Origin of the sequence: Pseudonocardia sp. CA-107938, from assembly GCF_050936315.1 — a bacterium.
In the GTDB taxonomy this organism is placed as follows: Bacteria; Actinomycetota; Actinomycetes; order Mycobacteriales; family Pseudonocardiaceae; genus Pseudonocardia.
In genome coordinates, this window is the sequence record NZ_JBNJNA010000001.1 from 4642303 (window position 1) to 4757645 (window position 115343).

Sequence of the window (115343 nt, forward strand, 5' to 3'; positions counted from 1 at the left end):
ACCGTGCCCGTGCTCGTGGTGGCCGGCACGAGCGACGTGATCGCGCCCCTGAAGTCGGTCGAGAAGATCGTGGAGTTGCTCACAGGCAGTCCGGAGGTCCGCTTCGAGGCGGCGCCGGGCGGGCACCTCGGCGTCCTCACCGGACGTCGCGCACGCACCACCACCTGGCCGATCATCGACTCCTTCCTCGCTGATCACCCCCTGTTCGGGTGACGTGACACCCTGTTCGACCCGGACGTAACGGACGACTACCGGGAACCCACTGGTTAGGCGGGAATCTCCGGACTAGCGTCGATCGTCATGACCGTGACCGCCCTGCCGGCCGCGCGGCCGGTGTCGCGCGCTGCCCATGACGCGGCCGTCGCGCAGTTGCAGCGCCAGTACCGCGCGGTGCCACCGGGCACCCGCGTGCGCCTGGGCAAGCCGACGTCCAACCTGTTCCGCTTCGGCTCGGGCGCCGGGGCGCAGCTGCTCGACGCCTCCGGGCTGACCGGGGTGCTCGACGTCGACCCGGTGGCGGGCACGGCCGAGGTCCAGGGCATGGCCACGTACGAGACGATCGTCGCGGCGACCCTGGCCCGCGGGGTGATGCCGCTGGTGGTGCCGCAGCTGAAGACGATCACGCTCGGGGGCGCGGTCACCGGGCTGGGCATCGAGTCCACCTCGTTCCGGCACGGCCTGCCGCACGAGTCGGTGCGCGAGATGGACGTGCTCACGCCCGAGGGCGAGCTCGTCACGGTCACCCCCGACGGCGAGCACGCCGACCTGTTCCGCGGCTTCCCGAACTCCTACGGCACCCTCGGCTACGCCCTGCGCATCGTGATCGACGTGCAGCCGGTGCGCCCGTACGTCGCCATCGAGCACCGCCGCGTGGGCACGTCGGAGCTGTCCGCGGTCACCGAGGCGGTGTGCGCGGACCCGGAGATCGAGTTCGTCGACGGCACCGTGTTCGGCCGCGACGAGAACTACCTCACGCTGGGCCGGTTCACGGACGATCCGGGTGCCGGGCCGAGCGACTACACCGGCCAGCAGGTGTTCTACAAGTCGATCCGGGAGCGCACGTCCGACGTGCTCACCGTGCACGACTACATCTGGCGGTGGGACACCGACTGGTTCTGGTGCTCGCGCGCGTTCGGCGTGCAGCACCCGCTGGTGCGCCGGTTCTGGCCGCACCGCTACCGCCGTTCCGACGTCTACCGCCGCCTGGTCGCCCTCGACCGCCGGTACGGCGTCACCTCCCGCGCGTACCGGCTGCTCGGCCGGCCGCAGGAGGAGCTGGTGATCCAGGACGTCGAGATCCCGGTGGCGCGGCTGCCGGAGTTCCTCGACGCGTTCCACCGCGACATCGGCATCACCCCGGTGTGGCTGTGCCCGCTGGCGCTGCGCGACAAGGAGCAGTGGCCGCTCTACCCGCTCGCCCCTGGCGAGCTCTACGTGAACGTCGGGTTCTGGTCGGCGGTCCCCGAGGTGCCCGGTGATCCCGAGGCGCACAACCGCCGCGTCGAGGAGCTGGTGGCCGAGCTCGGTGGTCACAAGTCGCTCTACTCGACCGTGCACTACGACGAGCAGGAGTTCTGGAAGCACTACAACGGGCCCGCCTACCGGGCGCTCAAGGAGCGCTACGACCCGAACGGCCGGTCGCCCGATCTGTACACGAAGGTCAGGAGGTCGTAGATGCAGGTCGCGGACATCATCTCCGAGGTCATCGGCGGTAACGTGCCGGTGCGGGTGATCGCGTACGACGGCAGCAAGGCAGGGCCGGACAGCTCCGAGGTGGCGGTGCGGATCCTGTCGCCGCGCGCGCTCGCGCGGCTCGCCACCGCGCCGGGCACGCTCGGGCTCGCCCGCGCGTACGTGACGGGCGAGATCGAGGTCGACGGCGAGCTGTACCAGCTGCTCGACGCGATGGCCGACGTCACGATGCACGGGCTCACCCGCGCGGAGCAGCTGGCGCTGGCGCGGCGGATGCTGCCCATCTGGTTGAAGCACCGCCAGCCGATCCCGGAGCTCGAGTACCGCCCGCCGCGCGGGCGGCTGCACTCGAAGCTGCGCGACAAGCGGGCCATCTCGCACCACTACGACGTCTCCAACACGTTCTACGAGTGGGTTCTGGGCCCGTCGATGGCCTACACGTGCGCGGTCTTCCCGACCGCGGACGCCACGCTCGAGGAGGCGCAGGCGGCCAAGCACGAGCTGGTGGCGCAGAAGCTGGCGCTGAAGCCGGGGATGCGGCTGCTCGACGTCGGGTGCGGCTGGGGTGGCATGGTGATGCACGCCGCGAAGGAGCACGGCGTCAAGGCGCTGGGCGTCACGCTGTCGAAGAACCAGGCGGAGTGGGCGCAGCGGGCGATCGAGGAGCGCGGGCTCGGCGACCTCGCCGAGGTGCGTCACCTCGACTACCGCGACGCGCCGGAGTCCCAGTTCGACGCGATCAGCTCGATCGGGCTCACCGAGCACATCGGTCTGGGCCAGCTGCCGGCGTACTTCTCGTCGCTGCACGCGCGGCTGCGCCCGGGCGGGCGGTTGCTCAACCACTGCATCACGCAGCCGCGCACGCCCACCAAGAAGAAGATCGACCCGTTCATCGGCCGGTACGTGTTCCCGGACGGCCAGCTGGAGCCGATCGGGCTCCTGGTCAGCGAGATGAACGACGCCGGCTTCGAGGTGCGGCACGAGGAGAACCTCCGCGAGCACTACGCGCTCACCCTCAAGGGCTGGTGCGACAACCTGGAGGAGCACTGGGAGGAGGCCGTCGCCGAGGTCGGGCTGGGCCGCGCGAAGGTGTGGCGGCTCTACATGGCGGCGTCGCGGCTCGGGTTCGAGCGCGACAACATCCAGCTGCACCAGGTGCTGGGGGTGAAGCTCGAGGAGCACGGCCGGTCGGGGTTCCCCCTGCGCGGTTGGTGACAGGAGAATCACGGAGTGCCCGACCGGCTCTCCACGCTCGACGCCTCGTTCCTCTTCGCTGAAGACCGCACCACCGCGATGCACGTCGGCGGGGTGATGACGTTCGAACAACCGGCTGACGGCCCGTTCGACGTCGCTGCGTTCACGGCGCTGATCGAGGAGCGGTTGCACCTCGTGCCGCGCTACCGGCAGAAGGTGCGCACGGTGCCGGGCGGGCTGGGGCTGCCGGTGTGGGTGGACGACCCCGAGTTCGACATCGACTACCACGTGCGGCACACAGCACTCGCCGCGCCGGGCACGCCGGCTGTGCTGCGCGAGCTGGTGGGGCGGCTGCTGGTGCGCCAGCTCGACCGCAGCCGCCCGCTGTGGGAGGTCAACGTCGTGGAGGGGTTGGCGGACGGCGGGTTCGCCGTTGTCACGAAGACCCACCACGCGATGGTCGACGGGCTCGCCTCGATGGACATCGGGGCGGCCCTGCTGGACCTCACCCCGGTCCCGCGGGCCACACCGGCGCAGGAGTGGCGGCCGGCGCCGGAGCCGTCCGGGTTGGCGCTGGCTGCGACGGCGACCGTGGACCTGCTGCGGCGGCCGTGGACGGCGATCGAGCTGGCCGGTGAGACCGCCGGCCGGGCCGTCACCGACGTGCGGGCCACCGCCGACGCCGTCACCCGCACGGTCGGCGGAGTGCTGTCGGCCGGGCGCCGGGCAGCGGCGTCGCGGCCCGTCGGGGCGCTCAACGCGGCGACCGGCCAGCAACGCCGTTACGGCACGCTGCGCACGACACTCGCCGACCACCGCACGGTGCGCAAGGCCCACGGCGGCACCGTCAACGACGTGATCCTGGCGGTCGTCACCGGTGGGCTGCGCCGGTTCATGATCAGTCGGGGCGAGCCGCTGACCTCGTCGACGCAGGTGCGCGCGATGGTGCCGGTGAGCGTGCGCACGCGGGCCCGCGAGACCGGCACGATCGGGCCCGCCGGCAACAACATCTCGGCCTACCTGGTGGACCTGCCCGTCGCGCAGACCGATCCGGTCGAGCGGCTGCGGATGCTGCGCGAGGCCATGGAAGGCCACAAGCGCGGCGGCCAGGCGATCGGCGCGGCCACCCTGATGGGCCTGGTCGGGCTGGCGCCGCCGGTGCTGCACAGCCTCGGCGCGCGCATGGCGAGCCGGTTCTCCAGCAACTTCTACAACGTGCTGGTCACCAACGTGCCCGGCCCGCCCCGGCCGCTCTACGCGATGGGCGCCCGGATGGTCGAGATGTACCCCGTGGTGCCGCTGGGCGGGCGGCAGGCCGTCGCCATCGGCATCACGTCCTACGACGGGCACGTGCACTACGGCCTCACCGCCGACCGCGATGCCATGCCCGACGTGGACGAGCTGGCCGAGTCGCTGGAGGAGGCGCTGGCCGAGCTCGTCGAGCGGTCGACCGCTACTTGACGATCGGCGGAGGCCCTTCCTTGAACACGGTGTAGGTGACGCGCAAGCTGACGTTGGACACCTGCGAGATGCACACCGTGTTGTCGTTCCCGTCGAGCTGGTCGATGTGGATGGCGCCGGCCATCAGGAACCCGAAGCCGCTGGGGGCGGCTGGCGTCCCGGGTGGCGTGAGCGGCCGGTTGCTCGGGTTGAGCTGCCAGCGGAACGGTTCGGTCACGTCCCAGGTGTGCGGGTCCACGCGGTTCCTCGCCGGGTTCGGGTCGCCCGAGTACGGGATCAGGCCGGGCGGCGGGCTCTTGATCCAGTCCACCGTCGGGAGTTTGATCTCGACGCAGCCGTTCGGCTTCTGCTCGGGCGAGCCACCGCCGCTGCTCCAGCACGGCGTGTCCTGGCCCAGCACCAGAGGGCAGAACGGTGCGGGCGACTCGTCGTAGGTCAGCTTCGCGTTGTCGATCCTGACCTGCGGGATCTGCCGCAGTGGGCTGTCATCGAAGTCCAGAGCCACCTGGAAGTTGGTGGCGCCGCAGCGGGTGCCTGCGGGGAGTTCGGTGTTCCCGAATCCGACGGTGCCGCGCAGCGGCCCGGGGAATGCTCCGCGATTGTCGCGGCAGCCTCCCCAGAAGTCCTCGAACGTGTTCTGCTGGCCGGCGAAGCGTGACGTCCGCACGCCCAGCGTGAGGGTGTGCTGGCCTGGCGAGGCGAAGTCCGGGACGGTCGGCGTCACCACTGGCGTCTTGGGCAATGTGAGCGGGAGCAACGATCGGGCGATGTTCGGCGCCGGCCGTGGCCGATCGGCCGGAGCGCCGGGCTTCGACTCCAGTGGTGCCATGCCCGCCGCCTTGCCCATCTCGCCGCCGGCCGGGCAGGGCTCGCGCTCAACCGTGTTGTCGGCGAGCTTCGTCTCGGGGGTTCCGTCGTACGCCTTGGCCGGCGCAAGCGTCGCTCGGACCTTGACCCCGGGCCGGCAAGCGGAGGCCAGGGTGTAGACGACGTCGTCGACCTCGTCGTAGTACCGATCGTTCTTGTTGTAGTCCGGCGTCCCGGGCACGTTGAGGTCGCTGACCGGCAGCGTCACCCGAGAGCCGGCTTCCGGGGGAATCGCCTCGACCTCGACCGACGTGTTCTGGGACCACGAGGGCCCGACATTGGTCGCCCGGACGATGACCTTGCTCTGGTCGGCCGGATCCACTCCCACGATCTCGATCTTGACGTCGGGCACGGGGGTGTCCGCCAGTGCCGGCGTCGCGGCCAGCAGAGACGCCGACACCAGCAGCGCCCCCGCAGCGAATCGGACTCGACGCATCATCTCGCCGCCTTTCGGGCATCTCACGCCAATCGGCCTGACGGTGACACGCCTCGGGACGACGGACGCAGGTAGTCGGCTACCTGCTTTTCGGGACCGCGGTGGAGGCTCAGCCGTACGCGAAGAGGGTGAGGAGGCGGGGGCCGTCCAGGAACGTCGTGATCGCCGTGATCCTCCCGCCCGCCGTCTCCAGGACGACCAGCGCCTCCGGCTCGTACACCCCGCCGCGGCGGGCCGCTGTGGTCAGCCAGAAGGCGGGGGAGCCGTTCGCCACCGTCGGGACGAGGCGGGTGACGCGGCCGGGCCGGCGCGCCGCCACCAGCACCTCGCGGGCTGCGGCGACACCGCGCACCGACCACTCGTGCGGCGGCATCGCCACGACCACGTCGTCGTGCAGGAGGGCGACCAGCGCCGTGACGTCGTCCTGCTCGACGGCGCGGCGGTAGCGGACGAGCAGGTCCTGCTGGACGGGGTCGTCGGGCCGCAGCGGCTCGGTCGCGGCCGGTGCGGCGGCGGCCAGCGCGGCGCGGGCCCTGGCCAGGGTGCTCGCCGCGCCGGACGTGGTCGTGTCCAGCACGTCCGCGACCTCGGCGACGGACAGACCGGCCACGTCGCGCAGCAGCAGGGCGGCGCGCTGCCGCGGCGGCACCTGCTGCAGGGCCGCGACGTAGGGGAGCCGCAGGGTGGTCGGGTCGCCGCCGGCGTCCTGGACGTGGTCGTCGGGCACCGGCAGCACGAGCTGGCCGGGCACGAGGCCCCCGGCCGTCGGCAGAACCCGCGGCGCGGCGCCGCGCAACACGTCGAGGCACACGGAGGTGGCGATGCGGTACAGCCACGTGCGCCGCTGCGCGCGGAACCGGTCGTGGTGCAGCGACGCCAACAGCAGCGTCTCCTGCACCGCGTCCTCGGCGACGAACGCCGACGCCACCATGCGGTAGCAGAACCCGGTCAGCTCGAGGCGGTGCGCTTCGATCGAGGTCGCATGCAGCTCGTCCAGCAGTACCGACATGTCCGCTCCCTCGTCGTGTCGGGGATAGGACCGGCGGCGGGCGCTGAACTCATCGGTGGTCCGCCACCGAGTTGCGGTGGGGGGTTGCGGTGATCAAGGGCAAAGTGTTGCTTGTTGATCTTCCCGGACGACGTTCTGCCCTTGATCACCGTCACTTCCACCGCCGCGGGGCTGGGCACCGCTGGGCCGGGGGATGTCGGGGTCGCGGTGCCCTGGAGGTGGGGGGTCGAACGGGGGGCGGCCGTGCGATTGTGCGGTGATCAAGGGCAAAGTGTTGCTTGTCGATCTTCCTGAACGACGTTTTGCCCTTGATCACCGTCACCTGCACCGCCGCAGGGCTGGGCACCGCTGGGCAGAGGGGTCGCCGCGCTCTGGTGGTGGGGTTGAACTGTGTCGGCCGTGCTCTTGCGCGGTGATCAAGGGCAGAGTGTTGCTTGTCGATCGTTCCGAACGACATTTTGCCCTTGATCACCGCAACCGCGACCGCCACCGCGACCGCCGCGGGGCTGGGCCGCTCCGCGCCAGGGTCGTTCGTTGATCATGGGCAAAACGTCGCTTGTCGATCTCTCCGGACGACGTTTTGCCCATGATCAACGCCAACTCCCGGCGGGCGGTCGCGGCCGCAGCGCGCCGCGTCGGCTCACGCGTTCGGTCCGGGAGCGGGCAACCGGTGCCTGGTCGTCAGCTCGGGGTGATCAGGTGATCGAACTCGCCCTTCTTCGCGCCGTCGAGCCAGGCCGCGAACTCCGCCTCGGTGAAGCGGAGGGTGGGGCCGGCGCCGGCGTCCTTGGTGTCGCGCACCTCGATCATCCCGGCGTGGCGGCGCTGCTCGACGCACTCGCCGCCGTTGCTGCCGCTGCGGCTCGCCTTGATCCAAGGCGTGTCATTCATGCTGCTTCCTCCAGTCCTCGATGGGGAGCGACTTCGCGGCGACCAGGTCGAACACGAACTCGTACTCGGCGCGCTCGCGAGGCGTGTCCACGTATCGGGCGCCGTAGTACGGCATCTCGACGTAGGCCACGGAGGGATCATCAGGGTCGTCGAAGTCCATGAGCCGGAAGGTGCCGCTGCTGGGGTAGGCCCCCGCCGCGAACGGCAGCACCCGGATCGAGACGTTCGGCCGCGCGGCCTGCGAGACCAGGTGATCGACCTGGGCACGCATCACGTCAGCCGATCCCACCACCATCGTCAGCGCGCTCTCGTGCAGGACGATGTCGATCTGCCCACCGCGCTCCAGCACCCGTCGCTGGCGTTCCATGCGGAACTCGACCCGCTTCGCGATCACCGACTCGTCCAGCCGTGGATCGGCCTGGAAAGTGGCCCTGGCGTAGTCGGGTGTCTGGACCAAGCCATGCACCAGCCCGGGCTCGAACGACCTGATCCTCGACGCGATCGCTTCGAGGCTCGCCGCCAGCCCGAACCAGTCCGGAACGACCGACTCCCCGAAGACCTCCCACCAGTCGTCCTGCTGTGTGCCGGGCGCCATGGCGGCGAGGGCGTCCGTCGACGCCGCGTCGACGCCGTAGAGCCAGCACAGCGCGCGAACGTCCGCCACCCGGACCGGGCCCTTGCCGGTCTCGATCCGGCTGATCTTCGCCTTGCTGCCGAGTCCGGCCTCCGTGACGTCGATGACGTCCTTCCCCGCCGCGAGCCGCAGCTGGCGCAGCTTGGCGCCCAGCTGGCGGCGCACGACGACGGAGCCTCCTCCGGTCATGGTCACCTCCACAGTGTTTCACCTTGGAACAGGTGCGTCGATCGGCAACCCCTTGCGGAATCGCGCTACGCAACCGTGGGCGTGAGTGTTCCAGAATGCGCCGTTGCGCCGAGGCGTTTCTCGCTCGAAAGTGACTGCATGTTCCGCCGCCAGAAGCCCACGGCCCCGCGCGTGCGGCCGGCCTTCGTCGAGCTGACCGACGCCCGCAGCGGCGTCTCCCACGTGATCAGCGAGCCGCTCTACGCCGAGGGTCTGGCCACGCGGGCCGGCACCTTCACCGTGGTCTGCCAGGCCCGCGTCCTACCGGCGCCGATGACCGCGGGGCCGGGCGCGCCGTGTCCCACCTGCCACACGCACATGCGGGTGCTCCGCTTCTGATGCGACATACGCGATCAGCCCGGGCACCGCGGCTCGCACCATGCCCAGCATGACGGCGAAGGCGTCGGGCCCGTACCCGTACGGGTCGGGGATCTCCGCGCCCGGCGGAGCCGCGGGATCGAACGAGCTGAGCAGCCGGATGCGCTCCGGCGGAGCACCGAGGTGGCGCAGCGCGCGGACGTGGCTGTGGTCGAGCGCGACGACCAGGTCGGCGGCCAGCTCGGCCGGGCCGACCTGCCGGGCGACGTGCTCGGTGGGGTACCCGGCGGCCTGCAGCACAGCCACCGAGCGCGGATCGGCCGGCTCGCCCACGCGCCACGGCCCGATGGCCGCGCTCGACACGTCCACCGCCAGCCCGGCGCGCGCCGCCTCGGCCGCGAAGACCTTCTCGGCCACGGGGGAGCGGCAGATGTTGGCGGTGCACACGAACACCACGCGATAGGTCACGGTCCCGATCAGCTCAGGAGCGCCCGCGCCGCGTCGCCGGCCTGTCGCCCGTACGCGCCGCCGAAAAGCACCGCGTGCACGAGCAGCGGGAACAGCTGGTGCAGCGGCACCCGGGCCTCCCACCCGGCGGCGAGCGGGGCCACCTCGCCGTAGCCGGCGAGCACCGTGTCCAGGTACGGGAAGCCGAAGAGGGCCAGCATCGCGAGGTCGGTCTCGCGGTGCCCGCCGTGCGCGGCGGGGTCGATGAGGGTGGCGCCGTCGGCCGTCCACACGACGTTGCCGGACCACAGGTCGCCGTGCAGCCGCGCGGGCGGTTCGAGCGGGCCGGCGAGGTCGTCGATGCGCTCGCACACCTGCTCGACGGCCTCCTGGTCGGCGACGTCGATCGCCCACTCGTCGCGGGCCGAGCGCAGGTAGGGCAGCACGCGGTCGCCCACGTACCAGGCCGGCCACTCCCGCGCCGGCTCGTTGACCATCGGGGCGGCACCGATCGCCGCGACCGTCGGGCCGCCCGGCGGCGCCGAGCCGAACGCCGGAGCGCCGGCCGCGTGCATGTAGGCCAGCGCCCTGCCGAACCTGTGCGCCGCCTCCGGGTCGGGGCCGACGTCGTCGAGGTAGGGCAGGACGAGCCGGTCGGCGCTCGCCTCCAGCACCGGGACGATCGGCGGGCCGCCGGGGACGGACAGCCACGCCAGCCCGGCCGCTTCGGCGCGGACGTCGCCGTGCTTGACGAACACGCGACGACCGTCGCCCGCCCGCTCCAGCTCCGACGACATCGTGATCAGACCCGGGCGCGCACGTGGTCGAGCAACCCGGGCACGGCGGCCCGGATCATCGCGAGCACGTCGGCGAACCCGTCGGGGCCGCCGTAGTAGGGATCGGGCACGTCGCCGTCGTTCTGCGCCCCCTCGAACGCCGCCTCGAACGTGCGCAGCAGCCGCACCCGTTCCGGCTCGGGGACCCGCTGCTGCAGCGCCCGGCGGTGCCCGTTGTCGAGCGCGACGATCAGGTCGGCGCCCAGGTCCTCGGCGTCGACCTGGCGCGCGACGTGATCGACGGGGTAGCCGGCCGCCGCGAGCGTGGCGGCGGCCCGCTCGTCCATGGCCTCCCCGGCGTGCCACGCGCCGGTGCCGGCACTCCTGACCCGCACCTGCTCGGCCAGCCCGGCGTCGGCGAGGGCCGCCGCGAACACCTTCTCGGCCATGGGGGAGCGGCAGATGTTGCCGGTGCAGACGAACACCACGTCCAACAGGCTGTCCTTCCGATGCGGGTGTGCGGTGTCAAGTCTGAACCATCCGACCTCGCACACCGCCCGACGGGCTGACCGTAGGGTGATCACATGGACAGCGGCGCCGATCCCCTGCGGCACCACGGCGACGTCGACGCGGCCCCCGGCCTGCTCGACTTCGCCGTCAACGTGCAGGGTTCAGGGCCGCCGCGCTGGCTGCGCGACCGCCTCGCCGCCACCCTCGACGACCTCGGCCGCTACCCGTCCGCCGAGCACGACGCGCGGGCCCGGGCCGCTGTGGCCGCCCGGCACGGCCGCCGGCCCGACGAGGTGCTGGTGCTGGCCGGCGCCGCCGAGGGCTTCGCGCTGCTCCCCGCGCTGCGGCCGCGGCTGGCCGCCGTCGTGCACCCCGGGTTCACCGAGCCGGAGCTGGCCCTGCGCACGGCCGGCGTGCCGGTCGTGCACGTCTTCACGGACGCCGCGGACGGGCACCGGCTCGACCCGGCCGCCGTCCCCGCCGGCGCGGATCTGGTCGTGGTCGGCAACCCCACCAACCCGACGGGCGTGCTGCACCCGGCGGAGACGCTGCGCGCGCTGCTCGCACCCGGCCGCACGGTCGTCGTCGACGAGGCGTTCGCCGACGCGGTACCGGGGGAGCCGGAGTCCGTCGCGGGGGAGTCCGCGCCCGGGCTGCTGGTCCTGCGCAGCCTCACGAAGACGTGGGGTCTGGCCGGCCTGCGCGCCGGCTACGCGCTGGGCGCGCCGGAGGTGCTGGCCCGGCTCGGCCACGCCCGGCCGCACTGGCCGGTGTCGACGCCGGCGCTGGAAGCGGTCGTCGCGTGCAGCGAGCCCGCTGCCGTCGCCGAGGCCGAGCTGGCCGCGCACCGGCTCGTCGCGGCCCGGGCCGAGCAGGCGGCCGCGCTGGCCGCCGTCCCCGGAGTCCGGGTGCTGCCCGGCACCGCGCCCTACCTGCTGCTCCGCCTGCCGGACGGGCACGGCGAGCGGGTGCGGCTCGCCCTGCGCACGGCCGGCATCGCGGTCCGCCGCTGCGACACCTTCCCCGGCCTGGACGCCGATCACCTGCGGGTGGCCGTGCGGCCGGCCCCGCAGGTGGCGCGGCTCGTGCTGGCCCTGTCCGAAGCGCTGGCCGGGGTGCGCGCATGACGACCGTCGGCGACGTGATCGCCGCCCTCGAGGCCGCCTACCCGCCGGCGCTGGCCGCCGACTGGGACGCCGTCGGCCTGGTGTGCGGTGACCCGGCCGACGAGGTGCGCTCGGTGCTGGTCGCAGTCGATCCGGTCGCGGCGACGGTGGCCGAGGCCGTCGAGGCGCAGGCGCAGCTGCTGGTCACCCACCACCCGCTGCTCCTGCGCGGCGTGCACGGCGTCGGCGCCGACACGCCGAAGGGGGCGCTGGTGCACCGCCTGGTGCGGGCCGGCGCGGCCCTGTTCACCGCGCACACCAACGCCGACTCCGCCGATCCCGGGGTGTCCGACGCGCTGGCCGCGGCCATCGGGCTCACCGTCGAGGGGCCGTTGCAGGCGGTGCCGGAGCAGGAGCTGGACAAGATCGTCACGTTCGTGCCGGTCGGTCCGTCGATCACCGCCGTGCACGAGGCGCTGGCCGACGCCGGGGCAGGGCGGATCGGCGACTACAGCCACGCGTCGTTCGCCAGCGCCGGCACCGGCCAGTTCAAGCCCCTGACCGGCGCGAACCCGGCGATCGGCGAGGTCGGCCGGCTGGAACGGGTCGCCGAGACCCGCCTGGAGATGGTGCTGCCGCGGCACCGGCGCAGCGCCGTCGTCGCCGCGCTGCGGGCCGCGCACCCGTACGAGGAACCGGCGTTCGACGTGCTGGAGCTGGCGCCGATCCCGTCCGCGCGCGGACTCGGGCGCATCGGCGTGCTCGCCGAGCCGGAGCCGCTGGCGGCCTTCACCGAGCGGGTGGCCGCCGCGCTGCCGGCGACCGCGTGGGGCGTGCGGGCCGCCGGCGACCCGGGCCGGCCGGTGCAGCGGGTCGCGGTCTGCGGCGGTGCCGGCGACTCCGCGTTGGGGGCCGCCGCCGCTGCCGGCGTCGACGCCTACGTGACCGCCGATCTGCGCCACCACCCCGCCGCCGAGCACCTGCTCGCCCACCCGTCCGGCCCGGCGCTCGTGGACGTCGCCCACTGGGCGTCCGAGTGGCCGTGGTGCGAGCAGGCGGCCGCCGTCGTCCGCGCGGCGACGGACGGTAGCGTCGACGTTCGCGTCTCCACCCTGCGCACCGATCCGTGGACCCTCGGGAGGACCTGAACGTCATGAAGGCCGATCCCGCTGTCCAGCGCACCCTGCTGACGCTCGCCGACCTCGACAAGGAGCTCACCCAGCTCGCCCACCGGCGGCGCAACCTGCCCGAGATCGGGCAGCTCGTCGAGGCCGAGGCAGCGGTGCGCACGGCGAAGGACAAGCTCGTCGAGGTCGAGACCGCCGCGGGCGACCTGGACCGCGACATCCGCCGCATCGAGCGCGACGTCGAGGGCGTGCGGGCGCGCACTGAGCGCGACCGCAACCTGCTCGCCGGCGCCGGGATCGGCGCCAAGCAGGCCGTCGACCTGCAGCACGAGCTGGAGACCCTGCAGCGCCGGCAGAGCGTGCTGGAGGACGAGCAGCTGGAGATCATGGAGCAGCGCGAGGCGGTCGGTGCCGACGTCGAGCACTCGCAGGTGGCGCTGGCCGCCGCCGAGCAGGCCGTCACCGACATCACGCAGCGCCGCGACACGGCGTTCGCCGACATCGACGCCGCCGAGTCGGGCCGCCGCCGCGACCGGGAGAGCGTGGTCGCGGGCATCCCCGCCGACCTCGTCGACCACTACGAGAAGCGGCGCGCGAAGGGCGGCATCGGCGCGGCCCTGCTGCTGGCGCGGCGCTGCCAGGCGTGCCGGCTCGAGCTGGACCGCACGGCCATCGCAGCGCTCAAGGCCGCCGCAGCCGACGAGATCGTGCACTGCGAGGAGTGCGGCACCATCCTCGTGCGGACGCCGGAATCGGGCCTGTGAAAGTAGTTGTCGAGGCCGACGGCGGCTCGCGCGGCAACCCCGGGCCAGCCGGCTACGGCGCCGTCGTCATCGATGCCGCCACCGACGAGGTGCTCGCCGAGCGCGCGGCCGGCCTCGGCACCACCACCAACAACGTCGCCGAGTACCAGGGCCTGATCGCCGGCCTGCAGGCGGCGGTCGAGCTGGGCGCCACCGCCGTCGAGGTGCGGATGGACTCCAAGCTGGTCGTCGAGCAGATGGCCGGGCGGTGGAAGGTCAAGCACCCGTCGATGCAACCCCTCGCCACGCAGGCGAAGGAGCTGGTCGCGCAGCTGGACGCCGTCACGTTCACCTGGGTGCCCCGAGCCCGCAACGCCCGCGCCGATGCACTGGCCAACCGGGCCATGGACGAGCAGGCCGGAATCGCCGCGCCCGAGCCCGCCGTCGTGGCCTGGACCGGCCAGGTCGGCGTGCCGACGCGGATGCTCCTGCTGCGGCACGGGCAGACCGCGCTGTCGGTGGAGCGCCGCTACTCCGGCCACGGCGACCCCGAGCTCACCGAACTCGGCCAGGCCCAGGCCGCCGGCGCCGCGGCCCGGCTCGCGGCGGAGACCGAGATCGCGGCCGTCCTCACCTCGCCGCTGCGGCGGGCCGTTGCGACGGCGGAGGCGGTGGCGGCGGCCACCGGCGCACCGCTCGTCGTCCGGCAGGGACTCATCGAGACCGACTTCGGCGCGTGGGAAGGCCTGACCTTCGCCGAGGCGCGCGAGCGCGACCCCGAGGTGCACGGCCGCTGGCTCGGCGACGAGCACGCCGCCCCGCCCGGCGGGGAGAGCTTCGCCGCCGTCGGACGCCGCGTGGAGGCCGAGCGGCAGGCGATCCTCGCCGAGTACCCGGGGCAGACCGTGGTGGTGGTCAGCCACGTGACCCCGATCAAGATGCTGCTGCGCACCGGCCTGGACGCCGGCCCGTCCCTGCTCTACCGGCTGCACCTGGACCTGGCGGCCCTCTCCGAGGTGCGGTTCTACCCCGACGGCGGGGCGAGCGTGCGGCTGGTGAACGACACCCACCACGTGCCGGCCTGAGCGTCACAGCCGCCGCACCCCCTCGGGCGTGCTCAGGAACGTCCCGCGCACCGCGACACCGGCGCCGCCGCAGGCGGTCCGCAGCGCCGCGGCCCAGGCGAGGTCGGCCGCCAGCACCTCGTCCGGCCCGTGCCGCTCCAGCGTGAGCAGGACCGAGCCGCCGGCGAGATGGTCCCGGAGTCCGGTGAGGACGTGCTGCAGGCCGCCGATCAGTGCAGGCGTGGGTGCGGGCGGCAGGTCGTCGACCGGCATGACGACCGGTGACTGGAGCCCGTCCCCGTCGACGAACATGAGCCAGAGCCTGCGCTGAGCAGCAGCGTTGCCGACCAGCTCACGGACGCGGTCGAGCCCGTCGTCGTCGACGCGGAGGGCGGGGAGATCGGAGTGTCGGATCATGCGGGGAAGGATCCGGCGGTCCCCGCGGGCCGTGGGGCCGTTCGCGGAACCTCGTCATCGAACGGTTCGACGTCAGATCGGGGCGCTGCGGTTGCGAACGGTGCCGCGCGGGTGTCCACTCCGACACGATCGAGTGAGGGAGGTCACCCATGGCTACCACCAGCGCCGCCGACGTCGCCGGCCAGCGTCGCCGGGCCGTCATCGCGAGCACGGTCGGCACCACCATCGAGTGGTACGACTTCTTCCTCTACAACACCGCGGCCGCGCTGGTGTTCGGGCAGTTGTTCTTCGGCTCGTCCGCCGTCGGCGGGACGCTGCTGGCGTTCAGCACCCAGTTCGTCGGGTTCGCCGCCCGGCCGGTGGGCGCCGCCCTCTTCGGCCACTACGGCGACCGGCTCGGCCGCAAGCGGATGCTCGTCGCGACGCTGCTCCTCATGGGCGTCGCCACGGTGCTCATCGGCTGCCTGCCGACCTACGCGACGATCGGCGTGGCGGCCCCGATCCTGCTGACCATCCTGCGGATCGCGCAGGGCATCGGCGTCGGCGGCGAGTGGGGTGGCTCGGTGCTGATGTCCATGGAGTGGGGCACGCGCAAGCAGCGCGGGCTCATGGCGTCGTGGCCGCAGATGGGGGTGCCGCTGGGCCTGCTGCTCGGCACCGGCGTGGTGTCGTTGATGGCCGGGCCCGGGTTCCTCGAATGGGGGTGGCGGGTGCCGTTCCTGCTCAGCGCAGTGCTCATCGGCGTCGGGCTGTGGGTGCGGCTGTCGGTGCTGGAGAGCCCGGCGTTCACGCGGGTGATCGAGCAGAAGGCGATCGCGACGATGCCGGTGGTGGACGTCTTCCGCAAGCAGTGGGCCGACGTGCTCAAGGCGATGTTCGTGCGCACCGGCGAGCAGGCCCCGTTCTACCTGTTCACGTCGTTCGTGCTGGTGTACACGACCAGCACGCTGAAGCTGCAGCGCGTCGACGTGCTGCTCTACCTGATGCTGGCGGCCGGGCTCGGGCTGGTGTCCGTGCCGCTCTTCGGGTACCTGTCCGACCGCTTCGGCCGGCGGCTCGTCTACGGCGCGGGCGCGGTGCTCACCGGGCTGTTCGCCTTCCCGTACTACGCGCTGCTCGACACCAAGGTCGGCGGGCTCATCGCGCTCGCGATGGTGCTCAGCCTGCTGTTCCACGACATGATGTACGGCCCGCAGGCGGCACTGATCTCCGAGAGCTTCGGCACCGAGGTCCGCTACAGCGGCGCCGGGCTGGGCTACCAGCTCGCGTCGGTGATCGCCGGTGGTCCTGCACCGCTGATCGCCACCGCCATCCTCGGCGGCACCAAGAGCACCACCGGAATCTCCTGGTACATCATCGGCTGCGTCGTGGTCACGCTGATCGCGCTGGCGCTGATGCGGCCACGGCCGGCGGAACTGGACGCGCACTTCGACCAGGCGTCGGAAGGGGTGCCTACGTGAGCAGCAGGTAGCCGCCGACCGCGACCCCGAGCACCACGACGGACCAGCGCAGCACGTTCTCCGAGAGCCGGCGGGCGAGCCGGGCGCCGACGTAACCGCCGAGCAGCGTCATCGGTGCGAGCACGGCCACCGCCGTCCACACCACCGGCGCGCCCACGGCGAAGATCACCACGGTGACCGTGGCCACGATCAGCGAGAGCACGCCCTTCGTCGCGTTGAGGCGCACCAGGCGGTCGTGCGTGCACAGGGCCAACGTCGCGACGAGGATCACGCCGAGCGCGCCGCCGAAGTAGCCGCCGTAGACACCGGCCAGGAACATGGCCGGCAGCAGGACGGCGTTGCGGTCCGGGCCGCCCTCCGCCGGTGCGCCCACCCAGCGGCGGATCGACGGCTGCAGCGCCAGCAGCGCGCTGGCCAGCAGCACCAGCACCGGCACGACGGCGTCGAACACCGCACCGGGCAGCACGAGCAGCAGCAGGCACCCGACCGCCGACCCGACGGCAGAGACGACGCCGGTCAGCACCAACCGCCGGCCCTGACCGGGCAGCTCCTGCTGGGTGCCGGCCACGACACCGACGTAACCGGGCCACTGCGCCACCGAGTTGGTGACGTTCGCCGTCAACGGCGGGAACCCGACGGCGAGCAGGGCCGGGAACACGATCAGCGAGCCCCCGCCCGCCACCGCGTTGACCCCACCCGACACGAACCCCGCGATCACGAGGAAGGCCAGGGAGGCTGGGGACATGTCGAGCACGGAGGAACGCTAGTCGGTGGTCAGGGACTACCGTCGGGATGGTGACCGCATCCACGCCCGAAGGGGGCGACGAAGTCTGCTGGCTCAACCGTCTCTGCCCGGAGTGCGGCGCGATGCCCACCGAGGACGTGCGCGTGTGCTGGCGCTGCGGCGCACCCTTGCCCGAGTGCGACCCCGAGGACGAGTGACGGGCCCGTGAGCCGCTAGGCTGGTGACGCGGACGAGCTGGCCGGGCGGCCGCGACGGCGAGCGATCGCCGCCGAGGAAAGTCCGGACTCCGCAGGGCAGGGTGGTTGCTAACGGCAACCCGGGGTGATCCGCGGGACAGTGCCACAGAGAACAGACCGCCCCGCGCGCGAGTGCGGGGTAAGGGTGAAACGGTGGTGTAAGAGACCACCAGCACCCCGGGTGACCGGGGTGGCTCGGTAAACCCCACCCGGAGCAAGACCAAGAGGCGCCGCCCCGGCGGCGCTGCGCAGGCGTTCGAGGGCGGCCCGTCCGAGTCTGCGGGTAGGTCGCTCGAGCCCGTCGGTGACGGCGGGCCTAGATGGATGGTCGCCGAACGGAGCCCCGCGAGGGGCCCGGGAACAGGATCCGGCTTACAGGCCAGCTCGTCCGCCCCGACCCGCTGACCTGCAGCGACAACGCAGGTGATCCTTCTTCTGACACGAGATTGACACAGGAGGGTGTGGATCAGGGTCTGACTGATCCACTGCGGGAACGGCTCGCGGAACCTCTGTGACCGTTGCGGCTCCGCAGCGGGGGCGCCGCAGGTCGAGGACGGATCGTTCGAGATCAGCCGGCGGTGCCTCAGAGCGTCGGCGCCTGCGATCGCGATGTAGATGAGACCGGCCGCACCGCCGCGGCTCGACGCGGGGTAGGAGGTGGCCGGTCGCTTGGTTGCAGTACCGCGTCGACAGCATCTCGGGTCCGGTCGTCGGAGTCCGGCCAGAGGTGGGCGTAGGTGTCCAGCGTCTCGGCGGCGGTGGCGTGGCCGAGGCGGTGTTGCACGGTCTTGACCGACTCGCCGTGTCGGATCAGTAGTGAAGCGTAGTAGTGGCGCAGGTCATGGAATCCGGTGCGGGGCGGGGCGCCGGCTGCTTTGACCGCGGGCCGCCAGACTTCTCGCGAGAACGCCGTGCGGCGGATCGCGTCGCCGTGCTCGTCGGTGAACAGCAGTCGGGCCGGGTGGGTGATGGGAAATCGGTCGAGGTGCCGGCGCAACTCGCGCACCACTGTGTCCGGAAGCGGAACGGTGCGATGTGACGCTGAGGTCTTGGGCGGTCCGAAGAACGGTGCTCTGCGCGGTAGCAGTATCAGCTGCTTCTCGACGCGCAGAGACCGCTCGTCGAAATCGATGTGATCGAGATCGAGACCGAAGCACTCGCCCTGCCGCAGGCCGGTTCCCGCGGCGAGGATGATCAGTGCTCGGTACCTGTCGGGCACTGCTGCGGCGAGGGCCAGCACGATCGGAGTCGCGAGCGGTTTGATCTGGACCGGGAGCTTCTTCGGGAGCCGAGTTCCTTCGCACGGAGATGTACTCACGAGGCGATCGCGGAGTGCGGCTTTGAAGATGGCAGCGACGATTCCGTGGATGACCTGCACGGTGGCGGGTGCCAACGTCTGGCTCAGGGTGGTGACCCAGTGCTGGATCTCGCTCGGTCGGATCGAGGCGAGGCGGCGGTCGCCGAACCTGGGGTAGACATGTCGGCGCAGGTGCGTCTCGACGTGGGCGCGTGTGGTCGGGCGATGCATCTGGATCTCGCGCCAGGACTCGGCGAACTGCCGGAAGGTGGTGGGATCGTTCGGATCCACGTAGTCGCCTCGTACGACGTCGGCGACGATCGTGGCGAGGAATCGTTCAGCGTCGACGCGTCGTGCAAAAGCGCGTCGTCGGCTGCGCCCGTCCGGGTCGCGCCATCGGGCATCCCAGGAGTGCCCACCGGCGCGCTTGCGCTTTGTGATGCTCCCCATCGGACCGCTCAGTCGTCATCGAGGGGCGGCCACGGAATGGTGGTGCTCGCGTTGCGCCGCGAACCATGCGCGTACCTCGTGCGGGTCGTACCGGACGTAGCGGCCCACTCGTCGTCCGGTGGGTCCGTAGCTGCGATGGCGCCACTGGTAGAGCGTCGCCTTCGGCACACGAAGGTACGAGGCCGTCTCCTCGGTGCCCCACAGTTCCTCAGACTCGTCGTCCATTGGCCCTCCTCGCGCCTTCTGACGAAGACGGAGGTTGGCGACCAAGATGTGCTGTTGCATGGCTGACACGTGGTTGCGGAGTGGCCGCCGCTGATCAAAGCATCTTGGGCCGGTTCGCGGGGCCCTCATAGGGTCTACGCGATGGCGACCGGTTCGTCGAATTGTCGCGCCTGGTGGCCGCGAAGAAGGTCGGTCTCCGGTGATCGGACCGTGGCCGCCTATCGCGGACGCCGCGCGCGAAAAGCATTGATTGTGTCGTTGCTGTGGCCGGCCAATTGCGCGCACCGTTCGGCGCAGAACGGGTGGGTGCGCCCCGAGAAGCGGTCGCATCCGTCGCCGACGCCGCCGGGGGCTCCGACGGGCAGGTCGACAAGGTCGCTGCTCATGCTGGGCATGCGGGGTTCACGCGGCGGGAGCGTAGCCAGGTCTCGAGGTTGGTGGCGCTGTAGATGATCCGGCGTAGTGACATCGTCACGAATGGTGGCGCCTTGCGGCGGGATGGGTCGAGCGCCATCGCCGCGTGGTGGAGGGATCGACGCCCAACGTCGCGGCGACGTCGTGCGTGCTCAGCCATCGTTCGTCAACGCTCATCTGGAATCCGCGCCGGACGCAACATTCACGTCGCCCGATCGTCCGCACGCGGTGGCCCGGTCTGTGGTTGACACGTGTTCGGCTGGTGGGCACGCGATGTCGTGACCGTGGTTGCTCTGGCTTCGACGCAACTGCGACGGGGGGCCTTGACCCTGGATCTTGGACACGCCGAATCCAGCAGCTGCTGGAGTGAGCGAGATGATCCAGAGCTATGGCCCGCAAGAACTACTCCGACGAGTTCCGTCGGCAGGCCGTCGAGTTGTACGAGTCCTCGCCGGGTGCGACGGTGCGTGGCATCGCCGAGGACCTGGGGATCGAACGCAGCACCCTGCGAGCCTGGCTCGACCTGTTCGGCACTGGCCGCAAGACCGCCGCGGACGGCACCGCGGCCCCCAGCCCACTGCGGGCCCGTGCCGTGAGCCGGCCACCGGCGGGTGCGCGGTCTGCTCTCGGTGAGCCAGAGACGCCGGAGCAGCGGCTGGCCCGGTTGGAGGCCGAGAACGCCGCGTTGCGCGCGGAGAAGACCAAGATCGAGACCGAGCGGGAGATCCTCCGTCAGGCGGCCAAGTATTTCGCCGGGGAGACGAACTGGTGAGCCGCTTCCAGTTCGTCGCCGAGGCGCGGTCGGGTCCAGCGCCGACAACGCGCTGGCCGAGTCGTTCAACGCCACCGTCAAACGAGAAGTCCTCCAAGACACCCGGACCTGGCCCGACGCCACCACCTGCCGACGCGAGTTGTTCCGCTGGCTGACCCGCTACAACACCCGACGCCGACACTCCTGGTGCCGCTACCAGACTCCGAACGCCTACGAGAACGCCTACGCAGCTACCGTCCCGGAAGCGGCGTAATCCACCCCCCGTGTCCACGAACCGGGGTCAAGGCCCGGGCATGCGGTCGACGCTCGCGTCGCAGCGCGGGACGGAGATCATTGTCGGACGCCGCGTCGTCGTCCGGTGGATCGCGGCCGCTCGATTACTAGCGGTGATCCCACCTGATCGGCGCAAGCTGTCGCGGCGTATCGGTCGGCTCTTCGACTTTCCCGAAGTCGGCGTCGACATGTCGGTCGGCGCGACACGCCTGGCGTCTGTCAGCGGGAGTTCGGCCGGCGGCCGCGCAACCGCAGGCCACGAGCCTGCCGCAACAGGTGGGCTCGAACCTTTGAGGCCGCTGGTCCCCACATGGTCTCCAGACGCCGCCGGACGTGATCTTCGAGCGACTCGGAAGACGATCACTCCATGATCGTGAGTTCTTTCGTGGTTGCCCAGGTCAAGGCAGGCAAAAGGTGGCATCTTGTAATACGGGGTATTGCCCCTTTCGCCGTCGGGATGACAGGGCTTGAACCTGCGACCCCTTGACCCCGAGTAGGGAGCGGTAATCGTTCGCACACGTCCGACGCGCATGCGCGCGTTCGTGGGGGAGCGTGACGGGTGTAGCCGGGTGGAACGTGCGGGGAGCTGGTCCCCATCCGGTCCCCGGACACGACCCTTGCACCTATGACCACGATGCGACCACTGTGCGCCCACGGGACGACCGTGCCGCGGATATGCAGGCCGGCTCGCCGCGTGTGCTGGTGGCCGAGGACGGCGTGAACAACGCAGGGCCGGCGACATCATCGTTGGTCTGCGCCCGATAGGCAGCGGCTGCGCTGGACGTTGACCCGGGCGCGGACAGGACCACCGCGCCACAAGATCACGAAGTCCGGCCGGAGCAACTAGAGACGAGTATGTCCTAACGGCGAGCCTGCCCGGGACGTGGCAGGAGGGTGTTGAAGATCCGTTTGTGACGACAGACCTCAACACCCTCCTGACCGCACTGTATGTCAAGATCGATGACTGGTTGGGCAGGCCTGCCCGGATCGGGCGGCCTCCGAAGCTGTCTGATGCCGAGTTGCTTACCTTGGCCGTGGCGCAGGTGCTGCTGGGTGTTCATTCCGAAGCGCGGTGGCTGCGGTTTGTGCCGCGAGCGCTGCCCGCAGCGTTTCCCTATCTGCCTGGCCAGTCCGGCTACAACAAGCGCCTGCGCGCAGCATTGCCGCTGATCAAGCGGCTGATCCGGGAACTGGCTGCCGACACCGATCTGTGGGCCGATCCGGTCTGGGTCGTGGATTCCAACCCGGTCGAGTGCGCCCGTTCCCGCCCGACCGCGAAACGGTCGAACCTGGCCGGGTGGGCCGGCTACAGCTACTGCCCCAGCCACTCCCGCTGGTTCTGGGGCCTGCGCCTGCATCTGGTCTGCACCCCGGCCGGGCTGCCGATCACCTGGGCACTGGCCGCTGTCAACGGCGCGCTGGATCTGGATCTGGATCTGGCCCACCTCGCGTGATCAGGCTGGCCCTGTGCTGGTCAGGAGGCGAGTAAGACTCGGTTGCGAAGGAGGTCGAAGTTGGCACGGCCATACATCTTGATCATTTGATGACGTTTCCCTCGACCGATCCTGAGCTGTGAGGCAGGGTCAGCCCGTTGCGGACCGCGTCGTAGTCGCGGCGCAGCCCGCGCACGAACTGGTGCAGGCGCGGTGGGTCATCGGCGTCGACGGCCGCCATCCAGGCGTCGAGCGGTCGCCGTGGCGGGCCGGTGAGCATCTGAGCGAACGCGGCGACGAGCGTGGAGGTGTCCTGCGGTGCGAGCAGGTGGCGAGCACCTGCTTGAGCTGGAGTTGCTGCCCCGGGTTACCACCCGACCGCCCAGCCGCGGAGGTCACCGGGCTCACCGACCTGGCTCTCTCGTCCGGCGAGGAAGCCGACGGCCAGCTGGCCGGCGAGGACCACCAGCAGCGTCACGAGGGAAACCGTCCAACTCCCCGTCCAATCGTGCAGCAGTCCGAAGAGGAACGGGCCGACCGACGCGATGAGGTAGCCCCCTCCCTGTGCCATGGCGGAGAGGCTCGCCGCCACCTGGGCGTTTCCTGCGCGCAGACTGATCACGGCCAGGTCGACGGAGAAGACAGTGAGGGAGACGCCGATCAGGACGGCCCAAAGCCACGACGGTCCGAGGGGATCGGTCAGCAGCCCGAGGACGCCCGCCAGCCCGCACACGGTAAGTGCCGCGATCCACCACCCCTGGTTGGGCTGCTTCACGGCAAGGGCGGGGACGACCATGCTGAATGGGACGGCAACGGCAGTAGTGATCGCGAGCATCAGCGCTCCGTAGGCCGCCGAGCTCCCGGCCCCGACGAAGACCTGCGGCATCCACTCCATCACTACGTATGCGACCAGTGACTGCGTCCCCATCAGCAAGGTCACGCGCCGCGCGACCCGGCTACGCGCGATCGGTACGGCCGGCCGGACTCCATCGGGTCGGGCCCGCCCGTCGTTCGGGGTGTGACGCGCCGTCGCCAGCCAGAACAGGAGCGCGAGCACCGCGAGCCCGCCCCACATGGCGAGCGCGCCACGCCAGCCGCCCATGAGCGCTGCGAGGGGCACCCCGCCCATGGCCGCGGCCGCCCCGCCGCCCTGCATGGCGGACGTGAAGAGCGCCGTCATCAGGCCGATCCTCAGCGGGAACGAGTCCTTGACCACGGCGGGAAGCAGGACGTTCGCGATCGCGATCCCGGTGCACGCCAGCGCCGTAGCACCCACGAAGAGCCACGCATCGCCGAGGGGTCGCAGCAGCAGGCCCAGGGCGAGCAGGCCGACCGCGAGCGAGACCGTCCGTGAACTGCCCAGACGTCGAACGATGCGGGGTGCCGTGAAGCCGATGAGCGCGAAGCACAACGTCGGCACGGTCGTCAGCGCGCTGGTCCAGATGCTCGGGGCGCTGAGAGCGGTACGGACGTCCTCCAGCACGGCTGACACGCTCGTCACCGCAGGCCGCAGATTCAGCGCGACCAGGACGATCGCGATCCCCAATCCGAGCGTTCCCTCCATGCGGGCCGTGGCCGGCGGCGACTCGACTGCGCCCGCGAGTTCAGTGCGGAGGCCGACGGCAAGGTCGTGCTCGAGCTGCTTCTCGGTTTCGCACACGTTTGCAGATCTCTTCGAGACGCGAGCGTTTTCGAACGAGAACCTTCTCTTAAGCATGCCTAACCTTACAAAGCTGCGTCGCTGGCTCAAGGAGACCGGATGTGGGATTCGGCACTTCGCGCGAGCCGCGTTGGTCGCCCTGCACCCCTCTCCGGCGTTGCCCCGCGTCCCCGTGTGTGCGGCGCACCGTAGTGCGGTCCGCAACTCGGAGGCTGTCCGGCGGAACTTGCTCGGCGAGGATGGCGTCGGGCCGATCAAGAAGGAAGCAAACGCGTCCTTGACCGAGTGCAATCGTTCTCGTACAGTTGCGCAACCGATGTCCGAAGAACCAGAGCGCGAGAAGGCCCGTCGGAGCTCTTCGAGCGTGGCGGACCGGGGAGATCCCCTCCGGTCCGGCTGTCTAATCGGCCTGCGCGTTCGCGGGCCGGCTCACCGAGGAGGTCCGCAGTGAAACCTGCGGCGTTCACTTACCATGCGCCACGCTCCCTCGACGAATGCGTCGAACTGTTGGGTCGACTCGACGCCGATGAGGTCAAGCTGCTGGCCGGGGGACAGAGCCTGGTGCCGCTGCTCAACCTCCGCTTGGCGCGGCCGGGGGTCGTCGTCGATCTCGGCCGGGTACCCGGGTTGCGCGGGATCCGTCTCGACGGCGGTGTCCTCCGTGTCGGAGCGATGACGACGCACGTCGAGCTGGTCGAGTCACCGGTTTTGCGGCGTGCCTTTCCCATGATCGCCAGCGCCGCCCGCCACATCGGCTATCCCGCCATCCGCAACCGGGGCACCGCCGGCGGGAGCATCGCCCACGCCGACCCCTCCGCGGAGCTTCCATGTCTCGCGGTGGCGCTGGACGCCGAACTGCTGACCGTCGGGCCGGACGGTGGTCGAACCATCAGGGCAGCGGACTTCTTCGTGGCGCACTTCGTGAACGTCCTCCGACCGGACGAGGTGCTGACCGAGATCCGCTTCCCGCCGCCCGGCAAGGGCTGGGCCTTCGAAGAGTTCACCCGTAAGTCCGGTGACTTCGCCCTTGCGGAGGTCGCCATGGACCTCGATCTCTTGGGGTCGACGGTCGGGCGGGCCCGCATCGCCGTTGGCGGAGCCGCGGCGACCCCGCTGCGGGCGACGGTGTCCGAGTCGGCCCTGCGCGGCCGGAATCCGGCGGATGTCGACCCGGTCCGCATCGGCGCGGAGGTCCGCCGTGAGCTCTGCGGGGAGGGCTCGAGCGAGACCTGCAACCTCGTCGAGACCCTGGCTAGACGGGCCACCATCAACGCTCTGTCCAGGCTGGAGAACTGACATGGACGACGTCCACGACATCTCGCTGACGGTGAACGGCGAGGAGCATTCCATCGTGGTGCCCGCACGCCGGCTGCTCAGCGACGCCCTGCGCCACGATCTCGGGCTGACCGGCACGCACGTTGGGTGTGAGCACGGTGCCTGTGGCGCCTGCACCGTGAACATCGACGGTCGGCTGGCGCGGTCGTGCCTGATGCTGGCGGTGCAGGCCGAGGGCTGCGAGATCTCCACGATCGAGGGCCTCGCCGACAACGTCGAGGACATGCACCCCGTCCAACGCGCCTTCTGGGAGCGCCACGGCCTGCAGTGCGGCTTCTGCACTCCCGCGATGGTGCTGACCGGCGTCGACCTGCTGGAACGCAACCCGGATCCGGACGAGGGCGAGATCCGTGAGGCGCTGGGCGGGCAGGTCTGCCGCTGCACGGGCTACGTCTTCATTGTCGAAGCCATCGCACAGGCCGCACGGGACATGGCGGCGGCGTCCGCTCCCGACGTCCACGAGGTCCCGCAGGGTGGCGTCCCGGCCGCCGTCGACGGTTCCGGAATGAGGTCCGCGTGATGGTCGGCCGTCGAGGCAAGGTCGACCCCGCCGAGACCGCCCAGCCGAAGCTGCTCGGCGCGCGGGTCAAACGCAAGGAGGACCCGCGCTTCCTGATGGGGCGGGCGCGGTACGTCGACGACATCGAGCTTCCCCGGATGCTGCACGCCGCGTTCGTCCGCAGCCCCGTCGCGCACGCCGAGGTGGTGTCTGTGGACATCGGCGCGGCGGTGACCAGTCCGGGGGTGCGCGGCATCCTCACGGGCGCGGACCTCGAGGGCACCGCGAGAGGCATCATCTGCGACTCCACGATGGACACCTGGCAGTCCACCGAGTTCCCGGCGCTGGCCACCGACCGGGTCCGGTTCGCCGGCCAGACCGTCGCGGTGGTCGCGGCGGATGACCGATACAGGGCTGAGGACGCCTGCGAGCTCGTCGACGTCGAGTACAGCGAGCTGCCTGTTGTGTCGTCGATCCCGGTGGCCATCGGCGAGGACGCTCCACGACTGCACGAGTCCTGGACCGACAACCTCTACATCAAGCGCCACTTCGTCGGGGGAGAGGTGGACAAAGCCTTTGCCGAGGCCGACGGCATGGTGTCGTTGTCGTTGGTGAACAACCGGCATTCGGCCATCCCGCTGGAGACCCGTGGGTGCATCGCCGACTACGACACGGGCCAGGGGGTGCTGACGCTCTACACGTCGACGCAGATCCCGCACCTCGTGCGCACCGGGCTGGCCGACGCGATCGGCCTGCCGGAGAACCGGATCCGGGTCATCGCGCCGGACGTCGGCGGGGGTTTCGGCATCAAGGGGCACCTGTTCCCGGAGGAGATCGCGATCAGTCTGCTGTCCATGCAGGTCGGGCGGCCAGTCAAGTGGATCGAGGACCGGGTCGAGCACATGCTCGCCTGCATCCACGCGCGGGAGCACCACCACGAGATCGAGGCCGCCTACACCGCCGACGGCGAGGTGACGGCCCTCCGCGCCACCGTCCACGTCGACTGCGGCGCCTACTCCGTCTATCCGTGGACCTCCACGATGGACACTGGCATGGCGCTGGGCATCCTGCCCGGTCCCTACCGGATCCGGAACTACGAGTGCCACGCCTACAGCGTCGCCACGAACAAGTGCCCGCACGGGCCGTACCGGGGGGTGGCTCGCCCGGCCGCCGCGTTCTCGATCGAGCGGGTCATGGATGCGGTGGCCGCCGAGCTCGGGATGGACCGGGTCGAGATCCGCAAGCGCAACCTCGTGCAGCCCGACCAGTTCCCGTACGAGTCGGTCACCGGCCTGCTGTACGACTCCGGCAGCTTCACCGAGTCGCTGGACAAACTGTTGGTCGACGGCGGACACGCCGAGATGGTGCAGGTGCAGAAGGAGGCGCGCGAGGAGGGTCGGTACCTCGGCATCGGGATCGCGTGCTACACCGAGCAGAGCGCGCACGCCACGTCGGAGTTCGTCAAGCGCGGTGTCCCGATCATCTTCGGCTACGACACCTCCACCGTGCGGATGGACCCGTCGGGCCAGGTCGTTGTCCAGCTCAGCACCCACTCGCACGGCCAGGGGCACGAGACCACCTTCGCCCAGATCGTCGCCGACCAGCTCGGCTTGTCCCTCGACGACATCCGGGTGCAGTTCGGAGACACGGCCCAGACTCCTTACGGTCACGGCACCTTCGCGAGTCGGAGCGCGGTGCTCGGCGGGGGAGCATCGAAGCTCGCCGCCGTCCAGGTGCGGGATAAGCTCATCGAGTTCGCCGCCCACGTACTCGAGGCCTCACCCGAGGATCTCGAGCTCGGTGGGGGGCAGGCCTTCGTCAAGGGTGTCCCAGGGCAAACCGTGGCCGTCCGTGACCTGGCACGGTGGGCCTACCACCGTCCGGAGAAGCTGCCGCCCGGTATGACACCAGTCCTGGAGGCTGTCAGCTCCTATGACGCCGAGCCGGGCGGTGGGACGTTCGCCAACGCGGCCCACCTGTGCCTGGTCGAGGTCGATCCGGAGACCGGTGCGGTGAAGCTGCTGCGCTACCACGTCGTCGAGGACTGCGGGCGCATGATCAACCCGCTGGTGGTCGATGGGCAGGTGCACGGCGGCGTCGCCCAGGGCATCGGTGGCGCCCTCATGGAGGAGTTCGTCTACGACGAGCAGTGCCAGCTGCAGTCCACCACCTTCCTCGACTACCTGCTGCCGGGTGCCACGGACATCCCGCACATCGGAGTGTCTCACCTGGAGACGCTCTCGCCCTTCACGATCGAGGGCATCAAGGGTATGGGCGAGGGTGGCTCGATCGCGCCGGGGCCGGCACTCGCCTCGGCGGTCGACGACGCGCTGCGGCCGTTGGGGCGGCCGTTCGTCGACGAGCTGCCCCTGACCCCGGCGCGCGTCCGCAGGTTCGTCGAGCGCGCCCGCGGAGAACGCGCATGACTCCGGTGCGCCCGGGTGGTGCCCGGGCGCACCGGCACCAGGTGGCCAATCCTGCCGCCGTGTCGACCGTCGGCCGCACTGTCCGGCCGCAGCCAGGAGGTTCGCCATGCCTGAGATCTCGATGACGCACACGATCTCGATCTCAGCCCCGCCCGACCGGGTCTGGAAGACCCTGACCGACCTCGAGGCCGTGGTCCCCTGCATGCCGGGCGCGACGCTGACGAGCACCGACGGCGAGTCCTTCACCGGTGCCGTCAAGATCAAGGTCGGCGCGATCGGTATGACCTACCGGGGTGAAGGTCGCTTCACCGAGCGCGACGAACGGGAGCGCCGCGCCGCTCTCGAGGTCTCGGGAAAGGACGCACGGGGCAGCGGCACCGCCCGCGCCGACGTCGTCATCACACTCGCCGACTCCGACGGCGGCACCACCGCCACCGTGCAGACCCGGCTGACCGTCACCGGCAAGGCGGCCCAGTTCGGCCGCGGCCTGCTGGACCAGGTCGGGGGTGCAGTGCTGACGCAGTTCGCGGGGAACCTGTCCGCCCGACTCGACGACGGCACACCGTCCGTCCCGACGCTGGTGCTCTCGCCGTCCCTGGCGCGGACGGTGCCGGACGCGACGGCGGCGGCCCCGGGCGCTCCGCGAGAGACCGGTCGGCGAGCCACCACCGAGGGCGGCTCCCAGTTGAGCCTGTCGTCGGTACTGGGGCCGGTGGTCAAGGAACGGGTGCAGAGCGTCCCCGGTCTCGTGGGCGCCCTGCTGATCGGGCTCGTCTTGGGCCGCTTCCTGGCCGCCGCCCGACCCGGTCGCCGCTGACGCGAGCGAGAACACAGAGCACGACGGCACGCCGGGCACGCAGGGCACGCAGGGCTGCAGCGTGCCGCGGCACCACCCATCTCAAGTACCCACCTCCCGGTAAGGGGACCGAGCAATGGACATCTCGTCGACCCGACGTCGCGGACGAGGCGAAAAGCTGGTGATGATCCTCTGCTTCGCCGTCATCATGTGCGACGGTTTCGACCTCATCGTCTACGGCGCGGCCGTTCCGGCGATCCTCGCCGACACGAGTCTGGGCGTCACTGCTCTCGAGGCCGGCACGGTCGGCAGCTACGCGCTGGCCGGCATGTTGATCGGCGCCCTGCTGTCGGGGCAGCTGACCGACACGTTGGGCCGGAGGAAGATCCTCCTGATCAGCGTCACCTGGTTCTCGACGGCCATGCTCGCCTGCGCCCTGGCACCGAACTTCGAGCTGTTCGGCGCATTCCGGTTCCTGGCCGGGCTGGGCATGGGGGCGGCGATGCCGACCGCCATCGCGCTGACCGCGGAGTACAGCCCGGCAGATCGTCGCAGCATCAACAACGCGCTGATGTTCGGGGGGTACTCGGTCGGCGGGATCCTGGCCGCCGTCCTCGCTCTGGCGCTCGTCCCGAGCTTCGGATTCCGGTCGGTGTTCTTCGTCGGTGCCGCTCCGCTCCTGCTCATCGTGCCCTTCCTGGTGCGGTACCTGCCAGAGTCCATCGGGTTCCTGATGGCCAAGGGGCGGACCGAGGAAGCCGAGAAGCTGGCGGCACGCCTGCAGGTTCCCGTTGCCGCGGTCGCCACCGACGTCACGACCGACCGACGCAAGGCCTTCCGCGCTCTGTTCACCCCGCTCCACATCCTGCCTGCGATCCTGTTCGCGGTCGTCAGCTTCTTCGGGCTGCTGCTGGTGTACGGGATCAACACCTGGTTGCCCCAGATCATGAAGGCCGCCGGGTTCTCGTTGTCGAGCTCGCTCCTGTTCCTGGTGGTGCTCAACGTCGGTGCCGCGGTGGGCTCGATCGCGACCGCACCGCTGGGCGACCGGTTCGGCATGAAGCCCATCACCCTGATCGCCTTCGCCTCGGCCGCCGTCTCGATCTTCCTGCTCAGCCTGCCGATGCCGGAGGTGCTGCGCTACGTGGTGGTGGCCATCGCCGGGTTCGGCACGATCGGGACGCAGATCATCGTGAACGCCTACGTCGCGATCCACTTCCCGGTCGCGGTGCGCGCCTCGGCCCTGGGATGGACCCTCGGCATCGGCCGGCTCGGCGCGATCGTCGGCCCTGTGTTCGGGGGTCTGCTCCTGGCGAACAACGTCGGGACCAGCTGGAACTTCTACGCCTTCGCCATCCCCGCCGTGATCGGGCTGGTGCTCGTCACGGCTCTGCCCAAGCACGTCGGCTCGAGTCGCCGCACGACCTCCACCACCGCCGAGCCTGCGGCCCGCCCAGCCTGACGCCACACGGCCGCAGGTCGCCCGACCAGGTCGGCACCCACGCCGACCCCTCGAGGATCGGAACACGCATGACTGACGACGGGGTGCTCGACCGGTACCGGCAGGCCGGTTTCGGCGGCACCGTCACCTGGGGACAGCGTCCCGCGGTGGTGGTCGTGGACCTCACCAACGGCTTCACCGACCCGACGCTGCCCACCGGGGCCGACATGGGCGCGGAGGTCGCCGCGACGGCCGAGGTCGTCGACGCCGCCCACGCCGCGGGTGCGCCGGTCGTCTTCACCACGATCGCCTACGCCCATCCGGCGGAGGGCGGGACCTGGCTACGGAAGGCGAGCGGCATGTCCGCCCTGCGGGCGGGCACGACGCTGGTCGACGTCGACGCGCGGCTGCCCCGTCGTGAGGACGACGTGGTCATCGTGAAGAAGGGGCCCTCGGCCTTCTTCGGCACGGGTCTGGCCACGCTGCTGACGACCGCGCGCGTCGACACGGTCGTCGTGTGCGGCGCCACCACCAGCGGCTGCGTGCGGGCCACCGTCGTCGACGCGGTCTCCGCGGGCTGGATCCCGGTCGTGCCACGCGACTGCGTCGCCGACCGGGCGCGGGGCCCGCACGACGCGAGCCTGTTCGACATGCACCAGAAGTACGCCGACGTGGTGGACCGAACCGACGTCGTCACCTATCTGAAGGGGCTGCCCCACCAGGGCGGCTGAGGGAGAGGAACCGTGAGCTCACCACATCGCGTCGGGCTGATCGTCCCCAGCTCGAACACCACCATGGAGACGGAACTGCCCGCGTTGCTGGGGCGACACGCGTCTGCCGCGTTCACCTTCCACTCCAGCCGCGCCGTGCTCCACACCGTGGATCCCGGGTCGCTGCGCCAGATGGTCGACCAGGTCGACCGGTGCTCCGCCGAGGTGGCGGACGCCGCTGTCGACGTGATCGCCTACGCCTGCCTGATCGCCATCGCGGCACAGGGTCCGAAGGCACACCAGGAGGCGGAGGAGCGTATCGCCGCCGGCGCCCGCCGGGCGGGATGCCCGGCCCCGGTGACCAGCAGCGCGGGCGCGCTCGTCCGGGGCATCGAGGCGCTGGGCCTGTCCCGGGTGGCGATGGTGACGCCGTACGTCAAGCCGCTCACGAGCTGCCTGGTCGACTACGTGACCGACTACGGGGTGACCGTCACCGACGCGCTGAGCCTCGAGGTCGCCGACAACCTGGAGGTGGGCCGCCTCGACCCGGCCCGGTTGCCCGACCACGTCGAGCGGCTCGACCTCAGCGGCGCCGAGGCGATCGTCCTGTCCGCCTGCGTGCAGATGCCGTCGCTCGCCGCGATCGAGGCGGTGGAGGAGCGGTTCGGCCTCCCCGTGCTGACCGCGGCGACGGCGACCGCACGCGAGGTGCTGTGCGCGCTCGGTGTCGACCCGGTCGTTCCCGGAGGCGGGGCGCTGCTGCGGCCCCTACGGGCTGCGTCGTGATCGCACCGCGGGGAGCCGAGTCGTTCGTCGAGGCCAACGGCCTGCGGCACCGGGTCCTGAGCTACGGCGACACCGGCCCTGAGGTACTGATCCTCACCGGCATCACCAGCACCGCCCTCACGGCGGAGTTCATCGCCGTCGCCCTGGCGGACCGCTTCCGCGTGCACGTCCCGGACCTGCGGGGCCGGGGCGGCACGCCGGCCACGCCTCCCGGCAGCTACACCCTCGGCACCTACGCTGCGGACGTCGACGGGCTCGTCGACGGCCTGGGGCTGTCCCGGCCGATCGTCGTCGGGCACTCCCTCGGCGCCCGGATCGGGGCCGCCCACGCGGTGTCGCGGCCCGGCCGCCAGGGCGGCCTCGTCCTGGTCGACCCGCCGCTGTCGGGCCCCGGCAGGGACCCGTACCCCACGTCGGCCGAGGCCTTCGACACCCAGCTCCACCAGGCCTACCGCGGCACCACGGAGGACGAGCTGCGGGCCTGGTACCCCCGCTGGGACGCGCGGGAGCTGCGCATCCGGGCGCAGGAACTCCCGACCTGCGACCGGGCCGCGGTGCTCGAGACGCACGCCAACTTCCACCGCGAGGACTTCCTCCCCAACTGGCGGCAGCTCTCCGACGGCGTCGTGCTGGTGCGCGGCGCCGACAGCCCGGTCGTCACCGACGCCGGCGCCGCGGAGCTGCGCGCGAGCAACCCCGCCATCCCGGTCGTCACCGTCCCGGACGCCGGCCACATGGTCCCGTGGGACAACTGGCCGGCGTTCCGGGACGTGCTGCTCGACGAACTTCTCAGGACAGGAGCAACGAGTGTTCACCCAGACTGATCTCTACGAGCTCTTCCGCCGGCACCTGCAGCTGTGCGCGGTGCACGAGGGCGAGCGGGTCGTGGTCCTCTCCCAGGGCGCCGAGCGCGCTGACTACGCCGACGCCTACCTCGCCGCCGCCCGTAGCCTCGGCGCCAAGACCTTCCACATGCGGCTGCCGCGTCCGCTGCCCAGCTCGGGCAACTGGTCGGTCGGGGCGTCGGAGCTGGCGGCCAACCCCGCCGCCGTCGAGGCGCTGAAGAACGCCGACCTGCTCATCGACTGCGTCTTCCTGCTGTTCTCACCCGAGCAGTTCGCCATCCAGGACAGCGGCACACGCGTCCTGACCGTGGTCGAGCCGGTCGAGCTGCTGGCCCGGCAGTTCCCGACCACGGAGCACCGGGAGCGGGTCGAGATTAGCGCGGAGATCCTCGCCAAGGCCTCGGTCATGCGCATCACCAACCCGCACGGCACCGACGTGAGCTACCAGCTGGGCCGGTACCCGACGGTCACCGAGTACGGCTACACCGATGAGCCGGGCCGCTGGGATCACTGGCCCGCCGCGTTCGTCTTCACCGGTGCGGCCGACGACGGTGTCGACGGACGCATCGTCCTCGGCCCCGGCGACGTCCTCCTGCCGCAGAACTGCTACATCACCAGCCCTGTCGAGTACACCATCGAGAAGGGGTTCATCACCGACATCCGCGGTGGCATGGACGCCGACCTCATCAGGTCCTACATGGCCTCGTTCGACGACCCCCGCGGTTTCGGCATGTCCCACGTCGGCTGGGGGCTCGACGAGCGCGCCCACTGGCACGGGCTCCAGCAGCCCTCCTTCCCGGGCGGCATGGGTATGGAACTGCGCTCGATCCTGGGCAACGTGATGTTCTCCACTGGCCCCAACAACGAGTTGGGTGGGCCCAACGACACCGCCTGCCACCTGGACATCCCGATGCGCGGCTGCAGCCTCTTTCTCGACGACGAACCGATCGTCGTCGACGGTGCCGTGGTCGTCGAGGACATGTTGCCGGCCCGTTCGCGGCGCTGAACGCCGCCCGCCCCGCACCCCGATCCGAGAGAGGACCCCACCGTGAAGATCGTCGACAGCCAATGGCACTGGCACCCCCCTGCGTTGCTCGACCAGCACCTCGGCCGCACCGATCACCCGCGCGCCCGACGCACCGACGCTGGCTACGTCTACGAGGTCTCCTCGGAGGAGGTCTGGACCTACGACGAGCGCTTCACCGACCTCGACTTCCAGGTCGGGGTGATGGACTCGGTCGGGATCGACACGGCAGTGGTCAGTGCGTCGGTCGCCGGTGACCTCAGCGACCGGCCGACCGGTGAGGCCCGCGAACTGTGCATCCTGCTCAACGAGGAGATGTCGCGCGCGCAGAAGAGCTACCCGGACCGCTTCGCGGGCATCGCGCACCTCCCGCTCACCGACACCGACGCTGCCATCGAGGTGCTCGACGACGCCGTCGACCGCCTCGGTCTCAAGGGCGTCCTGCTGCCGGGCAACGTCGCCGGCCGGTCGGTGGCGGAGGAGCGGCTCTGGTCGCTCTACGAGCGGATCCAGGAGCGGCGTCTGCCGGTCTTCCTCCATCCCACACGGTCCTTCCGGACGCCCGAGGCGCTGCCGTACCGGATGGAGGTGTCGCTCGGCTACATGGTCGACACTAGCTTCGCGACGATGGCATTGATCGTGAACGGGGTCCTGGACAGGTTCCCGGAGATGGCCGTGGTGCACCCGCACGCCGGTGGAACGCTGCCGTACGTCCATGGGCGTCTGGAGGTGTACAGGGCGAAGGGGTGGTGGCCGAAGATGCAGCGGTCATTCCTGGAGTACCTGCAGGGGCTGTGGTTCGACACGGTGTGCAACGAGCCGGAGAGCCTCGGGCTGCTGATCAATCTCGTCGGCGTGGACCGCCTGCTGTTCTCCACGGACTACCCCTACTGGTCCACGCGCAAGGCACTGGAGTTCGTGCGGAGCAACGTCCCGGCGGAGAACCACGAGGCCGTCCTAGGGGGCACGGCGCTCTCGCTGCTCGACAGCGGCCGACCGGCCTGACGCCTCTCCCGGGAACGCGGGCCGGTGTTGTCCCGCACTCCCGGGCAGGCGTGTAGGCAATCGACTCCCTGAGTCCGGTCGATGGGCGGTTTCAGCCCGTCGGGGTCGGCTGTCGGAGGGTGGCCAGCTCGAGCCGTCGCGCCATCCTCGGATCGGAGGAGTTGCGCACGACGAGCCTCGGCTGCAACTGGCGAGAGACAATGTTGCGATCCTCGATCCGGTCGATCACGAGCCGTGCAGCGGTTTCTCCGATGAGCCGGACCGGATTGCGCACCGTGCTGAGAGGGATCGGCAGGTCGGCCGAAACCGAGATGTCGTTGAACCCGACAACGGCAACGTCGGTCCCCGGGGTCAGGCCGTGGTCGCGCAACGCGCCCATGACCCCGATCGCGGCCCAGTCGTTGAGCGCGAAGACCGCGGTCGGTCGCGGTTCGAGCCGCAGCAGTCGGTCCGCGGCCTCCCGTCCGTCCGGCCCGGTCACACCGTTGAGGATGATTCGTTCCGGCGGCAGCGAGCAGCCGCGTTCCTCCAGGGCGGCAGTGAAGCCGGTGATGCGGTCGCGCGCGGTGCTGGCGTAGGGCAGCCCCCCGGTCACGGCGATGATCTCGTGACCGAGGTCCACCAAGTGCGTGCCCGCGAGATGGCCGCCGAGTTCGTCGTCGCACGTCACGGAGACCATGTCCCGGTAGCGGCGGCTGACGAGCACGAAGGGCGGATCATGGTCGATGAGCTCGTCGACGTAGCAGCCGTCCAGATGGGCGTCGGCGATGATGAGCGCGTCGACCCGGCGGTTCAGCATCAGCGCCAGCTGCTGCCGCTGGCGCTGTGGATCATCACGAGTTGTCGCCACGACACTCTGGTAACCGAGGGCGGCGACGGCCTCCTCGATGCCCTCGTACATGTTGGCCAGGGCGACGTCGGCAAGCCGGGGCATGAGGACACCGACCAGCTTCGACTGGCCGCCGCGCAGCCCCACAGCGTACGGATCGGGTCTGTACCCCATCCGCTGCGCCACTTCGTGGACCCTTCTCGCGTTCGCCGAGAGCCTGCCGGTCTCATCGGTCCCCTGGCGCAGCACGCGAGACACCGTGGAGACGTGGACGCCGGCCTCCTCCGCGATCATCTTCATCGTCACCGGCGCGGGTTTGGGCGGTTCCCCCATGGCCAAATTGTTTCAGTTGCACGCGATTTGCGCAATGGTTCGCGCAATCGTGCAAACGGGCGCCGGCGGTGAGTCCTAGCGGTGGCCCCTGGCCGACCAACGCCGTTCGTCGTACGTTCGAGCGCGGTGGCCCGAGACTTCCGCTCGTTCGTCACGGGCTCGGTGATGTGTTCGTCGTGCACGCAACTGAAGCTGACGCTGAACCTGTGGCCGGACGTCACGTTCTCGGACCGCACCAAGTTCGGCTCGGCGTCCGTGGTCGCCAGCCTGAATCGCGCCCGCGCCGGGGAGGCTTGCACTCAGAGGAACGCGCTGGCGCCGGTCTCGGACGGCAGCGACGGCGGCCCGTACTTCGCAGCTGTCACGGGTGAAGCATCCCTTCCCGGCGCTGCCCCGCTGCTCGCCTCTCTCCCGCCGGAGGATCTGCGCGCCGGCCTGCGCGTTCGCCTGTGGTGCTGGTGCATGTCGGTGGGACCACGGTCGCGGCGCCGAGTGACGATCGCTCCGCAGGAGTCGGTCGAAGAGGCCAGGGGCGCTTGTTGCCTGTCCTGGTTCGTACCGCCGCCGATGTCGTCGCGGCCTTCAGGGGGCTGCGAGAGGCGCGGCACTCGCACCCGGGGTGGAGACAAGCGGAGTGAGCTGCGCCATGCAGATAATTCTACAAAACCTTGACGCCAGCTGTCCTCAGTGTAGAACCTTGGGTCGTCGACACCGGCCGAATCATGAGGAGGGTGCGCGCATGAGTGTCCAGACCGCTGAGGCGTCGATGTCCCACAGCAATGAGGTCCCGTCCGCCGCATCACCGGCGGCCGCACCGGAGGTCACCTTCGGCACCTCGCCGGAGAGGTACCGTCACTGGCGTCTCGATGTGGACGGGCCGGTGGCGACGTTGACCCTCGACATCGACGAGGCCGGTGGGATCGTGCCGGGGTACGAGCTGAAGATGAACAGCTACGACCTGGGTGTGGACATCGAGCTCTACGACGCCACGCAGCGGCTGCGGTTCGAGCACCCCGGGGTCCGCGCGATCGTGGTGACCAGCGGCAAGGACCGCAACTTCTGTGCAGGCGCGAACATCCGGATGCTGGCGCAGAGCTCGCACCCGTGGAAGGTGAACTTCTGCAAGTTCACCAACGAGACCCGCAACGGCATCGAGGACGCCACGGCGAACTCGGGCCAGACGTGGATCGCGGCGGTGAACGGTACGGCGGCGGGCGGTGGGTACGAGCTGGCGTTGGCGTGCGAGCGGATCCTGTTGGTGGACGACAACTCCTCGGCGGTGTCCCTGCCCGAGGTTCCGTTGCTGGGTGTGCTGCCGGGGACCGGCGGCCTGACACGGGTGATCGACAAGCGGAAGGTCCGCAAGGACCGGGCGGACGTGTTCGCCACTCGGCCCGAGGGGATCCGGGGCAAGCAGGCCGTCGAGTGGAAGCTCGTCGACGAGACCATCCCGAAGCGCGTCTGGGACGAGACGGTCGCCGAGCGTGCGGTGCAGGCCGCCGAGGGTTCGTCGCGCCCGGTCGACGTCCCGGGCATCAGCCTGCGACCCCTCGAACCGGAGGGCTACCACTACCGCCACGTGCGGGCGGACCTGGACCGCGAGCGCGGCCTGGTGGAGATCACGGTGCTGGGGCCCGAGGGTGGTGTTCCGGAGTCCCTGGACCGGGTGCACGAGCTGGGCGACGAGTTCTGGCCTCTGGCGATGACCCGCGAGCTCGACGACCTGATCCTGCGGTTGCGGGCCAACGAGCTCGAGCTCGGCACGTGGATCTTCCGCACGAAGGGCGCGGTCGAGGACACGCTGGCGTTCGAGCGGTTGATCGAGGAGCACAGCAAGGACGACTGGCTGGTCAACGAGATCCGCCACTACTTCAAGCGGGTGCTCAAGCGGCTGGACGTGACCTCTCGCAGCCTGATCGCCCTGATCGAACCGGGGTCGTGCTTCGCGGGTGCGCTCCTGGAGCTGGCCCTGGCGTGCGACCGCCAGTACATGCTCGACGGGACCCTCGACGAGGCCGGCTCCGAGCAGGGCGACGAGGCGCAGATCATGCTGTCGGCCAGCAACTTCGACACCTTCCCGATGGCCAACGGGCTCGCTCGTCTCGAGTCGCGCTTCTACGGCGACGGGGACCACCTGGCGAAGCTCCGCCAGGAGACGGACCGGCGGATCGGGGCCCGGGAGGCCCTCGAGCTGGGTCTGGTGACCGACGGCCCCGACGAGATCGACTGGGCGGACGAGATCCGGATCATGCTGGAGGAGCGGACATCGCTCTCGCCGGACGCGTTGACGGGCATGGAGGCGAACCACCGGTTCGTGGGGCCGGAGACGATGGAGTCGCGGATCTTCTCGCGGCTCACCGCCTGGCAGAACTGGATCTTCGTCCGGCCCAACGCCTCCGGGCCGGACGGCGCGCTGCGCAGGTACGGCACAGGGACGCGCGCCGACTTCGACCGCACCCGGGTCTGACCGCCACTACCCCCGATCGACCTTCGACCCGCCCGCGTCCGCGGCGGAGAGGACGGATCCCGCATGAGCATCGACTACGCCGAGAAGATCCCGAACAACGTCGACCTCGCCGGCGACCGCAAGCTGCAGCGAGCCCTCGAGTCGTGGCAGCCCAACTTCCTCGACTGGTGGAAGACCATGGGCCCGGCCGTGCCGACGCAGGACGTGTACCTGCGCACGGCGGTGGACGTCGGCCGTGAGGGCTGGGCCCACTTCGGGCACGTGGCCATGGAGGAGTACCGCTGGGGAGTGTTCCTCGCGGAGCGCAACCCGGACCGGCGCATCGCCTTCGGCGAGCAGAAGGGCGAGCCGGTCTGGCAGCAGGTGCCCGGTGAGTACCGCGCCGACCTGCAGCGGCTGATCGTGATCCAGGGCGACACCGAGCCCGCGTCGGTCGAGCAGCAGCGCCGCCTGGGCGAGACCGCGCCCTCGCTGTACGACCTGCGCAACCTCTTCCAGGTCAACGTGGAGGAGGGCCGGCACCTGTGGGCCATGGTGTACCTGCTGCACGCCTACTTCGGCCGCAACGGGCGCGAGGAGGCCGAGGCGCTGCTGCAGCGCAACTCCGGCGACCTCGACAGCCCCCGCATCCTCGGCGCGTTCAACGAGGAGACCCCGGACTGGCTGTCGTTCTACATGTTCACCTACTTCACCGACCGCGACGGGAAGTACCAGCTCGGCACCCTCAAGGAGTCCGCTTTCGATCCCTTGAGCAGGACGTGTGAGTTCATGCTCAAGGAGGAGGCCCACCACATGTTCGTCGGCACCACCGGGATCGACCGGGTGGTCACGCGGACCTGCGAGCTGATGCGCGAGCACGACACCGTGGACATCGCCCCGCACGGCGGCATCCCGCTCGACGTCATCCAGAAGTACGTGAACTTCCACTACTCGGTGTCGCTGGACCTGTTCGGCTCCGAGCAGTCCACGAACGCGGCCAACTACTTCACCGCCGGCCTGAAGGGCCGCTGGCAGGAGGAGCGCCGCAAGGACGACCACACCCTCACCGACGACGCAACCTCCATCGCCGTCGTGCGCGACGGCCGGGTCGCCGCGGACGAGGTGTCCGCGCTGCTCGCCCTGAACCTCGATCTGCGCAACGAGTACGTGAAGGACTGCGAGAACGGCCTCAAGCGGTGGAACCGCGTGATCGAGAAGGCCGGGATCGACACCCCGCTGTCACTGCCGCACGTCGGTTTCAACCGCGCGGTCGGGCTGTTCGCCGAGCACCACGTGACGCCCACGGGCGAGTTGGTCGGTGCCGACGCGTGGGAGGCGAAGAGGGACTGCTGGCTGCCCTCCGATGCCGACAAGACCCACGTCCAGAGCCTCATGCGGCCCGTCTACGCGCCCGGCCGGATCGCCGGCTGGGTGGCCCCGCCCGTCAGCGGCATCAACGGCCGGCCCTTCGACTACGAGTACGTCCACCTCAGCTGAACATCCAGGGAGCGACCCATGCCGTACGTGATCGCTGCCGCCTGCGTCGACATCATGGACCGGTCCTGCATGGACGGGTGCCCGGTCGACTGCATCTACGAGGGCAGCCGCAAGCTCTACATCAACCCGTTCGAGTGCATCGACTGCGGGGCCTGCGAACCGGCCTGTCCGGTCGAGGCGATCTCGCAGGACCGTGCCGTACCCGCCGGGCAGGAGCAGTTCGTCGAGGACAACCTGCGCTTCTTCGCGGACGTGCTGCCGGGCCGCGGCGAGGCCTTGGGCCAGCCCGGCGGCGCGTCCGACGTCGGCCCGATCGGGATCGACACGAACTTCGTCAAGAAGTTCCGGCGCGCCGACTAAGCGCACCCAGGCACCGACAGGAACGAGGGAGAACACCCGTGACCACACCGCTGAGGTCCTATGCGGCCGGCCGCTGGTACACCGCACCCGACACCGAGAGCGGCATCGTGGTGTCCGACGCCGTGACGGGCGACCCGGTCGCCGTGGTCTCCAGCTCCGGGCTCGACATGGGCGCGGTCCGCGACCACGCGACAGGGCTGGGCGGTCCCGCGCTGCGCGAGCTGACGTTCCCGCAGCGAGCCGGGCTGCTCAAAGCGCTCGCCGGGTACCTCAAGGAGCGGCGGCCGGCGTACTACGCGCTGTCGCACCGGACCGGGGCGACGCTGTACGACTCGAAGTTCGACGTCGACGGCGGCATCGGGGTGCTCAGCGCGTACGCGGGCATCGGTGCCCGCGGGCTCCCGGACGACACGGTCCTGACCGTGGACGAGCCGCACCCGCTCGGGCGTGGCGGCGGGTTCGCGGGGCGGCACCTGGCGGTGTCCCGTCCCGGTGTGGCCGTGCAGATCAACGCCTACAACTTCCCGGTCTGGGGGATGTTGGAGAAGCTCGCGCCGGCGGTGCTGGCCGGCGTGCCGTCGATCGTCAAGCCAGCCACGCCGACCGCGTTCCTGACCGAGCTCGTGGTGCGGGACGTGATCGGGTCGGGGATCCTCCCGGAGGGCGCGCTGCAGCTGGTCTGCGGCTCCGTGGGCGACTTGCTGGACCAGCTCGGGCCGCAGGACTCGGTGGCGTTCACCGGCTCCGCCGCCACGGGTCGGCGGCTGCGCGGCAACTCCACGGTGCTCGGCGAGACCGTGCGGTTCACGGTTGAGGCGGACTCGCTGAACTGCTCAGTGCTCGGCCCGGACGCGGGACCGGGGACGCCGGAGTTCGATCTCTACGTCGCTCAGCTCGTCACCGAGATGGCGGTAAAGGCGGGACAGAAGTGCACCGCGATCCGCCGGGCGCTCGTCCCGTCCGAGTACGTGCCCGCGGTGGTCGAGGCGGTGGCGGACCGGCTGGACCAGGTCGTCGTCGGCAACCCGACGAGCGCGGGCGTCACCATGGGTGCGCTGGCGGGCCTGGCCCAGCGTGAGGACGTGCGCACGGCGGTGCGCACCCTCGCGAACGGTGCGCGGATCGTCGTCGGCGATCCGGAGAAGGTCGACCCGGTCGACGCCGACCCGACCCGAGGCGCGTTCCTGGCGCCGATCCTGCTGGTCGCCGACGATCCGGCTCGTACGGAACCGCACGATGTCGAGGCGTTCGGGCCGGTCAGCACGGTGATCGGGTACGACTCGGTCGACGGTGCGATCGCGACGGCGGCGCGTGGGCGGGGCAGCCTCGCCGCGTCCGTCATCACCACCGACCCGCAGTTCGCGCGCCGGGTGGTGCGGGGTTTGGGGCCATGGCACGGCCGGGTCCTGGTGCTGGACCGCGACTCGGCGCCCGAGTCCACCGGGCACGGGTCGCCGATGCCGACGCTGCTGCACGGCGGACCTGGCCGTGCAGGCGGCGGCGCGGAGCTCGGCGGGCTCGAGTCCGTGCGGCACCACATGCAGGTGGTCGCCGTGCAGGGGTCCCCGGCCGTCCTGGCCGCTGTGTCGCGATGAGCGGCCCGGACGTGCCCCGCGTCGCCGTGGTCGGTTCGGGTCCGGCAGGGCTCTACACGGTTGCGGCCCTGCAGTCCTCCGGTCCGCCGGTCGAGATCGACGTGCTCGACCGGCTGCCGACCCCCTACGGCCTCGTGCGCTACGGGGTGGCGCCCGACCACGCCAAGATCAAGGCCGTCGCCCGCGTGCTCGCCAAGCCCTTCGCGAAGGGCGTTCGCTTCCTCGGCAACGTCGAGGTCGGCCGGGACGTCACCCACGACGAGCTGCTCGAGCACTACCACGCGGTGGTGTACGCGTCGGGCACGGAGAACGATGCGCGCGTGGGCATCCCGGGCGAGGACCTGGACGGCTGCCTGGGTTCCTCGCACTTCGTCCGCTGGTACAACGGGCACCCCGACGCGGAGGAGCACGCGCTGGTGCTCGACGCCCGCGCGGTCGCCGTGATCGGGGCCGGCAACGTGGCGCTGGACGTGGCCAGGGTGCTGTGCCGGACCGGCGCGGAGATGCGGGACACCGACGTGCCGCACCGGGTCCTCGACGCGCTGGACCGCAGCCGGGTCACGGACGTGCACGTGCTGATCCGCCGGACGCCCGCCGACGCGCGGTTCACCCCGGCGGAGCTGTTCCAGCTCGGCGAGCTCGCCGACGCCGACGTGATCCTGCACGACGGGGGAGCGGGGGTCGACGACCCGGCGACCTCCGAGGACCGCCGGGTGCGGCTCAACCTGGAGGCCTTCCGCACCTTCGCCGCCACCCCGCCGGCGGGGCGTTCGCGGCGGATCCATCTGCGTTTCCTGGTGTCTCCCCGGCAGATCGTGGGGGACGGGCGGGTCGAGGGGATCGTCGTCGAGCACAACGAGCGCTCGGCCGACGGCGGCATCAGCGGCACCGGACGCACCGAGCAGATCCCGGTCGGTGCGGTGATCACCGCGGTCGGATTCCGCGGTGTCCCGCCGGCCGAGCTGCCGCACGACGAGCGCGGCGTCGTCACGAGCGTGCAGGGCCGCGTGGTGCGCGACGGCGCGGCCGTTCCGGGCGTCTACGTCGCTGGCTGGCTGAAGCGTGGCCCCAGCGGGGTGATCGGCACCAACAAACCCGACGGCGCGGAGACCGCCGCCGCCGTGGTGAAGGACCTGGCGACCCTTTCCACCCGCCAGGTTCGCGGCGACCTGATCGAGCTGCTGAACGAGCGCGGAGCACAGATCGTCGACTGGGCGGGCTGGTTGCGTCTCGACGACCACGAGGCCGGGCTCGGCGGCCCGGTCGGCCGGGGCCGGGTGAAGGTCCACGACCTGGCCTCCATGCTGCAGCACAGTGTGGTCACCCGGTCCCGGATCGGTGCGTAGGCAGCACAGGCAGTCCTACCGGATGCGGTGCCGGAGACTCGCCGGCGGCGTCGGCCACGGCGCCCGGGGCGACGGCGCCCCGGACCGGCGTCGACGTGCACTGGCCGCGTCGTACCCAGAGCCCCCTTACCGCTGCGGGGCCCTATGGTGCCCCGCGGTGGCGTCGCGGGGAGCCGCCGTCGGGATACCGAGGGGCGCGATTCAGGGTCCTCTATCGCCCCGAGCGCCGCGATCTCGACGGCGTGAGTGTTGCACGGGCGCGGGTGGACGGCCTGCGGGCCGCTCGTCCCTCGCGTCCGAAGTCGTCGGGCCTGGCGCAGTGCGAACACCGGCGGCGGCAATCCGGCGTGCTCGACGCGGAGCAAGCCCACTCGCGGGGCGGCCTATGACCCGGGTCACCGTGTAGGTGAACCTGGTTACGAGCGTGTCCCCGTCGACAGGGGACGACGCAGCTGGTGATTCGGTCTCATCAATGCGCCACGTCCGCTCTCCTCGGTGACGGTCCGGCCGTCGGCGCCCGCTTCACCAGCCGCAACGCCACCGCCGCCCAGCCCTCGGATACCCGTTGCCGCGTGACCGCGTGGACTGCCGCGGACGCCGGGCTCGATCACCGCGCGTTGCTCGTCAATGGTGGCCCGGGTGTTGCCATCGGCCTGTTGAGGGTCGCCGCGGTGGATGTCCGGGGGGGGGTCGGGGAGCGGCGCCTGGCTAGGACGACGGCTTGGCACCGCCGAGCTGGACCTCGATCCGCCTCCCCGCCGATTGAAGCGGCACGAGGTGCGCGTGGAGCGTGCGCTTGGTGAGTCTGCTCGCCGGACCAGCCACTGCGAGTGATCCAACCACGTTACCGGTGTAGTCCCGGAGTGGGACCGCCAGTGAGCAGAGCCCGACCTCCCGTTCCTGCCAGCAGACGGCGTAGCCCTCCGAGCGGACGCCGGCCAGTTCGTTGCGCAGGGTGCTGGGGTCGGTGACGGTGGTTGCGGTGAACCGCGCGAGCGGCGCCGCGAGGAGTCGCTCGAAGAGGGTCGCGTCGGAGGCGAAGGCGAGGAGGACCTTCCCAGAGGCCGTGGCATGGAGCGGGCCGCGTCGGCCGGCGTTGGCGCGCATCTGCAGCCCCGTCGGGGCTTCGCCGCGGTCCAGGTAGAGGACTGTGTCCTCGTCGAGGATCCCCAGGAGGACGGACTCCCCGGTGTGCGCGGCGAGGCGATCCAGATGGGGTCGCGCGATCCTCGGGAGATCGACGTCGCGCACCACCTTGGCGCCGAGCTCGTAGAGGCCCCAGCTCAGGCGGTAGCGGCTGGTCTCCGAATCTTTCGCCACGAGGTTGCGGGATTCCAGCGTGGCGAGCAGATGATGGACCGCGGCCTTGCTCAGTCCGGTCTGCCGAGCGAGCTCCGTGACCCCGACCGCGCCGTAGGCGCGACCGAGCGCATCCAGGACGTCGAGGGCGTGGTCCACGGCTCGTACGCGCCTGGCCGGCTTCGTCGGGGTGTCCTGGGCGGCGAGCTCGGTGGTCTCGGACGCCACGGCGCCCTCCGTCCTCTGCGACAGCGGCCGCGGGAAGCCCCACGCCGCGGTCGAGTTTTGCACCCTTGTTAGCAGTGTGCAAACGCCGTTCACGAAGACGAAACGCGCGCCTTAATTTCCCCTTCGACCTCGAGTCGGCCGAGCCCGGATCCCCGGGGGTGTGGCCCTTCAGAGACGAAGGCGGAGTGAGATGCGCAGTATCAAGGTGCGTGTTGCGGTCGGCGTGGCCGCGGCGGCCGCAGTGGCGTTGCTCGGCGCGTGCAGCGCCAACGCTCCCGCGCCGGGGAACGGCGCGGCCGGAGCCGACGGCTCGTTCAAGGTCGGCCTGCTCCTCCCCGAGACCGCCGTGGCGCGGTACGAGGGCCGCGACCGGCCCTACTTCGAGGCGGCGCTCAAGCAGCAGTGCCCGGGCTGCCAGTTCCTCTACTCGAACGCGAACTCGAGTGCCGCGACCCAGCAGCAGCAGGCGCAGTCGATGCTGACCCAGGGCGCCAACGTCCTCGTGGTCGACCCGGTCGACGGCAAGGCCGCGGCCAGCATCGTGTCCGCGGCCGCGTCGCGGAAGGTTCCGGTCGTGGCCTACGACCGCTTGATCGACAGCCCCGACCTCGCCTATGTCGTATCGAACGACTACGAGCAGGTCGGCAGGCTGCAGGCGCAGTCGCTGGTGGACAAGCTCAAGGCCGACGGAGTGGCGCTCTCCGCCGGCGGGGTCCTGATGATGAACGGTGCCAGCACCGACTTCAACGCCGGCCTGATCAAGCGGGGCGCGATGAGCGTGCTGGAGCAGAGCGGCTACCCGATCCTCTCCTCCATCGACACATGGGATCCGGACGTTGCCCAGAACTGGGTGGCCGGCCAGATCACCCGCTTCGGGAAGCGCATCGTCGGGTTCTACTCGGCGAACGACGGCAACGCCGGCGCGGCCATCGCCGCGGCACGAGCCGGTGGGCTCACTCCGCTGCCCCCCTCGACCGGGCTGGACGCCTCGGTCGCGGGTCTGCAGTCGATCCTCGTCGGCGACCAGTACATGACCACGTACAACGCCTTCCAGAAGGAGGCGAACACCGCGGTCACGGTCGCGTTGCAGCTCGCGCGCGGCGAGAAGCCGAACGCCACCACGCAGCTCGAGGGCCGGCCCGCCTCGATCAATGCGCCGGTCGCGGTGACGCGCAGCAACATCGCCTCGACCGTCCTGGCCGATGGCTTCTACACCGCCGCCGACATCTGCGTGGCGCAGTACCAGCAGGCCTGCGCGGCAGCGGGCATCCGCTGAGTCCACGACCACCTCACCGACGGAGGTCATCCATGTCCTCGGCTTCTGTGACCGCGCCCAGCTCGCGTGCTGACGACACGGCCGGCGCCCTGCTCTCCCTGCGGGGGATCGACAAGAGCTTCGGTGCCGTCCAGGCGCTCACCGGCATCGACCTCGACATCGCTGCCGGCGAGGTCGTCGCGCTGCTCGGTGACAACGGCGCCGGCAAGTCCACCCTGGTCAAGGTGCTCGCCGGGGTGCACCCAGCGGATGCGGGCACGATCACCTTCCAGGGGCGCCAGGTCGAGATCTCCGGTCCGACGGCGTCGAAGGCGCTGGGGATCGCGACGGTCTACCAGGACCTCGCGCTGTGCGACAACCTCGACGTCGTCGCCAACCTCTTCCTCGGTTGCGAGGACAAGCGGCTCACGCTGCGCGAGGAAGCCATGGAGCGGCAGGCCTGGACGCTGCTGCGCCAGCTGTCGGCGAAGATCCCGTCGGTGCGGATCCCGGTGGCCGCCCTGTCCGGCGGACAGCGCCAGACCGTCGCGATCGCGCGCTCGCTGGTCGGCCATCCCTCGATCGTCATCCTCGACGAGCCCACTGCGGCCCTGGGCGTCGCGCAGACCGCGGAGGTGCTCAACCTGATCGAGCGGTTGCGTGAGCGCGGACACGGGGTCCTTCTGATCACCCACAACATGGCGGACGTGCGCGAGGTGGCCGACCGGGCCGTGGTGCTCCGCTTGGGCCGCAACAACGGCACCTTCGACGTCGCGTCCACCACCCACGAAGAGATCGTGGCGGCGATCACCGGCGCGACCGACAGCGCCGTGACTCGGCGGGCGACCGCGATGGCGGACCGGCCACAGGCCGAGGAGGCGACCCCGTGACCCAGACGACGGACCGTGAGGTCCCGCTGGACCTGCAGGACGAGCGTCTCGCACGCGCGACCACCACCGGTGCCCGGATGCGCGCCGGATGGCAGGCGGTCCGCGACGGCGAGGTCAGCGCGCTGCCGATCGTGCTCGGCCTCGTGCTGATCTTCGTGGTCTTCCAGATCCTCAACCCCTACTTCCTCTCCAGCGCCAACCTCGTCGACCTCGCGACCCAATGCGCGGCGGTCGGCACGATCGCGCTGGGCATCGTGCTGGTGCTACTGGTCGGACAGATCGACCTCTCCGTCGGTTCGATGAGCGGCGTCGCCTCGGCGCTGCTGGGCGTGGGGCTGGCCCTGCACGGCTGGCCCTTGTGGATCGCCCTCGCCACCGCGTTGCTGGCCGGCGTCGCCGTGGGGACGCTCTACGGCGGGCTGTTCGTCGCCTTCCGCGTCCCATCCTTCGTGATCACCCTCGCCGGCCTGCTCGGGCTGCTCGGGCTGCAGCTGCTGATCCTCGGCGCCAACGGATCCATCAACATCCCCTTCGACACGGCGATCGTCGTGTTCATGCAGACCTCCTTCGTGACGCGGCCGCTGTCCTACGTGCTGGTGGCCGCAGTGGCGGGCGCTTACCTGCTCAGCGCACTCCTGCGGGACCGGCGTCGCAGGGCCGAGGGACTCTCCACCGGCTCACTGGCGCTGACCGTGGCCCGGGCCGGCCTGCTGCTGGTCGTGCTCGAGGCCGTGACCTACTACCTCAACCAGGACCGGGGCATCAGCGCGCCGTTCGTGCTGTTCGTGGCGATGACTGCCGGGATGGCGTTCCTGCTCAAGCGGACCGCGTGGGGCCGTTCGGTCTTCGCCGTGGGTGGCTCCGTCGAGGCCGCCCGCCGCGCCGGCATCAACGTCACCGGTGTGTATGTCTCGGTGTTCGTGCTCTGCTCGGCGTTCGCCGCTCTGGGCGGGCTCCTCTCCGCCGGGCGGCTGGCCACCGCCAGCATCAGCAGCGGCGTCGGTGACACCAACCTCAACGCGATCGCGGCCGCGGTCATCGGCGGTACCAGCCTGTTCGGTGGCCGTGGTTCGGCGTGGTCGGCCCTGCTCGGCATCGTCGTCATCCAGTCCATCGCCAGCGGGCTGACGCTGCTCAACCTCGACTCCTCGGTCCGCTACATGATCACCGGTGGGGTCCTGCTGCTGGCCGTGATCGTCGATGCGGTCTCGCGCAGGACCCGCGCCGCACACGGTCGCGCGTGACTCCCCTCCTTCGAGAAAGGCCGAGGTGACACCGATGACCCAGCTCGACACCGCTCCCGTGACCGGAGGAACCCGACCCCGGCACCACGACCACTTCATCGACGGCGACTGGGTGCGGAGCTCCGGAGAGATCATCGAGCGGCGGGCCCCCGCCACCGGCTTGCTCGTCTCGCAGGTCGCCGCCGGGACCGCCGACACCGTGGACCGGGCTGTGGCTGCCGCGAGACGGGCGTTCGAGGACGACCGCTGGTCACAGGTCTCGGGTTTCGAGCGCGCTGCGGTGCTGCACCGGGTGGCGGACCTCATCAGCACCCACGCCGAGACGCTGGCCCGGCTCGACGCCGAGGAGGTGGGCAAGCCCATCCTGGTGGCCCGCGCCGACGTCGCCGGGGCGGCCCAGCTGACCCGCTACGCTGCCGGGCTCGCGATCCAGATGCAGGGGACGACCCACACCAACAACGGGCCGGAGCACACGGGGCTGGTGCTGCGCGAGGCCGCGGGCGTCGTCGGGTTGATCACGCCGTGGAACTTCCCGGCACTGATCCTCTCGCAGAAGCTGCCGCTCGCGCTGGCCGCCGGCTGCACGGTCGTGGTCAAGCCGTCCGAGCTGACCAGCAGCAGCGCGGCGGCGATCGCCCGGCTGTACGCCGAGGCAGGGCTGCCGGACGGGGTGCTCAACGTCGTGACCGGGGACGGCCGCGCAGGGGCGGCGCTCGCCGAGCACCCCGACGTGGACGTGCTGTCGTTCACCGGGTCGACCGCGACGGGGCGGCGCATCATCGCGGCCTCGGCGGGCAACCTCAAGAAGCTCTCGCTCGAGCTCGGCGGCAAGGCCGCGACCGTGGTCTTCCCCGACGCGGACCTCGACGCCGCCGCGGCCGGCGTGGTGTTCGGCGGCTTCTTCAACAACGGCGAGTGCTGCGTCGCGCAGTCCCGCCTGCTGGTGCACACCGACATCGCCGAGGAGTTCCTCGCTGCGGTGCGCGAGCGGACCGCAGCGCTGCGCGTGGGTCAGCCGCTGGACGAGACCACCGATGTCGGCGCGCTCATCCACGAGGCCCACCTCCGTGCGGTCGTGGGCGCGATCGACCGGGCCGAGGAGGCGGGTGCCACCGTGCTGGTCGGGGGCAGCCGCGCCAGCTCCCCACAGCTGGCCGGAGGCTCGTTCCTGGTCCCGACCGTCCTCGACGGCGTGACTCCGCAGATGGCGGCGTTCAGCGACGAGATCTTCGGCCCGGTGCTCACCGCCTCCCGCTTCCGCACCACCGAGGAAGCACTGGCCCTGGCCAACGGCGTCGACTACGGACTGTCCAACAGCGTCTGGAGCCGCGACATCGACACGGCTCTCCCGTTCGCCCGGGGGCTGCGCAGCGGGTCGGTCTACGTCAACACGGTGATCGACGGGCCGCCGACGATGCCGTTCGGCGGCTACAAGACCAGCGGCATCGGCCGGGAGATGGGGCAGGCCGGCTTCGAGGAGTTCACCGAGCTCAAGTCTGTCAGCATCCGGACCGGGACCCGCCCGGGACGATTCACCATCGGGACGCCGCCCGCGTCCTGACCCTGGCTGACAGCGCAGACCGCACGACCGAGTAGAGGAAACCGAGGACGTCTCATGGTCACCATCTGCGACCCGGCCCAGGCGGCAGCCCGGGTGCCCGACGGCGCCACCGTGCTGGTCGACGGTTCGGGCGGCGGCGTCAACGAGCCCGGCGCGGTGCTCGCCGCGTTGGAGGCGCGGTTCCTCGAGCAGGCCGCACCCGCCGGACTCACGCTCGTCCACATCTCCGGCATGGGCGACGGTCACGGCGGCGGGATCGACCGCTTCTCCCACCCCGGGATGGTGCGCCGCGTCATCGGCGGGCACTGGGGTTGGACCCCGGGGATGCAGGCGCTGGCCGTGTCCGGCGAGATCGAGGCCTACTGCCTGCCCCAGGGCACCCTGTCGCACCTGATGCGGGAGATCGCCGGGGGTCGGCCGGGCACGGTCAGCCAGGTCGGCCTCGGCACGTTCGTGGATCCGCGGCACGGCGGCGGCAAGCTGAACTCCGCCGCCACCGACGACCTGGTCGACGTGATCGAGCTGGCCGGGCGGGAGTGGCTGTTCACCAAGGCCTTCCCCATCGACGTCGCGATCATCCGCGGGACCCGCGCCGACACCGACGGCAACATCACCATGGACGGGGAGGGACTGCTGGCCGAGACGCTCTCCGCGGCACAGGCGGCGCGCGCCAGCGGCGGGATCGTCATCGCCCAGGTCCGCGAGCTTGTCGCGGCGGGCACGCTCGACCCGCGACGGGTCCGGGTCCCCGGCGTCGTCGTCGACACCCTCGTCGTCGCCCCCGATCAGCGGCTGTCCTTCGCCACCCGCGACGATCCCTTCCTCACCGGCGAGCTCCGGGCGCCGTCGGTGTCGCACACCCCGCTCGCGCTGTCGGTGCGGAAGGTGATCGCCCGCCGGGCGGCCCTGGAGCTGCACCGGGGCGACGTGATCAACCTCGGCTTCGGCGTGCCCGACGGGGTCGCGGCCGTCCTGGCGGAGGAGGGCCTGCAGGAGCAGGTCACGTTCACCGTCGAACAGGGCCACGTCGGGGGCATCCCGGCCGGGGGCTCGGACTTCGGCATGTGCGTGAACCCGATGGCCTCGCTCGACGCGGGCCACCAGTTCGACTGGTACGACGGCGGCGGCCTGGATATCGCGGTACTCAGCTTCGCCCAGATCGACCCGTCAGGGAACGTGAACGTCTCGCAGTTCGGCGGCCGCATCGCCGGTGTCGGTGGCTTCATCAACATCTCGCAGGGGGCCAAGCGCCTGGTGTTCGTCGGGACCTTCGTCGCCGGGGCGCCCGTCACCGTCGGCGGCGAGCTGCCCCTGCAGGTGCCCGAACACGGCGCGGCGAAGCTGGTGACCCACGTCGAGCAGGTCAGCTTCTCCGCCGCCCGCGCGTTGGAGACCGGCCGGCCCGTCGTCTACGTCACCGAGCGGGCCGTCTTCCGCCTCACCCCGGACGGCATCGAGCTCACCGAGATCGCCCCCGGTCTCGACCTCGACGCCGACGTGCTGGCGCACATGGAGTTCAAACCCCTCATCAGCCCCGATCTCGGCGAGATGGACGACCGCCTCTACCGGGCGGCGGCGATGTCTCTCGAGCTGCCGACCGATGACACGAAGGCGCGCTGACCATGACCGACGCAGCACCCCCGCCGTCGGCCGGCGAACCCGCACCGGCGGTCCTGCTCCGGGAACACCACGGCGCGGTCCTGCTGGCCACCCTCAACCGGCCCACCAAGGGCAACGCGCTGAGCCGCCCGCTCATCGACGCGCTCGACCGGTTCGCCGCCGACGTGGCCGCGGACCACGCGACCGGGGGCGACCGACGCATCCGGGCGGTGGTCCTCACCGGCGCCGGCGGGCGTGCCTTCAGCGCGGGCGCCGACATCACCGAACTCGACGGCATCGGCGGCCTGGACGCCCGGACCCAGATGCGCCACGGGCAAGCGGTCTTCGACCGCATCGAGGCGCTCCCGGTCCCGGTCGTCGCCGCCATCGACGGGGTGGCTCTCGGTGGGGGTCTCGAGCTCGCCATGGCCGCCGACATCCGGTTGGCATCACCCGGCTCCCGGCTCGGGCAGCCGGAGATCACGCTGGCCAACCTGCCCGGATGGGGCGGCACCCAGCGTCTTCCCCGCCTCGTGGGCAGCGGATTGGCCACCGAGATGATCCTGCTCGGCGACCCGGTCGACGCCGAGCGGGCCGCGGCCATCGGGCTCGTCAACCGCGTGGTGGCCGATCCCGTCACCGCCGCCCTCGAGCTCGCCGCGCGTCTCGCCGGCAACAGCGCCACCGCGATCCGCGGCGCCAAGGAGGCCATCCACGCGGGGCTCACCCACGGCATCGAGACCGGCCTCGTGGTCGAGGCCGACGCCGTCGCCGCCTGCTGCGGGACCGCCGAGCAGCGGGCAGCGGTGCAGGCCTTCCTGAACCGACGCCGACCGGCCCCGGCTGCCGCCAGCACCGACGAGGAGGAGACCCCCCGATGACCGACGCCATCGGGCTGCAGGACGCCGCAGCCCACGACCCGGCACGCGCCGCACGCGGTGCCACCTCGGGGCCCGGTCACCGCACCCTCACCGTCGAGGAGTCGCTGGACTTCGCCGCCGGCCAGGTCCGGAGATTGGTCACAGACTCGCCCGGAAAGCTCCCGACCTACACCTCCGGCGGGAAGTGGGTCTTCGACGACGATCCCTGGGCGCCGAACTGGTCCGGTGGTTTCCTCACCGGCATGATGTGGGTGTTCGCCCGCCGCACCGGCGATCCCTGGTGGCGCGAGCAGGCCGAGCGGTACTGCCGCCAGGTGGAGCCCCGCAAGTCCGACCCAGGGACACACGACATCGGGTTCGTCCTTGAACCCAGCTGGGGACGCTGGTTCGACTGGACCGGCGACGCCCACGCCCGCGAGGTCCTCGTCGAGGGCGGCCGCACCATGGCCGCGCGGCTGCAGGAGGTCGGCGGCTACCTCAGCACATGGGTCGATCCGGGCAGCACGTTCATCGACGTGATGATGAACGTCGGGATCATCTTCCGAGCGGCGAAATACGCCGACGACCCGGAACTCGCCGAGATCGCCCTGCGCCACTGCCGCACCACCCGCCGCCACCTGGTGCGCGGCGACGGCAGCACGCTGCACGAGGGATGGTTCGACACCGACAGCGGGGAGTTCCTCCGCGCGGCCACCCACCAGGGGCACCGTGCCGACTCGACCTGGGCGCGCGGGCAGGCCTGGGCGATCTACGGGTTCACCACCGCCTATGCGCACACTGGCCACGCCGACCTGCTCGACACCGCCCGACGCGCTGCGGACTACTACGTGCGGAACACCCCCGACGGCGTCCCGCCCAACGACTGGCTAGATCCGGGGCGCGCGCCCCGCCGCGAGGCCTCGGCCGCGGCCATCACCGCGGCCGGCCTGCTGCACCTGGGCGCCGCCCTCGGCGAGCAGCACGGGTGGGCCTACCGTCGCTACGCCCTCGACGTCCTCGCGCGGCTGCGTTCCACCGAGTACCTGGCGGCGGACAGCGCCGGCTGGGAGGGCGTGCTGCGCCACGCGACGTACCACGAGCGCAACGGCCTCGGCATCGACGAGAGCGTGATGTGGGGCGACTACTACCTCGTCGAGGCGCTCGATCTGGCCGCCGGCCCGACCCCCGGGCCGAGCCCCCGATGAGCCGCCCCGACGTCGCCCGCGCCGCGCACGACGGGACGGCTCATCTCCCCGCGGAGGAGACCACCGCGGCGATCGCGGACTCCGGGCTGATCGCCGTCCTGCGATCCGGGACCGCACAGCACTACCGCGCCGTCACCGAGGCCCTCGTCGAGGCGGGGGTCCGGACCCTCGAGATCACGCTCACCGCCCACGGCGCGCTCTCCGCACTCGAGCACATCGCCAAGGACTACCACGGCAGCGACGTACTGGTCGGCGCCGGGACGGTGGTCGACGCCACCCAGGCGGAGATGTGCCTCGAGGCCGGAGCAACCTTCCTGGTGTCCCCCGCCTACTGCGCCGACGTCCTGGCGGTCGCCCGCATCGCCGAGACCGCCGTCTATCCCGGCGCCATGACTCCCACCGAGATCCTCACCGCCCACCGCGGCGGCGCCTCGGCGGTGAAGCTGTTCCCGGCCGCGGCCCTGTCCCCGCGCTACCTGCTCGACGTGCACGCTCCGCTCCCCGAGATCACGATCATGCCGACCGGCGGGATCGACATCGACGACATCCCGGCGTGGATCAGGGCGGGTGCCGGGGCCGTCGGCCTGGGCAGCCCGCTGCTCGGCCGCGCGGTCGATGACGGCCCTGCCCCCGACCTGCGCGAGCGGGCGCGCCGCGCCGTCGCCGCAGTGGCCGAGGCGCGCGCGTGAGCGCTCCGGTCCCGCACGCCTCGGGCCGCTTCGGCACCCCGGCCACCCGAGCGACAGAGAGGACGTCATGAGCTTCGACTACATCATCGTGGGCGGCGGGACCGCGGGTTCCGTGCTCGCCCACCGCCTCACCGAGACCCCCGGGATCCAGGTCCTGCTCCTCGAAGCGGGCAGCCGCGACCTGAACCCCATGATCCATGTCCCCGGTGGTGTCGGGATGCTGTTCGGGCCGAGCGTGAACTGGCGGTTCAAGACGGTCCCCCAGCCCGAGCTGGACAACCGGGAGATCTGGTACCCGCAGGGGAAGACCCTCGGCGGGTCCAGCTCCATCAACGCCATGATCTACATCCGGGGTCAGCGCGAGGACTACGACCACTGGGCCGAGCTCGGCAACAAGGGCTGGGCCTACGACGACGTCCTGCCCTACTTCACCAGGTCCGAGGACAACAGCCGCCTCGTTGACCGATACCACGGCCAGGGCGGCCCCCAAGCCGTGTCCGATCAGACCAATCCCCACGAGCTGAGCACCTCCTTCGTCAGGGCCGCCCAGTCCTGGGGCCTGCCCTACAACCCCGACTTCAACGGCGAGACCATGGCCGGCGCAGGCCTCTACCAGGTCACCGCACGGGCCGGGTTCCGCCGCTCCCAGGCGACGTCGTTCCTGCGTCCGGCGCGCAGGCGTCCCGGTCTCACCGTGCGCACCGGCGCCCGGGTGCTCCGCATCGTGGTCGACCGCGGGCGCGCGATCGGGGTCGTTGTCGCCGACCGCCGCGGCCGTACCCAGGTCATCCGCGCACAGCGCGAGGTCCTGCTGGCCAGCGGCGCCATCAACACCCCCCGGCTGCTGATGCTCTCCGGCATCGGCGCACCCGACGAGCTCGCGGCCGTCGGCCTCGACCCCGTCCATGCTCTGCCCGCGGTCGGCAAGAACCTGATGGACCACCTCAACACCAACGTCCACGCCCTGACCCGCGAACCCATCAGCTACGACGGGCTCGACGAGTTCCCGCGCCTGCTCGGGCCCGGCCTGCGCTGGCTGCTCTGGCGGACCGGACCCGCCGCCTCGGTCATCGTCGAGGGCGGCGGCTTCTTCACCAGCCCCGGTCAGACCCGCCCGGACATGCAGATCCACATCGCGCCGGCGACCGTCGTGCGCGGAGGCCAGACGCGCCTGCCCGGCAACGGCTTCACCATCAACTCGACCTATCTGCGCCCGGAGAGCCGCGGCACCGTGAGCCTGCGTTCCGCGGATCCCGCGGTGCCGCCGGCGATCGATCCCCGCTACCTGTCCGCCGGTCGGGACCGGGAGATGGCGCTGCACCTGATCCGCACCATCCGAGAGGTACTGGCCCAGCCGGACATGGCCCGCCACATCGAGCAGGAGCGTCTCCCCGGGGCCCACGCCAAGTCCGACGAGGACATCATGGCCTACGTTCGCCAGTACGCCTCCTGCGACTACCACCCGGTCGGAACCTGCCGGATGGGCGATGGCCCCGACTCCGTCGTCGACGCCAACCTGCGGGTTCACGGTCTCGACGGGTTGCGTGTGATCGACGCATCGATCATGCCCAAGCTGGTCAGCGGCAACACGATGGCGCCCACGATGATGATCGCCGAGAAGGGTGCTGACTTGGTCAAGAGCAGCATGTAGCCCTCCGCCGAGTTGACGCAGGCACCGCTCCCGGCAACCCGTCCCGGAGAACCTGACCATCTTCGCCATGCCGTTCCTGCCCGTACCCGGCGTGATGTTCGGCGTGGTCTCCGCCGCCACGGCGCTCCGTCGCGATCGGCGTCGCAGTACTCGGACCGCTCACCGCGGGACGAGCACTCGAGTCCCTGAACGACACCCGGCGCGGACCTGGGCGATCGTGCGGGGCCGGAACCGGTTCGGGCAGAGCCTTCAGGGTCGTGGCGCTGCGGCCGGGCGGCGACGCCGTCCGGTCTCAAGGTTCGGCACGCGCACGAACCCGGTGGCTTGCCGCACGGCGATCCCCGTAACGGCCATCGGGGCCGGAACGTGCACGGCGAGCAGGCTCCCGCCTCCGGCGCCCGTGGCGAGCACCGTGATGGTGGGAACTCGCGCAACGGGACCCGGATCAAGACGGTGCTGATCGAGATCGGACCGGTCGAGATCGAGGTCCCGCGTGATCGCGACGCCAGCTTTCGACCCGGTCATCGTGCGCGGCGTCAACGCCGGCCGGACGGGATCGACGAGATCGTGCTGTCGCTGACCGCGCGCGGATTGACCACCGGTGAGGTCGTCGCGCACTTCGACGAGGTCTACGGCGCCAAGGTCAGCAAGGACACGATCTCCCGGATCACCGACAAGGTCGTGGAGAAGATGACCGAGTGGCAGAACCGGCCCCTCGATGTCGTCTATCCGGTGATCTTCAGCGACGCGATCCATGTGAAGGTCCGCGATGGCCAGGTCACCAACCGGTCCTTCTACGTTGTCATCGGCGTCACCGTCGACGGGCGCCGTGACGTGCTCGGCATCTGGGCCGGTGTCGGAGGCGAGGGCGCGAAGTTCTGGCCCGCCGTGCTGACCGAGATCAAGAACCGCGGCACCGCCGACGTGTGCATCGCAGTCTGCGACGGCCTGACCGGGCGCGGTGACGCGATCACCACCGTGTGGCCCCAGACGGTGGTGCAGACCTGCATCCTGCACCTGATCCGCAACACCTTCCGCTACGCCTCTCGGCGGGACGGGAAAGCGATGGCCAAGGACCTGCGACCGGTCTACACCGCCCCGACCGAGCCGGCCGCGAAGGCCCGCTACGACGAGTTCGCCGAGCGCTGGTGCGGCCAGTACCCGGCGATCGGGACGCTCTGGACGCGGGCGTGGGCGGAGTTCGTGCCGTTCCTGGACTACGACGCGGAGATCTGCCGGGTCATCTGCTCCACGAACGCGATCGAGTCGCTCAACGCCCGTTACCGGCGGGCGGTCCGCGCCCGCGGGCACTTCGCGACCGAGCAGGCCGCCCGGAAGTGCCTCTACCTGGTCACGCGATCGCTGGACCCGACCGGGAAGGGCCGCGCACGGTGGTCGATGCGGTGGAAGCCAGCACTCAACGCGTTCGCGATCACCTTCGAAGGCCGTCCTGTCGCGAGCAACACCTGACATCCATCAACACCGGTTACACCGTTGATCGGACAGTCCCCGGCTTCGCCGCCTGCACCGGCCGCAGGACGAGCGCGAGCTCCTCCATTGGTGCATCCACGACGGACGGCCCTGGTGTGCGCCGGCGATGCGGAGAGCGATCTCGGTTGTGTGCCAGACTGCCTCGTTCTTGGTCAACGCCGCGCCCTCCCGTCGCGGCGCGGGCGTAGCGCTTGACGGTGTTGAGCGCCCACCCCAGCCGGCTTGGCCGCGCGGTTGCCCGGCGCACGCCGCTGCCCGTCGAGGCGTTACTGGATCGGCTGGATCCCGCGATCGATGATGCCGGCCGGGGCCGCGTTGACGATGCGTAGCGCGACCTCGGTGTGGTGCCAGGCGACGTCGTTCTCGGTGGGCTTGGCGTCCTCGCGGAACCAGACCGCAACCCCCATGCCGAGGTCCAGGATCGCGTATGTGGCGAGCCGGGGTGAGCGCACCCGGAAGGTCCCGGCGGTGACGCCGTCGGTGACGAGGTCCTCGAAGGCGCGTGCGTACGCGGCGCGCTGGCCCATGATCGTCGAGCGATGGGGCTCGACGAGGCTGCGGAGCTCGCGGTTGCCCACAAAGGCCTCGCGCCGGTGCCTGGCGTGGTAGCGGACGTGGGCGTCGACGGCGCGGCGGAGCCGTTCGGTGTGGTCGGCGGTGCCGGCGATCGCGGCGCGGTGCGCGGCGATCAGGTCGTCCATGGTCGCGCCGATGATCGTTGCGAGGAGGTCCTGCTTGGACGCGACGTGCTTGTAGAGGCTCGGCCCCCGGATGCCGATGGCGGCACCGATGTCGCCCATGGTGGTCGCTTCGTAGCCGCGCTGGACGAACAGGTCGAGGGCGGCGGAGCGGATGTGCGCGTGGCGCGTGCTCGTGGGGTTCACGACTCTCTCCGGCCGAGTGCTGGTGACGACAGGCTAACCGCTCGTAGCCTGCGGTGTGACGTCTTTGGCAATCGGCTTGTGCGAGCCGACGCCTCGCGATCGGATGTGGCTAACCGCCATTAGCCAACGGAGGTAGGCGTGCCCATCGATCTCTCGCCCGACCCAGCCGTCGCGGAGCTCGCCGAGCGGACGGCGGCCTTCGTGCGGGAGCGCGTCATCCCGGTGGAGGTCGCGCACGACGGCGTGGTGCCGTCCGAGGCGGTGCGGGAGGAGTTGCAGCAGGGCGCCCGCGCAGCGGGGGTGTTCGCGCCGCACGTGGCACCGGAGTTCGGCGGGCTCGGCCTGGACATGGTGGGCCGCGCGACGGTCTTCGAGGAGGCCGGGTACTCGTTGCTCGGTCCGCTCGCGCTGAACATTGCTGCCCCGGACGAGGGCAACGTGCACATGCTCGAGGCGATCGCGACCGAGGAGCAGAAGGTGCGTTACCTCGCGCCGCTGGCCGCGGGGGAGGTGCGGTCGTGCTTCGCGATGACCGAGCCGGCGCCGGGCGCGGGTTCGGATCCCGACGCGCTGGCGACGGTAGCGGCGCGGGTGCCGGGCGGATGGCGCATCGACGGCCGGAAGTGGTTCATCACCGGAGCCGACGGCGCGGCGTTCGCGATCGTGATGGCGCGAACCACCGGGACCCCGGGCGACCGCGGCGGCGCGACGATGTTCCTCGTCGACGCGGACAACCCGGGCATGGTCGTGGGGCGCCACATCCCGACGCTGGACCAGTCGCTGTACGCCGGGCACCTCGAGGTGGTGTTCGACGGGTGCGTCGTCGGCGACGACGCGGTGCTCGGTGAGGTCGACCAGGGCTACCGGTACGCGCAGGTGCGGCTCGGGCCCGCGCGGATGACCCACTGCATGCGCTGGCTCGGCATCGCGCGCCGGTCGCAGGACATCGCCGTGGCGCGGACTGTGGACCGGCAGGTGTTCGGCTCGCGGCTGGCCGACCTGGGGATGGCCCAGCAGATGATCGCCGACAACGAGATCGACATCCGGGCGTCGCGCGGGTTGATCATGCAGGCCTGCTGGGAGCTGGACCAGGGAGGGCACGCCGGTCAGGCGGTGTCGGTGGCCAAGACGTTCACCGCCGAGGCGGTGTGGCGGGTCGTGGACCGGTCGCTGCAGCTGTGCGGGTCGTTGGGCGTGTCCGGGGACCTGCTGCTGGGTCGGTACCTGCGCGAGGTGCGCCCCTTCCGCATCTACGACGGCCCGTCGGAGACCCACCGCTGGTCCATCGCGCGGCGCGTAGTGGGCCGCCACACCGCGGCCACCGAGCCAGCCCGGGTGCCGGCCCCGTGACCGCGACCGAGGTCGAGGGCCTGGACCTCGCCGCGCTGAGCGGGTACTTCGCCGCACACGTGCCGGGGTTCGCCGGGCAGCTCACCGCCGAGCTCGTGTCGGGCGGCCGGTCGAACCTGACCTACAAGCTGACCGACGGCCGCTCCACGTGGATCCTCCGCCGACCGCCACTGGGCACCCTCACCCCCTCGGCGCACGACATGGGGCGGGAGTACCGAGTGGTCGCGGCACTGCACGGCCACGGCGTGCCCGTCGCGGCGCCCGTGGCGCTCGTGGACAGCGACGTGATCGGGGTCCCGTGCGCCGTCGTCGCGTTCGTGCCGGGGTCCGTGCTGCGCAGCGAGGACGACCTCGCATCGCTGAGCGACGAGGACGTGCGACGCTGCGGGCTGGCGCTGGTCGACACCCTCGCGGCGCTGCACGCGGTGCCGTCGGCCGAGGTCGGCCTGGCCGACCTCGGCCGCCCCGACGGGTACCTCGGCAGGCAGGTCCGACGCTGGTACGGCCAGTGGGAACGGGTGCGGACCCGGGACCTGCCCGACATCGAGGCGCTGCACGAGCGGCTCGTCGTCGCCTGCCCGAGCGAGAGCGGCGCGTCGATCGTGCACGGCGACTTCCGGGTCGACAACGCGATCGTCGACCCCGACGATCCGGCCCGGATCCGTGCGGTCGTCGACTGGGAGATGGCGACTCTGGGCGACCCGCTGGCGGACCTCGCGTTGCACCTCGCCTACGCCCATCCCGCGTTCGCGGCGGTGCTGGGCGGGTCCGCCGCCTCGGCGAGCCCCCGGATGCCGACGCGCGATGCGCTCGTCGAGCGCTACGTCGCGGCCTCGGGCCGGGATCTGGCCGATCTCGGGTTCCACCTCGCGCTCGCCTACTTCAAGATCGCTGTCATCGCCGAGGGGATCCACCAGCGGCACCTGCGGGGCGACACCCGCGGGGACGGCTTCGCCCGGGTCGGCGACACACCGGCGCCGCTCGCGGCGGCGGGTCTCGACGCGCTGCGGGGGCGGTCGTGAATCCCGTGCTCGACAGGTTCCGGCTCGACGACCGGGTCGTCGTCGTGACGGGTGCGAGCTCCGGGCTCGGCGCGGGCTTCGCCGTGGCGCTGGCGCACGCCGGCGCGGACGTCGTGCTCGGCGCCCGCCGTGCCGATCGGTTGCAGCGCACTGCGGAAGCGGTGCGAGGCACGGGGCGGCGGGCGCTGTGCGTCCCCACCGACGTGTCCGAACCGCAGGACTGCACGGCGCTGGTGGAGGCCGCGATCGCCGAGTACGGCCGCCTCGACGTGCTCGTCAACAACGCCGGGATCGGCACCGCCGTACCGGCGCTGCGCGAGACGCCCCGGCAGTTCCGCGAGGTGCTCGAGGTCAACCTCGAAGGCGCGTACTGGATGGCCCAGGCCTGCGCCCGGGTGATGCTGCCGGGATCGAGCATCGTCAACGTCGCGAGCACGCTGGGGTTGATCGCGTCCTACGCCCCGCAAGCGGCGTACGCGGCGTCGAAGGCGGGCCTGATCGGACTGACGCGCGACCTGTCCCAGCAGTGGGCCGGGCGCCGGGGGATCCGCGTGAACGCCATCGCTCCCGGCTACGTGGCCAGCGAGATGACCGCGGACGTCCCAGGGGCCGCGCTGGAAGCGTTCATCGCCGCTCGCAGCCCGCTCGCCCGGTTCGGTGACCAGGCGGAGCTGGACTCCGCGGTCGTCTTCCTCGCGTCGCCGGCGTCCGGCTACGTCACCGGGAGCACGCTCGCCGTCGACGGAGGGATGTCAGGCCACTGACCTGCGCCCGCCCATGGGCAATGGCGGAGCAGCAGCATCGCACGATCTGCGACCCGTGTCGTGCCTGAGCGCAACCAGGGTCCGTGCCACGCCGGGTCGCCCTGCTTGGCTCGGATGCCATGCGAGGAGGCGACGTGATCGATGTGAGTCCGTTCGATGTGGAGCCGCGTGCGCTGCGCGAGACCTTCGCCTGCTTCCCGTCGGGCACCCGTGCCCACCCTGTTGTCCTGCTTGTGGTGCTGAGTGCGGCGCTGTTCACGACCGGCCTGGACATGTTGATCATCGAAGTCGCTCTCTTCGGCCGGCGAGACCTTCGGTCAGTATTCGCTGGCGAATCTGAGCTGGTCGAACGCATGCGTCATCGAGTTCGGGGCGCTTCTGCGGTCGGTCGGTCGGGTTCCGTCGGACCGGACTCGCCCGTCGTCCAGGGGTCTGAGGGGCGGAGTCCTCCCGATGGAAGTTGGCGGCCGTCTCGACCGCCGCGGCTCGACCGCGAGTCGCAGATCCTGCGCGCGGATCAGCGCTTCTCGCTATGTCCCGACGGTGGTACCACGGTTCGCAGCTCCTCCCTTGTCGTGCCACGGATGGCCGCGGCCACCGGCTACGGCCCGCCCGAGTCGATGTCGTCCTCGGTGGAGGAGCCCGTGCCCGGCCTCCTCGCCTGGGACGCCGCGGCCGTCGGCGTGTTCGGCAGCGACTACCCCGGCTACGACGCGAACATCGTCCGGCCATGGTCACTGGCTGCCGCAGTGGCGTGACATGGCGGGACACGCCGCCGAGCGGGTCGCCGCGACCGCGGCCCCGACGGAGCGCAACGTCTGACCAATGCCGTCCGCCGGCCGGCACGGGATACTTGACGTCGCCCGGCCAGCAGGCGGGCGCCTCGCGGTCTACCCGGCCCGCTAGCATCCCGCAGGTGAGGGAGCTCGGCACGGTCGATCGCCGAGCTGAGTGATGAGTGACGAGAGCCGGGCGATGTCGTCGAGCAGTCGTGACGCGCCCACCGACGTCGGTTCCCGGTTGCGGAACGCGCGGACGCGCGCGCAGATGACACGCCGGCAGCTCGCGCTGGAATCCGGTACGTCGGAGCGGTACCTCGCCCAGCTCGAAGCCGGGTCTGCCAACCCGACACTCAATGTGCTCACCGCGCTCGCGTCGTCGCTGCGTGTGCCCGTTGCGGATCTGATCCCGCTCGGTGGCGAGCGCGACGAGTGGCTGGAGCAACTGGTCTCGGCGGTTCGGCGGCTCCCAGAGGATCGCTTGTCACAGTTGGCCGTCTGGCTCGATCCCGCTCAGGGGCGGAGGGAGGGTCGGATCGCCCTGCTCGGCCTGCCCGGCGCGGGCAAGTCGACGCTCGGGCGGGAGCTAGCCGGCCGGCTCAGCGCCCCCTTCGTCGACCTGGCCGAGCGGATCGATCCGGTCCGGGTCGCGTTCGGCGGCCCGGAGACGGCGGGCCGGCTCGCGGTCGACGCTTGGGAAGCAGTGGTGGCGGGGAGCTCCCGCGCCGTGATCGAGCTTCCACACGCCCTGCTGCACGCCTCGGGCTTCTGCGGACGGGTGCTGGACTCGGCGCACACCGTGTGGCTCGACGCCGCCCCGGAGGACCATCTCGCGCGGGTCGCCGAGACGGGCAGCGTGCCGGCCGAGGCGCGCGGTGTGCTCGACGAGATCTACGCGGCGCTGTCCGCGCTGGAACCCGTGGCGGTGCGGGCGAGTCGCCGGCTCAACACCTCTGCGGTAGGCGTCGACGCCGCGCTCGCCAGTCTGGAGGACTGGGCTCGCTCGCTGATCGAGGCCGATCCTCGCCCGTGACACCCGCCCTGAGCTGGCAGTTCAGGCCCCGCGCGCAGCAACATGCAAAATAGTGCTTGTCCTTGATGCACTATATAGCTAGCCTCGCGCTTGGCGGATCACACGCGATCTCGTCGTCCCTCACTGCCCGGGCCGCACGCTTTCAACGACGAGAGGACGCCACATGGCCGGCGCTGTCGGATTTCGCTCGAAGATCGTCAATCCGAAACTGCTCGTGCTCGCGATCATCCTCGGGTTCTTCGACGGGGCTGATCTCTCCTCGATGGGCGTCACGCTCTCGCGCCTGTCCAAGAACCTCGAACTGTCCCCCGGGCAGGCCGGCCTCTGCGCGAGCGCCAGCCTGGTCGGCGTGGTCATCGGTGCGACCGTCGGCGGCCGCTGGGCGGACCGCAAGGGGCGCAGGCCCGTCCTGCTCACCTCCGCCCTCGCGCTCGGTATCTTCGCCGTCCTGACGGCGGTCGCCTGGGACTTCCCGTCGCTGCTGGTCGTCCGGCTGTTGGCCGGCCTCGGCATGGGTGGTCTGTTCCCCGTGCTCATCGCCGCTGCCCGCGCGTCGGCGGTGCCGGACTTCCGGTCGACCGCGATCAGCATCGTGATGGCGAGCGGCCCGGTCGGCGCGCTGGCGACGGCGCTGGTCGGGCTCGCGCCGGACTACCACTGGGTCTTCCTGTTCGGCGGCATCGGGCCGCTGGTGGCGATCCCGGCCATCCTCATGGTCGTGCGGCCCGGCAGCGAGGATGCGGCGCCGGCGCCGGGTGCGTCCGGAGTCCCGATGCGGACCGTGTTCTTCGGCGAAGGGCGGCTGGTCGGCACGGTCCTGATCTGGGTCATCGCCTTCTGCACCATCCTGGTCAGCTACGTCCTGATCAACTGGCTGCCGTCGATGCTGCAGCTGCAGGGCTTCTCGCGCCGCGAGGCGGGGATCGCCGCCGTCGTCTACTCCGTCGGCGGCATCTTCGGGAACCTGGTGGCCGGCCGGGCGATGGACCGCGGCATGCCCCGCACCGGATTCGTGGTCTCCTACGTCGGGATCATGGCCTGCCTGCTCGGGCTGTCCATGATCACCCAGGCGTTCTGGATGTTCGTGGTCGCGTTCGGTGCCAACCTGTTCGTGCTCGGTGCGCAGCTCGTCGCGATGTCGCTGACCGCCTCGTTCTACCCGGACGAGGGCCGGACGACCGGGCTGGGCGCCATGGTGGCCGCCGGCCGCGTCGGGTCGGTGGTCGGACCCCTGTTGACGGGCCTGCTGCTCTCGGCGGGCCTGCAGGCGGAGAGCGTCATGCTGCTGATGCTGCCGGGGCTCGCCCTGTCCCTGGTGATCGGCCTCGCGCTCACCCGGGCAGTCCGCCGCAGGCACGTCGCCGGGGCCGGAACGGTCGCGGCGCCGCAGGCGGCCACCCACTGATCCCGTTCCCGGTCTGGAGGATCGACCATGCATCCCAGCGTGCACGCACGCACCGACCCCGACCGGATCGCCTACCGCATCGTGCCCTCCGGCGAGGTGGTCACCTACGGTGAGCTCGACGCCCGATCGAACCAGGCGGCGCACCTGTTCCGGTCGCTCGGTCTGCGGCGCGGGGACGTCGTGGCGATCCTCCTGGAGAACCACGCCCGCTACTACGAGCTGGCCTGGGCGGCGGACCGGTCCGGGCTCTACTACACGTGCCTGTCGACCCAGCTGTCCGCCACCGACGTCGGTCGCATCCTGGCCGACTGCGGCGCGTCGATCCTGCTCACCTCGCGGCGGATGCAGCCGCTGGCCGAGCAGGTGCGGGCATCGGCTCCGGCGGTGCGGTGCTACCTCGTCGACGGGTCGGCCGACGGGTTCGAGGACTACCTCGCCGCCCGCGACGGGTTCCCGACCGTGCCAGTGGCGGACGAAAGCTGCGGATCGTCCATGTTGTACTCCTCGGGGACGACCGGGCGACCCAAGGGCGTCGAGGTCTCCCTGCCGGAGGGTCCGCTGGACCAGGTCGACCAACTGACCAGGATCGCCGTCGACCACTTCGGCTACGAACCCGGCATGGTCTACCTGGTCCCCGCACCGCTGTACCATTCGGCGCCGCTGCGCTGGTCGATGCTGGTGCACAAGGTCGGCGGCACGGTCGTGGTGATGCCGAAGTTCGACGCGCTCGGTGCGCTTGAGTGCATCGAGCGATACGGGATCACGGTGTCGCAGTGGGTGCCGACGCACTTCGTGCGGATGCTGAAGCTGCCGGAGGCCGACCGGAAGCGGTTCGACCTGTCCACGCAGAAGGTGGTCTTCCACGCCGCGGCGCCGTGTCCGGTCGAGGTCAAGCGCCGGATGATGGCGTGGTGGGGGCCGATCCTGCGGGAGTTCTACGCCGGTACCGAGTTCAACGGCATGACGGCGATCACCGCGGAGGAGTGGCTGGCGCACCCCGGGTCGGTGGGCCGCCCGGTGTTCGGCGAGCTCCACATCTGCGACGACAAGGGTGAACCGCTGCCTGCGGGCGAGGAGGGCCTCGTCTACTTCGGCGGGGGAGTGCGGTTCCGCTACCGCAACGACCCGCAGACCACGGCCGCGGCCTACAACGCCGCGGGGTGGAGCACGCTCGGCGACATCGGCCGCGTGGATGCCGACGGCTACCTCTACCTGACCGACCGCAAGGGCTTCCTGGTCATCTCCGGTGGGGTCAACATCTACCCGCGCGAGATCGAGGACGTCGTCGTCGGGCATCCGGACGTCGCCGATGTCGCGGTCATCGGCGCGCCGGACGAGGACCTGGGCGAACGCCTGGTCGCAGTGGTCGAGCTGCTGCCCGGCCGGGAGCGCACACCGACGCTCGTCGACGAGATCCAGGCGATGGTCGAACGCGACCTCGGCCGACTCAAGGTGCCCCGCCAGGTCGACGTCGTCGATCGCCTGCCGCGCCACGCCACCGGAAAGCTCTACAAGCGCCTGCTCCGGGACTCCTACCGGGAGTCCCACGAGGCGGGTGCCCACACGTGAGGACGGAACCGATGCCAGGGACCACCGGCTCGTCGATGTCGGAGGAGGAACGGGACCTGCTGCGCGGCAGCGTGCGCAGCCTGCTGGAGGCCGAGTGGCCGGCTGAGGCGTACCCGGACAACGTCGCCAAACCCGAGCGGATGCAGGCGGTCTGGCGCGCCCTGTGCGAGATGGGCCTGGGCGAGCTCGGCGGAGAGGCCGGCGGCCTGGCCGAGGCCGCCGTCGTGCTCGAGGAGCTGGGCCGGGCCTCGTCGCTGGCCCCCGTGCCGGCCGCCGTCCTGGTCAACCGGGCGCTGGGTGGCGCGACCGATCCGGCCGCCGTCGAGTTGCTCGGCCGCATCCACGACGGGTCCGCCGCGCCGGTGGTGTCCTTCGGCGACGGGGACGGCGAAGTCCGGTTCGACCGGGCGACCCTCCGCGGCCGGGTCGACTTCGCCGAGTGGGCCGAGTGCGCCACCCACCTGCTGGCCTTCGACGCGGGGGAGCAACAGGTGGCCGTCGTCGAGCTCGAAGGGCCGGGCGTCCGGATCGAGCCGACGCGGGCACTCGGCGCCCCTGGTCTGTCGACCGTGCACCTCGACGGGGCCGCGTTCCACGTCGTCCCCGTCACCGCCGACGACATCGCGGACCTGGTGCGGCTCAGCCGGATCGGCTACGCGGCCCGCAGCCTCGGCGCCACCCGCCGCGGCTTCGACCTGGCCGTCGGGCACGCGACGCAGCGGCGGCAGTTCGGCCGGCTGATCGGGGGGTTCCAGGCCATCCAGCACAAGCTGGCCGACAGCCTGATCGCGCTCGACGGATGCCGGCTCGTCGTCGAGCACGCGGCCCGGCAGTACGACGCCGCGGACCCCGGGTGGCGTTTCGCGGCCGCGTCCGCCTTCGCGACGGCGGCCTCCACGCTGCGCCAGGTCGCGCTGCAGACTCACCACACCCTCGGTGCCATCGGGTACGCCGAGGAGCACGAGGCCCCCCGGCACTTCAAGCGCGTGCACGTCGACCTGCTCCGCCACGGCGGCGTCCGGGCCGCGCAGGCCGAGCTCGCCGACCACTTCCTCGACGGCCCCGGTGTGTTTCCGACGATCGACCTCGGCGCGGCCGGCAACGCGTTCCGCGAGGAGGTGGACGCTTGGCTGACGCGGACGTGGACCGCGGAGCGGCAGGCCGAGTTCCACACCCGCCCGTACAAGCAGCGCGAGTACGACCCGCGCTTCGCGGCCGAGCTCGGGGAGACCGGGTGGATCGGCATGTCGTGGCCGGAGGAGTTCGGCGGTCAGGGGCGCCGTGCCCTGGAGCAGGTCGCCTACCTGGAGATGATGGAGAAGCACGAGGCGCCGCGGGCCGGTGCGCCGGTGCAGGCCCCGATGCTCATGGTGCACGGCACCGAGGAGCAGCAGCAGCGCTACCTGCCCGGCATCCTCCGCGGCTCGATGCTGTTCGGAATGTGCCTCTCCGAACCGGACGCCGGCTCGGACCTGGCGTCCCTGCGGACCGCTGCGGTGCGCGACGGCGACGGGTGGGTCATCAACGGCCAGAAGATCTGGACCACCTCGTACCTCGGCACGCACCTGCTCGTGGCCGCGCGGACCAGGACCGACATGGAACCGCGCAGCGCGGGCATCAGCCTGTTCTTCGTGCCGACGGACGCCCCCGGCATCACGATCCGGCCCTCCACCACGATGTACGACGGCTCCTTCGCCAACATCTTCTTCGATGACGTCCGGGTTCCGGCGAACGACCTGGTCGGGCCCGAGGACGGGGGCTGGGACGTGCTGATGAGCGCCCTGGCCACGGAGCGGGGCTTCTACGGCGGCGTGATGGTCCTCCAGCTGATGCACCTGTTCGAGGTCTTCTGCGCCCACCTACGGGAACAGGGCCGGACGGACCCGGCGGCCCGCGCGGTCGTCGGCAACTTCGCGGCGCAGCTCGAGGTCGGCCGCCGCCTGATGATCCGCTGTGCCGAGATGGCTGAGGGCGGGGTCACCCCGCTCACCGAGGCCGCCATCAGCAAGGTGTTCTCCGGCGAGCTCATGGAACGCTTCGGAGAGGCCGCGCTCGACCTGCTCGGCCTCCCGGGCACCCTCTCCGAGGACGTGCCGGACGCCCCGCTGCGCGGCCGCCTGGAGCAGCGACTGCGCTACGCCCTGATGTGGGTGATCAGCCTGGGCACCAACGAGATCCAGCGCACGCTGATCGCCCGGCGCGGCCTCGGGCTGCGTTCCTGACCCACCACACGAAGGGCCTGCACGACCATGGCATGGGACTTCTCGACCGAACCCGACTTCCAGGACACGCTGGACTGGGTGCGCCGCTTCGTCCGCGAGGAGATCATCCCGCTCGAGACCCTCGACCTCGACGTCGAGACCTTCGAGCGGGTGACCGCGCCGATGAAGGATCAGGTGAAGGAGCGCGGGCTCTGGGCCGCGCACCTTCCCCCCGAACTCGGCGGGGGCGGGTTCGGTCAGGTCAAGCTCGCGCTGATCCACGAGATCCTCGGGGAGTGCCGCTACGCCCCTGGCATCTTCGGCAACCAGGCACCCGACTCCGGGAACGCCGAGCTGCTGGCCATCGGGGGCACCCCGGAGCAGAAGGAGACCTGGATGCACCCGCTCCTGCGCGGGGAGCTCCGGAGTGCCTTCTCCATGACGGAGCCGGGGGCGGGGGCCGACCCGACGATGCTGAGCACGCGCGCCGTCGAGGACGGCGACTCCTACGTCATCAACGGGCACAAGTGGTTCACCTCGAATGCCTCGGTCGCCGACTTCCTGATCGTGATGGCAGTGACCGACCCGACCGTCAGCGCGTACCGGGGCACGTCGATGTTCGTGGTGCCCGCGGACACGCCGGGTGTGCAGGTGCTGCGCGACATCCCGGTGATGGACCATCCCTTCATCGGGGGCGAGCTGGACCCCGGGCACGCCGAGGTGCTCTACCGCGACGTACGGGTGCCGAAGGCGAATCTGGTGGGCCTGCCGGGGCAGGGGTTCGCCCTGGCGCAGCACCGCCTCGGGCCCGGACGCCTGCACCATGCGATGCGGTGGCTGGGCCAGTCCCGGCGTGCCTTCGACATGCTGTGCGAGCGCGCGGTGAGCCGGCACTCGCACGGCTCGCGCCTCGCGGACAAGCAGATGGTCCAGGACTGGGTCGCCCGGTCGGCGGCCGAGATGCAGGCCGCCCGACTGCTGACCCTCCACGCGGCCTGGACGATCGACCGCGTCGGGGCCTCGGCGGCGCGCAACGAGATCGCGATGATCAAGTACTGGGGTGCGGCGGTGCTGCACGACGTCATCGACCGGGCAGTCCAGGTCCACGGCAGCCTGGGCTTCTCCGCGGACCTACCGCTCGAGCAGATGTACCGTGCCGCCCGCGCGGCCCGCATCTACGACGGGCCCGACGAGGTGCACAAGGAGAGCGTGGCGCGCAGGTTGCTGCGGGGCTACGAGCCGGTCGAGGTGCCGACCGAGCACGTGCCGACCCGGCGCGAGGCAGCACGTCGCAAGTTCGCGGCGCACCTCGAACTCGCGACGGCCAACCTGTGACCGGGCGAGGAGGCCGATCGTGACCGGCGGTGCGACCTGGTTGGTGCCGGCCCTGGAGAAGGTGGTGTTCGAGCGGCCTGCGGCCGAGGTCGTGGCCGAGGAGACAGCCGGCCGTGACCACACCCGGGTACTGGTGCTGACCAGCCGGTCCGTGAGGTCGACCGCGCTGGTGACGGGCATCGTCGCGGCACTCGGTGAGCGTTGCGCCGGTGTCTACTCGGACGTACCCGTGCAGGCGTCCGCCGCCCAGGTGCTCGCGGCAGCCGAGCATGCCCGCGCCGTCCGTGCCGACCTGATCGTCGCCGTCGGTGGCGGCTCGGTCATCGACGCGGCCAAGGTCGTGGTGATCTGCCTGGGAGCGGACCTCACCGAGCCCGCTGGTCTGGATCCCTACCGGGGCCTCGGATCGGTGTCGGACGCGAGCCGACGACCGGCCGACGAAGCGTCCTGGGTGCGCTTCATCGCGGTGCCGACCACCCTGTCAGCGGCCGAGTTCACCTGGTGGGGCGGGGTCATGGACCCCGAGCGTGGGACCAAGGGGCCCGTCGCCCACCCACTGGCGATCCCGCGCATGATCGTGCTCGACCCGGAGGCGACCCGGACCGCGCCGCTGCACCTGGTCACCTCCACCGGTGTGAAGGCCGTGGACCATGCCGTCGAGCGACTGTGTGCACCCGTTCTGAACCCGCTGACCGAGGCGCACTCCGTGCACTCATTGCGCCTGCTCGCCCGGGCCCTGCCGGCCGTCGCCTCGGACGAGGATGACCTCGCGGCGCGCGCCGAGTGCCAGGCCGGGATGGCGATCGGGATGATCGGGCCGGCGGCCGGATCCCGGGTCGGGGCCAGCCACGCCATCGGCCACGCGTTGGGCGCGCACAGCGGCGTGCCGCACGGCATCACCTCGTGCGTGATGCTGCCCGCGGTGCTGCGCTGGAACCGTGACGCGTGCCCCCAGCGGCAACAGCTCGTGAGCTCCGCGATGGGGCGGCCGGGAGTCGACGCGGCGAAGGTCGTCGAGGATCTCGTCGTGTCCGTCGGGCTCCCGGTGCGCCTCCAGGACATCGGGATCGAGCGCTCCGAGCTGGCGACCATCGCCCGGAAGACGATGGGGGACATGGCCATCGGCGGCAATCCGCGTCCCGTCAGGACGGTGGCGGACGTGCTGGAGATCCTCGAGTCGGCCTGGTGACGACGACGTCACCCACCCCCGACTCCCCGCGGGAAGGACTGTTCATGAGCGACTACTCCCACTACCAGCGCTTTCGCATCGAGGTCGACGACAAGCTCGCGATCGTCACACTCGACCGGCCCGAGGCGCGCAACGCGATCGACCACCAGACGCACGTGGAGCTGGTGCGGCTGTTCGTCGACCTGGCTGAGGACACCGACGTCAACGCCATCCTGCTGACCGCGGCCGGCAGGACCTTCAGCGTCGGCGGGGACGTCAAGGGCATGAAGGACCGGCCCGCCGGGGACGTCGTCGCCGAGGGCGCGGTCCTGGACCCGGCGCCGGCACGGCGCATCGTCAACAACCTCCTGGACTGCGACAAGCCCATCGTCTGCGCCATCAACGGCCACGCGATCGGGCTCGGCGCCACGATCGCGCTGCTCTCGGACATCACTGTCGCGGCCGAGGACGCCAAGATCGCGGATCCGCACGTCAAGGTCGGGCTCGTCGCCGGCGACGGCGGCGCGGCCATCTGGCCGCTGCTCGTCGGCCCCGCGCGGGCGAAGGAGTACCTCATGCGAGGCACGGCCCTGACCGGACGGGAGGCCCAGGAGGTCGGCCTGGTCAACTACACCTACCCGGCCGCCGAGGTCTACGGCCGCGCCCACGAGATCGCCCGTGAGCTCGCGGACGGGGCGACCTGGGCCATCCGCTGGACGAAGCTCTCGGTCAACAAGTGGCTGAAGGAGCAAGTCAACCTGATCCTGGACGCGTCGATGGCACTGGAGATCGCGACCTTCCACACCGAGGACCACAAGGAAGCCGTCGCGGCCTTCATCGAGAAGCGCAAGCCCTCCTTCACCGGACGATGAGAGGCGAGCCATGACCGAGACGAGAACGGGCCCTCGACCGCTCGCGGGGCTGCGGGTCCTCGACTTCACGATGATCATGTCGGGACCGTTCTGCACGCGGATGCTGGCAGATCTCGGGGCCGAGGTGATCAAGGTCGAGCCCCCGGCCGGCGACCAGATCCGCGGGCGCCCGCCGGCTCGAGGGGACGGGCACAGCACCTACTTCGGCCAGCTGAACTGCGGCAAGCGCAGCATCGTGCTCGACCTGCGCACCGTGGAGGGCGCTGACGTCGCGCGCCGGCTCGCCGCCAGCAGTGACGTGGTGGTCGAGAACTACCGGCCGGGCGTCATGAGCCGGCTCGGCCTGGGCTACGAGACGCTGTCGGTGGACAATCCGCGACTGGTGTTCTGCTCGATCTCCGGGTTCGGGCAGACCGGGCCGGATGCAGGGCGCGCGGCGTACGCGCCGATCATCCACGCCGCGAGCGGCTACGACATGGCGAACCTGCAGTACCAGGACGACGCGGACACGCCTGGCCGGACCGGGATCTTCATAGCCGACGTCCTGGGCGCCGTGTACGCCTTCGGGGCGATCCAGACCGCACTGCTGCATCGCGAACGGAGCGGGGTCGGCCAGTTCGTCGACGTCGCGCTCATGGACGGGATGCTGTCCATGCTGGTGTTCGAGGCGCAGGAAGCGCAGTTCCCGACCGAACGCCGCCGGCCGGTCTACGCGCCGGTCCGCACCACGGACGGCTTCGTCGTGGTCGCCCCGGTCAGCGAACGCCTCTTCGAGAAGCTCTGCGACGTCGTGGGCTCGCCGCAGTGGCGCACCGATCCGCGTTTCGCGACGATCGAGCAGCGCGAGCAGCACTGGGACACCCTCACCGGCCTGGTCGAGGAGTGGACCTCTCGGCGCTCGGCCGCCGAGTGCGAGAAGATCCTCACCGACGCGGGCCTGCCCTGTTCCCGGTACCGGACGGTGGGCGAGGCGATCGCCGATCCGCAGGTGCTGCACCGCGGGGCGCTCGCCACCGTGACGGACCCGGCAGGCGAGTTCGCGGTTCCGCAGCAGCCGTTCCGGTTCTCGGCGGTGTCGGTCGGTGCCGGCTCCGGCGTGCCCGCGCTGGGCGCCGCCGGTCCCGACATCCTGCGCGAGGTGCTGGATCTGGACGACGGGGCGATCGAGGCGCTGCGGGTGAGCGGCGCGCTGGGCCGCTGAGGGGCGTGGCGGTGGAGGCGTTCGGGGCGGCGGGCTCAAGGGCCCAGGGGTTCCCGGAGATGGGGGAGCGCCTGCGGGCCGCCCGTGCCGCCGCCGGGGCGACGCGCAAGGAGCTCGCGGCGGCGTCCGGTACCTCGGAGCGCTACATCGCCCACGTCGAGGCCGGGACCGCCAACCCCTCCGTCGCGGTCCTGACCGCCCTGGCGTCCGCGCTCGTCGTCCCGGTCGCCGAGCTGCTGCCCCTCGGGGGCGAGCGGGACCAGCGCACGGCCGAGGCAGTCGCTGCCGTGCGACGGTTGAACGGGCGGCGGCTCGGACTGCTGATCGATCAGCTCCGGGCGTCCTCCGCCGTGGATCGGGCGTCGCGGATCGTGTTGCTGGGCATGCGCGGTGCCGGGAAGTCGTCCATGGGGCAGGCGCTCGCCAGGCGTCTCGGGTGTCCGTTCGTCGAGCTCACCCGCGTGGTCGAGGACTCCTTCGGGGGCGAGCTGCGGCTGCTGATGGAACTCGAGGGCCGCGCCGGGCTGCGGCACCACCAGTCGGTGGCGTGGGAGCGGCTGGTCGAGACGCACGAGCGGCTCGTTGTGGCCGCGCCGGGCGGGGTGGTCGCCGACGTCACCCTGTACGACCGCATGCTCGACACAGCACACAGCGTGTGGCTCATGGCCGATCCGGAGGACCACATGGCGCGGGTCGTCGCGCAAGGCGACCTCCGGCCCATGTCGGGGGACCGGCGCGCGATGACCAACCTGCGGGCGATCCTGCGGGCGCGGTCGGCGGAGTACGCCCGGGCCCAGGTGCATGTCGACACCTCACGTCAGGACCCGCAAGCGACCCTCGACCTGCTGGAGCGGCGCCTCGAGCGGCTCTGCGCGGGCGCGGGCTCTACGGGGTGACGAGGTCGTGCTCGACCTCCGCGGTGGCCCGGTAGCGCCCGTTGGGAGCAGCCCATGACGCGCTTGAAGGCGTTGCTGAATGCGCGCACGGTGGTGCGCGCTGGCACCGCCAGCGACTGGCCCAGCTGCTGGACCTCGCTCCGCCCATCGCCCCCGAGCTGGCGGCGCGGAGCGCGGTGACCCGACGCCCGGCGCGGTCGGGCACCGGGCATCAGAGCGGGGTCAGACGGCGGGTCGGACCGCGGCGAGCCGCTCGAGGATCCGGGCCATCTCGACCGGGAGGTCGCCGGGCTTGCGGGACGTGACGAACTGGCCGTCCTCGACGACCGCCTCGTCCACATAGGTCCCGCCGGCCTCACGGATCTCCGGCGCGACCTCGCGCCAGGAGGTCAGCCGGCGACCGGCCGCGAGGCCGGCCGTCACCAGCATCTGGGGGCCGTGGCAGACCGCTCCGACCAGGGTGCCGCGCCCCACGACGGCCTTGACGAACTCCACGGCCGCCGGGACCTCCCGCAGCTCGGTCGGGGCGAGCCCGCCGGGGGATCTCGGCGCGCACGTCGCCGTTGTCGACCGCGATCTCGACGGCGCCGCGACCTTCGGCGAGAAGCTCGACGCGAACGCCGTGGAGCAGGAGCTCGCGGCCTGCGCGGGTGACGGCCTCGGTGTCGAGGTGGACCTCGCGAGCGAGGCCGGCGCGGCCGACGCGATCGGACGGGTGGTGCAGCGCCGGGGACGGCTCGACATCGTCGTGGCCGCCGCGGGGGCGCGGTGACGCCCTACACCCGGAGCCGGGCCAGCGAGGTCACCGAGGCCGACCTGACCTGTCTGGTCGACACCAACATCCGCACGGTCGATGCGACCTGCCGGGCGGCGGTGCCTGCGCTGGGGAGCTCCAGAGGCGGGTCGATCGTCACCATCGGCAGTGCTGCCGGCCTGACCACTACCCCGACCGGTCACCTGGGTCGGTACGGGGCGACGAAGGCAGCCGTCCACCAGTACACCCGCTACCTCGCCAACGAGGTGGGCCAGTGGGGCATCCGGGTGAACTGTGTCGCCCCGGGCGTCATCGAGACGGCGCGGACCGTCGCGCAGAGCGCGGACTCGGGTCTCGCGGCGAGGGAACAGGCCGCGGTCATCCCGCTTCGGCGGCTCGTACGCCCAGAGGACATCGCCAGGGCAGTGCAGGTCTTGTGCGGTCCGCTGTCGTCCTACCTCACGGGATAGGTCGTCGGGGTCAACGGGGGAGCGCAGTAGCGGCGTGCCCGTCCGCCGGTGGCGGAGCTCGACATGCGGCGACTCCGACCGACTCTTCCGGGGAGCGGCCTCGAACGGGCCGCCGCCCGCTCCGGTGCGGAAGGCCCTGTTCCATGACAGCGATGACCGTGACCGACGAGGTCCGCGCAGCTGCCGACCGGTTGCTCGCGGCTGCCGACACCCGGCGCACGTCCTCCCGGTCCCGGACATCCTCCCCGAGGTTCCGGTCGGCTACGCGGTGCAGTCGCTGCTCACCGAGGTCTGGCTCGGCCGGGGCCGGCGACCGGCGCGCAGGCCGAGCCAATCGACGTCGACCGGCTGCTGCAGCCCCGCATCGAGGCGGAGATCGTGTTCGTCCTCGGCGGCCACCCTCGACCTGCTGGAGCGGCGGCTCGGGCGGCTCTGCGCGGGCTCTACGGGGTGACGAGGTCGTGCTCGACCTCTGCGGTGGCCCGGTAGCGCCCGGGGGAGCAGCCCATGACGCGTTTGAAGGCATTGCTGAAGGCGCTCTCGGAGCCGTATCCCCATTCCTGGGCGATGTCGGCGATGTTGCGCCGGCTCGACCGCAGCTCTCGCCCGGCGGTGCGCATGCGCCAGCCGAGGAGGTAGTTCAGCGGCGAGGTCCCGACGAGCGTGGTGAAGCGTGTCGCGAAGGCGGAGCGCGACATGCCCACCTCGGTTGCGAGTCCGGCGACGGTCCAGGGGTGGAGTGGGCGGTGGTGGATCTTGGCGAGTGCCGCGCCGATCCTTTCGTCGTGCAGGGCGGTGAGCCAGGCGCCGCCGGCCCCACCCGCGGAGACGTGGGCACGCAGGGTCTGCACGAGCATGATGTGCGCGATCCGCTCAGTGACCAGTGCGGCCCCGAACTCGTTGTGGGTGGTTTCCTGCTCCAGTTGCCGGAGCTGGCTGCGCATGGCGTCCGCGGGCACCGTGTCGGCGGCGACGCGGATGACCGGGGGCAGGACGTCGAGCAGGACGCGGGCGTGGGCCTGGTCGAAGACGAACCGACCGCCCACCACCACCGTGGCGGCAGTGGTGCCGCTCGCCGTACCGAGGCGGACCACATGGTCCGCGGGAACGTCGGCGAACACCTCGCGCGCGGACGTTCCTTCGACGCCGGGGGCGCTGACCAGGCGGTACGGCCTGCCGTCGCCGAGGAGGTAGCAGTCCCCCTCGGTGAGCCGCAGCGGCTCGGCCCCGCTCTCGGACTGGTAGAAGCAGGACCCGCGGAGCACGACCCCGAACTTCACGTGCCGGTAGCGGGGGAAGTCGATCGCCCAGTCGCCGCCGGCCTCGAGCCGGGCGAGCAGGGCGTTGCGGACGTCGAGCAGGGCCAGCACCTCGGACAGCGGATCCACGGCACCTCCCGGCCAGGATCTGGAGTATCGCTCAAAATAAGTGGACGATTCACTATAGATGGTCCGTCTTTCGTCGTCCTACGCTCGGCCGGCCGACGAGAGGAGCTCATCGTGGAGTATCGGCAGCTGGGAGCCGCAGGCGCGTTCGTGTCCCGCATCGGTCTCGACACCGCGACTCTCGAGGGCGTGGACCAGCAGGCGGCCGAACGGCTGGTCGGGACCGCGCTCGACGCGGGGGTGACCTTCGTGCAAGCGGCCGAGTCCGCGTCGGGCCGGGCCGAGGAGGTGCTCGGCCGGGTGCTCGGGGACCGCCGCCGCGACATCGTGCTGGCGGCGGGCCTGCGCTCGCGGCACGGCGTCGCCCCGCACCGCACCGGGCAGTCCCGCCTCCACGTCTCGCAGGCATTGGACGACACGCTGCGCCGGCTGCGCACCGATCACGTCGACCTCTACCGGGTGCACGGGGTCGATCCCTGTACCCCGGTCGAGGAGACGCTCCTCGCGCTCGACGACGCGGTGCACCAGGGCAAGGTCCGGTACGTCGCCTGCTCGGGGCTGGCCGCGTGGCGGGTCACCAAGGCGCTCGGGGTGTCCGCGCTGCACGGGCTGGCCGCCTTCGTCGCCGTCGAGTCGCCGTACGGACCCGAGGACCGGCAGGCCGAGCGCGACTTGGTCCCGATGGTCATGGCCGAGAACCTCGCCCTCGTGGTGACGGCGGGGACGGCGGGCACGACGACGGCCGGCGTCGCCGCCGCCCTCGGCGCGACGCCGGCGCAGGTCGCGCTGGCCTGGCAGCTGACCCGGCAGGCCGTGACGTGTGCGCTCGCGACCCCGGCTGGGGTCGACGACACGGCCGCGCTGCTGGCCGCGGCGGATCTGTCGCTCCCTGAGGAGCTCCGGTCCCGGCTCGACGGACCTCCGGCTCCCGGGTTCGCCGCCCCCGCCGGCTCCGGCGAGCCCGCGACGCTGCTCGCCCGGTCCGCCTGACCCGTGGCCGCTCCGCGGAATGGCGGCCGTCCCGAGCGACCTGCCGAACCGGTCGGGTGCCGCGATCCGCGGGCCGCCGACGCCGCCGACGAGAGGACCACCGTGCACGACAGCCAGGAATCACCGCTGGCACGCGAGCTCCACGCGTTCCTCGATCGCGAGGTGCCCCGCTTCCACCAGCGCTGGTCGGGCCGCGAGCAGACCGTAGCGGCTCGGATCGACTGGCAACGCACGATGGCGGCGGGGAAGTGGGCAGCGCCGGCGTGGGCGGTCGAGAACGGAGGGCGGGGGGCCGGAGCCGACGACCTGCTCGCTCTCGAGGAGGTCAACGCGCAGTTCGGCATGCCGCTGCTGATCGGCACCATGGGGATCAAGAACGTCGGTCCGACGATCGCAGCGTGGGGCACCGAGCGCCAGCGCGAGCACCTGCCGCGGATCATGATGGCCGACGAGATCTGGTGCCAGGGCTTCAGCGAGCCCGAGGCCGGCTCGGACCTCGCCTCCCTGCGGACCCGGGCGGTGCGCGACGGCGACGAGTTCGTGGTGAACGGGCAGAAGATCTGGACGTCGCAGGGCATGGAGGCGACGCACATCGAGCTGCTGGTGCGGACGAACCCGGACGAGCCCCGCCACCGCGGGATCTCCGTGCTGCTGGTGGACCTGTCGTCGCCGGGGATCGAGCGGCGCCCCATCCGTCAGATCGACGGGAACGCGGAGTTCGCCGAGGTGTTCTTCACCGATGTCCGAGTCCCGGCCGAGAACCTGCTCGGCCCCCTCAACGAGGGCTGGCGGGTCACCAGAACGACCCTCGGGCACGAGCGCTCCGGTGCGGCGATCTTTTGTGCGCGGCTGGAGCACCAGGTGGGGGAGCTGATCGCGCGCCACACCCGGGCGGCCCGGCGAGAGGCGCTGCCGGCGGTACTGGCCGACGACCTGGTCCGCCGGCACGTCGAGGCGCGGGTGCTCTCGCTGCTGAGCCGGCGGATGATCAACCAGCTGGCGGCGGGGGAGGAGCCCGGAGCGACCCAGTCCGTCATCAAGCTCGTGTTCAGCGAGATCCGCCAGCGACTCGCCGGCACGATGTTCGACCTCGACGATGCGGACGGCCGAGCCGCCGCTGCCCCCGGCGAGCTCGAGGTCGAGTACCTGACGGCCCGATCCGCGACCATCGCCGCCGGCACATCCCAGATCGTCCGCAACATCCTGGCGGAGCGGGTCCTGCAGCTCCCCCGGGACTGACGGACCGAGTTGATGATCGGAGAATCGTGCAGAGCACCGAGTCCGACCGTGAGCTGTTCCGTCGAGAGGTCCGGCGGGCGCTGGAGCGGCTCTCGCCGGAGAGCGCCGTCCGCGAGCTGATCGACAGTCCGACAGGCCACGATCCCGCGCTGTGGGAGCGCCTGTCCGTGGAACTGGGTCTCCCGGGTCTCGCCGTCCCCGAGCAGTTCGGCGGCCAGGGGGTGGGGTTCGCCGATCTGGCCGTCGCCGTCGAGGAGTCGGCTAGGGCGCTGCTGTGCTCCCCGTTCCCGTCGACCGCGCTCGCCACCCTGGCCCTGCTCCGGTGCCCGCCCTCAGCGGGGCGGGACGAGCTGCTCACCGGCATCGCTGCGGGACAGACGGTGGTCGTCATGGCCACTGGCGGATCGGTCACCCTGTCCGGGTCGCAGCTCTCGGCCACGGGTCTGCGGGCGGTGGACGGGCAGCTCGCCGACCGGTTCTTGATCAGCGCCTGCACCCCTGACGGCCGGAGCCTCTTCGTGGTGGATGCTCGCGATGCCGGCCTCACGGCGGCTCCCCTCACCGTGTTGGACCTGACGCGCAGGCAGGCGGAGCTGACCCTGGAGGAGGTGCCGGGGGTCTCGCTCTCCGGCGACTTCGCCGCGGAGGGGGCGGCGCTGCTGGACCTTGCGGCCCTGCTGGCGTCCGCCGAGATCGTCGCCGTGGCGACGCGCGCGCTAGAGCTGGCCGTGGAGCACGTGCGCGTACGCCGACAGTTCGGCCGCCCCGTCGGCAGCTTCCAAGCAGTCAAGCATCTGGTCGCCGACGCCTTCGCCGCGGTGGAGCAGATGCGCGCCGCCATCGACTTCGCCGTCGCGGCAGTCGGGTCCGACGCCCTCACCGACGCCGACCGCGCAGAACTGACCTCCGTGGTCAAGGCGTACTGCTCCGAAGCCGGACCCGGTGTGGTCGAGACCCTGATCCAGGTGCTCGGTGGTACGGGTTTCACGTGGGAGCACGTCGCACACCTCTACCTGCGCAAGGCGAAGAGCCTCGCTACCGCGCACGGCAGCGCGCGCTGGCACCGCGAGTGGCTGGCCCAGCTGCTGGACCTCACGTCGCTCATAGCATCCGAACGGGTGGGTGGACCGCGATGACCCGATGCTCGGCGCGGCCGGGAACCTCGCGCAGGCCCTCGGGCTTTTCGTGGTTCGCACGACCGCGCCGCCTCGTCCGGGAACAGGTAACTATTGGAAGGGCACGAGGATGATCAGCGATCTTGGCTCGGGAGTGGGGCGTGCGGCGGGCATGGCGGAGCCGCAGGACTTGGCCGCGGCGGTTGTGGCTGTCCGGCAGGCCGAGCAGCCGTTCGCCGGTCGTCGGGCGCTTGTGACGGGGGGTTCGCGGGGCCTTGGGCGGGAGATCGCGGTGGCGCTGGCGGCGAACGGGGCGGACGTCGCGGTTGTCTCGCGGAAGGTCGGGGCGTGTCGGGAGCTCGCTGAGGGGCTGTCGGCTGCGAGTGGCCGTCGGGTGAGCGCTCACGGGGTTCACGTTGGTGAGTGGGGGGCGTTGGAGGGGATGCTCGACGAGGTCGAGGATGCGATCGGTCCGGTGGATGTGCTGGTGAACAATGCGGGGATCTCGCCGCTGTTTCCGAGCTTGTATGAGCTGTCGGAGGAGCTTTATGACAAGGTTATGGCGGTCAACCTCAAGGGTCCGTTCCGGTTGACCGCTGTCGCTGGGTCGCGGATGGTGTCCCGTCGTGGAGGGGCCGTGCTCAACATCTCGTCGATCGGGTCGGTGCGCCCGGAGCCGGCGTTCTTGCCCTATGCGGCGGCGAAGGCGGGGCTCAATGCGATGACGGTCGGTTTTGCGCAGGAGTTGGCGCCGTCGGTCCGGGTCAATGCAATTTTGGCGGGGCGGTTCCTGACTGATATTGGTAAGGCGTGGGACGTGGAGGCGGTGGAGGCGGAGAATGCGACTACGCCGGCGCGGCGGGCGGGTCTGCCTTCGGAGATCGTGGGGGCGGCGCTGTACTTGTGTGGGCCTGCGGCTGGGTTCACGACGGGGGCGGTGCTGGCGGTGGACGGAGGCCGGCTCGCCTCGGGCCTGTGAGAGCGCGCCGTAAACCTGAGACGTCAGTCGTCGACCCTGCGGCCACACGAACAGCTCGCCTGCGCGGAAGTGGTCGGTGGTCCCGCATCCATGTCGACCCGGTCGAGCACAGCCTGCGGCCCGGCGCCTGCAGGAGTCTCGGGGAACTCCTGCAGGGCCTTCGGAGCTTGATGCGGCTGAAGTGGCGGTTTGACATCTCGGGGCTGGTGAACGCGATCTCTCGTTGGCGCAACACTGCCCGGATCGAAGGATGGATGCGGCCTTCTCGGCCATGGCCGTAGCGCGACCTAGTTCTGTCGAGCATGCGGAACAATTATGAATTGTTGCTGGCCGACCACGCGTGCAGATCACCGACAGCACGATACGCACGGTTCTGCTTGACCTGATCGGAATGTTCGGGCTGATCCTGACCTCGATCGACTGGGTCCTAGAAATATCGTACGCCCACGCTGCAATCGTGGTGCTGCTCGCAACGGTGTCGACCATCGCAGCGGAACTGTTGGCCAACACGACGGCCGCCTGGTTTTGGAAGTCGTTGAGCGGGTTCGTCGCTGCGGTGCTGCTTGAGTCGGCGATGGCGCGGGTGCTGGTGGTCGGGGTGGACGTGCTCGGCCAGCCCTCGACCATCGGCGGGGCCTCGCGGGGCCGCGGTCCTGCTGCTGTGGATCCTCTGCTCGTTACGTTGCTTCGGTTGCTGGCCGCCGGCGCGACGGCACGCTCAAGCATCAGCGGGTCGGGAAGTGGCTGCCTAACGCTGCTGTTAAGCAAAGCCCGCTGGTGATCGTGTCGGAATTCGATGCGGGTGCGGAGCATCGCCGCAGGACGTTGACTCGTCGTCGGGCGAGCGCGATGAGGGCTTGGTGGTGTCGTTCGTCCTCGGCTCTCTTGCGCTGGTTGAACGCTCTGGAGAGCGGATCGCGCAGACGCGGGCTTTGTAGAACACGCGATTGAGAACCCGGTTTCCCGTGGTGGCGCGCCGCAGGTAGTCCAGCTCGCCGGATTGAAGTGGTGCAGTCTCTCTGCCTCGGCGAGGAATTCCGCGGTCAGTACGACCACCATTCCGGGCAGGCTGCGGATGAGGGTCCTGTTAGGGCGGCGGTCGAGGGTTTCCGCGATCTCGGCGTCGAGTAGTGCCAGGCGGTCGCGGGCGGTGAGCGCCTCAGTGCCGAGTTCGCGGATCCCGGTCGGGGTGACGTAGCGGGTCAGCAGCCACAGCCCGGTCTTCGTGGTCAGGTCGAGCTGTCGTTCCAGACCAGGGTGGATGATGGCGAGCAGGGTCACGCGTCCGCGACACGCGACTGGTCTGCTCGTTGACCAGTTCTGGCTGACGCGAGAGAAGCAGTCGCAGCACGGCTTCGGGCTCGGACAGCGCGTCGATCGTGCGCAGTTCGTCGGGCTGGCGCGCAGCCGGATCTGATCGGCGATGACCCTCTTGCGTTCCCCGCCGCGGATGGCCCGTCGGGACCGGTTGACCAGCAGCCCGAGAACGTGGACGAGGTGCAGCTCGCGGCCGAGCAGCATCGCGGTCGGCAGGCTGGCGACCCCGCCCAGGGATGTCGATCCGATCCTGGCCGGGCCGAGAGTTCGCCGATCCCGAGCAGCACTGCATCGATCGCGTCGGGGGTGTACCCGGCATTCCGGCTCAGCAGTGCTTCCCTTTGCCCATGTCGAACACGCAGGCCCAGTGCAGCTGTTTGGCCGCGTCGATCCCTACAGCCAGCCATCGGCCTCGGCCTGACGCACCCACTTGCGGACCGGCTCCGCGGACCCGACACCTAGTGTCGCGTAAACGATGTTCGTTGACCTGGTCTGCAGTGGTCGAGTAGGTCGTCGGCGGTCTTGGTCCAGACGAACGGGTGGCAGCGTTCGTTCCAGCCGTCGATGAACCGGCCGATCGCGGCGATCAGGTCCTTGACGCTGCTGTAGCTGCCGCGGCGGATGGCCTGGCGGGTGATGATCGAGAAGAAGACCTCGACCAGGTTCAGCCACGAGCCCGAGGTCGGGGTGAAGTGCAGGGTGATCCGCGGGTTGCGGGCCAGCCACGCGCGCACGGCAGGGTGTTTGTGGGTGGCGTAGTTGTCGACGACCAGGTGCAGTTTCCGCCGCGGGTAGGCCTTGGCGACCTGTTTGAGGAAGCGCAGGAACTGAACCGCCCTGGGTTCGCGAGAGGCTCGGGTTCAGGCCACCTCGGCTGGGTGGGCTACCCGTTGGGTGATGGTGTCAGCGTACACCATTTCCCGTTCTACGGGTGTCATGTAGTCGATTGATGAGTGGATTCTGTCGTTGTTGTACCAGTGAACCCAGTCGGCGGTCTCGCGTTCGACCTCGAGGCGTCCGGTCCAGTTTCGGCCCCGGTCACGGGTGTTGATCAGTTCGGTCTTGTACAGTCCGATCGTCGATTCCATCAGCGCGTTGTCCAGCGCGTCGCCGACCGTCCCGATCGACCCGGAGATACCGGCCTCGGCCAACGCCTCGGTCATCGCAATGGCGGTGTATTGGGAGCCGGCGTCGGAATGATGGATCAGTCCATTGGTGGTGAAACCGTAGACCGTCCGGCGTCGGGTGCTCAATGCTTGCTCCAGCGCCGAGGTGACCAGATCTGCGGATCTGTCCATCGATGCCCGCCAGCCAAGAATACGACGTGAGTACACATCGGTGATGAACGAGACGTAGCAGAACCCGGCCGCGGTCCACACGTAGGTGAAGTCCGCCACCCAGATCGCGTCCGGCTTCGTCGGCGCCGCCCACCCACGCTTGACCAGGTCGGGATGTCGCGCGGCCCGCTCGTCGCGGGTGGTGGTCCGGGTCCGGTGCGCACCGCGGCGAACACCCTGGACACCGGCGATCCGCATCAGCCGCCCAACCTGGTCCCGGCCCACGCGCAGCCCGGCACGACGGGCGACGCGCCACAGCTTCCGCACCCCGTACACCGACCTGTTCTTTCGATAGAGCGTGACGATGGCGTTCACCACATACGCTTCCTCCAGCTGCGCATCACTCACCGGCCGTGTCAGCCAGCGGTAGAACGTGCCCGGGGCGATCGTGACGCCGTGTTGCGACAGCACGGCGCAGATCGGCTCGACCCCGAAACGGTCACGATGGTCTGCGATGTACTCGCAGATCAGCGAAGTCGACGGTCGAGCTCCGCCTGGGCGAAAAACGCTGACGCCGTCTTCAAGATGTCGTTCGCGCGGAGCAATTCCGCATTCTCCGCGCGCAACCGCCGCAACTCTGCCTGTACATCATCCGCAGCCGCCACAGGTCGGGCCGATGCCGATCCCTCGCCCTCCTCGGCGCGAATCCAGTTCCGGATCGTGGACTGGTTGATATCCAACAGCGCGCCCACATGGCGACGCGCGGCCAGCTTCGAGTCACCGTGCTCACGCAACCGGTCCTGATACAGGCGCACCGCACGGGCACGTGTCTCGTCGTCGAACTTCCGGGGAGCGGACATAGCCCCAGTCTCCTTGGTTAGATCAGGAGCCTCTCCCGCGCCCAGGGCGGTTCAAACTCCTGGTGGCGGTGCCGTGGCAGGCACACCTGCTCAACTCTGCCGGTGGCAACCTCCAGCGCGGCGAACAAGGTGGTGGTGCCGTGGCGGACGTAGTCGTGGGTCTGTTTCTCCGGGATCCCGGGCCGGATCGGCAGGATCGGCGCGGTCCGATCCAGGGCTTGGACCTGGGACTTCTCGTCCACGCAGAGCACGACGGCCTTGTCGGGCGGGTTCAGATACAGACCCACGACGTCGCGGACCTTGGCTTCGAGTTCGGGGTCGGTGGAGAACTTGAACGTCTCGGCCTTCCAGGGCTGCAGCCCCCACCGGCGCCAGATCTTGCCGATCCACACGTGCGAGATCCCCAGCTCGACACCGAGCAACCGCGACGACCAGTGCGTCACCGCGAGCCGCTCCGGTGGCGGTTCCAGCGTCGCGAGCACCACCGCGACCTCGTCGATCACCGCCGGCCGGCCCGGCTTCGGGCGATCCTCCAGACCCGCGATGCCTTCTGCGGCGTAGCGCTTCTTCCACCCGATCACCGTCGGCTTCGATACCCCGACCCGCTCCACGATGTCCTTGACCGCGACCCCGTCCGCGGCCAGCAGCACGATCCGCGCTCGCTGCGCGAGCCCGGCCGGAATCGAGGTAGCACGCAACCACGACTGCAGAACCTCACGATCCCGCCCCGGCACCTCCACCGACACAGTCAACGCCACACACCATGATCCCGCGAAGCAGCCTGCCGGTAAAGCTATCTAGTTACCGAGCCACTAGCTTCTGCGCGACCGCACAGATCGCTGCCCACTGCGAGTCGTAGGGCGGCATGACCGCCGAGGGCAGCGGAGCCCGCCCGGAAGAAGCGAATGCCCGCGCTCGAGTGGCGGCGGGCTCTCCGTGCCGCACATCGCCTCGCGCGCCGGGGACTTGAACCGACGCGGTGCACCAGGGATTCGAACACCGGCGGGTCGGCGGCGGACCGAGGGCGTCACCCGATACTGCTCGACGCGACGTCGCGACGTCCTGGCCCTTCTGATCACCCTTGCGCTGCTGGTCGGGGCCGCTGGGCGGGTGGGGCTGGGACGCGGGCCAGTGCCGAGGCGAGCTCGTGTCCGACGGCGGTGCGAAGGTGGTCGCGGACGTCGGCGAGCAGCTGGCTGTCGATGCCGGTGTCGAGCCCCTCCCGGTGGAGCAGGTGCACGAGGTCGTCGGTGGCGACATTGCCGGAGGCGCCCGGCGCGAAGGGGCAGCCACCGAGGCCCCCGAGCGCAGCGTCGAAGCGCCGGACACCCAGCTGTAGCGCGGTCCACGCTGCGGCGGACGCCATCCCGTAGCTGTTGTGCAGGTGCAGGCCGAGCGGGAGGTCCGGGCAGGCGTCGCGGACGGTCGCGACCGTCCGGCCGATCTGGCTCGGATGTGCGGCGCCGACGGTGTCGGCCAGGTGCACCACTCCGGCTCCCATGGCGGCCAGCCGGGTCGCGAGGTGCGCCACCGTCCCCGGCGGGATATCCCCGTCGAACGGGCATACGAACGCGGTCGCGATGCACGCCTCGACCGCGACCCCGCCGTCGTGCAGGATCGCGATGCTGCTCTGCAGCCGGTCCAGCGCCTCGACCGTTCCGACTCCGGCGTTGGCGCGGCTGTGCCCGTCCCCGGCGGACACCACCACGCGCACGCTGCGGGCGCCCGCGGCGATCGCGCGCCGCGCGCCGCGGTCGTTGAAGACGAGGGTATGCAGGGTCGCCCCGGTGGCCACCCCGTTGCTGAGGGCATGGAGCAGTCGGTCGGTGTCGGCCATCTGCGGGACCCGATCCGGGTGGACGAACGACCCGACCTCGAGCGAGCGCACGCCTGCCGCAAGCAGCCCGTGGGCGAGCCCCAGCTTCGCCGCCGTGGGGACGACGACGTCCTCGTCCTGCAGACCGTCGCGCAGGGCGACGTCACTGATCAGCACGTCGGGCATCAGGACGTCGGGTTCGCGCAGCTCCGCGGCCATCAGACGACCCCCGCCGCGCGGAGCTCGGCCAGCCGCTCCGCGGTGACGCCGACGTCGGCCAGCACTGCATGGGTGTCGGCGCCGAGCTCGGGTCCCAGCCAGCGGACGGCGCCGGGGTGACGGTCGAGCCGGGGTACCACGCCTGGGAAGGACACCGGGCGTTCGGCTCCGTCGACCTCGAGGTGGTGACGTTGGTGCATGCCGCGGGCGAGGTAGTGCGGGTCGGAGAGGATCTCGGCAGCAGTGAGGATCGGGCCGTTCGGGACCCCGGCGTCCACCAGTGCCGCGGTGGCCTCCTCCTGGGTCCGCTCGCACGTCCACTTCCCGATCGCGTCGTCCAGCTCGGCGCAGTGCCGTACCCGGCCGGCGTTGTCGGCGAGCCGTGGATCGTCGGCCAGGTCGGGTCGTCCGATGGCGCGCATGAGGCGGCGGAAGATGGCGTCGCCGTTGCCGCTGACGACGATGTATCGGTCGTCGGCGCAGCGGTAGGTGTTGGACGGTGCGACGCCGGGGAGCGCGGTTCCGGCGGGTTCCCGTAGCACCCCGTGCGCGTCGTAGTCGGGGACCAGGGACTCCATCAGCGAGTACACGGCCTCGTAGAGGGCGACGTCGACGACCTCACCACCGCGTGCACCGGACCGGCGCGCGAGCAGGCCGAGCAGGGCGCCGATCACGGCGTACAAACCGGCGACGGAATCGGCGAGGCTGATCCCGACCCGGGTCGGCGGCTGCCCGGGGTGGCCGGTGAGAGCCCTGAGGCCGCCGATCGCCTCGGCCACACCACCGAATCCGGGACGGTCCCGGTACGGCCCGGTCTGCCCATAGCCGGAGACCCGCACCAGCACCACATCCGGCCGCACTGCTCGCAGCTCATCCGGCCCGAGTCCCCACTTCTCCAGGGTGCCCGGGCGGAAGTTCTCGACCACCACGTCGCAGCGCTCGACGAGGCGCAGCGCGACGGCCCGCCCTTCCGCAGTGCTCAGGTCCAGTGTCACCGACCGCTTGTTGCGCGCCAGCGTGCGGAACAGCAGCGACGTGTCCCCCTCGTGGAGCCGCCACCGGCGCAGCTCGTCGCCCGACCCGGGGCGCTCGATCTTGACGACCTCCGCCCCGAAGTCCGCCAGCAACCGGCCCGCCGTGGGTGCCGCGATGAAGTTGCCCAGCTCGAGCACCCGAATACCTGCCAACGGCCCCTTACTGTTACTCGCATCATGAGTCATATACTCATGATATGGGCGAAGGACGGGCGGTCAATGACTCCTCCGTCACCGGAGCCGGCCCTGACTACGATCACCTCCCGGCGACGTGACCACGGGAGGACCGATGACGACCGAGGACGGCCGCGCACCCGGCGCGACCCTCCTGGTGCTGCGCAAGATCAGCCAGATCCTCGGCTCGTTCACCGTGGAGCAGTCGGAGATGTCGCTGCAGCAGATCACCCGCGCCACCGGGCTGCCGGCCAGCACCTGTCAGCGGCTCGTGCAGAACCTCGTCCGTGAGGGGTTCCTCGACCGCGTCGGCGACCGCTACCGGATCGGGATCGGACTGGTCCAGTGGGCCGCGCCCGGCACGTTCGGACTTGACCTGGTCCAGCTCACCCGGCCGACGCTGCAGAAGCTGCGCGACGAGACCGGCGAGACGGCCTGCCTCTACGTCCGGGACGGGGCCTTCCGCACGGTCATCGCGCTCGCAGAGTCACGCCACCCCGTGATCCGGTTGTTCGTCGTAGGCATGGTGATGCCCTTGCACGCCGGGTCGGCGGGAAAGGTGTTCCTGGCGTGGGACCCCACGGCCCGCCACGACGCGGTGCAGCAGGGCCTGCGCCGGTTCACCCCGCACACCGTCGTCGACATCGACGTGCTCACCGCGCAGCTCGCCGAGATCCGCCAGGCCGGGTTCGCCGCCAGCTTCGAGGAACGCGACAGTGGAGCCGCCTCCGTCAGCGCCCCGGTGTTCGGACTGAACGGCGAGCTGGTCGCAGCCATCGGGATCGGCGCACCCACCCAGCGACTGGGGCCGGACGACGTCGAGCGCCTCGCCCCTACCGTCGTCGACGCCGCCGCCGAGGCGTCGACGCGCCTCGGGCACCGCCCCGGCAGTCGCGTCGACACGCTGGGATCCTGACTCCCGACGCATTCTGCCCAGACCGGACATGTCGCGTTGACAGGTGTCCCCGGGACCGTCACATTCTGAGTCATCGACTCACATCGTGGATCGCGTCCCGAGCTGACGTCAGGGGAGCACATGTCCGAAGCACGCAACGAAGCCTGGACGGACGACAACGCCACCACCGGGAGTGACAGGCCCACCAGCACCGCCGGCCCGCCGTCCGTCGCAGCCCGACTGAGCCGGCTGCCGATCACCACGACCCACCGCCGGGCCGTCACCGCGGTCGGTCTCGGCCTGTTCTTCGAGTTCTACGAGGTCTTCCTGGCCGGAGTGCTGAGTGGGGTCCTCGTCAACGAGTTCCACCTCAGCAAGGCCGAGCTGCCTGCGGTGCTCGCCTCGACCTTCATCGGGATGTTCCTCGGCGCCCTGCTGCTCGGGCGCGTGGCCGACCGCTTCGGGCGGCGCGGCGCGTTCCTGCTGAACCTGGGCCTCTACTCGGCGTTCTCGCTGGTCGGCGCTTTCAGCGTGAACGCGTTGATGCTCATGGCCACCCGGTTCGTCGCCGGTATCGGGCTGGGCGCCGAACCCCCGCTCGCCGACACCTACCTCACCGACCTGCTGCCTTCCAAGCGCCGCGGCCGGTACATCGCCTGGGCCTACACGCTCGCGTTCCTCGGGGTCCCGGTCGTCGGTTTCCTGGGCCGCGGGATCGCCCAGACCGAGGTCTTCGGCATTGCCGGATGGCGGTGGATGTTCGTGCTCGGCGCGCTGGGCAGCCTCGTCGTCTTCGTGATGCGCCGCGGCCTGCCCGAGTCACCGCGCTGGCTGGAGTCCGCAGGCCGGCAGACCGAAGCCGAGCAGATCGTGGCCGACCTCGAGGCCGAGGCCCGCGCGGCCGGTCACGTGCTGGACCGCGTCGAGGGGCCGGTGATCACGGCCGATACCGCGCCGGCACCGCTCCGCGCGCTGTTTCGTCAGCCCTACGGTCGGCGGACCGCGATGATGATCGTGTTCCACCTGTTCCAGACCTTCGGCTACTACGGCTTCGGCACGATGGTGCCGCTGGTGCTCGCCGCGAAGGGATACGCGCTCTCGGACTCGCTGCTGTTCACCGCCCTGACCTTCATGGGCTACCCCGTCGGATCGGCGCTCTCGCTGCCGCTGGTCGAGCGCTTCGAGCGGAAGTTCCTGCTCATCGCCGCGCTCGTCGCGATGGTCGGGTGTGGCCTTGCGTTCGGACTGTCCACCGGCATGGCCGCGATCCTGGTGTTCGGCTTCCTCTACACCTCGGCCAGCAACGTCTTCTCCAACGCCTTCCACATCTACCAGGCCGAGATCTTCCCGACCCAGCTGCGCTCCACCGCGTCCAGCGGCACCTACGCGCTGTCCCGCCTCACCACCGCCGCCATGCCGTTCGTGCTGGTGCCACTGCTGGCCGGCGCCGGCCCCGGCGCGATGTTCGCCGTGGTCGCCGCCGCCATGGCACTCGTCGCGATCGACGTAGCCGTGCTCGGACCTCGCACGACGGGACGGCCACTCGAGACCCTCAATGACACCGCGGCGCGGGCGTGAGGACCGGCACCGCCCGAGGTGGGGCCCCTTGATCTGCGCAGGGGCAGTAGGCAACGCACCGGCCTTTCTTGTGCGGGGGGCGAGCCAGCTCCAGGTAGCGGAACTTCCGTACCTTGCCGGTCGCGATCGTCGGAACTCGTCGATCAGTCGCAGGCGCTTTGGGAGCTTCTGCGTTGAGATCTCCGACTTCAGGCGGTACGGGGTGAGGTCGGCCAGCGTTGGCGAGGTGCCCGGCCTCGGTACGACGATCGCACAGGCATTCTCGGCCAGCCGCTCGTCCGGTTAGGGAGGGAAGGAGGGACATCTGGCGAAGCTCGATGGCCCTCGCTCTCGGCGGCACTGAGGTTCGTTCCCCACGGAAGACGGTGATCCGACCGGGCACCCGCAGGTGACCTTCGGCGTCGAACCGGCCGAGGTCGCCGGCGTGGGGCCAGCGCATGCGTCGACCGTGGCCGCTCTGCGCTCCGGGTCGCCAGTGTCCGAGGATGACTTCCCGCCCCAGTCTCGCCGATCTCGCCGATCGACACCTCGGTGCCCTCCAGGTCGACCAGCCCCTCGCGCTCGGTCTCGGCGGGACGCGTTCCCTGACGACGTGGACGCCTGCGTGCTGGCCGTCGCGGCTGCGGGCGAGGTGCTCGACAACCCGCTGTACGGCCCGCTGTAGGTCGGGCTGGGTTGGGCTGGGTTGGGGGCATTCAGCCACAACGAGCTGCGCCGCGCGACCGAGGGGATCACCCAGCGGGTGCTTGCTGCGACCCTGCGCGCCTCGGACGCGACGGCCTGGCGATTCGGACGGTCCGGCACATCACGGCCCGCAGGTCGCCTACGCCCTCACCGAGCGGGCCGCGACTTCCGCAGCGGGCTCGTCGCCGGGACGGAGCGCTATGCGGATGGGATCCTGCGGTCCCGCAGTGCCTGCGACGTGCGAGACGACGGCGGGAGCTGAGCCCTCGGTCCGTCTCCGTGATGTGCTGTCCGGCGTGGAAACCGCCGTCTGCAGCGTCGACTGCGGGCCGCAGGTTCCAACGTTCGGGTCCCCGGATCCTCCCGGCGCTGTCCCCATCGCACCGGCGAATGGGCCGTCTCGACAGTTTCGTTCCGCGGACGAGTGCAACACGGTGATACTGCGTGGGCAAGCCAGCTCAGCGCATGCCGTCGGCTCCGACGTACGGGTGTGGGCTCTGGAGGAGGTCCTGCTCGGCGAACCGAGCGTGCCGGAAGTCGAGCGGGTTAACCTCGCGGAGCGAGACACGTTCGCCGGTGAGCTGGGCAGCGGCGAGCCGCCCCACCGCCGGTGCGATCTTGAACCCGTGTCCCGAGAACCCGACTGCGAGGAACAGGCCGCCGACGGGTGAGGGCCCGATGATCGGGTTGAAGTCGGGCGTGACGTCGTACACACCGGCGTAGCTACCGGTGACGCGTGGGTCTGGCATGTCCGGCAGCCGGTGTGCGAGCCGGGAGACGACGCGCTCGATGGTGAGGTCGTCGGCACGGTCGCGGTACCGGTCGGGGTCGACGTAGTCCGGGATGGAGTGGTCGGAGTTGCCCACGAGCAGGTCGCCGTTGGGTTCGCGGCACAGGTACTGCATCTCGACCAGGTCCGACAGCACTGGCACGTCCGGGGTGGGATCACCCTGGTCGACGAGAACCAGTTCGGTGCGCAAGGGGCACACCGGCACGTCGACCCCGACACCCGCGGCGAGCGCGGCCGACCAGGCGCCGTTGGCCAGCACAACTGTTCGAGCGTCGATCCGTTCGCCGGTCTCTGTGTGCACGCCGACGACGCGGTCGTGCGCGTGCAGCAGTGACGTGACGGTGGTGTGCTGCCGGATCCGCACGCCGCGACGACGGGCGTCGGTGGCGTACGCCATTCCCGTGAGGTAGGCCTCGCCCCGCCCGCTGCCCGGCTCGTGGGCGAACAGTGCGAAGTCGTCGAGGTACAGGCCCGGCCACAGCTCGGCGACCCGGTCGGTGGGCAACAGGTCGACGTCGACGCCTAGACCCTGCTGCATGGCGACGTTGTTCTTGAGCGCGTCGACGTTGTTCTCGTCGACGCCGATGACGTATCCGCATCGGCGCAGGCCGACGTCTTCGCCGAGGATGTCTTTCGCCCGAGCCATGAACTCGATGCCGTAGAGGGCCATCGCGGCCAGTGACGGGACTCCGTAGTGGCAGCGGGCGACCGCGCTGGATTTGCCCGTCATCCCGGAGCAGAGGGTGGCACGCTCCACGACGGTGACGTCTGTGGCGCCTTGTTCGGCGAGTGACCACGCGATGGCGAGGCCCTCCAAACCGCCGCCGACGATCAGGAACTCGGTCGTGTCGTTCAACGGTGCAGCCCTCTCGGCTCGGTGTGATCCGACCCCGTCGCGGCCCGACGATCGCGGGCGCGGCTTACCGAAGGTGCGTGGGGCAGGTGTGCCGTGGTCCGGCCTGGCACGGTGTGGACCGTGTGCGGCGATCTGGTGCATCTGGCGATGTGCGCGGCGAGTGGTGCGGACGGGGTTCCTGGTCGGGTGTCGGACATTGCGAGTGCGGCGAACATGCTTCCTTCATCGGTGCGACGAGATCGGTCCGCGTCGGATTCGGCAGACCTTGTCGAGGGGTGGTCGCGGGCCCGTCGGGCATGGGGCCAAGACGACTTCCGCTGGTGCAGAGCTGTGGACGAGGGCGATCGGCGCGTATCTCGCAGCGCGGATCCCGGCGGGTCCTGGTGGCCGTCAACGGGAGGCGAAGCGCTCGCCGCGTTGAAGCACGGCCTGGCGCGGCCGGGTGGAGGACCGTTCACCTGCGGCTGGGCGCGCTCCTCCAGGCCGTCGCAGTCGTTCGCCGTCAGGGACGCCCTCACGTCCCTGACGGGCGGACGGGGTGAGTGGATGTCAGTCAGGAATGCGGAAGCCCTGCCCGGCGGGGGCGCCGGTGCGGATGGAGAAGCCACGGCTCTCCGGGAAGCCCCGCAGCAGGATCGGCGTGGCGATCACTGCGATCACGATGCCGTAGACCGCCGGCATGAGCGATCCCCAGGCCTGCGCCAACAGGGTGTCGATCAGTGGGGCGGTCCCGGCGAAGATCGCGTAGGCGAAGGTGTAGGCCACCGACACCGCCGAGTACCGGATGAAGGCGGGGAACACCTCGATCGTGGCGGCGTTGCCCGCGGCCTGCACCGCTGCGATCGGGAGCACGAGCAGGAACTGGGCGAGGAGGATCAGCGGCAGGGACTTCGTCATGATCAGCAGGTACGCCGGCACGGTGATGACGATGATCGCCACGGCACCCGCGATCATCACCGGCTTGCGCCCGATCTTGTCGGTGAGCAGCCCGAACAGGGTGCACGACGTCGCGAACGCGAGGAACGCGAAGAGACTGATGATCAGGGCGGCGTTCTGTGAGATCTGCCCGACGCTGGTCATGTAGGTCGGCATGTAGGCGAGCAGGGTCTGGTAGCCGACGCCGACGAGGGTGTAGAAGGCGAACGCCACGGCGATGACCCGCCAATAGCGACGGAACATCTCGGCGAAGGTCGGAATGCGGATCGAGGTGTCCTTCTTCACCGCCTGGTAGACGGCGCTCTCGTCCATGGTGAGGCGCAGGAACATCCCGCCGAGTGCGACAACCCCGCCGATGATGAACGGCCAGCGCCACAGCCCGGCGTCGTAGGCCTCAGGGTTGAGCCGGAACACCAGCACCAGGACCGTCGAGAGCGCGGACCCGATGCTGCCGAAGCTGCCGACGAGGTTGAGCCAGAACCCCCGCCGATGGGCGGGAGCGGTCTCGGCGGCGAAGGTCTTCGCGCCGGTCAGCTCGCTGCTGGCCGAGAATCCGCCGAGGAGCCGGCACACGACCAGCAGGATCGGCGCCATGAGGCCGATCGACGCGTAGGTCGGGATGAGCCCGACGCCCGCGGTGGCGATGCCCATCAGCACCAGCGACAGCGACAGCGCGGCGCGACGTCCGACCCGGTCGCCGATCCGCCCGAACACGATGCCGCCGAGGGGGCGGACCACGTAAGCCACGCCGTAGACGGCGAACGTCTGCAGCAGCGCCGCGGTCGGGTTGCTCTGCGGGAAGAACGCTGCCGCGATCGCGGTGGCGGAGAAGGCGAAGAGGCCGAAGTCGAACCACTCCACCATGGTCCCGATGGACAGGGTGGCGATGACCCTCGGCTTGAGCGCTCCCTTCCGCTCCTGTTCGAGGAGCTCACCTTCTGTCGGACGTGTTCCCGTCGGATCCCCGGCCGGTCCCGTGGACTCGACGACGGTGTCGAGAGCTGGTTTCTCGGTACGTGCACTGTCCATGTCTGTGGTCCTCACGGGAGGCGGATGGTGGAGACGGGAACTGCGGAACGTCGCGATCTCGGGGTTCGGTCAGGCGCTGCGGGTGGCCCGCAGCGTCGCCAGGTCGATCTCCACCCCGTAGACCTCGCGGGCATCGGCGACGGTGAGCAGGCCGTCGCGCACGTCGCGCAGCACGAGCTCGGGCCGTCGTTCGCGGGGCGGTCCGAACCCGCCGCCGCCTGCGGTGTGCAAGGTGACGGGCTCGGCGTCACCGGACAGCGCGTAGGCGCCGAGCCGCTCGCCCGCCTTCCCGACGGGCACGGCCTCGGTGCCGATGAGCACCTCGGTGGTACCCCCTGACCGGCCACCGGCGATCCCGAGTGGGTGATCTCCGTGTTGGTTGATGCTGGCCGCGACGGTGAAGCGGCCTTCCCCCGACCGCGGCGCGGCCACGACCGTCCGCATCCCGTGTCCGCCGCGCGTGCGGCCGGCGCCGGCCGATCCGGCCCGCAGCTCGTTGGCGACGACGTGCGCGCCGATGGTCGACTCGAAGATCTCCACGGGGATGGTGGTGGAGCTCGTCGGGTAGCAGATGGCGTCGACGCCGTCGGTGTCAGTACCGGCGCCCATTCCGCCGCCGTGCATGAAGATCGTGCTCAGCGGGACGCCGTTGCGGTCCTCTCCGATGAAGCGCATGCCGCTCTGGAACCCGCTCGGCGCGGTGTTGTCGGTCGCGACGGCGGCGAGCGCACCCTGGACGATCGGTACGGTCTGCCAGCCGGTCTTGGTACGGTCGTTGACCGAGGCCGGGTAGGTCGGGTTGAGGATCGTGCCCTCCGGCGCGGTCACCGTGATCGGCCGGAACAGACCTTGGTTGCTGGGGATGTGCGGGGTCAGCACAGCGTTGAGCGCGTAGGTGGTGCGCGCCGTGGTGAAGCTCAGCGTGGAGTTGATGCCGCCGTGCGGGTGCTGTGGCGGGACGCGCACGTAGTCGACGGCGAGCTCACTGCCCCGGATCCGGATCTCGACGCCGATGGTGAAGGTGCCGTCGGGGCCCTGGAAGGTGTGCTCGTAGGCGTAGTCCCCGTCTGGCAGTGCCCCGATCGTCTGGCGCATCGCGTTCTCCGCGCGGGACTGCACGGCGTCCGAGAGACCCTGCAGGTCGTCGAGGGCGTATTCGTCGAGCAGTTCGACGGCGTGCCGGCAGGCCACCTGGTTGGCGGTGACGATGGCGCTGATGTCGCCGATCACCATCTCCGGTGCGCGGACACTGCCGCGCAGGGTGGCGAACACCGCCTCGTTGAGTCGGCCGGCGTCGTACAGCTTCATCGGCGGGAAGTAGACGCCCTCCTCGTACACGGAGCGGGCTTCGGTCTGGTTGAGCAGCCCGCCGATGTCGGAGACGTGGGCGATGGAGCCCGCGAACCCGACGAGCCTGCCGTGCTTGAAGAACGGCGTGACCACGCTGACGTCGGGCAGGTGGCCGGCCCCGATCCACGGATCGTTGGTGAACAGCACGTCGCCCTCGGCGAGGGTCTCGGGCGGGAAGTGCCGCATGAGCTCGCCGGCCACGCGGGGCAGCGTGAGGTTGAACGTCGGGTTGCTGGTGGCGGCGTGGGCGACTGACCAGCCGCGTGCGTCCATGATCTCGCAGCCGAGGTCGTTGGCGGCCGAGATCAGCGTGGAGAGCGCGGTGCGTCGCAGCACCGACTGCATCTCGGCGGCGACGGTCTCCAGCCGGCCCCACGCGACCTCGAGGGTGATCGGGTCGTCGAAGATCGACGCACCGGTTTCCTGACTCGTCATGATGGGTCCCTTCAGGAGTCGGCGTCGCGGGTGACGACGAGGTTGAGGTGGGCGTCGACGGTGCCGGTGCAGCCCGGAGGTACCAGGACGGTCGACTCGCGCTCCTCGGCGACGGCCGGGCCGGTGATCGTGGTGCCGGGGGTGAGCGTGTAGCGGTCGTAGACGGCGGTGTCGGCGTAGCCGTCGCTCTCGAACCAGTGGACCGGCCGGCGCGCGTGCGGGCGGACCTCGGCGCCCGGGTCGGCGACGTGCTCCTCCAGCCGGACCTCGCCGAGGCGGCCACCGGCGACCACGCGCCATGTGACGATCTCGACGGGCACGCCGTCGTAGAGGTGGCCGTAGAGGTCGTTGTAGGCCTTCTCGAACGCGGCGCGCAGCTGCTCGCGGCTGTGCTCGCCGAGCGGACCGGGGAGCAGGTCGACGGAGATCTCGTTGATCTGGCCGGCGAACCGGGCGTCGAGGCGGCGCTCCACGGTGATCTCGGCGGCCGGCACGCCGGCCTCCTCGACCACGGCCCGGCCCTGCTGCTCCAGGTCGCCGAGGAGCGCGTTGACCCCGTCCCAGTCCAGGGTGTCGAGCAGCCGGGGCTCGGACCTGGAGAACTCGAACGACACCGGGGCCACCAGGAAACCGATCGCCGACAGCACGCCGGCCGCCAGCGGGTAGATGATGCGCCGCTGCTTGAGCAGGCGCGCCACGCCGGCGGCGTGGATCGGGCCGGCGCCGCCGAAGGCGAGCAGGGCGTACTGCCGTGGGTCCCGGCCGCGCTCGATGATGTGGATCTTGGCTGCGGCCGCCATGCTCTCGACGACCAACTGGTGGATGCCCCACGCGGCCTCGGCCGTCGACAGGCCGAGCGGGCGGGCGATGTGCTCGTCGATCGCCTTCTCCGCCGCCGCCCGGTCGAGGGCCATCGCGCCGCCGAGGAAGTTGGCCGGGTCGAGGTAGCCCAGCATGAGTGCCGCGTCGGTCACGGTGGGTTGCGTGCCCCCGTTGCCGTAGCAGGCGGGGCCGGGATCGGCGCCCGCCGACTCGGGCCCGACCTTGAGCAGGCCGAGCTCGTCGATCCGCGCGATGCTGCCGCCGCCTGCCCCGATCTCGATCATGTCGACGGACGGGAACCGGATCGGCATCCCGGAGCCCTTCTTGAACCGGTGGACGCGCGCGACCTCCAGCTCGTGGGCGACCGATGGCCTGCCGTCCTGGATCAGCGAGATCTTGGCGGTGGTGCCGCCCATGTCGAAGGCGATCAGGTCGTCCTCGCCGCACGTGCGCCCGACGAACGCCGCCCCGATCGCGCCGCCCGCAGGGCCGGACTCGATGAGTCGCACCGGGAACTCGGTGGCCGTCTCGACGGTGGCGATGCCGCCCGAGGACAGCATCAGGTACATCCGTCCGCGGTAGCCCAGTGCGGCGAGGGCCTCGGCGAGGCTGCCGAGGTAGCGGCGGGTGATGGGGCGGACGTAGGCGTTGGCGACGGTGCTGCTGGTGCGCTCGTACTCGCGGATCTCGGGGGCGACCGCGCTGGACAGCGAGATGTCGACCTCCGGCCAGACCTCGCGGACCACTGCGGCGGCCGCCTGCTCGTTCTCGGCGTTGCGGTAGGAGTGCAGGAAGCAGATGGCCAGGCTGCGCAGCGGTTCGGAGTGCCCGCCGTACCGGAGGTCCTTCGCGTCCTCCTCGCGCATGCGGGCGACGACCTCGCCGACGTTCGCCGGATCGACGGCGCGCAGCACGCGGCCCTGCGCGTCGACGCGTTCGTCGACGCCGAGCCGTCGGTAGCGGGGCACGAGCGGCTCGGGGAAGCGCAGCGCGAGGTCGTAGATGTCGTAGCGTGCCTCCTCCCGGGTGACGAGGCTGTCGCGGAATCCCTCCGTCGTGAGCAGTCCGACCTTCGCGCCCTTGCGCTCGATGAGCGCGTTGGTCACCAGCGTCGTGCCGTGGATGACGTTCTGCACCTGCGTGCCGTCGGTGCCGGTGCGCTCCAGCAGGGCACCGATGCCCGCCATCGAGCCACGGGTCGGATCGTCCGGGGTGGTGAGCGTCTTGAAGATCTCGATCGTGCCGGTGTGCGTGTCGAGCATCGCGAAGTCGGTGAACGTGCCGCCGATGTCGAACGCGACGCGGTAGCGCGCGGAGCGGTCGCCGGTCATGCGGGCCTCTTTCTCGGGAAGGACGGTGGGAGCCGATCGGGGATCAGGGGGACGCGGGAGCCGCTGTCCTCCTGCTCGCGGCCCGGGTCGCCTCGTCGTAGCCGAGGTCGGCGGCGGCCTCGACGAGCCCGTGCAGCGAGCGGCCGAGGTTGCGGTCGAGGACGTCGTCGTTCCAGACGAGCCCGTCGATGGCGCGGGTCGCGAGGAGGTCTGCGGCGTAGGCCAGGTCGGTGAGGATCGTGACCAGACCGTCGAGCATCACCGGCTCCATGACGTTCAGCTCGAGCTCGCCGTCAGCTGCGCCGAGATCGACCGTGAGCGCAGCGCCGCGGACGCGGTGCGCGAGCTGGATGACCAGCTCGGGAATGACCGGGTTGACCTTGCCGGGCATGATCGACGAGCCGGCCTGCAGCCGTGGCAGGGTCACCTCGGCGCCGCCGAGCAGCGAGGGCGCGGACAGGATCCGCAGGTCGGCGGCGATCTTGGCCATGACGGTGGCCGCCCGGACGCCAGCAGCAGCCAGCGCCGGGTACTGATCGACGTTCGACAACGCGTCGATGAAGTCGGGCGCGACGGACACGTCCAGCCCGGACAGCTCGCGCAGACGGGCGACCGCGACGTCAGGAAACCCGTCCGGCGCGCCCAAGCCGGTGCCGATCGCGGTCGCTCCGAGCGGCACCGCGAGCACTGCAGCCACCGCGGCACTCAGCCCGTCGGCGGTGCGCCGCACCGCGTGGGCCTGCGCCCGATGGGTCTCGCCGACGGTCAGCGGGACCGCGTCCTGCAGGCAGGTTCGGCCCAACCGCGAGCGCCCGTCACGCTCGACGGCCTTCGCGGTGAGGGAGCGTTCCAGCGTCGCGAGCGCACCGAGGGTGGGCTGCGCGAGCTGGGCCAGAGCGAGAGCCATCGCAGTGGGGTAGGAGTCGTTGCTCGACTGCGACCGATTGACGTGGTCGTTCGGGTGAACCCGCAGCTCACCGAGGCCCTGTGCGGCGAGCAGGTCCGTGGCGCGTCGCGCGAGCACCTCGTTGACGTTCATGTTCGTCGAGGTGCCGCCGCCGCCCTGGACCAGCGGCAGCCCGAACTGCTCGTCGAACCGGCCGTCGGCCAGCTCGGCGGCGGCAGTGACGATCGCGGTCGTCCGGCGCTCGTCGAGCACTCCCAGCTCGAGGTTGGCACGCGCGGTGGCGGCCTTGACCCACGCGTAGCCGCGGATCAGCTCGGGCACGTCGGCGAGCAGCCGGCCGTGCGCCGGGAAGTTCCGCAGCGCCAGCCGGGTCTCCTGGCCATACAGGATGGTCGCGGTGTCGGGTTCGGAAGCGGTCGTCACGCGTTCTCCTCGGTGGCGCCGCGCCGCGCCGAGGCGGGGACGCCGAGCTCGGTCGAGAACAACCGGTGGAAGGCGCCGCCGAGCGCCGACCTGACGTCGTCGTCGGACCAGCCGCGGTGCGACAGCTCGGCGGTGACGTGGGGGAGGCCGGCCGGCCCCTCCAGCTCGGGGACGTACGGCCGGCGCGACTTGAGGCCCCACTCGACGTCGCCGGGCCGGTCGAGCACCGACGACACCTCCTTGATGAAGTCGGGGCCGAGACCGACGTGGCCGGGACCGACGAGCGAGGCGACGTGGTCGATGTGGTCGCCGACGCGGCGGACCGTGTGGTCGTTCTCGTCGACGAAGGTGGCCAAGACGTTGACGCCGACCACCCCGCCGGTCCCGGCGATGCCGCGGATCCGGTCGTCGGTGAGGTTGCGGTGGTGGGCGCGCAGCGCGTACGCCGAGGAGTGCGATGCCACCAGCGGGCGCGTGGCCAACTCGAGGAGGTGGTCCGTGCAGGTCGCGCCGAGGTGCGAGACGTCGAGCATGATGCCCAGCTCCTCGCATGCTGCGACGGCCTCGATCCCGGCGCTGGTCAGCCGGCTGCCCGCCGCGTCCTCGGCCGAGCCGTCGGCGAGTGCGGTACGGCCGAAATGGGTGAACGACGCCATCCGCACGCCCAGGCGATGCATGGTCTCGAACAGCCCGACGTCGGTGCCGACGGCCTCGCAGCCCTCGAGCGCGAGGACCAGCGCGATGCGGCCCTCGGCGAGGGTCTGCTCGATGTCGGCCCCGTCGACGCAGACGGTGACGGTGTCGGCATTGCCGGCCGCGATCCGCCAGCCGGTCTCGAGCATCTGCAGGGTCTGCCGCAGCGCGCCTTCGGGTCGGTGGTCTGCGTCGATGAACACGGGCAGGACCTGCACCTTGACCCCGCCCGCGCGCAGCTGGGGCAGCCATGCCGTGCGGAAGTAGTGCGCCTGTTCGGCGTGCCGGTGCCGGGTGCAGGCCATGAGGAGGTCGTTGTGGGCGTCGACCACGGTGGCGCTCGCGTGCAGCTGCGCCACCGTCGACGTGACGGACCCGGCCGCAGTCGTGGACATGGGACCTCCGGGAGACGTTGGTGTCCTGTGAGTCTTTGGGGGTGGATGACCGTCCAGCGGCACAGACCATCTGCCGCGCCGCGCACTGATGTCTACAAGCGTTGCTGTCAGAGCCACGAACGTCGATGATCCGTTGCTTCAGGAGCACAGGCGCGCGTCATCAGGACGACGTATGCTCCGCCGGTGCCAGAGGCCGAGAAGTCGTCCGTCGCGCGGATCGCCGCTGTGCTGCGCGCGATCGCCACCGAGGACGGGCCGGGCGGGATGTCCGGGAGCGACGTCGCCCGACTCGTCGGCCGCGAACGGAGCCAGGTCTCGCGGATGCTCAAGGCGCTCGCCGACACCGGTCTCGTGGAGCAGAACCACGAGACAAAGGCCTATCGGCTCGGCTGGCAGCTGTTCACCCTCGCCGCCCGAGCCGGTGACCATCGACTTGTCGGAGCCGGGGCCGCGGTGGCGCGTGCTGTCGTCGCCGAGACCGGCGAGACCGCGCTGCTCTCGGTGCTCGTCGGCAACCGTTCCCACACGGTGCTGGCCCACCGGCCCGAACGGGTCGTGCAGGCGGGTGGCTGGATCGGCCGCACCTCCCCGCTGCACGCCGCCGCTTCCGGCCGGGCGCTGATCCTCGACATGGCTGACCAGGAGGTCGCCGAGCTGGTCGCCCCCGGGATCGGTGCCGACGGTCTGGGGTCGAAAGCGCTGCCGTCCGTCGAGCGGGTCCTCGAGGTGTTGGCGCGGGAACGCGAGGTCGGCTACTGCGTCGCGGTCGACGAACTGGAGGACGGTCTGGCCTCGATCGGGGTCCCCGTCCGCGACGCCACCCAGCGCATCGTCGGTTCGTTGAACGTCTCCGGCCCGAGCTTCCGAGTCGTCGACCGCCTCGACGCGCTCGCCGCCACAGCCCGTCTCGCGGCCCGCAGGCTCAGTTCCGCGATCTCCGGCGGCACCGGCACCCGCTCGTAGCCGGACCGTCATGCCCGCGGCGCGGGCAATGGCGGGGACCGAGTCGGACGGCAACGTGTCTCCTCACCTCGTCGAAGAATCCTCGCTCTGGGCTTTTCTGTGCGCCCGAGGTCGCCGCGTGCTTTCCTGCGCTCCCGCACGCTGTTCGTCGCGGGCCGAACCCATCGCGGACGGTGATCCGGTGGATGTGAACCAACTCGGCGGCGAGGTAGGTTCCTACAGTAGGACAGCGATCGACGGACATGCATCGTGGTGATGTCGAGAACGTTCGCCCTGCGTTCCGACATCTGTAGAGTCCGGCCGCATGGAGGACGTCCAGCGAATTGCGGAGGCGCTCGCGTTGCGCCTGGGCCGCTCGGTCGCGATCGACGACCTCGACATGCGACTGCTCGCGCACACCGCGCACGCCGAACCCGTCGACACCTACCGCGTCGAGTCCGTCATGCGGCGCCGCGCCGGGTCGGCCCGCACCGTCACCGAGTACGCCCAGCAGTTCGGCATCGCCACCGCCGAGGGGCCCGTCCGCATCCCCGCCAGCGCCGAGCTCGGCTCGCTCGCGCGGGTCTGCACGCCCGTGCGGTGCCAGGGGCTGCTGCTCGGCTACCTCTGGCTCATGGACACGGACCCGCCACTGCCCGAGTCCGACCTGCAGTTGGCCGCAGACGCAGCCCGCTCCGCCGGGGAGGCCTTGCTGCGGGCCCAGCTGCTGGACGACGTCCGCAGAGCCCAGGAGGGAGAGCAGGTGCGGGACCTGCTCGGCGCCGACCCGAACGTGCGCGCTCTGACCGCCCGACGCCTGTCCGACGACCATGACCTCCCGCCGTCGGCGCCGGCCCTCGCGCTCTCGGTGCACGTCACCGGCGGTGACCAGCCCGGTGCGCGGACCGTCCTCGACCTGCACCTGCAACGGGCCCTGCAGCGGCTCGCTCCGCGGGTCGGGCTCTCCGCGACGATGGGCGCGACGTGGGCCACTCTCGTCGTGGCCGACGAACGGAGTGTCGACCGCGACCGACTCGGTGGCATGGTTGACGCACTGCACCGCGAGCTCGTCGGCTCCCGTGCCGGCGAGGGTGCGGTGCACATCGGCGTCGGTCCCGTCTCGCCGTCCCTCACGAGCGTCGTGACCAGCCACGACCGTGCCCGCGAGGCCGTTACCGTCGCGCGCACCATCCCGGAGGTCGGTCCGGTGGCGTTCTGGGAGGAGATCGGGATCTACCGACTGCTCGTCCAGCTGCCGGCCGATGTCCTGACCGGCAGTGCGGTCCCTAACGGCATCCTGGCGCTGTCAGCTGCTGACAACGGCGAGATGCTGATGGCGACGCTGGAGGCCTACCTCGACTCGGCGGGCGATGCGGCGGTCACCGCACGGCGCCTCACCCTGCACAGGACCAGCCTCTACTACCGGCTCCGCCGCATCGAAGAGATCACCGGAATGAGTCTCAGGGATGGGGGGGACCGACTCGCGATGCATCTCGGGCTCAAGGTGCTCAGGCTGAGTGGTCCTCCCGCCTTCGTCCTCCCATGAGCACGTCGACCTTGGCAGCGGCTCCTACCTCGGCACCTACATCGCGCCGGCGAGCCTGCACCGCTACTGGTGGGGCGAGGGCGAGGTGACGTTCTTCATCCACGACGACGAGGAGTACCCCGACCCTGTGCAGCACCGGACCGAGGACTACGCCGGAGGGATGTGGGCGTTCTGAGACCGGCTGCGCATCAACCCGCCCCCTGCAGGTGCTGAACTGCAGCGCGCCCCGTCTTCGGATACCCGTTCCGGTCCCTCACCGACACGACCAAGGCTGCCCTGTTCGCGACGGGCCTGCCCACCCAGAACGGAATCTACCGGTGCACCGGACGAGATCCACCTCCAGGAACGCCTCCGGGTGACCATGCAGCAGATCGGCGCCTGGGAGCACGGCCTGCTCGAACGGCAGGACGCCGTCTCCGGCACGGCGTACTAGTACCAGACCGCGCCCCACATGCCTTTCCGCCATTGCCGCCGCCCGACGCCGGCAGCTCGCCGAACTCGTGCAGCGCGCTCCGGACGCCGCCGGCGCTGGGACCGCTAATGAGATGCGGGTGGATCACCTCATGTGACGGGCCGGGCGTGGACGCCCGCGTGTGGCCCGCCGGCTGCGGGGACCGGGGCGGCCGTGGAGTCGCGCGCGACGAGCCGGGTGGGCAGGCGCAGTTGCGAGGTCGCGAGCCGGTCGCCGGCCAGCACCGCGAGGAGCATCTCCACCGCGCGTTGGCCCATGAGCTGGAGGGGTTGCTCCACCGTGGTCAGGGCCGGCCGGCACAGCGCGCTCTCCGGAACATTGTCGAATCCCACCACCGAGAGGTCGCGCGGCACGTCGAGGCCGAGGGTGAGCGCGACGTCGATCGTGGCGATCGCGGACACGTCGTTCGCGGCGAAGATCGCGGTCGGTGGGTGCGGCAGCTCCAGGAGTGCGCGGGCGGCGTCCTGCAGGTCGGTGGCGCCGTATCCGCCCGCCCGCACGAGGTCCGGGTCGAACGGGACACCCGCCGCGGCGAGCGAGGCGCGGTAGCCGTGCTCGCGCTGCAGCCCTGACTCCAGCTCGCGCGGCGGGCGGCCGAGGAACCCGATCCGGCGGTGTCCGAGCCCGAGCAGGTGGTCGGTGGCCAGCCGGGCTCCACCGAAGTTGTCGGAGTCGACGGCGGGCAGCCCCTCCTCGCCGATGTGCGAATCGACGGCCACGACCGGTGTCGGGCCGGGTGTCCGCTCGACCGTCGGGGTCACGAGCACGGCACCGTCGATCAACGTCCCGGACAGCCGCGGGAGGTGGCGGTTCTCCCAGCCCATGCGGTCGGCGGACCGGCCTGCCGCGGCGTAGACGAGCAGCTCGTAGTCGGTGTCGCGGAGCGCCTGGGCGGCGCCTTTGAGCACCTCGGCGCTGTACGGCTCGATGTCCCAGACGAGGATGCCGATCACTCCGGTGCGCGGCATGCGCATGCTGCGCGCGACGATGCTCGACTCGTAGCCCAGGTCGGCGACCGCCTCGTGGACCCGGCGCACCGTGTCGGCGGCGACGCCGTAGCGATCGTTGATCGCCTTCGAGGCGGTCGCCACCGATACACCCGCGCGCGTCGCCACGTCGCGGATGGTCGCCCGTTGCTTCGCCACCCACCGAGCTTAAGTGCGTGCCGAGCCGCGGGGTCGGGCGACGGTGCTCGGAAGCCGAGGGCCCCGATCCCGCATCGACGAGACCACCCGGGCGGGTCCGGCACGGATCCATGACCGGGCCCCTCCCTCAGCGCGCCTCGCCCGCGCTGCCCAGCGTGAAGTACGGCTGGTTGGTCAGGTCCGGCGCCAGCCCCGGAACCATCGTGCGCCCGCCGTTGCGGTGCTCGACGTCGAAGAAGTACATCAACGGGTACGGCGAGGCCGTGTAGTCCGCGTCGATCGTGCCGCGCAGCCCGCCGTCGCTCGGCTGCATCACGGCCGCGCGGAACGACTCGGACTGGTCGACGTGGCGGTAGTGCAGGGTGGCGCCTGCCACCGAATCCGGGGCGAGCACGTCGAGCGCCAGCGTCAGCGGTGCGCCCCGCTGGAAGCGCGGCGGCTGGACGTGCTCCACGCCCGGCTGCACGGGCCGGGGCGGCACCTGCGGCAGGTCCGCCCGTTCGACGTCCGGAGCGGCCTCGGCGAGCTCCTGCTCCAACGCCGCGAGGTCGGCATCGATCTCCGGCAGCCGGTCCGCCCAGTGCCCGTGCTCGGAACGTTCCACCCCGAACCGCAGGTCGGCCTGGTAGACCCCGTCGACGACGTCGAGGATCGACGCGTAGGCGTCCCGGGCGGGCCGGTAGTGCGTCAGTGCCGACTCGAGGTGGCGTGGGTCCTCGGTGTAGCGGAACGTCGAGTAGTCGACCGCGGTCCGGAACTTGCCGGCGAAGAAGGTGCCCATGCGGACGAGCACCTCGAGGTCGATCAGTGTCCGGCGGACCTGCGCGTCGGACGGATCGGCCGTGGCGCGCGCCCCGTCGAGCGCCTTGCGGCCCTCGGTGACAAGGTCCTCGATCCAGCCGGCGACCTCGAGCGGCGTGTATTTGCCGCTGACCGCGCCTCGAGCGGCGTCCGCCACGTACTCGTCGACCCCGTAGAACGTCGTCGGGTCGAACGGGCTGACCCCGCCCCAGTTCTTCGGGTCGTCGGTGTCGGACGCGTAGTGCGTGGCCGGCACCCGCGAGGAGATCGCCAGGTTGACGTACACCTCCGGCCAGTAGCCGTTGTTCGACCCGCCGACGCCGTGCACGACCGTGACGAGCGGGAGGATGCGACTCAGGGCGCTGAGTGCGGTTTCGACGTCGCCCGCGGCCGGGCCGTAGCCGGCGCGCAGGTGGCGCCGCCAGACCTCGGGGTCCGACTCGGGGTCGAAGAGCAGCCGGCCCCACAGCAGGTAGGTGTAGCGGTACTTGGTCCACTCGTGGCCACCGAGCTGCAGCTCGGGGTCGACGTAGGGGTCCCGCTTGCCGGGCTCGCCGCTGCCCTTGCGGCCCTTGAAGAACAGCGGTTCGCAGACGTCGACGCCGCGCGAGCCACCGAAGGTCGCGAGCCGGCCGTAACCGGCGGCGATCGCCGGGTCGCCCCACAGCAGGAGCTTCTGCGTGCCCGGCCAGACCCGGAACATGAGGTCGACCTCGCGGTCCTCACGGAGGAAGTCGCCGTAGCCGTAGCGGGTGAAGCGGCGGGAGAACTCCGTGATGCCCTTCATCTCGTGACCGGCGGGGATGGGCTTCGCCGCCTCCCGGGCCCGGATCGAGGCCTGGTGGTAGGGCAGGCCCAGGTGCTCTGCCCAGTACTTCGCCGACAGCACCGGCGAGAGCATCGGCCGGTCGACCGCGTCGAGCAGCGCCTGGTCCACCCCCTTGGCGTGCATGTCGATCTCGAGGGGCCGGCCGACGGAGTCGGCGCCCTCGAACACCGCGCTCCAAAACACCTCGTGGTTCTCGTCGTGGATGCCGCCCTCGTAGTGCACCCGGAAGGTCAGCCCGTCGATGTCCGGCACCGCGCGCAGCAGCTGGGCGATGGCGGCGCGACAGTAGTCGGCGTGGTTGTCCGGCCCGATCCCGACGATCGGGTAGCGGTGCACCGAGTCGCGGCCGTAGTCGTAGGCGTGGTTCCACAGCCCGAGCTGGAAGCGCATGCCGCGCCGCTTCGTCTCGGCGGCGACGAACCGGAGCGTCTCCAGGTTGCGGTCGCGCTCCGCGGCGTCGACGCCCTCGGCGCGCACCTCGAAACCGTCCACGTCGAGCAGGAACGGGTAGGCGAAGCACAGGTAGTTGTCGGTGGCCCCGTGCTGATCGGCCCCGTAGTTGTACTGCATCCCGAGCGCGAGGTGGAACCGACTGAACCGGGCCGCGGCGATCCAGGTCAGGTACTCGGTCCAGAAGTCGCGGTCGTGGAACCAGGGCAGGTCCTCGTCGACGCTCGAGAACGACCGCACGATCCCGCGCACGGGCACGGCGGGCGCGCCGCTCTCGACGCCGGTCGCGGTCAGTGCCGCGAGCGGGTCCTCGGCGTGCGCGACGCGGGCGGCGAGCTCGAGCAGGGCGTGGACGGTGCCGGACGCGTCGGCGCCGACGACGGTGATCCGCTCACCGTCGCGCGCGACGAGGTACGACTCCGCAGCGGCCGGTGGCTCGGCGCCGCCGATCTGCCCCTCCGCCTCCTCGGGGCTCAGCACCTGCACGGTGAGGGAGGCAGTGTCGGTGGGGGTGGCGGCGGTCGTGCAGGGCACGCCCGCGTGGGTGAGCGTCGCGCTCAGCTCCCCGAGCGCCCACGCGACGGGCCGCCCACCATCGCCGGCGCTTCCGTCGTTCCACACGAGGTGCACGGAGGCCCGGCCGGTTTCCAGGTTCGACATGTCAGCGATCAGTTCCCATCAGAGGAGGTCGGTGATCGGGATCGAGGGCGTGCCGTCGGGCACCGTCAGGCGGTGAGGGACTTGCGGGCGGCGGCGAGGAACGTGCGGACGCCGTCACGCACGGACGTGGACCCGAACGCGATGTCCTGGCTGGCCTTCAGCAGCAGGTCGGCAACCGCGGTGGACGCCGCCGGCGCGGGCGGTGGGGGAGTGAAGGCGCTCTTCAACGCCGTGTCGGTGTAGTCGAGCACCTGCTTCTCGCTGGGCTGGAGCTGGCCGGCCAGCAGTACGGTGCGGGCCGCCGACGACGCCGGCGGGCCACTGATGAGGCGCAGCGTGCGTGCCGCGTCCTCGCCGTTGGCGAACCAGTTGATGAAGTCGGCGGCGTCGGCCTTGCGGCTGCTGCGCGCGTTGAGCGACAGGAAGCTGCTCGGCGCCGGGAACTGGGGCGCCTTGCCGTCCTTGGTGTACCTGGGCGGCAGGGTGATCTCGATGGTGTGGTCGGTGAGGCCTTGGAGTCCGCCCTGGACGTTCGCCGTGAAGATGTGCCCGAGCGGGGCGATCTTCTTGACGATGGGCATGGTCGGCCAGTCGCCGTACTGGGCCTGTGCGGCGATGTCCGCGGGGATCACACCCCCGGACGAGCGCAGCGCGGCCCAGTACTCGAACCACTCGACCAGGCTGTCCTCGGCGAACCCGAAGTCCTTCCCGCCGCGGTAGAGGGCCTCGCCCTTCGACCGGAGGAAGATCTCGAACGGTGCGGGGTCGCCGCTGGGGTCCTCGGATCCGTAGAGGGTGTTGCGGGAGGCGCGCCGGATCTCGTTGCACAGCGCCGCGTACTCCTGCCAGGTCCAGCTCCCGTCCGGGTGCGGCACCCCGATGCTGTCGAGCGCGGTGACGTCGTAGCCGATGCTGTAGGTGCTCATCGCCACCGGGATGCCGTACTGCTTGCCGTCGACGCGGCCCTGCACCAGCAGGTTCTCGTCGAAGTACTCGGTCTTGACCACTCCGGGGACGAACTCGTCGAGCGGGGCGAGCGCGCCCCCGGCGCTGTACTGGCCGATCCGTGCGACGTCGATGTTGATGACGTCCGGCGCGTTCCCGCTCGCCATCTGGGTGGCGAGCTTGTCCCAGTACTCCGCCGTTGCGGTGCCCTCGAAGGCCACCTTCACGTCGGGGTGGCTCTTCGTGTAGAGCTCGGCGAGCTGGCCGCGCAGGCCGAGCTTCTTCGGGTCGCCGTAGCTGCTGAAGCGGATGCCGTCGGCCTGCCGGGGGGCGAACCCGCAGGCCGCGAGCACGGGCGTGGCGATGCCGAGCACCGCGCCGGCCTGCAGGAGCCGCCGCCGGCTGATCGTGGAGTCCATGTCGTGGTACCTCTCGTGGTGTCGATCAGCGTTGATCCGAGGTGTCAGCCCTTGACGCCGGTCGTCGCGATGCCCTCGACGATGCGCTTCTGCGCGATCAGGAAGACGAGGAACGTCGGCACCAGGGAGAGCACCGACATCGCGAGCAGCTGGCCGTACGAGGAGTCACCGGTGGCGTCGACGAACCGGCGCAGGGCGACCGGCACGGTCTCGGTCTCGGGGTAGGACAGGTAGATCAGCTGCGAGAAGAAGTCGTTGTAGGTCCAGATGAACGTGAAGATCACGGTGGTGATCAGCACCGGCCCGAGCAGCGGCAGGATGATGCGGGTGAAGATGCGGATCCTCCCGCAGCCGTCGATCATCGCGGCCTCGTCCAGCGTTCTCGGGATCGTCCGGATGAACTGGACCATGAGGAAGATGAAGAACGCGTCGGTGGCGAGGAACTTCGGCACCACGAGCGGCAGGAACGAGTTGACCCAGCCCAGGTTGAAGAACGCCACGTACTGCGGGATGAGCAGCGCGTGGGCGGGCAGCATCACCGAGCCGAGCATGATCGCGAACCACACCCTCTTGAACCGGAACTCCAACCGGGCGAAGGCGTAGGCGGTCAGGCTGCAGGAGACGACGTTGCCCACCACGCAGGTGAGCGTGATCGCGAACGAGTTCAGGTAGAACTGCGTGAAGGACGGATCGGTCGCCGTCCACCCCGTGAGGTAGTTGCGCGGGTCGAGCGAACCGGGCAGCGGGTTCAGGTCGGAGAAGATCGCGCTCTCGGGCTTGAAGGAGCCGCCCACCATCCAGACCATTGGGTAGACCATCACTGCCGCGCCGGCCAGCAACGCGAGGTGGACGTGCCAGCGGGGCTTGCCGTGCCGCCGGGGCGGAGCCGTCGTCGTCATCGGATCACTTCTCCTCGTAGTAGACCCAACGGCGGGCCAACCCGAAGTTGATCAATGTGAAGGTCGCGATGATCAGCAGCAGCACCCAGGCCATCGCCGAGGCGTAGCCCATGTTCAGGTTGGTGAAGCCCTGTTGGTACAGGTAGAGCGTGTAGAACAGCGTGGAGTCCGACGGGCCGCCGGTTCCGCCGCTGACCACGTACGCCGGCGTGAACGCCTGGAACGCCTGGATGATCTGCAGCACGACGTTGAAGAAGATGATCGGCGTGAGCATCGGGACCGTGATGGAGCGGAACTTCCGCCACGCGCCCGCGCCGTCGACGGCGGCCGCGTCGTACAACTCCTGGGGCACTTGCTTGAGCCCCGCGAGGAAGATCACCATCGGCGACCCGAACTGCCAGATGTTGAGCAGGACGAGCGTGTACAGCGCGGTGTCGGGGCTGGAGATCCAGCTCCGCCCGGCGATCCCGAAGAACGCGAGGAACCCGTTGAGCACGCCGTCGTCGTCGAAGATCTGGGACCAGATCACCGCGATCGCGACGCTGCCGCCGAGCAGTGACGGGATGTAGTACACCGAGCGGTACCAGGCGATCCCGCGCAGCCGCCGGTTGAGCAGCATCGCCACTGCGAGCGCGAAGCCGAGCTGCAGCGGCACCGTGAGCAGTACGTAGACAAACGTGACCTTCAGCGACTGCAGGTACCGCGGATCGTCGGTGAACATCCGCACGTAGTTCGAGAACCCGGTCCACGTCGGCGCCTGGAGAAGGTTGAAGTTCGTGAACGACAGGTACAGCGAGCCGATCAGCGGGCCGGCGGTCAGCAGGGCGAGGCCGACGAACCAGGGCGCGAGGAACAGGTAGGCCACCGGGTCGCGGCGGGGGCGCCAGAGTCGGGGCGGCTCCGCCCCTCCGACGGTGGCGGCCGGAGCGCCCGAGGGCGCGCTCGGGCCGGTGAGCTCGATCTCGGTGGTCATCCGCGGCGGGTCTGCAGTCGCGCGGCGGGGACGGCCTGAACGGGCTCCCATGGATCGAAAACGTTTTCGAAGTGCGCGGCCTTGTGTACACCGGTGAACACGGGGAGATTCCTTCCGGCAAGCGGAAAGTGAGTTTCGAATGACGGTAGAGCCCGGATCGCAGGCGGTCAAGGGTGTCCGCGAGCTCGACCCCTCGCGTCGGTGGTCAGGCGGCGTCGAGTCGCGCGAGCTCGTCGGCGGACAGCGACAGGTCGGCGGCCTGCACGGAGTCCCGGATGGTCTCCGGGCGGGACGAGCCGGGGATGGGGACCACGGTGGGCGACTTCGCGAGCATCCAGGCGAGGCACACCTGCTGGGGGCTCACCCCGTGCGCCGCGGCGATCTCGGCGTACGCGGCGAACCGGGAGCCGAGTGCGCCGGCGCGCGCGATCCCGCCCAGCGGGCTCCAGGGCAGGAACGCGATGCCCAGCTCCGCGCACAGCTCGAGCTCGGGCTCGCTCGACCGGAACGCGGGGGAGAACTGGTTCTGCACGCCGGCGAGCCGGCCGTCGAGGATGTCGTTCGCCAGCCGGATCTGCTCCGGGTTCGCGTTCGAGATGCCGGCGAGCCGGATCTTGCCGGCGTCGAGCAGGTCGCGCAGGGCGCCGACCGAGTCGGCGTAGTCGACCTTCGGGTCGGGCCGGTGGAACTGGTAGAGGCCGATGGCGTCGACTCCGAGGCGCTTGAGCGAGGCGTCGCAGGCCTGCTTCAGGTGCTGCGGTGAGCCGTCGAGGGTCCAGGTGCCGTCCCCGGGGCGCAGGTGGCCGCCCTTGGTGGCGACGAGGACGTCGGAGGTGTCGCCCCCGTAGCTCGCGAGTGCGCGGGCGATCAGCGTCTCGCCGTGGCCGACCTCGTTGCTGTCGCGGTGGTAGGCGTCGGCGGTGTCGATCAGCGTGACGCCGGCGTCGAGTGCTGTGTGGATGGTGGCGATGGACCGTTCCTCGTCGGGCCTGCCCTCGATCGACATCGGCATCTCGCCGAGTCCGATGGCGCTCACGTTCGTGGTGCCGATCCGGCGGGTCTTCATGGGGTGTCTGTCCTCGTCTGTCGGGACGGCTCGGGTCGAGCCGGTGCCGCCATGATCTGGTTGCTCGATCCAGACGTCCAACAGATCCTGTCGATCGGATTGAGAACCCGAGCTCATGATCGGCGGGGTCTGCACTTCTGCGAGAGGATCTCGACGCATCCCGAGGAGAGTCGATGAAGATCGCTGGAGTGGTTCCGTGGCTGGTCGCAGCGGAGGGCACCGGTTGGGGCGAGTACCTGTTCGTGGAGGTTCGCACCGACGAGGGCGTGAGCGGCTGGGGGGAGATCACGACCACCACGCCGACGGCCAACCGGGGGATCGCGGCGATGGTCGGGCAGGTGGACGATCTGCTCGCCGGGGACGATCCGGCGCGGATTGAGGACACCTGGAACAAGGTGTTCCGGGCGTTCACCTACATGGGCAGCCGCGGGGCCGGCACGAACGTCGTGAGCGCGATCGACATCGCGCTGTGGGACATCCGCGGCAGGGTCCTGGGTCTGCCGGTGTACGAGCTGCTCGGCGGTCCGGTCCGGGACGACCTGCTGATCTACACGCATCCCGACCAGCGCCGGTTCGGCACACCGGAAGGGGTCGTGGAGGAGATCCGGGCGATCGTCGCCTCGGGGCACACCGCGATCAAGTTCGATCCGTTCCCGGCCCGGCCGGGGGTGTCGCTGGCCGACGACCGCTACCTGGACGGCCGGATCAGCCGAGCGGAGCTCCGTGAGGCGATGGACCTGATCGCGCTGATCCGGGAGGCCGCGGGCCCGGACGTGGAGATCCTGATCGACGCGCACGGCCGGTTCGACGTGCCGAACGCGATCCGGATCGGTCGGGCACTGGACGAGGTGGGTGGCACCCACTGGTACGAGGAGCCCGTGCCGCCGGAGAGCTACCGCGCTCTCGAACAGGTACGCAGCCACGTGCGGACGTCGATCTCGGTGGGGGAGCGGCTGCACACGCGCTGGGACTTCGTGCCGGTCCTGGAGAACCGGCTGGCGGACTTCGTGATGCCGGACGTGACGTGGACGGGTGGGATCTCGGAGCTGAAGAAGATCGCGACCCTGGCCGAGGCCTACTACGTGCCGATCTCGCCGCACGACGCGGCGGGGCCGGTCAACCTGGTCGCCGGTGGCCAGGTGATGATCACGGTGCCGAACTTCTACCGGATCGAGTCCAGCCGGCACGACCTGAGTGTGGCTACGACCGGTTCCTCACGGCGCCGCTGGACAACCGCGGCGGGCGGCTCACGCTGCCGTCGGGGCCGGGTCTGGGGCTCGAGTTCGACATGGAGCACCTGCGCGGCCACGCTCGCGACGGGTTCCGCGACTGATCCGGCTTCCTGCAGCCGCCGCGGGAGGGTGACGGAGGGGCGCGGCCGCTCAGCGGATGGCCGCTCCGGCCTCGCGCGCGGCGGCGAGGAACGTCTGCGCTGCCGGCGCTACGCCGTCGACGTGGTAGGCGACCCCGACGCTCAGGTGGGGTGCGGGGCCGGTGATCGGGCGGTAGACGACCCCGGTGCGGGCGAGGCGCTGCGTCTCCGAGGCGATGAAGCCCATCCCGACGCCGGACGCGACGAGGGCGATGATCGACTGGGCGGGGAAGGCCTCCATGGCGATCTTCGCGGTGAACCCGGCGTCCTGGCAGAGGGCGAGCACGGTGTCGTAGATCTGCGGTGCGATCTGGCGGGGGAAGATGACGATGGGTTCACCCTCGAGGTCGGCGAGGGTGACGGACTCGCGCCGGGCGAGCCGGTGGTCCTGGGGGATCGCGAGCTGGTAGGCGACCCGCCCGATCTGCTCGCTGTGCAGGGCGGCCTCGTCGAGCGGCGGGTGGATGATCCCGACGTCGATGTCGCCGCGCATGAGCGACCGCTCCTGTTCGGCGGTGGTCAGCTCGCGCACGACCAGGCCGACGTGGGGGAGCAGCTGCCGGAACCGGCGGGCGATCTCGGGGAAGACCACGAACAGCGCCGGCGCCGTCACCCCGACGGTCAGCTGCCCGATCTCGCCGCGGTCGGTGCGCTGGGCGAGCTCGGCGGCCAGCTCCATCTGCCGGACCGTCTTGCGTGCCTCGGTCAGGAACACCTCGCCGGCCGGGGTCAGCGACACGACCCGCTTCGTCCGGTGCGCGAGCCGGACGTCGAGTTCGTGTTCGAGCTTGCGGATCTGCTGGCTCATAGCCGGTTGGCTCATGTGGCAGCGCTCGGCGGCGCGGTGGAAGTGCAGTTCCTCGGCCAGCGCGATGAAGCAGTCGAGCGCGGTGCGGTCCATGCAGCCAGCATCCGGTGATAAGCAAGGCGGATCAATAGATCGTAACTAGAAGTTGGACGCGATCGATGCGGCGCTCCTAGCGTGACGGCACCCGAACGAGGAGTCGCCCCGCATGTCGCTCGCGCCATCGGACGGTCCACCGATCCGCATCACCGCCGTCGAGTCGACGGTCGTGAACGCGGAGATGCGGAACTGGATCATGGTGAAGGTCCGCACCGATCAGGACGGCCTGTACGGCTGGGGCGAGGCGAGCCTGAACTGGAAGACCCGTGCCGTCGTGGGTGCGCTTGAGGACCTGGCGCCGATGCTGGTCGGGCGCGACCCGCGCGACATCGAGCAGATCGTGCGCGTGTTGACCAAGCACAGCTACTACCGGCTTGGCATCATCGGCGCCACCGCGATCAGCGGCATCGAGCACGCGCTGTGGGACATCTTCGGCAAGTCGGTCGGGCAGCCGGTGTGGCGGCTGCTCGGTGGCCGGGTGCGCGACCGGGTCCGCGTCTACACCCACCTCGGCCTCGGCGACATGCGTTCGGTGTACGAGACCGTCGACATCGGCCCGATCCGGGAGAAGGCAGCCGCGGTCGTCGAGCAGGGGTACGACGCGTTGAAGGTCGTCATCGTCCCCTACGGCCACCACCTGACCGTCGCGGCCGAGCGGCGCAACGTCGACAAGCTCATGTCGGCCCTGCGGTCCACGGTCGGTCCCGACGTCGACATCATGGTCGACTTCCACGGTCGCCCGGCGTCGGTCGCGGCAGCCCTGCAGTACATCGAGGTGCTGACCCCGTACGACCCGCTGTTCTGCGAGGAACCGGTCCAGCCCGGCGACACCGAGGCGCTGCGGCAGGTCGCGGCCCGCGCACGCTGCCCCATCGCCGCCGGGGAGCGGCTGGTCGGGCTGCGGGAGTTCCTCCCGGTGTTCGCGGCCAAGGCCGTGCACGTCGTCCAGCCCGACCTCAACCACACCGGCGGACTCCTGGAGGGCAAGCGCATCGCGGCCGTGGCCGACGCCGAGCAGGTCGGGGTCGCCCCGCACAACCCGAACGGCCCGCTGGCCGGTGCCGCGGCGCTGCACTTCGCGGCCAGCACCCCGAACTTCCTGATCCAGGAGGAGATGAGCGGCGCGGTGAGCTGGTACGACGACGTCGTCCGCACCCCGATGCGGCGCACCGGGAACCACTGGGCGGTGCCGACGGAGCCGGGCCTGGGGGTGGAGGTCGACGAGCGCGAGGCCGCCAAGCACCCGTTCCAGCCGGAGGTCCTGCACAGCGGCTCGGCCGTGCTCGCCGACGGAACGGTGGTGGACTGGTGAGCGGCGGGGGACGGACCTTCGCCCAGCCCGGCGGCGTGTTCAACGCGACGCCGCCCCGCGTCGTGTTCGGCGCCGGCACCTCGGCGAGCCTGCGCGGGGAGGTCGAGGCGCTGGGCGCCGAACGCGCGCTCGTCGTCACGACCCCGGGCCGGGTGGCCCTGGGTGACCGGGTCGCCGCCCTGATCGGGGACCGCTGCGCGGGCCTGCTGCCCGAAGCGGTCAGCCAGGTGCCGATCGAGCTGGCCC

General features: G+C 70.9%; 96 protein-coding genes, 1 other RNA gene, 7 pseudogenes and 1 other annotated feature (2 of these 105 only partly in view). Of the genes and pseudogenes, 66 read left to right on the plus strand and 38 right to left on the minus strand.

What is annotated here, in order from left to right:
- The 4 genes from ACQEVB_RS23070 to ACQEVB_RS23085 all read left to right on the plus strand — a co-directional run.
- Positions 1-213: the 3' portion of an alpha/beta hydrolase gene (locus ACQEVB_RS23070; RefSeq protein WP_432974741.1), read on the plus strand. It extends 867 nt beyond the left edge of the window; the window shows 213 of its 1080 coding nt (coding positions 868-1080); its start codon lies beyond the left edge, outside the window; the stop codon is at positions 211-213.
- Positions 214-300: 87 nt separating this feature from the next.
- Positions 301-1674: an FAD-binding oxidoreductase gene (locus tag ACQEVB_RS23075; RefSeq protein WP_432974742.1), complete on the plus strand. Its 1374-nt coding sequence runs from the start codon at positions 301-303 to the stop codon at positions 1672-1674.
- Positions 1675-2907 carry a class I SAM-dependent methyltransferase gene (locus tag ACQEVB_RS23080; protein ID WP_432974744.1) on the plus strand — a complete coding sequence of 411 codons (1233 nt, stop codon included), beginning with the start codon at positions 1675-1677 and terminating at the stop codon, positions 2905-2907.
- 15 nt (positions 2908-2922) lie between these two features.
- Entirely contained in the window at positions 2923-4347 is a 1425-nt protein-coding gene (locus ACQEVB_RS23085) for a WS/DGAT/MGAT family O-acyltransferase (RefSeq protein WP_432974746.1), read from the plus strand.
- On the opposite strand, the gene ACQEVB_RS23090 is transcribed toward ACQEVB_RS23085, so the two are convergent.
- The 4 genes from ACQEVB_RS23090 to ACQEVB_RS23105 form a co-directional block, all read right to left on the minus strand.
- Entirely contained in the window at positions 4340-5566 is a 1227-nt protein-coding gene (locus tag ACQEVB_RS23090) for a hypothetical protein (protein ID WP_432974748.1), read from the minus strand. The genes ACQEVB_RS23085 and ACQEVB_RS23090 overlap by 8 nt on opposite strands.
- Positions 5567-5759: 193 nt before the next feature.
- Positions 5760-6659 carry an RNA polymerase subunit sigma-70 gene (locus ACQEVB_RS23095; RefSeq protein ID WP_432974750.1) on the minus strand — a complete coding sequence of 300 codons (900 nt, stop codon included), beginning with the start codon at positions 6657-6659 and terminating at the stop codon, positions 5760-5762.
- Positions 6660-7340: 681 nt separating this feature from the next.
- The gene (locus ACQEVB_RS23100; protein ID WP_432974752.1) at positions 7341-7550 is read right to left on the minus strand and encodes a DUF397 domain-containing protein; all 210 of its coding nucleotides are present in this window, start codon (positions 7548-7550) and stop codon (positions 7341-7343) included.
- Positions 7543-8373, minus strand: a complete 831-nt coding sequence (locus ACQEVB_RS23105) for a helix-turn-helix domain-containing protein (RefSeq protein WP_432974754.1) — start codon at positions 8371-8373, stop codon at positions 7543-7545. Before ACQEVB_RS23105 ends, ACQEVB_RS23100 begins: the two co-directional genes overlap by 8 nt.
- A gap of 138 nt (positions 8374-8511) precedes the next feature.
- On the opposite strand from ACQEVB_RS23105, the gene ACQEVB_RS23110 reads away from it, so the two are divergent.
- Entirely contained in the window at positions 8512-8751 is a 240-nt protein-coding gene (locus ACQEVB_RS23110; protein ID WP_432974756.1) for a hypothetical protein, read from the plus strand.
- On the opposite strand, the gene ACQEVB_RS23115 is transcribed toward ACQEVB_RS23110, so the two are convergent.
- The 3 genes from ACQEVB_RS23115 to ACQEVB_RS23125 are packed head-to-tail and all read right to left on the minus strand — an operon-like array spanning position 8674 to position 10402.
- Positions 8674-9198 (minus strand): low molecular weight protein-tyrosine-phosphatase, encoded by a 525-nt coding sequence (locus ACQEVB_RS23115; protein ID WP_432974758.1) that lies wholly within the window; start codon positions 9196-9198, stop codon positions 8674-8676. The two genes, ACQEVB_RS23110 and ACQEVB_RS23115, sit on opposite strands and share 78 nt — an antisense overlap.
- Positions 9199-9206: 8 nt before the next feature.
- Complete coding sequence (locus tag ACQEVB_RS23120; RefSeq protein WP_432974760.1) at positions 9207-9974, minus strand: fructosamine kinase family protein; 768 nt, start codon at positions 9972-9974, stop codon at positions 9207-9209.
- A 5-nt stretch (positions 9975-9979) separates the two neighbouring features.
- The gene (locus ACQEVB_RS23125; RefSeq protein WP_432980511.1) at positions 9980-10402 is read right to left on the minus strand and encodes a protein tyrosine phosphatase; all 423 of its coding nucleotides are present in this window, start codon (positions 10400-10402) and stop codon (positions 9980-9982) included.
- A gap of 135 nt (positions 10403-10537) precedes the next feature.
- Here ACQEVB_RS23125 and cobC point away from each other — a divergent pair, with 135 nt between their 5' ends.
- The 4 genes from cobC to ACQEVB_RS23145 are packed head-to-tail and all read left to right on the plus strand — an operon-like array spanning position 10538 to position 14524.
- Positions 10538-11590 carry an Rv2231c family pyridoxal phosphate-dependent protein CobC gene (cobC, locus tag ACQEVB_RS23130; RefSeq protein ID WP_432974762.1) on the plus strand — a complete coding sequence of 351 codons (1053 nt, stop codon included), beginning with the start codon at positions 10538-10540 and terminating at the stop codon, positions 11588-11590.
- Positions 11587-12717: a Nif3-like dinuclear metal center hexameric protein gene (locus ACQEVB_RS23135; protein ID WP_432974764.1), complete on the plus strand. Its 1131-nt coding sequence runs from the start codon at positions 11587-11589 to the stop codon at positions 12715-12717. The genes cobC and ACQEVB_RS23135 overlap by 4 nt, the downstream gene beginning before the upstream one ends.
- A 5-nt stretch (positions 12718-12722) precedes the next feature.
- Positions 12723-13460: a zinc ribbon domain-containing protein gene (locus ACQEVB_RS23140; RefSeq protein WP_432980514.1), complete on the plus strand. Its 738-nt coding sequence runs from the start codon at positions 12723-12725 to the stop codon at positions 13458-13460.
- Positions 13457-14524 (plus strand): bifunctional RNase H/acid phosphatase, encoded by a 1068-nt coding sequence (locus ACQEVB_RS23145; protein WP_432974766.1) that lies wholly within the window; start codon positions 13457-13459, stop codon positions 14522-14524. Before ACQEVB_RS23140 ends, ACQEVB_RS23145 begins: the two co-directional genes overlap by 4 nt.
- Before the next feature lie 3 nt (positions 14525-14527).
- Here the strand turns inward: ACQEVB_RS23145 and ACQEVB_RS23150 are convergent, their stop codons facing one another.
- Complete coding sequence (locus tag ACQEVB_RS23150; RefSeq protein WP_432974768.1) at positions 14528-14920, minus strand: hypothetical protein; 393 nt, start codon at positions 14918-14920, stop codon at positions 14528-14530.
- A gap of 149 nt (positions 14921-15069) precedes the next feature.
- Between ACQEVB_RS23150 and ACQEVB_RS23155 the strand changes: the two genes are divergently transcribed.
- Entirely contained in the window at positions 15070-16380 is a 1311-nt protein-coding gene (locus tag ACQEVB_RS23155) for an MFS transporter (RefSeq protein WP_432974770.1), read from the plus strand.
- Here ACQEVB_RS23155 and ACQEVB_RS23160 read toward each other — a convergent pair.
- Positions 16373-17125, minus strand: a complete 753-nt coding sequence (locus ACQEVB_RS23160; protein WP_432980517.1) for a sulfite exporter TauE/SafE family protein — start codon at positions 17123-17125, stop codon at positions 16373-16375. The two genes, ACQEVB_RS23155 and ACQEVB_RS23160, sit on opposite strands and share 8 nt — an antisense overlap.
- Before the next feature lie 230 nt (positions 17126-17355).
- Between ACQEVB_RS23160 and rnpB the strand changes: the two genes are divergently transcribed.
- An RNA gene (rnpB, locus tag ACQEVB_RS23165) (RNase P RNA component class A) lies at positions 17356-17752 on the plus strand.
- A gap of 192 nt (positions 17753-17944) precedes the next feature.
- On the opposite strand, the gene ACQEVB_RS23170 is transcribed toward rnpB, so the two are convergent.
- The gene (locus ACQEVB_RS23170; RefSeq protein ID WP_432974772.1) at positions 17945-19108 is read right to left on the minus strand and encodes a tyrosine-type recombinase/integrase; all 1164 of its coding nucleotides are present in this window, start codon (positions 19106-19108) and stop codon (positions 17945-17947) included.
- Positions 19109-19123: 15 nt separating this feature from the next.
- Positions 19124-19663, minus strand: coding sequence for a helix-turn-helix transcriptional regulator (locus tag ACQEVB_RS23175; RefSeq protein ID WP_432974774.1), 540 nt, complete (start codon positions 19661-19663; stop codon positions 19124-19126).
- A 472-nt stretch (positions 19664-20135) separates the two neighbouring features.
- Between ACQEVB_RS23175 and ACQEVB_RS23180 the strand changes: the two are divergent.
- Positions 20136-20772, plus strand: a pseudogene (locus ACQEVB_RS23180) (integrase core domain-containing protein).
- A 931-nt stretch (positions 20773-21703) separates the two neighbouring features.
- Positions 21704-22195 (plus strand): annotated as a pseudogene (locus ACQEVB_RS23185) (IS982 family transposase); the annotation flags it as partial.
- Positions 22196-22328: 133 nt separating this feature from the next.
- On the opposite strand, the gene ACQEVB_RS23190 reads toward ACQEVB_RS23185, so the two are convergent.
- Positions 22329-22505 (minus strand): hypothetical protein, encoded by a 177-nt coding sequence (locus ACQEVB_RS23190; protein ID WP_432974776.1) that lies wholly within the window; start codon positions 22503-22505, stop codon positions 22329-22331.
- Positions 22506-22592: 87 nt separating this feature from the next.
- The gene (locus ACQEVB_RS23195) at positions 22593-23885 is read right to left on the minus strand and encodes an MFS transporter (protein WP_432974778.1); all 1293 of its coding nucleotides are present in this window, start codon (positions 23883-23885) and stop codon (positions 22593-22595) included.
- Positions 23886-24332: 447 nt separating this feature from the next.
- Here ACQEVB_RS23195 and ACQEVB_RS23200 point away from each other — a divergent pair, with 447 nt between their 5' ends.
- From ACQEVB_RS23200 to ACQEVB_RS23245, 10 genes are all read left to right on the plus strand, one after another.
- On the plus strand, positions 24333-25181 hold the full coding sequence (locus ACQEVB_RS23200) for an FAD binding domain-containing protein (RefSeq protein ID WP_432974780.1): 849 nt from the start codon (positions 24333-24335) through the stop codon (positions 25179-25181).
- Position 25182: 1 nt separating this feature from the next.
- Positions 25183-25740, plus strand: a complete 558-nt coding sequence (locus ACQEVB_RS23205; RefSeq protein ID WP_432974782.1) for a (2Fe-2S)-binding protein — start codon at positions 25183-25185, stop codon at positions 25738-25740.
- The gene (locus ACQEVB_RS23210) at positions 25740-28145 is read left to right on the plus strand and encodes a xanthine dehydrogenase family protein molybdopterin-binding subunit (protein ID WP_432974784.1); all 2406 of its coding nucleotides are present in this window, start codon (positions 25740-25742) and stop codon (positions 28143-28145) included. The genes ACQEVB_RS23205 and ACQEVB_RS23210 overlap by 1 nt, the downstream gene beginning before the upstream one ends.
- Positions 28146-28251: 106 nt before the next feature.
- Entirely contained in the window at positions 28252-28962 is a 711-nt protein-coding gene (locus ACQEVB_RS23215; RefSeq protein WP_432974786.1) for an SRPBCC family protein, read from the plus strand.
- Positions 28963-29125: 163 nt separating this feature from the next.
- Positions 29126-30403 (plus strand): MFS transporter, encoded by a 1278-nt coding sequence (locus tag ACQEVB_RS23220; protein WP_432974788.1) that lies wholly within the window; start codon positions 29126-29128, stop codon positions 30401-30403.
- 68 nt (positions 30404-30471) lie between these two features.
- The gene (locus ACQEVB_RS23225) at positions 30472-31113 is read left to right on the plus strand and encodes an isochorismatase family protein (protein WP_432974790.1); all 642 of its coding nucleotides are present in this window, start codon (positions 30472-30474) and stop codon (positions 31111-31113) included.
- A 12-nt stretch (positions 31114-31125) separates the two neighbouring features.
- A complete protein-coding gene (locus ACQEVB_RS23230) occupies positions 31126-31878 on the plus strand; it encodes a maleate cis-trans isomerase family protein (RefSeq protein ID WP_432974792.1) in 753 nt (250 codons plus the stop codon).
- Complete coding sequence (locus tag ACQEVB_RS23235) at positions 31875-32702, plus strand: alpha/beta fold hydrolase (RefSeq protein ID WP_432974794.1); 828 nt, start codon at positions 31875-31877, stop codon at positions 32700-32702. The genes ACQEVB_RS23230 and ACQEVB_RS23235 overlap by 4 nt, the downstream gene beginning before the upstream one ends.
- A complete protein-coding gene (locus ACQEVB_RS23240; RefSeq protein ID WP_432974796.1) occupies positions 32686-33729 on the plus strand; it encodes a leucyl aminopeptidase in 1044 nt (347 codons plus the stop codon). Before ACQEVB_RS23235 ends, ACQEVB_RS23240 begins: the two co-directional genes overlap by 17 nt.
- A 42-nt stretch (positions 33730-33771) precedes the next feature.
- Entirely contained in the window at positions 33772-34752 is a 981-nt protein-coding gene (locus ACQEVB_RS23245; protein ID WP_432974798.1) for an amidohydrolase family protein, read from the plus strand.
- A 91-nt stretch (positions 34753-34843) separates the two neighbouring features.
- On the opposite strand, the gene ACQEVB_RS23250 is transcribed toward ACQEVB_RS23245, so the two are convergent.
- Complete coding sequence (locus ACQEVB_RS23250; protein ID WP_432974800.1) at positions 34844-35914, minus strand: LacI family DNA-binding transcriptional regulator; 1071 nt, start codon at positions 35912-35914, stop codon at positions 34844-34846.
- Between the two features lie 766 nt (positions 35915-36680).
- On the opposite strand from ACQEVB_RS23250, the gene boxC reads away from it, so the two are divergent.
- The 5 genes from boxC (at position 36681) to ACQEVB_RS23275 (ending at position 43158) form a co-directional block, all read left to right on the plus strand.
- Positions 36681-38381, plus strand: coding sequence for a 2,3-epoxybenzoyl-CoA dihydrolase (gene boxC, locus ACQEVB_RS23255; RefSeq protein ID WP_432980520.1), 1701 nt, complete (start codon positions 36681-36683; stop codon positions 38379-38381).
- A gap of 63 nt (positions 38382-38444) precedes the next feature.
- Positions 38445-39857: a benzoyl-CoA 2,3-epoxidase subunit BoxB gene (gene boxB / locus ACQEVB_RS23260; protein ID WP_432974802.1), complete on the plus strand. Its 1413-nt coding sequence runs from the start codon at positions 38445-38447 to the stop codon at positions 39855-39857.
- An 18-nt stretch (positions 39858-39875) separates the two neighbouring features.
- A complete protein-coding gene (gene fdxA / locus ACQEVB_RS23265) occupies positions 39876-40217 on the plus strand; it encodes a ferredoxin (protein WP_432974804.1) in 342 nt (113 codons plus the stop codon).
- Positions 40218-40255: 38 nt separating this feature from the next.
- Positions 40256-41812, plus strand: coding sequence for a phenylacetic acid degradation bifunctional protein PaaZ (gene paaZ / locus ACQEVB_RS23270; protein WP_432974806.1), 1557 nt, complete (start codon positions 40256-40258; stop codon positions 41810-41812).
- Positions 41809-43158, plus strand: a complete 1350-nt coding sequence (locus tag ACQEVB_RS23275; RefSeq protein ID WP_432974808.1) for an FAD-dependent oxidoreductase — start codon at positions 41809-41811, stop codon at positions 43156-43158. The genes paaZ and ACQEVB_RS23275 overlap by 4 nt, the downstream gene beginning before the upstream one ends.
- A 708-nt stretch (positions 43159-43866) precedes the next feature.
- Here ACQEVB_RS23275 and ACQEVB_RS23280 read toward each other — a convergent pair.
- Positions 43867-44685: an IclR family transcriptional regulator gene (locus ACQEVB_RS23280; protein WP_432974810.1), complete on the minus strand. Its 819-nt coding sequence runs from the start codon at positions 44683-44685 to the stop codon at positions 43867-43869.
- Between the two features lie 190 nt (positions 44686-44875).
- On the opposite strand from ACQEVB_RS23280, the gene ACQEVB_RS23285 reads away from it, so the two are divergent.
- The 10 genes and pseudogenes from ACQEVB_RS23285 to ACQEVB_RS23330 all read left to right on the plus strand — a co-directional run.
- Positions 44876-45961 (plus strand): substrate-binding domain-containing protein, encoded by a 1086-nt coding sequence (locus tag ACQEVB_RS23285; RefSeq protein ID WP_432974812.1) that lies wholly within the window; start codon positions 44876-44878, stop codon positions 45959-45961.
- A gap of 32 nt (positions 45962-45993) precedes the next feature.
- Positions 45994-46830, plus strand: coding sequence for an ATP-binding cassette domain-containing protein (locus ACQEVB_RS23290; protein ID WP_432974814.1), 837 nt, complete (start codon positions 45994-45996; stop codon positions 46828-46830).
- A complete protein-coding gene (locus tag ACQEVB_RS23295; protein ID WP_432974816.1) occupies positions 46827-48074 on the plus strand; it encodes a sugar ABC transporter permease in 1248 nt (415 codons plus the stop codon). The genes ACQEVB_RS23290 and ACQEVB_RS23295 overlap by 4 nt, the downstream gene beginning before the upstream one ends.
- A 34-nt stretch (positions 48075-48108) precedes the next feature.
- Positions 48109-49635, plus strand: coding sequence for an aldehyde dehydrogenase family protein (locus ACQEVB_RS23300; protein WP_432974818.1), 1527 nt, complete (start codon positions 48109-48111; stop codon positions 49633-49635).
- A 54-nt stretch (positions 49636-49689) separates the two neighbouring features.
- Positions 49690-51255 (plus strand): acyl CoA:acetate/3-ketoacid CoA transferase, encoded by a 1566-nt coding sequence (locus tag ACQEVB_RS23305; RefSeq protein ID WP_432974820.1) that lies wholly within the window; start codon positions 49690-49692, stop codon positions 51253-51255.
- Positions 51256-51257: 2 nt separating this feature from the next.
- A complete protein-coding gene (locus tag ACQEVB_RS23310; protein ID WP_432974822.1) occupies positions 51258-52115 on the plus strand; it encodes an enoyl-CoA hydratase/isomerase family protein in 858 nt (285 codons plus the stop codon).
- Positions 52112-53299 (plus strand): glycoside hydrolase family 88 protein, encoded by a 1188-nt coding sequence (locus ACQEVB_RS23315; protein WP_432974824.1) that lies wholly within the window; start codon positions 52112-52114, stop codon positions 53297-53299. Before ACQEVB_RS23310 ends, ACQEVB_RS23315 begins: the two co-directional genes overlap by 4 nt.
- Positions 53296-53988 carry a bifunctional 4-hydroxy-2-oxoglutarate aldolase/2-dehydro-3-deoxy-phosphogluconate aldolase gene (locus tag ACQEVB_RS23320; protein ID WP_432974826.1) on the plus strand — a complete coding sequence of 231 codons (693 nt, stop codon included), beginning with the start codon at positions 53296-53298 and terminating at the stop codon, positions 53986-53988. Before ACQEVB_RS23315 ends, ACQEVB_RS23320 begins: the two co-directional genes overlap by 4 nt.
- A gap of 67 nt (positions 53989-54055) precedes the next feature.
- On the plus strand, positions 54056-55639 hold the full coding sequence (locus ACQEVB_RS23325; RefSeq protein WP_432974828.1) for a GMC family oxidoreductase: 1584 nt from the start codon (positions 54056-54058) through the stop codon (positions 55637-55639).
- 423 nt (positions 55640-56062) lie between these two features.
- A pseudogene (locus tag ACQEVB_RS23330) lies at positions 56063-57109 on the plus strand (IS256 family transposase); the annotation flags it as partial.
- A gap of 287 nt (positions 57110-57396) precedes the next feature.
- On the opposite strand, the gene ACQEVB_RS23335 reads toward ACQEVB_RS23330, so the two are convergent.
- Positions 57397-58014 carry a TetR/AcrR family transcriptional regulator gene (locus ACQEVB_RS23335; RefSeq protein WP_432974830.1) on the minus strand — a complete coding sequence of 206 codons (618 nt, stop codon included), beginning with the start codon at positions 58012-58014 and terminating at the stop codon, positions 57397-57399.
- A gap of 138 nt (positions 58015-58152) precedes the next feature.
- Here ACQEVB_RS23335 and ACQEVB_RS23340 point away from each other — a divergent pair, with 138 nt between their 5' ends.
- The 13 genes from ACQEVB_RS23340 (at position 58153) to ACQEVB_RS23400 (ending at position 73609) form a co-directional block, all read left to right on the plus strand.
- Positions 58153-59364: an acyl-CoA dehydrogenase family protein gene (locus ACQEVB_RS23340; RefSeq protein WP_432974832.1), complete on the plus strand. Its 1212-nt coding sequence runs from the start codon at positions 58153-58155 to the stop codon at positions 59362-59364.
- On the plus strand, positions 59361-60386 hold the full coding sequence (locus ACQEVB_RS23345) for a phosphotransferase family protein (RefSeq protein ID WP_432974834.1): 1026 nt from the start codon (positions 59361-59363) through the stop codon (positions 60384-60386). Before ACQEVB_RS23340 ends, ACQEVB_RS23345 begins: the two co-directional genes overlap by 4 nt.
- A complete protein-coding gene (locus ACQEVB_RS23350; RefSeq protein ID WP_432974836.1) occupies positions 60383-61150 on the plus strand; it encodes an SDR family NAD(P)-dependent oxidoreductase in 768 nt (255 codons plus the stop codon). The genes ACQEVB_RS23345 and ACQEVB_RS23350 overlap by 4 nt, the downstream gene beginning before the upstream one ends.
- Positions 61151-61734: 584 nt before the next feature.
- The gene (locus ACQEVB_RS23355) at positions 61735-61908 is read left to right on the plus strand and encodes a hypothetical protein (RefSeq protein ID WP_432974838.1); all 174 of its coding nucleotides are present in this window, start codon (positions 61735-61737) and stop codon (positions 61906-61908) included.
- Positions 61909-62170: 262 nt separating this feature from the next.
- Entirely contained in the window at positions 62171-62962 is a 792-nt protein-coding gene (locus ACQEVB_RS23360; RefSeq protein ID WP_432974840.1) for a helix-turn-helix domain-containing protein, read from the plus strand.
- A 163-nt stretch (positions 62963-63125) separates the two neighbouring features.
- On the plus strand, positions 63126-64367 hold the full coding sequence (locus ACQEVB_RS23365) for an MFS transporter (RefSeq protein WP_432974842.1): 1242 nt from the start codon (positions 63126-63128) through the stop codon (positions 64365-64367).
- A gap of 27 nt (positions 64368-64394) precedes the next feature.
- The gene (locus ACQEVB_RS23370) at positions 64395-65936 is read left to right on the plus strand and encodes an acyl-CoA synthetase (protein WP_432974844.1); all 1542 of its coding nucleotides are present in this window, start codon (positions 64395-64397) and stop codon (positions 65934-65936) included.
- An 11-nt stretch (positions 65937-65947) separates the two neighbouring features.
- Positions 65948-68158, plus strand: a complete 2211-nt coding sequence (locus tag ACQEVB_RS23375) for an acyl-CoA dehydrogenase family protein (protein WP_432974846.1) — start codon at positions 65948-65950, stop codon at positions 68156-68158.
- Between the two features lie 27 nt (positions 68159-68185).
- The gene (locus ACQEVB_RS23380; protein ID WP_432974848.1) at positions 68186-69472 is read left to right on the plus strand and encodes an acyl-CoA dehydrogenase family protein; all 1287 of its coding nucleotides are present in this window, start codon (positions 68186-68188) and stop codon (positions 69470-69472) included.
- A gap of 19 nt (positions 69473-69491) precedes the next feature.
- The gene (locus ACQEVB_RS23385) at positions 69492-70661 is read left to right on the plus strand and encodes an iron-containing alcohol dehydrogenase (protein ID WP_432974850.1); all 1170 of its coding nucleotides are present in this window, start codon (positions 69492-69494) and stop codon (positions 70659-70661) included.
- Between the two features lie 44 nt (positions 70662-70705).
- Positions 70706-71512: an enoyl-CoA hydratase/isomerase family protein gene (locus ACQEVB_RS23390; protein WP_432974852.1), complete on the plus strand. Its 807-nt coding sequence runs from the start codon at positions 70706-70708 to the stop codon at positions 71510-71512.
- A gap of 10 nt (positions 71513-71522) precedes the next feature.
- The gene (locus ACQEVB_RS23395) at positions 71523-72713 is read left to right on the plus strand and encodes a CaiB/BaiF CoA transferase family protein (protein ID WP_432974854.1); all 1191 of its coding nucleotides are present in this window, start codon (positions 71523-71525) and stop codon (positions 72711-72713) included.
- 11 nt (positions 72714-72724) lie between these two features.
- On the plus strand, positions 72725-73609 hold the full coding sequence (locus tag ACQEVB_RS23400; RefSeq protein WP_432974856.1) for a shikimate kinase: 885 nt from the start codon (positions 72725-72727) through the stop codon (positions 73607-73609).
- Between the two features lie 222 nt (positions 73610-73831).
- Here the strand turns inward: ACQEVB_RS23400 and ACQEVB_RS23405 are convergent, their stop codons facing one another.
- Entirely contained in the window at positions 73832-74104 is a 273-nt protein-coding gene (locus ACQEVB_RS23405) for a DJ-1/PfpI family protein (RefSeq protein WP_432974858.1), read from the minus strand.
- Here ACQEVB_RS23405 and ACQEVB_RS23410 point away from each other — a divergent pair.
- Positions 74091-74381 (plus strand): hypothetical protein, encoded by a 291-nt coding sequence (locus ACQEVB_RS23410; protein ID WP_432974860.1) that lies wholly within the window; start codon positions 74091-74093, stop codon positions 74379-74381. The genes ACQEVB_RS23405 and ACQEVB_RS23410 overlap by 14 nt on opposite strands.
- Positions 74378-74833 (plus strand): SDR family NAD(P)-dependent oxidoreductase, encoded by a 456-nt coding sequence (locus tag ACQEVB_RS23415; RefSeq protein ID WP_432974862.1) that lies wholly within the window; start codon positions 74378-74380, stop codon positions 74831-74833. The genes ACQEVB_RS23410 and ACQEVB_RS23415 overlap by 4 nt, the downstream gene beginning before the upstream one ends.
- 261 nt (positions 74834-75094) lie before the next feature.
- Here ACQEVB_RS23415 and ACQEVB_RS23420 read toward each other — a convergent pair whose 3' ends face one another.
- Positions 75095-75232 (minus strand): hypothetical protein, encoded by a 138-nt coding sequence (locus ACQEVB_RS23420; protein WP_432974864.1) that lies wholly within the window; start codon positions 75230-75232, stop codon positions 75095-75097.
- A 44-nt stretch (positions 75233-75276) separates the two neighbouring features.
- Complete coding sequence (locus tag ACQEVB_RS23425; RefSeq protein WP_432974866.1) at positions 75277-76221, minus strand: AraC family transcriptional regulator; 945 nt, start codon at positions 76219-76221, stop codon at positions 75277-75279.
- A gap of 111 nt (positions 76222-76332) precedes the next feature.
- Between ACQEVB_RS23425 and ACQEVB_RS23430 the strand changes: the two genes are divergently transcribed.
- The 5 genes from ACQEVB_RS23430 (at position 76333) to ACQEVB_RS23450 (ending at position 81322) form a co-directional block, all read left to right on the plus strand.
- Positions 76333-77208 carry an aldo/keto reductase gene (locus ACQEVB_RS23430; RefSeq protein ID WP_432974868.1) on the plus strand — a complete coding sequence of 292 codons (876 nt, stop codon included), beginning with the start codon at positions 76333-76335 and terminating at the stop codon, positions 77206-77208.
- Between the two features lie 102 nt (positions 77209-77310).
- Positions 77311-78447: an acyl-CoA dehydrogenase family protein gene (locus ACQEVB_RS23435; RefSeq protein ID WP_432974870.1), complete on the plus strand. Its 1137-nt coding sequence runs from the start codon at positions 77311-77313 to the stop codon at positions 78445-78447.
- Positions 78448-78473: 26 nt separating this feature from the next.
- Complete coding sequence (locus tag ACQEVB_RS23440) at positions 78474-79583, plus strand: acyl-CoA dehydrogenase family protein (RefSeq protein ID WP_432974872.1); 1110 nt, start codon at positions 78474-78476, stop codon at positions 79581-79583.
- A complete protein-coding gene (locus tag ACQEVB_RS23445) occupies positions 79570-80541 on the plus strand; it encodes an SDR family NAD(P)-dependent oxidoreductase (protein WP_432974874.1) in 972 nt (323 codons plus the stop codon). Before ACQEVB_RS23440 ends, ACQEVB_RS23445 begins: the two co-directional genes overlap by 14 nt.
- A 340-nt stretch (positions 80542-80881) precedes the next feature.
- Positions 80882-81322 carry a hypothetical protein gene (locus tag ACQEVB_RS23450; protein WP_432974876.1) on the plus strand — a complete coding sequence of 147 codons (441 nt, stop codon included), beginning with the start codon at positions 80882-80884 and terminating at the stop codon, positions 81320-81322.
- On the opposite strand, the pseudogene ACQEVB_RS23455 reads toward ACQEVB_RS23450, so the two are convergent.
- From ACQEVB_RS23455 to ACQEVB_RS23480, 6 genes and pseudogenes are all read right to left on the minus strand, one after another.
- Positions 81267-81464 (minus strand): annotated as a pseudogene (locus ACQEVB_RS23455) (hypothetical protein); the annotation flags it as partial. The gene ACQEVB_RS23450 and the pseudogene ACQEVB_RS23455 overlap by 56 nt on opposite strands.
- A gap of 852 nt (positions 81465-82316) precedes the next feature.
- A pseudogene (locus tag ACQEVB_RS23460) lies at positions 82317-82688 on the minus strand (transposase); the annotation flags it as partial.
- A 30-nt stretch (positions 82689-82718) separates the two neighbouring features.
- A protein-coding gene (locus ACQEVB_RS23465; RefSeq protein WP_432972188.1) for an IS3 family transposase occupies positions 82719-83995 on the minus strand; the annotation gives its coding sequence in 2 pieces (ribosomal slippage) (positions 82719-83695 and positions 83695-83995; 1278 coding nt in all).
- Positions 83574-83705: a sequence feature (AL1L pseudoknot), on the minus strand. It overlaps the preceding gene by 132 nt.
- 53 nt (positions 83996-84048) lie before the next feature.
- A pseudogene (locus ACQEVB_RS23470) lies at positions 84049-84747 on the minus strand (IS630 family transposase); the annotation flags it as partial.
- A gap of 323 nt (positions 84748-85070) precedes the next feature.
- A complete protein-coding gene (locus ACQEVB_RS23475) occupies positions 85071-86030 on the minus strand; it encodes a hydroxymethylglutaryl-CoA lyase (RefSeq protein ID WP_432974878.1) in 960 nt (319 codons plus the stop codon).
- Entirely contained in the window at positions 86030-87250 is a 1221-nt protein-coding gene (locus tag ACQEVB_RS23480) for a CaiB/BaiF CoA transferase family protein (protein ID WP_432974880.1), read from the minus strand. The genes ACQEVB_RS23475 and ACQEVB_RS23480 overlap by 1 nt, the downstream gene beginning before the upstream one ends.
- A 103-nt stretch (positions 87251-87353) precedes the next feature.
- Here ACQEVB_RS23480 and ACQEVB_RS23485 point away from each other — a divergent pair, with 103 nt between their 5' ends.
- Both ACQEVB_RS23485 and ACQEVB_RS23490 read left to right on the plus strand, forming a co-directional pair.
- On the plus strand, positions 87354-88154 hold the full coding sequence (locus ACQEVB_RS23485; protein ID WP_432974882.1) for an IclR family transcriptional regulator: 801 nt from the start codon (positions 87354-87356) through the stop codon (positions 88152-88154).
- A gap of 120 nt (positions 88155-88274) precedes the next feature.
- Positions 88275-89711 (plus strand): MFS transporter, encoded by a 1437-nt coding sequence (locus ACQEVB_RS23490; RefSeq protein ID WP_432974884.1) that lies wholly within the window; start codon positions 88275-88277, stop codon positions 89709-89711.
- 1142 nt (positions 89712-90853) lie between these two features.
- On the opposite strand, the gene ACQEVB_RS23495 is transcribed toward ACQEVB_RS23490, so the two are convergent.
- From ACQEVB_RS23495 to ACQEVB_RS23520, 6 genes are all read right to left on the minus strand, one after another.
- The gene (locus ACQEVB_RS23495) at positions 90854-92041 is read right to left on the minus strand and encodes an NAD(P)/FAD-dependent oxidoreductase (protein WP_432974886.1); all 1188 of its coding nucleotides are present in this window, start codon (positions 92039-92041) and stop codon (positions 90854-90856) included.
- Positions 92042-92590: 549 nt separating this feature from the next.
- Entirely contained in the window at positions 92591-94006 is a 1416-nt protein-coding gene (locus ACQEVB_RS23500; protein ID WP_432974888.1) for an MFS transporter, read from the minus strand.
- 69 nt (positions 94007-94075) lie between these two features.
- Positions 94076-95791 carry a hydantoinase B/oxoprolinase family protein gene (locus ACQEVB_RS23505; protein WP_432974889.1) on the minus strand — a complete coding sequence of 572 codons (1716 nt, stop codon included), beginning with the start codon at positions 95789-95791 and terminating at the stop codon, positions 94076-94078.
- Positions 95792-95802: 11 nt separating this feature from the next.
- Positions 95803-97944 (minus strand): hydantoinase/oxoprolinase family protein, encoded by a 2142-nt coding sequence (locus tag ACQEVB_RS23510; RefSeq protein ID WP_432974891.1) that lies wholly within the window; start codon positions 97942-97944, stop codon positions 95803-95805.
- A gap of 43 nt (positions 97945-97987) precedes the next feature.
- Entirely contained in the window at positions 97988-99274 is a 1287-nt protein-coding gene (locus ACQEVB_RS23515; RefSeq protein ID WP_432974893.1) for a lyase family protein, read from the minus strand.
- Positions 99271-100362: a dipeptidase gene (locus tag ACQEVB_RS23520; protein WP_432974895.1), complete on the minus strand. Its 1092-nt coding sequence runs from the start codon at positions 100360-100362 to the stop codon at positions 99271-99273. Before ACQEVB_RS23520 ends, ACQEVB_RS23515 begins: the two co-directional genes overlap by 4 nt.
- Positions 100363-100545: 183 nt before the next feature.
- Between ACQEVB_RS23520 and ACQEVB_RS23525 the strand changes: the two genes are divergently transcribed.
- The 3 genes from ACQEVB_RS23525 to ACQEVB_RS23535 all read left to right on the plus strand — a co-directional run bounded on the left by ACQEVB_RS23525 (position 100546) and on the right by ACQEVB_RS23535 (position 103025).
- Positions 100546-101325, plus strand: a complete 780-nt coding sequence (locus ACQEVB_RS23525) for an IclR family transcriptional regulator (RefSeq protein ID WP_432974897.1) — start codon at positions 100546-100548, stop codon at positions 101323-101325.
- A 304-nt stretch (positions 101326-101629) separates the two neighbouring features.
- Entirely contained in the window at positions 101630-102850 is a 1221-nt protein-coding gene (locus tag ACQEVB_RS23530) for a PucR family transcriptional regulator (RefSeq protein WP_432974899.1), read from the plus strand.
- Complete coding sequence (locus ACQEVB_RS23535; RefSeq protein WP_432974901.1) at positions 102822-103025, plus strand: DUF2961 domain-containing protein; 204 nt, start codon at positions 102822-102824, stop codon at positions 103023-103025. Before ACQEVB_RS23530 ends, ACQEVB_RS23535 begins: the two co-directional genes overlap by 29 nt.
- Positions 103026-103411: 386 nt before the next feature.
- On the opposite strand, the gene ACQEVB_RS23540 is transcribed toward ACQEVB_RS23535, so the two are convergent.
- From ACQEVB_RS23540 to ACQEVB_RS23565, 6 genes are all read right to left on the minus strand, one after another.
- Positions 103412-104467 carry a LacI family DNA-binding transcriptional regulator gene (locus ACQEVB_RS23540; protein ID WP_432974903.1) on the minus strand — a complete coding sequence of 352 codons (1056 nt, stop codon included), beginning with the start codon at positions 104465-104467 and terminating at the stop codon, positions 103412-103414.
- A 127-nt stretch (positions 104468-104594) separates the two neighbouring features.
- Positions 104595-107207 (minus strand): hypothetical protein, encoded by a 2613-nt coding sequence (locus ACQEVB_RS23545; RefSeq protein WP_432974905.1) that lies wholly within the window; start codon positions 107205-107207, stop codon positions 104595-104597.
- 65 nt (positions 107208-107272) lie between these two features.
- Positions 107273-108571 carry an ABC transporter substrate-binding protein gene (locus ACQEVB_RS23550; RefSeq protein ID WP_432974907.1) on the minus strand — a complete coding sequence of 433 codons (1299 nt, stop codon included), beginning with the start codon at positions 108569-108571 and terminating at the stop codon, positions 107273-107275.
- Positions 108572-108615: 44 nt separating this feature from the next.
- Positions 108616-109470: a carbohydrate ABC transporter permease gene (locus ACQEVB_RS23555; protein ID WP_432974909.1), complete on the minus strand. Its 855-nt coding sequence runs from the start codon at positions 109468-109470 to the stop codon at positions 108616-108618.
- Positions 109471-109474: 4 nt separating this feature from the next.
- Positions 109475-110443, minus strand: coding sequence for a carbohydrate ABC transporter permease (locus ACQEVB_RS23560; protein WP_432974911.1), 969 nt, complete (start codon positions 110441-110443; stop codon positions 109475-109477).
- A 205-nt stretch (positions 110444-110648) separates the two neighbouring features.
- Positions 110649-111509 carry an aldo/keto reductase gene (locus tag ACQEVB_RS23565; RefSeq protein WP_432974913.1) on the minus strand — a complete coding sequence of 287 codons (861 nt, stop codon included), beginning with the start codon at positions 111507-111509 and terminating at the stop codon, positions 110649-110651.
- Between the two features lie 173 nt (positions 111510-111682).
- Here ACQEVB_RS23565 and ACQEVB_RS23570 point away from each other — a divergent pair.
- Positions 111683-112687 (plus strand): annotated as a pseudogene (locus ACQEVB_RS23570) (mandelate racemase/muconate lactonizing enzyme family protein); the annotation flags it as partial.
- Positions 112688-112891: 204 nt separating this feature from the next.
- Here the strand turns inward: ACQEVB_RS23570 and ACQEVB_RS23575 are convergent.
- Positions 112892-113782, minus strand: a complete 891-nt coding sequence (locus ACQEVB_RS23575; protein WP_432974915.1) for a LysR family transcriptional regulator — start codon at positions 113780-113782, stop codon at positions 112892-112894.
- Positions 113783-113894: 112 nt separating this feature from the next.
- Between ACQEVB_RS23575 and ACQEVB_RS23580 the strand changes: the two genes are divergently transcribed.
- Together ACQEVB_RS23580 and ACQEVB_RS23585 are read left to right on the plus strand one after the other, a co-directional pair.
- Positions 113895-115097, plus strand: coding sequence for an enolase C-terminal domain-like protein (locus ACQEVB_RS23580; RefSeq protein ID WP_432974917.1), 1203 nt, complete (start codon positions 113895-113897; stop codon positions 115095-115097).
- Positions 115094-115343 carry the start of a maleylacetate reductase gene (locus ACQEVB_RS23585; protein ID WP_432974919.1) on the plus strand. The gene runs 866 nt beyond the window's last position, so 250 of the gene's 1116 nt are visible here — the first part of the coding sequence; the start codon lies at positions 115094-115096; its stop codon lies beyond the right edge, outside the window. The genes ACQEVB_RS23580 and ACQEVB_RS23585 overlap by 4 nt, the downstream gene beginning before the upstream one ends.

Excerpts from the sequence above, each read along its gene's own strand:
- ACQEVB_RS23075 (WP_432974742.1), top strand. The coding sequence starts at position 301 with ATGACCGTGACCGCCCTGCCGGCCGCGCGGCCGGTGTCGCGCGCTGCC.
- ACQEVB_RS23080 (WP_432974744.1), top strand. The coding sequence starts at position 1,675 with ATGCAGGTCGCGGACATCATCTCCGAGGTCATCGGCGGTAACGTGCCG.
- ACQEVB_RS23095 (WP_432974750.1), bottom strand. The coding sequence starts at position 6,659 with ATGTCGGTACTGCTGGACGAGCTGCATGCGACCTCGATCGAAGCGCAC.
- ACQEVB_RS23100 (WP_432974752.1), bottom strand. The coding sequence starts at position 7,550 with ATGAATGACACGCCTTGGATCAAGGCGAGCCGCAGCGGCAGCAACGGC.
- ACQEVB_RS23105 (WP_432974754.1), bottom strand. The coding sequence starts at position 8,373 with ATGACCGGAGGAGGCTCCGTCGTCGTGCGCCGCCAGCTGGGCGCCAAG.
- ACQEVB_RS23110 (WP_432974756.1), top strand. The coding sequence starts at position 8,512 with ATGTTCCGCCGCCAGAAGCCCACGGCCCCGCGCGTGCGGCCGGCCTTC.
- ACQEVB_RS23120 (WP_432974760.1), bottom strand. The coding sequence starts at position 9,974 with ATGTCGTCGGAGCTGGAGCGGGCGGGCGACGGTCGTCGCGTGTTCGTC.
- ACQEVB_RS23125 (WP_432980511.1), bottom strand. The coding sequence starts at position 10,402 with ATGGCCGAGAAGGTGTTCGCGGCGGCCCTCGCCGACGCCGGGCTGGCC.
- cobC (WP_432974762.1), top strand. The coding sequence starts at position 10,538 with ATGGACAGCGGCGCCGATCCCCTGCGGCACCACGGCGACGTCGACGCG.
- ACQEVB_RS23135 (WP_432974764.1), top strand. The coding sequence starts at position 11,587 with ATGACGACCGTCGGCGACGTGATCGCCGCCCTCGAGGCCGCCTACCCG.
- ACQEVB_RS23140 (WP_432980514.1), top strand. The coding sequence starts at position 12,723 with ATGAAGGCCGATCCCGCTGTCCAGCGCACCCTGCTGACGCTCGCCGAC.
- ACQEVB_RS23150 (WP_432974768.1), bottom strand. The coding sequence starts at position 14,920 with ATGATCCGACACTCCGATCTCCCCGCCCTCCGCGTCGACGACGACGGG.
- ACQEVB_RS23155 (WP_432974770.1), top strand. The coding sequence starts at position 15,070 with ATGGCTACCACCAGCGCCGCCGACGTCGCCGGCCAGCGTCGCCGGGCC.
- ACQEVB_RS23160 (WP_432980517.1), bottom strand. The coding sequence starts at position 17,125 with ATGTCCCCAGCCTCCCTGGCCTTCCTCGTGATCGCGGGGTTCGTGTCG.
- ACQEVB_RS23170 (WP_432974772.1), bottom strand. The coding sequence starts at position 19,108 with ATGGGGAGCATCACAAAGCGCAAGCGCGCCGGTGGGCACTCCTGGGAT.
- ACQEVB_RS23175 (WP_432974774.1), bottom strand. The coding sequence starts at position 19,663 with ATGCGACCGCTTCTCGGGGCGCACCCACCCGTTCTGCGCCGAACGGTG.
- ACQEVB_RS23190 (WP_432974776.1), bottom strand. The coding sequence starts at position 22,505 with ATGCTCACCGGCCCGCCACGGCGACCGCTCGACGCCTGGATGGCGGCC.
- ACQEVB_RS23205 (WP_432974782.1), top strand. The coding sequence starts at position 25,183 with ATGGACGACGTCCACGACATCTCGCTGACGGTGAACGGCGAGGAGCAT.
- ACQEVB_RS23210 (WP_432974784.1), top strand. The coding sequence starts at position 25,740 with ATGGTCGGCCGTCGAGGCAAGGTCGACCCCGCCGAGACCGCCCAGCCG.
- ACQEVB_RS23215 (WP_432974786.1), top strand. The coding sequence starts at position 28,252 with ATGCCTGAGATCTCGATGACGCACACGATCTCGATCTCAGCCCCGCCC.
- ACQEVB_RS23220 (WP_432974788.1), top strand. The coding sequence starts at position 29,126 with ATGATCCTCTGCTTCGCCGTCATCATGTGCGACGGTTTCGACCTCATC.
- ACQEVB_RS23225 (WP_432974790.1), top strand. The coding sequence starts at position 30,472 with ATGACTGACGACGGGGTGCTCGACCGGTACCGGCAGGCCGGTTTCGGC.
- ACQEVB_RS23250 (WP_432974800.1), bottom strand. The coding sequence starts at position 35,914 with ATGGGGGAACCGCCCAAACCCGCGCCGGTGACGATGAAGATGATCGCG.
- boxC (WP_432980520.1), top strand. The coding sequence starts at position 36,681 with ATGTCCCACAGCAATGAGGTCCCGTCCGCCGCATCACCGGCGGCCGCA.
- boxB (WP_432974802.1), top strand. The coding sequence starts at position 38,445 with ATGAGCATCGACTACGCCGAGAAGATCCCGAACAACGTCGACCTCGCC.
- fdxA (WP_432974804.1), top strand. The coding sequence starts at position 39,876 with ATGCCGTACGTGATCGCTGCCGCCTGCGTCGACATCATGGACCGGTCC.
- ACQEVB_RS23275 (WP_432974808.1), top strand. The coding sequence starts at position 41,809 with ATGAGCGGCCCGGACGTGCCCCGCGTCGCCGTGGTCGGTTCGGGTCCG.
- ACQEVB_RS23285 (WP_432974812.1), top strand. The coding sequence starts at position 44,876 with ATGCGCAGTATCAAGGTGCGTGTTGCGGTCGGCGTGGCCGCGGCGGCC.
- ACQEVB_RS23290 (WP_432974814.1), top strand. The coding sequence starts at position 45,994 with ATGTCCTCGGCTTCTGTGACCGCGCCCAGCTCGCGTGCTGACGACACG.
- ACQEVB_RS23300 (WP_432974818.1), top strand. The coding sequence starts at position 48,109 with ATGACCCAGCTCGACACCGCTCCCGTGACCGGAGGAACCCGACCCCGG.
- ACQEVB_RS23305 (WP_432974820.1), top strand. The coding sequence starts at position 49,690 with ATGGTCACCATCTGCGACCCGGCCCAGGCGGCAGCCCGGGTGCCCGAC.
- ACQEVB_RS23310 (WP_432974822.1), top strand. The coding sequence starts at position 51,258 with ATGACCGACGCAGCACCCCCGCCGTCGGCCGGCGAACCCGCACCGGCG.
- ACQEVB_RS23315 (WP_432974824.1), top strand. The coding sequence starts at position 52,112 with ATGACCGACGCCATCGGGCTGCAGGACGCCGCAGCCCACGACCCGGCA.
- ACQEVB_RS23320 (WP_432974826.1), top strand. The coding sequence starts at position 53,296 with ATGAGCCGCCCCGACGTCGCCCGCGCCGCGCACGACGGGACGGCTCAT.
- ACQEVB_RS23325 (WP_432974828.1), top strand. The coding sequence starts at position 54,056 with ATGAGCTTCGACTACATCATCGTGGGCGGCGGGACCGCGGGTTCCGTG.
- ACQEVB_RS23355 (WP_432974838.1), top strand. The coding sequence starts at position 61,735 with ATGGCCGCGGCCACCGGCTACGGCCCGCCCGAGTCGATGTCGTCCTCG.
- ACQEVB_RS23365 (WP_432974842.1), top strand. The coding sequence starts at position 63,126 with ATGGCCGGCGCTGTCGGATTTCGCTCGAAGATCGTCAATCCGAAACTG.
- ACQEVB_RS23370 (WP_432974844.1), top strand. The coding sequence starts at position 64,395 with ATGCATCCCAGCGTGCACGCACGCACCGACCCCGACCGGATCGCCTAC.
- ACQEVB_RS23375 (WP_432974846.1), top strand. The coding sequence starts at position 65,948 with ATGCCAGGGACCACCGGCTCGTCGATGTCGGAGGAGGAACGGGACCTG.
- ACQEVB_RS23380 (WP_432974848.1), top strand. The coding sequence starts at position 68,186 with ATGGCATGGGACTTCTCGACCGAACCCGACTTCCAGGACACGCTGGAC.
- ACQEVB_RS23390 (WP_432974852.1), top strand. The coding sequence starts at position 70,706 with ATGAGCGACTACTCCCACTACCAGCGCTTTCGCATCGAGGTCGACGAC.
- ACQEVB_RS23395 (WP_432974854.1), top strand. The coding sequence starts at position 71,523 with ATGACCGAGACGAGAACGGGCCCTCGACCGCTCGCGGGGCTGCGGGTC.
- ACQEVB_RS23475 (WP_432974878.1), bottom strand. The coding sequence starts at position 86,030 with ATGGCCGCGGAGCTGCGCGAACCCGACGTCCTGATGCCCGACGTGCTG.
- ACQEVB_RS23480 (WP_432974880.1), bottom strand. The coding sequence starts at position 87,250 with ATGACTCATGATGCGAGTAACAGTAAGGGGCCGTTGGCAGGTATTCGG.
- ACQEVB_RS23485 (WP_432974882.1), top strand. The coding sequence starts at position 87,354 with ATGACGACCGAGGACGGCCGCGCACCCGGCGCGACCCTCCTGGTGCTG.
- ACQEVB_RS23490 (WP_432974884.1), top strand. The coding sequence starts at position 88,275 with ATGTCCGAAGCACGCAACGAAGCCTGGACGGACGACAACGCCACCACC.
- ACQEVB_RS23500 (WP_432974888.1), bottom strand. The coding sequence starts at position 94,006 with ATGGACAGTGCACGTACCGAGAAACCAGCTCTCGACACCGTCGTCGAG.
- ACQEVB_RS23505 (WP_432974889.1), bottom strand. The coding sequence starts at position 95,791 with ATGACGAGTCAGGAAACCGGTGCGTCGATCTTCGACGACCCGATCACC.
- ACQEVB_RS23510 (WP_432974891.1), bottom strand. The coding sequence starts at position 97,944 with ATGACCGGCGACCGCTCCGCGCGCTACCGCGTCGCGTTCGACATCGGC.
- ACQEVB_RS23520 (WP_432974895.1), bottom strand. The coding sequence starts at position 100,362 with ATGTCCACGACTGCGGCCGGGTCCGTCACGTCGACGGTGGCGCAGCTG.
- ACQEVB_RS23530 (WP_432974899.1), top strand. The coding sequence starts at position 101,630 with ATGGAGGACGTCCAGCGAATTGCGGAGGCGCTCGCGTTGCGCCTGGGC.
- ACQEVB_RS23545 (WP_432974905.1), bottom strand. The coding sequence starts at position 107,207 with ATGTCGAACCTGGAAACCGGCCGGGCCTCCGTGCACCTCGTGTGGAAC.
- ACQEVB_RS23550 (WP_432974907.1), bottom strand. The coding sequence starts at position 108,571 with ATGGACTCCACGATCAGCCGGCGGCGGCTCCTGCAGGCCGGCGCGGTG.
- ACQEVB_RS23555 (WP_432974909.1), bottom strand. The coding sequence starts at position 109,470 with ATGACGACGACGGCTCCGCCCCGGCGGCACGGCAAGCCCCGCTGGCAC.
- ACQEVB_RS23560 (WP_432974911.1), bottom strand. The coding sequence starts at position 110,443 with ATGACCACCGAGATCGAGCTCACCGGCCCGAGCGCGCCCTCGGGCGCT.
- ACQEVB_RS23565 (WP_432974913.1), bottom strand. The coding sequence starts at position 111,509 with ATGAAGACCCGCCGGATCGGCACCACGAACGTGAGCGCCATCGGACTC.
- ACQEVB_RS23575 (WP_432974915.1), bottom strand. The coding sequence starts at position 113,782 with ATGGACCGCACCGCGCTCGACTGCTTCATCGCGCTGGCCGAGGAACTG.
- ACQEVB_RS23580 (WP_432974917.1), top strand. The coding sequence starts at position 113,895 with ATGTCGCTCGCGCCATCGGACGGTCCACCGATCCGCATCACCGCCGTC.